Origin of the sequence: Streptomyces sp. HM190 (genome assembly GCF_009857135.1) — a bacterium.
Classification (GTDB): domain Bacteria; phylum Actinomycetota; class Actinomycetes; order Streptomycetales; family Streptomycetaceae; genus Streptomyces; species Streptomyces heilongjiangensis.
In genome coordinates this window covers 6711992-6827334 of the sequence record NZ_CP047318.1, presented here as the reverse complement: position 1 = coordinate 6827334, position 115343 = coordinate 6711992, and the positions used below count along the sequence as shown (strand labels likewise).

General features: G+C 72.7%; 95 protein-coding genes and 1 pseudogene (2 of these 96 running past the window's edge). 48 read left to right on the top strand and 48 right to left on the bottom strand.

The window, feature by feature from the left end; genetic code table 11:
• Positions 1-917: the 3' portion of a malto-oligosyltrehalose trehalohydrolase gene (gene treZ / locus GSY65_RS29210; RefSeq protein ID WP_159774236.1), read on the top strand. It extends 829 nt beyond the left edge of the window; only the last 917 of its 1746 coding nucleotides appear in the window; its start codon lies off the left edge, out of view; it ends in the stop codon at positions 915-917.
• A gap of 286 nt (positions 918-1203) precedes the next feature.
• Here treZ and GSY65_RS29205 read toward each other — a convergent pair whose 3' ends face one another.
• Both GSY65_RS29205 and GSY65_RS29200 read right to left on the bottom strand, forming a co-directional pair.
• Positions 1204-2145 carry an aminoglycoside phosphotransferase family protein gene (locus GSY65_RS29205; RefSeq protein WP_159774234.1) on the bottom strand — a complete coding sequence of 314 codons (942 nt, stop codon included), beginning with the start codon at positions 2143-2145 and terminating at the stop codon, positions 1204-1206.
• 52 nt (positions 2146-2197) lie between these two features.
• Entirely contained in the window at positions 2198-3367 is a 1170-nt protein-coding gene (locus GSY65_RS29200; protein WP_443043261.1) for a M24 family metallopeptidase, read from the bottom strand.
• Positions 3368-3606: 239 nt separating this feature from the next.
• On the opposite strand from GSY65_RS29200, the gene GSY65_RS29195 reads away from it, so the two are divergent.
• On the top strand, positions 3607-4362 hold the full coding sequence (locus GSY65_RS29195; RefSeq protein WP_159774232.1) for a phosphodiesterase: 756 nt from the start codon (positions 3607-3609) through the stop codon (positions 4360-4362).
• A gap of 67 nt (positions 4363-4429) precedes the next feature.
• Here the strand turns inward: GSY65_RS29195 and GSY65_RS29190 are convergent, their stop codons facing one another.
• The 5 genes from GSY65_RS29190 to GSY65_RS29170 all read right to left on the bottom strand — a co-directional run bounded on the left by GSY65_RS29190 (position 4430) and on the right by GSY65_RS29170 (position 11387).
• Complete coding sequence (locus GSY65_RS29190) at positions 4430-5071, bottom strand: PDZ domain-containing protein (RefSeq protein WP_159774230.1); 642 nt, start codon at positions 5069-5071, stop codon at positions 4430-4432.
• A 233-nt stretch (positions 5072-5304) separates the two neighbouring features.
• Positions 5305-7512: a germacradienol/geosmin synthase Cyc2 gene (cyc2, locus tag GSY65_RS29185; protein ID WP_159774228.1), complete on the bottom strand. Its 2208-nt coding sequence runs from the start codon at positions 7510-7512 to the stop codon at positions 5305-5307.
• A 101-nt stretch (positions 7513-7613) separates the two neighbouring features.
• Positions 7614-8756, bottom strand: coding sequence for a damage-control phosphatase ARMT1 family protein (locus GSY65_RS29180; protein WP_159774226.1), 1143 nt, complete (start codon positions 8754-8756; stop codon positions 7614-7616).
• Positions 8749-9462 (bottom strand): hypothetical protein, encoded by a 714-nt coding sequence (locus GSY65_RS29175; protein ID WP_236580107.1) that lies wholly within the window; start codon positions 9460-9462, stop codon positions 8749-8751. The genes GSY65_RS29180 and GSY65_RS29175 overlap by 8 nt, the downstream gene beginning before the upstream one ends.
• 104 nt (positions 9463-9566) lie before the next feature.
• Positions 9567-11387 carry a S8 family peptidase gene (locus tag GSY65_RS29170; RefSeq protein ID WP_159774224.1) on the bottom strand — a complete coding sequence of 607 codons (1821 nt, stop codon included), beginning with the start codon at positions 11385-11387 and terminating at the stop codon, positions 9567-9569.
• 409 nt (positions 11388-11796) lie between these two features.
• On the opposite strand from GSY65_RS29170, the gene GSY65_RS29165 reads away from it, so the two are divergent.
• Positions 11797-12843 (top strand): lytic polysaccharide monooxygenase auxiliary activity family 9 protein, encoded by a 1047-nt coding sequence (locus GSY65_RS29165; protein ID WP_236580106.1) that lies wholly within the window; start codon positions 11797-11799, stop codon positions 12841-12843.
• A gap of 114 nt (positions 12844-12957) precedes the next feature.
• Here GSY65_RS29165 and GSY65_RS29160 read toward each other — a convergent pair whose 3' ends face one another.
• Positions 12958-13611, bottom strand: coding sequence for a Tat pathway signal sequence domain protein (locus tag GSY65_RS29160; RefSeq protein ID WP_159774220.1), 654 nt, complete (start codon positions 13609-13611; stop codon positions 12958-12960).
• A gap of 689 nt (positions 13612-14300) precedes the next feature.
• Between GSY65_RS29160 and GSY65_RS29155 the strand changes: the two genes are divergently transcribed.
• Both GSY65_RS29155 and GSY65_RS29150 read left to right on the top strand, forming a co-directional pair.
• Positions 14301-14963: a DUF6230 family protein gene (locus GSY65_RS29155; RefSeq protein ID WP_159774218.1), complete on the top strand. Its 663-nt coding sequence runs from the start codon at positions 14301-14303 to the stop codon at positions 14961-14963.
• On the top strand, positions 14960-15376 hold the full coding sequence (locus GSY65_RS29150; protein ID WP_201452705.1) for a DUF6114 domain-containing protein: 417 nt from the start codon (positions 14960-14962) through the stop codon (positions 15374-15376). The genes GSY65_RS29155 and GSY65_RS29150 overlap by 4 nt, the downstream gene beginning before the upstream one ends.
• A 218-nt stretch (positions 15377-15594) precedes the next feature.
• Here the strand turns inward: GSY65_RS29150 and GSY65_RS29145 are convergent, their stop codons facing one another.
• Positions 15595-16509: an alpha/beta hydrolase family protein gene (locus GSY65_RS29145; protein WP_159774216.1), complete on the bottom strand. Its 915-nt coding sequence runs from the start codon at positions 16507-16509 to the stop codon at positions 15595-15597.
• 99 nt (positions 16510-16608) lie between these two features.
• Between GSY65_RS29145 and GSY65_RS29140 the strand changes: the two genes are divergently transcribed.
• On the top strand, positions 16609-17199 hold the full coding sequence (locus tag GSY65_RS29140; protein ID WP_159774214.1) for a TetR/AcrR family transcriptional regulator: 591 nt from the start codon (positions 16609-16611) through the stop codon (positions 17197-17199).
• Between the two features lie 288 nt (positions 17200-17487).
• On the opposite strand, the gene GSY65_RS29135 is transcribed toward GSY65_RS29140, so the two are convergent.
• A complete protein-coding gene (locus GSY65_RS29135) occupies positions 17488-17880 on the bottom strand; it encodes a hypothetical protein (RefSeq protein ID WP_201452704.1) in 393 nt (130 codons plus the stop codon).
• A gap of 197 nt (positions 17881-18077) precedes the next feature.
• Between GSY65_RS29135 and GSY65_RS29130 the strand changes: the two genes are divergently transcribed.
• Entirely contained in the window at positions 18078-19325 is a 1248-nt protein-coding gene (locus GSY65_RS29130; RefSeq protein ID WP_159774212.1) for a cytochrome P450 family protein, read from the top strand.
• A 261-nt stretch (positions 19326-19586) separates the two neighbouring features.
• Here GSY65_RS29130 and GSY65_RS29125 read toward each other — a convergent pair whose 3' ends face one another.
• The 5 genes from GSY65_RS29125 to GSY65_RS29105 are packed head-to-tail and all read right to left on the bottom strand — an operon-like array spanning position 19587 to position 23637.
• The gene (locus GSY65_RS29125) at positions 19587-20939 is read right to left on the bottom strand and encodes a cytochrome P450 (protein WP_159774210.1); all 1353 of its coding nucleotides are present in this window, start codon (positions 20937-20939) and stop codon (positions 19587-19589) included.
• Entirely contained in the window at positions 20936-21538 is a 603-nt protein-coding gene (locus tag GSY65_RS29120; RefSeq protein ID WP_159774208.1) for a GTP-binding protein, read from the bottom strand. The genes GSY65_RS29125 and GSY65_RS29120 overlap by 4 nt, the downstream gene beginning before the upstream one ends.
• Positions 21516-21914 carry a DUF742 domain-containing protein gene (locus GSY65_RS29115; protein WP_159774206.1) on the bottom strand — a complete coding sequence of 133 codons (399 nt, stop codon included), beginning with the start codon at positions 21912-21914 and terminating at the stop codon, positions 21516-21518. The genes GSY65_RS29120 and GSY65_RS29115 overlap by 23 nt, the downstream gene beginning before the upstream one ends.
• Positions 21911-22324, bottom strand: a complete 414-nt coding sequence (locus GSY65_RS29110) for a roadblock/LC7 domain-containing protein (RefSeq protein ID WP_159774204.1) — start codon at positions 22322-22324, stop codon at positions 21911-21913. The genes GSY65_RS29115 and GSY65_RS29110 overlap by 4 nt, the downstream gene beginning before the upstream one ends.
• Positions 22321-23637 carry an ATP-binding protein gene (locus GSY65_RS29105; protein WP_159774202.1) on the bottom strand — a complete coding sequence of 439 codons (1317 nt, stop codon included), beginning with the start codon at positions 23635-23637 and terminating at the stop codon, positions 22321-22323. The genes GSY65_RS29110 and GSY65_RS29105 overlap by 4 nt, the downstream gene beginning before the upstream one ends.
• A gap of 360 nt (positions 23638-23997) precedes the next feature.
• Here GSY65_RS29105 and GSY65_RS29100 point away from each other — a divergent pair, with 360 nt between their 5' ends.
• The gene (locus tag GSY65_RS29100; RefSeq protein ID WP_159774200.1) at positions 23998-24954 is read left to right on the top strand and encodes a helix-turn-helix domain-containing protein; all 957 of its coding nucleotides are present in this window, start codon (positions 23998-24000) and stop codon (positions 24952-24954) included.
• 296 nt (positions 24955-25250) lie between these two features.
• Here the strand turns inward: GSY65_RS29100 and GSY65_RS29095 are convergent, their stop codons facing one another.
• The gene (locus GSY65_RS29095; RefSeq protein ID WP_159774198.1) at positions 25251-26264 is read right to left on the bottom strand and encodes a GAF domain-containing protein; all 1014 of its coding nucleotides are present in this window, start codon (positions 26262-26264) and stop codon (positions 25251-25253) included.
• 708 nt (positions 26265-26972) lie between these two features.
• Between GSY65_RS29095 and GSY65_RS29090 the strand changes: the two genes are divergently transcribed.
• The 7 genes from GSY65_RS29090 (at position 26973) to GSY65_RS29060 (ending at position 36731) form a co-directional block, all read left to right on the top strand.
• Entirely contained in the window at positions 26973-28946 is a 1974-nt protein-coding gene (locus GSY65_RS29090; RefSeq protein WP_236580105.1) for a type I polyketide synthase, read from the top strand.
• On the top strand, positions 28943-30541 hold the full coding sequence (locus GSY65_RS29085) for an amino acid adenylation domain-containing protein (RefSeq protein WP_159774194.1): 1599 nt from the start codon (positions 28943-28945) through the stop codon (positions 30539-30541). The genes GSY65_RS29090 and GSY65_RS29085 overlap by 4 nt, the downstream gene beginning before the upstream one ends.
• 509 nt (positions 30542-31050) lie before the next feature.
• A complete protein-coding gene (locus GSY65_RS29080) occupies positions 31051-32235 on the top strand; it encodes an NAD(P)/FAD-dependent oxidoreductase (protein WP_159774193.1) in 1185 nt (394 codons plus the stop codon).
• Between the two features lie 266 nt (positions 32236-32501).
• Positions 32502-35255 (top strand): sensor histidine kinase, encoded by a 2754-nt coding sequence (locus GSY65_RS29075; protein WP_159774191.1) that lies wholly within the window; start codon positions 32502-32504, stop codon positions 35253-35255.
• 103 nt (positions 35256-35358) lie between these two features.
• Positions 35359-35787 (top strand): roadblock/LC7 domain-containing protein, encoded by a 429-nt coding sequence (locus GSY65_RS29070; RefSeq protein WP_159774189.1) that lies wholly within the window; start codon positions 35359-35361, stop codon positions 35785-35787.
• Positions 35780-36154 carry a DUF742 domain-containing protein gene (locus GSY65_RS29065; RefSeq protein ID WP_159774187.1) on the top strand — a complete coding sequence of 125 codons (375 nt, stop codon included), beginning with the start codon at positions 35780-35782 and terminating at the stop codon, positions 36152-36154. Before GSY65_RS29070 ends, GSY65_RS29065 begins: the two co-directional genes overlap by 8 nt.
• Complete coding sequence (locus tag GSY65_RS29060; protein ID WP_159774185.1) at positions 36135-36731, top strand: GTP-binding protein; 597 nt, start codon at positions 36135-36137, stop codon at positions 36729-36731. Before GSY65_RS29065 ends, GSY65_RS29060 begins: the two co-directional genes overlap by 20 nt.
• Before the next feature lie 60 nt (positions 36732-36791).
• On the opposite strand, the gene GSY65_RS29055 is transcribed toward GSY65_RS29060, so the two are convergent.
• Both GSY65_RS29055 and GSY65_RS29050 read right to left on the bottom strand, forming a co-directional pair.
• The gene (locus GSY65_RS29055) at positions 36792-37703 is read right to left on the bottom strand and encodes a PfkB family carbohydrate kinase (protein ID WP_159774183.1); all 912 of its coding nucleotides are present in this window, start codon (positions 37701-37703) and stop codon (positions 36792-36794) included.
• Between the two features lie 96 nt (positions 37704-37799).
• Complete coding sequence (locus GSY65_RS29050) at positions 37800-38309, bottom strand: ATP-binding protein (RefSeq protein ID WP_236580104.1); 510 nt, start codon at positions 38307-38309, stop codon at positions 37800-37802.
• A 299-nt stretch (positions 38310-38608) separates the two neighbouring features.
• On the opposite strand from GSY65_RS29050, the gene GSY65_RS29045 reads away from it, so the two are divergent.
• The 3 genes from GSY65_RS29045 (at position 38609) to GSY65_RS29035 (ending at position 40710) form a co-directional block, all read left to right on the top strand.
• Positions 38609-39484, top strand: a complete 876-nt coding sequence (locus tag GSY65_RS29045; RefSeq protein WP_159774181.1) for a helix-turn-helix domain-containing protein — start codon at positions 38609-38611, stop codon at positions 39482-39484.
• Positions 39485-39560: 76 nt separating this feature from the next.
• On the top strand, positions 39561-39773 hold the full coding sequence (locus tag GSY65_RS29040) for a DUF397 domain-containing protein (RefSeq protein WP_159776495.1): 213 nt from the start codon (positions 39561-39563) through the stop codon (positions 39771-39773).
• A gap of 121 nt (positions 39774-39894) precedes the next feature.
• On the top strand, positions 39895-40710 hold the full coding sequence (locus tag GSY65_RS29035; RefSeq protein WP_159774179.1) for an SAM-dependent methyltransferase: 816 nt from the start codon (positions 39895-39897) through the stop codon (positions 40708-40710).
• A 25-nt stretch (positions 40711-40735) separates the two neighbouring features.
• Here GSY65_RS29035 and GSY65_RS29030 read toward each other — a convergent pair whose 3' ends face one another.
• From GSY65_RS29030 to GSY65_RS29005, 6 genes are all read right to left on the bottom strand, one after another.
• Positions 40736-41845, bottom strand: a complete 1110-nt coding sequence (locus GSY65_RS29030; RefSeq protein ID WP_159774177.1) for a LacI family DNA-binding transcriptional regulator — start codon at positions 41843-41845, stop codon at positions 40736-40738.
• A 130-nt stretch (positions 41846-41975) separates the two neighbouring features.
• A complete protein-coding gene (locus GSY65_RS29025) occupies positions 41976-44429 on the bottom strand; it encodes a beta-galactosidase (protein ID WP_159774175.1) in 2454 nt (817 codons plus the stop codon).
• The gene (locus tag GSY65_RS29020) at positions 44429-46207 is read right to left on the bottom strand and encodes a glycoside hydrolase family 35 protein (protein WP_159774173.1); all 1779 of its coding nucleotides are present in this window, start codon (positions 46205-46207) and stop codon (positions 44429-44431) included. Before GSY65_RS29020 ends, GSY65_RS29025 begins: the two co-directional genes overlap by 1 nt.
• A gap of 53 nt (positions 46208-46260) precedes the next feature.
• Positions 46261-47418: an MFS transporter gene (locus GSY65_RS29015; protein WP_159774171.1), complete on the bottom strand. Its 1158-nt coding sequence runs from the start codon at positions 47416-47418 to the stop codon at positions 46261-46263.
• A gap of 430 nt (positions 47419-47848) precedes the next feature.
• The gene (locus tag GSY65_RS29010; protein ID WP_236580103.1) at positions 47849-49198 is read right to left on the bottom strand and encodes a hypothetical protein; all 1350 of its coding nucleotides are present in this window, start codon (positions 49196-49198) and stop codon (positions 47849-47851) included.
• 376 nt (positions 49199-49574) lie between these two features.
• Complete coding sequence (locus GSY65_RS29005) at positions 49575-50999, bottom strand: FAD-dependent oxidoreductase (protein WP_159774169.1); 1425 nt, start codon at positions 50997-50999, stop codon at positions 49575-49577.
• A 320-nt stretch (positions 51000-51319) separates the two neighbouring features.
• Here GSY65_RS29005 and GSY65_RS29000 point away from each other — a divergent pair, with 320 nt between their 5' ends.
• The 3 genes from GSY65_RS29000 to GSY65_RS28990 all read left to right on the top strand — a co-directional run bounded on the left by GSY65_RS29000 (position 51320) and on the right by GSY65_RS28990 (position 57733).
• On the top strand, positions 51320-54481 hold the full coding sequence (locus GSY65_RS29000; protein ID WP_159774167.1) for an AfsR/SARP family transcriptional regulator: 3162 nt from the start codon (positions 51320-51322) through the stop codon (positions 54479-54481).
• Between the two features lie 185 nt (positions 54482-54666).
• Positions 54667-56685, top strand: coding sequence for an AfsR/SARP family transcriptional regulator (locus GSY65_RS34380; RefSeq protein ID WP_268978233.1), 2019 nt, complete (start codon positions 54667-54669; stop codon positions 56683-56685).
• Positions 56686-56857: 172 nt separating this feature from the next.
• Positions 56858-57733 (top strand): helix-turn-helix domain-containing protein, encoded by an 876-nt coding sequence (locus GSY65_RS28990; RefSeq protein ID WP_159776490.1) that lies wholly within the window; start codon positions 56858-56860, stop codon positions 57731-57733.
• Positions 57734-57786: 53 nt separating this feature from the next.
• Here GSY65_RS28990 and GSY65_RS28985 read toward each other — a convergent pair whose 3' ends face one another.
• The 4 genes from GSY65_RS28985 to GSY65_RS28970 all read right to left on the bottom strand — a co-directional run bounded on the left by GSY65_RS28985 (position 57787) and on the right by GSY65_RS28970 (position 61695).
• Positions 57787-58527 (bottom strand): YoaK family protein, encoded by a 741-nt coding sequence (locus GSY65_RS28985; RefSeq protein ID WP_159774165.1) that lies wholly within the window; start codon positions 58525-58527, stop codon positions 57787-57789.
• Complete coding sequence (locus GSY65_RS28980) at positions 58520-59041, bottom strand: DoxX family membrane protein (protein WP_159774163.1); 522 nt, start codon at positions 59039-59041, stop codon at positions 58520-58522. Before GSY65_RS28980 ends, GSY65_RS28985 begins: the two co-directional genes overlap by 8 nt.
• A 37-nt stretch (positions 59042-59078) precedes the next feature.
• Positions 59079-59741 (bottom strand): hydrolase, encoded by a 663-nt coding sequence (locus GSY65_RS28975; RefSeq protein WP_159774161.1) that lies wholly within the window; start codon positions 59739-59741, stop codon positions 59079-59081.
• A 70-nt stretch (positions 59742-59811) separates the two neighbouring features.
• A complete protein-coding gene (locus GSY65_RS28970) occupies positions 59812-61695 on the bottom strand; it encodes an amidohydrolase (RefSeq protein WP_201452848.1) in 1884 nt (627 codons plus the stop codon).
• A 269-nt stretch (positions 61696-61964) separates the two neighbouring features.
• Here GSY65_RS28970 and GSY65_RS28965 point away from each other — a divergent pair, with 269 nt between their 5' ends.
• Together GSY65_RS28965 and GSY65_RS28960 are read left to right on the top strand one after the other, a co-directional pair.
• The gene (locus tag GSY65_RS28965; protein ID WP_159774157.1) at positions 61965-62936 is read left to right on the top strand and encodes an alpha/beta hydrolase; all 972 of its coding nucleotides are present in this window, start codon (positions 61965-61967) and stop codon (positions 62934-62936) included.
• 27 nt (positions 62937-62963) lie between these two features.
• On the top strand, positions 62964-63680 hold the full coding sequence (locus GSY65_RS28960; RefSeq protein WP_159774155.1) for an alpha/beta fold hydrolase: 717 nt from the start codon (positions 62964-62966) through the stop codon (positions 63678-63680).
• Positions 63681-63743: 63 nt separating this feature from the next.
• Here the strand turns inward: GSY65_RS28960 and msrB are convergent, their stop codons facing one another.
• From msrB to GSY65_RS28940, 4 genes are all read right to left on the bottom strand, one after another.
• Complete coding sequence (gene msrB / locus GSY65_RS28955) at positions 63744-64151, bottom strand: peptide-methionine (R)-S-oxide reductase MsrB (RefSeq protein ID WP_159774153.1); 408 nt, start codon at positions 64149-64151, stop codon at positions 63744-63746.
• A gap of 13 nt (positions 64152-64164) precedes the next feature.
• The gene (gene murC, locus GSY65_RS28950; RefSeq protein ID WP_159774151.1) at positions 64165-65550 is read right to left on the bottom strand and encodes a UDP-N-acetylmuramate--L-alanine ligase; all 1386 of its coding nucleotides are present in this window, start codon (positions 65548-65550) and stop codon (positions 64165-64167) included.
• A gap of 88 nt (positions 65551-65638) precedes the next feature.
• Positions 65639-66094 carry an indole-3-glycerol phosphate synthase gene (locus GSY65_RS28945; protein WP_159776489.1) on the bottom strand — a complete coding sequence of 152 codons (456 nt, stop codon included), beginning with the start codon at positions 66092-66094 and terminating at the stop codon, positions 65639-65641.
• A gap of 120 nt (positions 66095-66214) precedes the next feature.
• Positions 66215-67054 carry a pyrimidine reductase family protein gene (locus GSY65_RS28940; protein ID WP_159774149.1) on the bottom strand — a complete coding sequence of 280 codons (840 nt, stop codon included), beginning with the start codon at positions 67052-67054 and terminating at the stop codon, positions 66215-66217.
• Between GSY65_RS28940 and zapE the strand changes: the two genes are divergently transcribed.
• The 14 genes from zapE (at position 67053) to GSY65_RS28870 (ending at position 82582) form a co-directional block, all read left to right on the top strand.
• Positions 67053-68198 carry a cell division protein ZapE gene (gene zapE / locus GSY65_RS28935; protein WP_201452703.1) on the top strand — a complete coding sequence of 382 codons (1146 nt, stop codon included), beginning with the start codon at positions 67053-67055 and terminating at the stop codon, positions 68196-68198. The genes GSY65_RS28940 and zapE overlap by 2 nt on opposite strands.
• A 234-nt stretch (positions 68199-68432) precedes the next feature.
• Positions 68433-68834, top strand: a complete 402-nt coding sequence (locus GSY65_RS28930) for a hypothetical protein (protein WP_201452702.1) — start codon at positions 68433-68435, stop codon at positions 68832-68834.
• Positions 68835-68914: 80 nt separating this feature from the next.
• Positions 68915-69493 carry a carbonic anhydrase gene (locus GSY65_RS28925; RefSeq protein ID WP_159774147.1) on the top strand — a complete coding sequence of 193 codons (579 nt, stop codon included), beginning with the start codon at positions 68915-68917 and terminating at the stop codon, positions 69491-69493.
• A gap of 20 nt (positions 69494-69513) precedes the next feature.
• Positions 69514-71019: a SulP family inorganic anion transporter gene (locus GSY65_RS28920; protein ID WP_159774145.1), complete on the top strand. Its 1506-nt coding sequence runs from the start codon at positions 69514-69516 to the stop codon at positions 71017-71019.
• A gap of 302 nt (positions 71020-71321) precedes the next feature.
• The gene (locus GSY65_RS28915; RefSeq protein WP_159774143.1) at positions 71322-72392 is read left to right on the top strand and encodes a slipin family protein; all 1071 of its coding nucleotides are present in this window, start codon (positions 71322-71324) and stop codon (positions 72390-72392) included.
• Between the two features lie 105 nt (positions 72393-72497).
• Entirely contained in the window at positions 72498-73865 is a 1368-nt protein-coding gene (locus GSY65_RS28910) for a PhoX family protein (RefSeq protein WP_159774141.1), read from the top strand.
• Positions 73866-74075: 210 nt separating this feature from the next.
• Entirely contained in the window at positions 74076-74945 is an 870-nt protein-coding gene (locus GSY65_RS28905) for a polysaccharide deacetylase family protein (protein WP_159774139.1), read from the top strand.
• 46 nt (positions 74946-74991) lie between these two features.
• Positions 74992-75219, top strand: a complete 228-nt coding sequence (locus GSY65_RS28900; RefSeq protein ID WP_159774137.1) for a hypothetical protein — start codon at positions 74992-74994, stop codon at positions 75217-75219.
• A 405-nt stretch (positions 75220-75624) separates the two neighbouring features.
• Positions 75625-76326, top strand: a complete 702-nt coding sequence (locus GSY65_RS28895) for a peptidyl-tRNA hydrolase (RefSeq protein ID WP_159776483.1) — start codon at positions 75625-75627, stop codon at positions 76324-76326.
• A gap of 182 nt (positions 76327-76508) precedes the next feature.
• The gene (locus tag GSY65_RS28890; RefSeq protein WP_159774135.1) at positions 76509-77117 is read left to right on the top strand and encodes a DUF4142 domain-containing protein; all 609 of its coding nucleotides are present in this window, start codon (positions 76509-76511) and stop codon (positions 77115-77117) included.
• Between the two features lie 140 nt (positions 77118-77257).
• Positions 77258-78067: a DUF4142 domain-containing protein gene (locus GSY65_RS28885; RefSeq protein WP_159774133.1), complete on the top strand. Its 810-nt coding sequence runs from the start codon at positions 77258-77260 to the stop codon at positions 78065-78067.
• 150 nt (positions 78068-78217) lie between these two features.
• Positions 78218-79642, top strand: coding sequence for a DUF692 domain-containing protein (locus tag GSY65_RS28880; RefSeq protein ID WP_159774131.1), 1425 nt, complete (start codon positions 78218-78220; stop codon positions 79640-79642).
• A gap of 291 nt (positions 79643-79933) precedes the next feature.
• Positions 79934-80722, top strand: a complete 789-nt coding sequence (locus GSY65_RS28875; protein ID WP_159774129.1) for a DUF4142 domain-containing protein — start codon at positions 79934-79936, stop codon at positions 80720-80722.
• A 228-nt stretch (positions 80723-80950) separates the two neighbouring features.
• On the top strand, positions 80951-82582 hold the full coding sequence (locus GSY65_RS28870; RefSeq protein ID WP_159774127.1) for an alpha/beta hydrolase: 1632 nt from the start codon (positions 80951-80953) through the stop codon (positions 82580-82582).
• Positions 82583-82607: 25 nt separating this feature from the next.
• Here the strand turns inward: GSY65_RS28870 and hemQ are convergent, their stop codons facing one another.
• Both hemQ and hemG read right to left on the bottom strand, forming a co-directional pair.
• A complete protein-coding gene (hemQ, locus tag GSY65_RS28865) occupies positions 82608-83339 on the bottom strand; it encodes a hydrogen peroxide-dependent heme synthase (RefSeq protein ID WP_159774125.1) in 732 nt (243 codons plus the stop codon).
• Between the two features lie 5 nt (positions 83340-83344).
• Positions 83345-84799, bottom strand: coding sequence for a protoporphyrinogen oxidase (gene hemG / locus GSY65_RS28860; protein WP_159774123.1), 1455 nt, complete (start codon positions 84797-84799; stop codon positions 83345-83347).
• A 167-nt stretch (positions 84800-84966) separates the two neighbouring features.
• On the opposite strand from hemG, the gene GSY65_RS28855 reads away from it, so the two are divergent.
• Both GSY65_RS28855 and GSY65_RS28850 read left to right on the top strand, forming a co-directional pair.
• Positions 84967-85902, top strand: coding sequence for a DUF4349 domain-containing protein (locus GSY65_RS28855; protein WP_159774121.1), 936 nt, complete (start codon positions 84967-84969; stop codon positions 85900-85902).
• A gap of 27 nt (positions 85903-85929) precedes the next feature.
• Positions 85930-87327: an FAD-dependent oxidoreductase gene (locus GSY65_RS28850; RefSeq protein ID WP_159774119.1), complete on the top strand. Its 1398-nt coding sequence runs from the start codon at positions 85930-85932 to the stop codon at positions 87325-87327.
• A gap of 17 nt (positions 87328-87344) precedes the next feature.
• Here the strand turns inward: GSY65_RS28850 and GSY65_RS28845 are convergent, their stop codons facing one another.
• Positions 87345-87683: a hypothetical protein gene (locus tag GSY65_RS28845; protein ID WP_201452701.1), complete on the bottom strand. Its 339-nt coding sequence runs from the start codon at positions 87681-87683 to the stop codon at positions 87345-87347.
• Positions 87684-87801: 118 nt separating this feature from the next.
• On the opposite strand from GSY65_RS28845, the pseudogene GSY65_RS34100 reads away from it, so the two are divergent.
• Positions 87802-88017, top strand: a pseudogene (locus GSY65_RS34100) (rhomboid family intramembrane serine protease); the annotation flags it as partial.
• A gap of 42 nt (positions 88018-88059) precedes the next feature.
• Here the strand turns inward: GSY65_RS34100 and hemE are convergent.
• On the bottom strand, positions 88060-89127 hold the full coding sequence (gene hemE / locus GSY65_RS28835) for a uroporphyrinogen decarboxylase (RefSeq protein ID WP_159774117.1): 1068 nt from the start codon (positions 89125-89127) through the stop codon (positions 88060-88062).
• Positions 89128-89356: 229 nt separating this feature from the next.
• On the opposite strand from hemE, the gene GSY65_RS28830 reads away from it, so the two are divergent.
• The 3 genes from GSY65_RS28830 (at position 89357) to GSY65_RS28820 (ending at position 92438) form a co-directional block, all read left to right on the top strand.
• Positions 89357-89986: a DUF3000 domain-containing protein gene (locus tag GSY65_RS28830; protein ID WP_201452700.1), complete on the top strand. Its 630-nt coding sequence runs from the start codon at positions 89357-89359 to the stop codon at positions 89984-89986.
• A gap of 320 nt (positions 89987-90306) precedes the next feature.
• Positions 90307-90966 carry a helix-turn-helix transcriptional regulator gene (locus GSY65_RS28825; RefSeq protein ID WP_055540149.1) on the top strand — a complete coding sequence of 220 codons (660 nt, stop codon included), beginning with the start codon at positions 90307-90309 and terminating at the stop codon, positions 90964-90966.
• 176 nt (positions 90967-91142) lie between these two features.
• On the top strand, positions 91143-92438 hold the full coding sequence (locus GSY65_RS28820; RefSeq protein WP_201452699.1) for an HRDC domain-containing protein: 1296 nt from the start codon (positions 91143-91145) through the stop codon (positions 92436-92438).
• A gap of 152 nt (positions 92439-92590) precedes the next feature.
• Here the strand turns inward: GSY65_RS28820 and GSY65_RS28815 are convergent, their stop codons facing one another.
• From GSY65_RS28815 to GSY65_RS28805, 3 genes are read right to left on the bottom strand one after another with little or no spacing between them, the layout of a single operon-like run.
• On the bottom strand, positions 92591-93445 hold the full coding sequence (locus GSY65_RS28815) for a carbohydrate ABC transporter permease (protein ID WP_159774113.1): 855 nt from the start codon (positions 93443-93445) through the stop codon (positions 92591-92593).
• Positions 93442-94395, bottom strand: coding sequence for a carbohydrate ABC transporter permease (locus GSY65_RS28810; protein ID WP_159774111.1), 954 nt, complete (start codon positions 94393-94395; stop codon positions 93442-93444). Before GSY65_RS28810 ends, GSY65_RS28815 begins: the two co-directional genes overlap by 4 nt.
• The gene (locus tag GSY65_RS28805; RefSeq protein WP_159774109.1) at positions 94395-95711 is read right to left on the bottom strand and encodes an ABC transporter substrate-binding protein; all 1317 of its coding nucleotides are present in this window, start codon (positions 95709-95711) and stop codon (positions 94395-94397) included. Before GSY65_RS28805 ends, GSY65_RS28810 begins: the two co-directional genes overlap by 1 nt.
• 159 nt (positions 95712-95870) lie before the next feature.
• Here GSY65_RS28805 and GSY65_RS28800 point away from each other — a divergent pair, with 159 nt between their 5' ends.
• The 5 genes from GSY65_RS28800 (at position 95871) to GSY65_RS28780 (ending at position 103327) form a co-directional block, all read left to right on the top strand.
• Complete coding sequence (locus GSY65_RS28800) at positions 95871-98267, top strand: glycoside hydrolase family 2 protein (protein ID WP_159774107.1); 2397 nt, start codon at positions 95871-95873, stop codon at positions 98265-98267.
• A complete protein-coding gene (locus tag GSY65_RS28795) occupies positions 98264-99289 on the top strand; it encodes a LacI family DNA-binding transcriptional regulator (protein WP_159774105.1) in 1026 nt (341 codons plus the stop codon). Before GSY65_RS28800 ends, GSY65_RS28795 begins: the two co-directional genes overlap by 4 nt.
• Positions 99290-99508: 219 nt before the next feature.
• Complete coding sequence (locus tag GSY65_RS28790; protein WP_159774103.1) at positions 99509-100729, top strand: thiolase family protein; 1221 nt, start codon at positions 99509-99511, stop codon at positions 100727-100729.
• Positions 100726-102855 (top strand): 3-hydroxyacyl-CoA dehydrogenase NAD-binding domain-containing protein, encoded by a 2130-nt coding sequence (locus GSY65_RS28785; protein WP_159774101.1) that lies wholly within the window; start codon positions 100726-100728, stop codon positions 102853-102855. Before GSY65_RS28790 ends, GSY65_RS28785 begins: the two co-directional genes overlap by 4 nt.
• Before the next feature lie 106 nt (positions 102856-102961).
• A complete protein-coding gene (locus GSY65_RS28780) occupies positions 102962-103327 on the top strand; it encodes an NTP pyrophosphohydrolase (protein ID WP_159774099.1) in 366 nt (121 codons plus the stop codon).
• A 164-nt stretch (positions 103328-103491) separates the two neighbouring features.
• On the opposite strand, the gene GSY65_RS28775 is transcribed toward GSY65_RS28780, so the two are convergent.
• The 9 genes from GSY65_RS28775 to ngcE form a co-directional block, all read right to left on the bottom strand.
• The gene (locus tag GSY65_RS28775) at positions 103492-105015 is read right to left on the bottom strand and encodes an amino acid permease (protein WP_159774097.1); all 1524 of its coding nucleotides are present in this window, start codon (positions 105013-105015) and stop codon (positions 103492-103494) included.
• 183 nt (positions 105016-105198) lie between these two features.
• On the bottom strand, positions 105199-107118 hold the full coding sequence (gene dxs / locus GSY65_RS28770; RefSeq protein WP_159774095.1) for a 1-deoxy-D-xylulose-5-phosphate synthase: 1920 nt from the start codon (positions 107116-107118) through the stop codon (positions 105199-105201).
• A gap of 223 nt (positions 107119-107341) precedes the next feature.
• A complete protein-coding gene (locus tag GSY65_RS28765) occupies positions 107342-108697 on the bottom strand; it encodes a sugar ABC transporter permease (RefSeq protein ID WP_443043260.1) in 1356 nt (451 codons plus the stop codon).
• On the bottom strand, positions 108694-109485 hold the full coding sequence (locus GSY65_RS28760; RefSeq protein WP_159774093.1) for an ATP-binding cassette domain-containing protein: 792 nt from the start codon (positions 109483-109485) through the stop codon (positions 108694-108696). Before GSY65_RS28760 ends, GSY65_RS28765 begins: the two co-directional genes overlap by 4 nt.
• Before the next feature lie 270 nt (positions 109486-109755).
• Positions 109756-110853: a sugar ABC transporter substrate-binding protein gene (locus GSY65_RS28755; protein ID WP_443043259.1), complete on the bottom strand. Its 1098-nt coding sequence runs from the start codon at positions 110851-110853 to the stop codon at positions 109756-109758.
• Positions 110854-110977: 124 nt separating this feature from the next.
• Positions 110978-112177 carry an ROK family transcriptional regulator gene (locus GSY65_RS28750; protein WP_159774091.1) on the bottom strand — a complete coding sequence of 400 codons (1200 nt, stop codon included), beginning with the start codon at positions 112175-112177 and terminating at the stop codon, positions 110978-110980.
• A 209-nt stretch (positions 112178-112386) separates the two neighbouring features.
• Complete coding sequence (locus tag GSY65_RS28745) at positions 112387-113319, bottom strand: carbohydrate ABC transporter permease (RefSeq protein ID WP_159774089.1); 933 nt, start codon at positions 113317-113319, stop codon at positions 112387-112389.
• A 19-nt stretch (positions 113320-113338) separates the two neighbouring features.
• Positions 113339-114268: a carbohydrate ABC transporter permease gene (locus GSY65_RS28740; protein WP_159774087.1), complete on the bottom strand. Its 930-nt coding sequence runs from the start codon at positions 114266-114268 to the stop codon at positions 113339-113341.
• A gap of 136 nt (positions 114269-114404) precedes the next feature.
• Positions 114405-115343 carry the 3' portion of an N-acetylglucosamine/diacetylchitobiose ABC transporter substrate-binding protein gene (ngcE, locus tag GSY65_RS28735; protein WP_159774085.1) on the bottom strand. The gene runs 531 nt beyond the window's last position, so 939 of the gene's 1470 nt are visible here — the last part of the coding sequence; its start codon lies beyond the right edge, outside the window; it ends in the stop codon at positions 114405-114407.

The window sequence follows — 115343 nt, the reverse complement described above, 5'->3', positions numbered from 1 at the left end:
TCCTGATCGCCGAGTCCGACCTGAACGACCCCCGGCTCGTCACCCCGCGCGCGGAGGGCGGGCTCGGGCTGCACGCGCAGTGGAACGACGACTTCCACCACACGCTGCACACCACCCTGACCGGCGAATCGCAGGGCTACTACGCGGACTTCGCGCGGGCGGGACTGGCCGGTCTGGCCAAGACCCTCACCGGCGGGTACTTCCACGACGGCACGTACTCGTCGTTCCGGGGCCGGTCCCACGGCCGCCCCCTGGACCGTACGCGGGTCTCGGCGCACCGGCTGCTGGGCTACGCCCAGACCCACGACCAGGTCGGCAACCGCGCCCAGGGCGACCGGCTGTCGGCGGCGCTCTCCCCCGGTCTGCTGGCGTGCGCGGCGGCGCTGACGCTCACGGGGCCGTTCACGCCGATGCTGTTCATGGGCGAGGAGTGGGCCGCGGGCACGCCCTGGCAGTTCTTCACCGACCACACCGATCCGGAGCTGGCCGAGGCGGTACGGCGCGGGCGGCGCCGGGAGTTCGCGGAGCACGGCTGGGCGGAGGAGGACGTGCCGGACCCGCAGGACCCGGCGACGCGTGACCGCTCGTGCCTGGACTGGTCGGAGCCGTCGGCCGAGCCGCACGCGCGGATGCTGGCCTGGTACCGCGACCTGATCGCCCTGCGCCGCAGCCACCCCGACCTCTCCGACCCGGACCTGTCCGACGTCAAGGTCGCCTACGACGAGGACGCCCGGTGGTTCGGTTTCCGCCGGGGCGACGTCCGGGTGGCCCTCAACCTGGGCGAGGAACCGGCGGACATCCCCCTGGGCACGGCGGAGGCCCGGGTCCTGGCCGCGTGGGACCCGGTGAACCCCCCGGGCCCGGACGGCCTGCTGACCCTGCCGGGCGAGTCCTGCGTGGTGCTGACGGTGCCGTGACCCCGGCGGCGGGCCGGCCGGGGGCTGCGGCGCGCGGCGGGGCGACGGTCGGCGCCGGGCCGACACCGCGAAGGCGGGCGCAGGGTCAGCGCGGCGGCGGGCCGGGCGGCTCCGCCGTCCCGGCAGGGACGCGGGGACCTGTGCGAGCGACCGCGAACGGCCGCGGTCGCCGTACCACGGGCGCCCACGGGTTCCGAGGCGCCCCCGACACTCCGAGTCGCCCCCCTGGCTCCGGGGCACCCCGGACGCTCCCGGCGGGCGAGCCCGGCGCAGCGACGCGCGGGCCTCAGTCCTCTCCCCGCAGGTCGGTCACCCGCTCCAGCAGGATCGGCTCCCACGCCCGCCGCAGCCGCTCCCGCAGCACGGGCAGCGGCGCGGTCGCCTCCCGCCCCTGGACGGCCGCCGTGAGCGCGACCACCGTGTCGCAGCGGGCCAGCCAGAGCCCTCGCAGACAGGGCCGGGCACCGTACCCCGCGAGGGTCGCCGCGCGGACCGCGGCGGGCGCGCCGACCGCCGTCGCGAGGCGGGCGATGTCCTCGGCGGGATCACCGACCGCCGCGTCGCTCCAGTCCAGCACCCCCCGCACCCGCCCGTCGGCGCCGACCAGCAGGTGCTCGCCGGTCAGCGCGTGGTGCACCAGCACGGCCGCGGGAGCGGTGAGCTGCGCGGCGTTGGGCGCGGTGAGCTGCCCCAGCCGCGCCGGGTCGAACTCGTCGGCCCCGGCGAGCTGCTTGGCGGCCCGTCCCGCCGCCGTCCGCAGGGTCTCCAGGGAGCGCGGCGGCAGCCGGGGCACCCCGAGGGCCTCCGCCTGCCGCTGCGGTACCCCGCGCAGGCCGGTGAGGAGCCCGGCCAGGTCGTCCTCGCCGACGGCGGACACGTCGTGCACGGGGGCGGTGCTGCCGGGGACGCGCGTGTCGAGCGTGCAGGTGAGACCGCCGGACCATTCGCCGTGCGCGACGCTCACCGGGACGGCGACACCGACGTGCGGCCGGACCAGGTCGCGCAGCCGCAGTTCGCGCCGCTGCCGTACGACGGCGTGCCGGTCGGGGGCGAGGCGCAGCACATGGCGGCTGCCGACCCACCAGGTCCACGGCCCGCCCTCCTCGGTGACGGGCCGTACGTCGGGGCCGTCGCCGCCCGCGCCGCCGGCCCTCCCCTCGCCGTTCTTCAGCAGGGAACGGACCAGCCGGCGGACGGTGTCCGCGGTGGGTGTCGGTGCCTGGGTCATGGTCGCGCCGTTGTCGTCCGGAGGGGAGGGGGTTCGGGGCTCCTCGGAGGGGTCAGTGCACTATCGCGATGTCGCGCGGGGTGAGGTTGAGGCGCCGCCCGCCGTCCTCGGTGACGGTCACGATGTCCTCGATGCGTACCCCGAAGCGGCCCGGCAGGTAGACGCCGGGTTCGACGGAGAAGCACATGCCGGGCACGAGGGGCCGTTCCTCGCCCTCGACCATGTACGGCGGCTCGTGGGTGGTGACGCCGATGCCGTGCCCGGTGCGGTGGACGAAGCGGTCGCCGTACCCGGCGTCGGTGATGACGGCGCGGGCCGCGCGGTCGACGTCCTGGCAGGCGGCGCCGGGCCGGACCGCGCGGAACCCGGCCTCCTGTGCGGCGCGCACGAGGTCGTGCACCTCGCGTTCCTCGGCGTCGGGTTCGCCGACGTGGACGGTGCGGGAGGTGTCGGAGCCGTAGCCGTCCTTGAGTCCGCCGAAGTCGAGGACGACCATGTCGCCGTCGGCGATGACGCGGTCGCCCGCCTCGTGGTGCGGGTTGGCGCCGTTCGGCCCGGAGGCGACGATCGTGAAGTCGACCTGGGAGTGCCCGAACCGCCGCAGCAGGTCGGCGAGATCCGCGGCGACCTCGGTCTCCCGGCGCCCGGCGAAGCGGACCCGCCGGATCTCGTCGTACGCCCGGTCGGCGGCCGCGCCCGCCGCCGCCATCCGCTCCAGCTCCGCCGCGTCCTTGACGGCCCGCAGCATCGGCAGCGCCTCGGACAGCCCGACGTACGCCGTGCCGGGCAGCCGCCCCTGCAGGCCGAGCAGGTGCAGGGCCCAGGTGTTGTCGCTGACGCCGAAGCGGCCGCGGGGCCCGAGGAGGGGCACGGCCGTGTCGTAGGGGTCCGTGCCGTCGGCCCAGTCGCGCAGGTCCAGCGCGGGGCCGCCGGGGGCCTCCTCGGCGTCGGGGGCCTCCAGGGCGGGCACCACCAGCACCGGGTCCTCGCCGTCCCGCAGCACCAGCAGGGTGAGCCGCTCGGTCTCCGGCGGCCGGTACCCCGTCAGCCACACCAGGTCGGGGCCGGGCGCCACCAGCAGCCCGTCGAGGCCCGCCTCGGCCGCGGCGCGCGCGGCCCGCCGCATCCGGGCGCGGTAGTCGTCGACGGTGAAGGGCGTCAGGGGGCCGGGCGGGGCGTCGGCGGTCAGTGGCGCGGATCCGTGGCCAGACGTGCCGGTCATCCATGCCTCCGTGTGCTCGGAGTTCCCTGGGGCGGGGCGCGGCGCGCCCCACGGGCAGCATCCTGCCCGTCCGCGGCAGCGTGCGCGAGCCCATGGCCGCGGGGTGCGGCGCGCGTGCGCCCCGGCGCACAGCGGCAGAAGGAAGGGGGGCTAATGGTTCCTGATTGTCCATCCGTTAGAACTAATGCTTAGATTCACCTGTTCCATTACGGCAGCGGGCCCAAGGGAGGCGTACGGCGATGCTCGTACTCGCGCACATCAGTGATCTGCATCTGGACGGGACGGACCGGGCGACCCGCCGGGCCGAGCGGGTGCGGGACCTGCTGTGGGACCTGCCGGGCCGGGTGGACGCGCTGCTGGTGACCGGGGACATCGCGGACCACGGCACGGAGGACGAGTACGAGGAGGCCGCGCTCCTGCTCGGGCTGCGGGACGGGGACGCCCCGTTCCCGGTGCTCACCTGCCCGGGCAACCACGACAGCCGGGCGCCCTACCGCAAGGCGCTGCTCGGCGAACCGCCCACCGACGGGCCGGTCAACAGCGTGCGCCTCTTCGACGACGCGGCGGTACTGATGTGCGACTCCAGCGTGCCGGGGCGGGACGAGGGCGAACTGGACGCGCAGACGTACGCCTGGATCGAGGAGACCCTCGACGACCTCGACGGCGACCGGCCGGCGCTGCTCGCCTTCCACCATCCGCCGGTGGCGCTGCACCACCCGCTGCCGGACGCGTACCGACTGGGCCGGCCCACCGCGCTGGCCCGGCTGCTGGAGCGCCGGACCGAGATCGCGGGCATCGTCACCGGGCACGCCCACACCCCCGCCGCGACCACGTTCGCGGGGCGCCCGCTGGTCGTCGGGCCGGGGGTGACGTGGACACTCCGACTGCCCTGGGAGGGCGACCAGGCCGCGGACCGGGAGGCCCCGCCCGGACTGGCGTTCCACGTCCTGGACGACGAGGGCCGCCTGACGAGCCACTTCCGGGTGGCGCCCTGAGGTTCGTCGTCCGCCGGGGCCAGGGCGAGCACCGCCCGGTACGGCCGCCGGGGAACGGTCGGCGGGCTCAGACGGCCACCCCCGGTACGGCCACGAGGTGGCGGCGGTCGCCGTTCGCTTGGCGGACCAGGAGTTTCGCCGGGGTGCCGGGGCGCGCGGCGGCGATCGCCCGCGCGAGGTCGGCCGCCGAGCCGGTGCGGGTGTCCCCGACGGCGAGGACGACATCTCCCCGGACCAGGCCCGCGGCATGGCCGGGGCCGGGTACGTGCACCCCGACGACGAGCGCGCCTGCGCCCCCGGTGGCGTCGACGGCCTCGACACCGAGGGTCGCGCGGGCGAGGGCCGGGCCACCCGGGGCCGCGGCCAGGGCCGGTACCGGTGTGGTCGGCCGTACCCCACCGCTGTCGGGACGCGGGGAGGCGGCCGGGGTCCGCGGGGCCCCCGCGAGGGCGCCCGGACCGCTCATGGTGACGCCCAGCGCGCCGAGTCCGACGCCGGACAGGACCAGGACCACACAGGTGACCAGGGCGAACACCAGGCCGGCCACCCGCTGCCGCGCACGACGGGGCGCGGCGTGCGGTCGCCGGGCCGGCCCGGACGGCCGGTGCTCGTCGGACGCCGGGTCGGACGCAGGGTCGGGGACCTGCTCGGGGACCCCGCCCGGCATGTGGCCGGGCCTGGCCTTGGGTCTCAACGCGGTCTGCTCCATGGTGCGCGCCTCCGGTCCGCGGTTCGGGTCGGGCGGACATCTACCCGGTGCGCGACGGCGCGACGAGCCACGAAAGAGTGAGACTGACACCCCCTCAGCGCCGTTCACGCCGTTCACCGCACCCCACACCGGTCGCGCCTCTCGCGCGCGGGCCCGTTCGCGCGCGGGCCCTCCGGGCCGCGGCCGACCGCGGCCCGGAGGGTACACCTGCCGGCGGGAGCCGTGCGGGAGGGTCAGCCGACCCTGGCCGGGGCGAACGGCAGGGCCGGCACCCGGCCGGGGACGAAACCGTGGGCGCGCCGGGCCAGGAAGGCGGGCTTGTAGCGGTCGACCTGCCGGTGCCAGTTCAGGATGCCGGCGAGCCAGTTCCGCAGGTCGTCCACATAGCCGTCCATGATGTCGCGGGCCTCCCCCGACAGCTCGAAGTCGTCGTAGACAACGGGGAGTTCATGGGCGACGACGTGCTCGAACTGCCGCATGCGCTGGGTCATCAGGTCGTGCACCACGCCGAGCGCGGTCGGGTAGTCGCAGCCGAAGAAGTTCTGCACGACGAGGATCGCGTTGTGGACCTCGCCCTCGTACTCGATCTCCTTCTGGTACGAGAACACGTCGTTGATCAGGCACGCGTAGTCGATGGCCGCGTTCTCCAGGGAGCGGACGGGGCCGCAGCGGTAGACCTCGGGCGGGATCTTCGGACCGTGGCCCGTCCGGCACAGGCTGAGGGTGAGGTCGGAGCCGAAGGTGGCGCGCCGCATCTCCAGGTAGTCGACCGGGTCGGGGACCCGGTTCTGGAGCTGGTTGAACACCTCCCACACCCAGCTCTCGGTCATCTTGTCGACGGATGCCTTCAGGGTGCGTCGCTCGTCGGGGGTCATCTCCGCGGTGGTCCGCGCCCACAGGTCGATCAGGCCCCGCTCCATCCCGTTCACCGGGACGGGGACCGCCTCCCCCTCGACGGGCATGCAGTCGGAGAGCCGGGCCGTCGTGAGGCGTGCGGCGGCCAGGTCGCGGCGGTGGCCGAAGACGAGGGGGTAGTAGTCGTCGCCGTAGGTGCCCCAGGCCAGCCACTGCGAGCTGAGGTCCAGCTCCTCGGGGGTGGCGTCCGGGTCGAGGCCGGCCGCGCACAGGGGCAGGTCGGCAGCGGCGAGCCGCTCCTCGTCCCAGACGCCCTCGCCGAGGATGCCCATCGCGTGCGACCAGGCGGTGAGGCGTGGGCGGGCGGCGTCCAGATGCGGGCACAGCGCCACCTGGAACGGCATGTGGAAGTCGGGGATCAGGGAGGGTCCGACCTTCTGGTACGGAAGGTGCGCGCGGGTGCGCAGCCGTTCGGCGGCGGCGGAGGCGAACAGCGCCCCGACATCGGCGGCGGACGTGCCGAAGCCCGCCCCGGTGACCAGGGCGGGGCCGGACAGGAGCGCGCCGCCGAGGTCGAGCGGGCCGCGCGAGGAGGTCGCCCCGTCGTTCATGTAGCGGCTGGAGCGCATGTGCCACTCGTGACCGCCGGCCTGCCAGTCCTGCAGGCCCTTGGTGTACGCGGCGACGGCGGCGGCCTCGGGCGGGGTGAGCCCCTTCTCCAGGGCCAGCGCGGGGACCTCGGTGAGCGCGGTGTCCTCGAACTGGTGCAGCCGCGAGGTGAGGATGTCGTTGACGGTCTCGGCGGCCTGTTGCGTGTCGCAGCCGAAGAACGTCTCCAGGACGAGCACGCCGTTGCTGTTCTCCCCCTCCTCCTCGACCTCCCGCTGGTAGGAGAACAGGTCGTTGCGCAGGTGGACGGCGTCCGAGAACGTCTCCATCAGGACCCGCAGGGGCCGCGACTCGGCGACCGCCGCGGGAACCTCCGCGGTCGCGTACTCGACGAGGCCGGCGGACCAGGGGGCGCCGCCGACCTTCCGGCGCATCTCGATGTACTCGACGGGGTTGGCGATCCGCCCCTCGTTGATGTTGGACAGCTCCCACAGCGACTCGTTGAGCAGGTGCTCGGTCGCCACGGCGAAGCGGCGGCGCCAGTCCATCGACATCGACGGGACCGTGCGCGCCCAGAGGTCGGCGAGCCCGGCCTCCACCGGGTTCCGCGGCTCGGGGACGGGGGTGGCCAGGTCCAGCGGCATGAACAGCGGCAGCCGGTCGAGGTGGGCCTTGCCGCCGGGGCGGTCCTGGGAGCGCTTGAAGAGTTCCAGGAAGTGGTCGTCGAAGAAGAACACCCACACGTACCAGTCGGTGATGAGGGAGAGCGCCGGGCCGTCGCAGTCGGGGTGCGTGTACGCGCAGAGCAACCCGTAGTCGTGCGCGTCGAGGTCCGCCTGTTCCCAGACGCCGGAGCCCTCCAGCATGCCCATCTCCCGCGCCCACGCGCTGGTGTGGGCACGGGCCTCGTCGAGGTGGGGGTTCAGCCGCGCGGGGTACGGCAGGTAGAAGTGCGGGAGTCGGAACGGCTGCGTCATGGCCGGGCCCTACCCGTGGCCCGCGCCCGGCATCCGGACGGCGGAACATGATCACACCATCGCGTGAATCCGGGCGCTTCGCCCACGGACGCCCGGACTTCTCAGCTCGTACCGGCGTTCACCTGGATCACCGCGTGGGCTCCGCCGGTGCGCCACCGCTGCCCCTCAGCGGCCACGAGCGCGGCCTCGGTGGAGGCGTCCAGGCCCGTGACCACATCGGACTTCAGGGTGCGCAGGGCGGCCACCGGACCGGGGAAGTACGCGGTGGCCGAGGCGAAGGACGTGGTCGGCGGCCAGAGCCGGTCGCCCACCAGGCGCCGGTAGTTGAGGTCGCCCTTGAGGACGGTGAGGTCGGCGGAGGAGAACTCCTCGCGCAGGTCGTCCGGCATGTCCGCGTACGGCAGCGGGGCGCACGAGAAGGGGTGCGCCCGCAGCACGAGACGGCCGTCGGCGAGGGCGGACCACAGGCGGTCCCCGGCGGCGCTCTTCGCGGCGACGAGGTGGCGTACGGCGTCGAGGGCGTCGGCGGTGGTGGCGTCCGAGACGAAGTACGGGTACGGCTTCAGGTGCAGCACGGCGCGCTCGACGCCGCCGCGGGCGAGGAGGTCGTCGACGAGGAGGAGGTCGGGGATCAGTTCGCGGCCCGCGTTGTCGGCGACCAGGCAGAGGGTTTCGCCGCCGGACAGCAGGGACAGCAGTTCCTCGCTGTCGTCCGCGAGCAGCCGGGAGTCCGCCGCGGACCCGGCGCTCTGGATGCGGAAGCCGAGGTCGGCCCGGTTGCCCCAGAGCGAACCGTGCAGCAGGGCCGGCAGCCGCTCGTGCGGGGGCCGTTCGGCGAGGGCGTCGGCGGCGGCGAGTTCGGCCGCCGCCTCGGGGGTGTCGAGTTCGGCGAGCTTGAAGGGGCGGAACGGGTCGACGCCCTGCCAGGGGCCGGGGCCGAAGAAGCCGACGGCGTGCAGGAGCAGGCGGTAGAAGCAGCTCTCGGCGACGAGGAACGGCAGGTCGAACCAGGACCGGCCGGCGTGGCGGCGTACGTCCCAGACATCCCACCAGGGGTCGTGGTCCGGGGGTGCGAGGACGCCCTCGGTCGCGTCGTGCAGCAGTGTCGCGAGGGCGTGACGCTGCCCGGGCCCGTAGGGGGTGGCGTCGAGGACCTTGCGGATGAGGGCGGGGTGCCGTTCGGCGAGGACGGCGTGCGCGAAGGAGGCCGGGTCGGTGCCGTGGATGAGGGGGGCGTCAGACACGGTCGGGGGTCCCTCCGGGCGCGGTGGTCGCCGCGGGCGGCAGGGCGACGTCCTGGACCTTCTTGTCGAGCTGCTGCCCGTAGCCGGCCTCGGTCCACACGTACTTCTGGAACTGCTCGGGGGTCAGGACGCCCTGCCACGGGGTGCCCGCCGGGCAGAACACGGCGTCGCAGGCGGAGCAGTGGTGGGCCGGCTGCCAGAGGGCTTCGGCGCGGGGCCCGCCCCGCAGGACGGCCTTCCGTTCGCGCAGCTCGCCCCGGACCACGGCGAGGGTGCCGACGAACAGGGCCGCGGCGAGCAGCGAGCCGGCGACCGTGTACACGGGCTTGTCGTTCTGCAGGCCGCTGCGGGCGAGATAGGCGCCCATCGCGACGAGGACCATGCCCTCGACGAAGTGCAGGAGGGTGTCGAAGCGGGACGGCACCCCGGGGGAGCCGGCCAGCCGGTCGGTCAGTCCCCCGGTGCGGGACTCCGGGTCGGCGCAGGTCTCGGCGACCGTGCGCACCGACGGTCCGGACCCGCCGCAGCGGGGGCACACCGGCGCGACCGGCGCGGGGCCCCCACCGGTCCTGCCCGACGAGGCGTCGGTGCTCCCCGACGAGGCGTCGGCGTTCCCCGGCGAGGTCACGTCGGTGCTCCCCGGCTCGGTGCCGCCGGTCCGCTCCGGGCGGGGCCCGTCGGGCTTCTCGGTCTTCTTCGTCGACATGCGCCTACGCTAACGGCCCGCGGGAAAAGGGCCGGCGGCCGGCCGATGCCCGCTCGCATCGGTCGGCCGCCGGCAGTGGGGGGTGGCGGTCAGTGGGGCTGACGTCAGAAGGTCAGCTTCCAGCTGTTGAGCCGGCCGGTGTCCGCGGACGCCACGTCCTGGACACGCAGCTTCCAGGTGCCGTTGGCGACCTCGCCGGACGCGTTCACCGTGTAGGTGGTGTTCACGTCGTCGGCGGAGTCCGAGGAGCTGGAGGACTTCAGACGGTAGGTCGAACCGTCCGGAGCCACCAGGTCGAGGACCAGGTCACCGCGGTAGGTGTGGGTGATGTCCACACCGACCTGGAGGGTGGAGGGCGCGTTGCCGCTGCGCCCGGTGACGGAGATCGAGGACTCGATCGCCGCGCCGTTGTCCGGGATGGAGACGGCGGTGGTGTTGGTGAAGGTGGTGCCCCCCGTGGAGCCCCCGTCGGAGCCGCCGGACACCGCCTGCACCGTCCTGGCCGCGTCGGCCAGACCCGCGCCGCAGCCGCCGGAGCAGGAGCCGGGCAGGGCGCGGGCGTTGGCCTTGATCGCGGACTCGATCTGGGCCGGGGTCAGCGAGGAGTTCGCCGACTTCAGCAGGGCGGCGAGGCCCGCGATGTGCGGGGTGGCCATGCTGGTGCCCTGGTAGTACTCGTACGACTCCGAGGTCGGCGTCTTCGCACCCGCGTTCAGCGTGGACAGGATGCCGTTGGCGGTACCGGTGCTGGTCTGGCCGCCGGGCGCCGAGATGTCCACGAGCGAGCCGTAGTTGGAGTAGGAGGCCTTGGCGCCCGAGCGGTTGGTCGCCGCGACGGAGATGACGTTGTTGCAGTTGCCGGGCGAGTGGTTCGCCACGTTGTCGTTCTCGTTGCCGGCGGCCACGACGACGGTCGTACCGCGGTTCACGGCGGCGTTGATGGCGCTCTGGGTGGCGGTGGAGCAGGCGCCGTCGCCACCGAGGCTCATGTTGATGACCTTGGCGACGTTGGTGTTGGCCGGGACGCCGGAGACGGTGCCGCCGGAGGCCCAGGTGATGGCGTCGATGATGTCCGAGTCGTAGCCACCGCACTTGCCGAGGACGCGGACCGGGGAGATCTTCGCGCCGTACGCGATGCCGGCGATGCCCTTGCTGTTGTTGGTGACGGCGGCGATGGTGCCCGCGACGTGCGTGCCGTGCCAGGAGGAGTCGCTGGCGGGGACGCCGGAGCCGCATTCGCCAGCGTTGTACCAGTCGCCCGGGTCGGCCGGGTTGCTGTCGCGGCCGTTGCCGTCGACGGAGACCGCGGTGTCGGCGATGAAGTCGTAGCCGCCGACGATGTTCGCGGCCAGGTCGGAGTGGGCGACGTAACCGGTGTCGATGACGGCGACGGTCACCCCGGTGCCGGTGGTGACGTCCCAGGCGCCCGGCACGCGCATGCCCGCGGTGGACTCGAAGAGGTCCCACTGCTTGCTGTACTCGGTGTCGTTCGGGTCGGCCTTGGGCTTGTTGAGGCGGTCGGGGACGACATAGGCGACCTGCGGGTCGGACCGGTACTCGGCGATGACGTCGGCGACGTCCGTCCGGGTGAGGTCCTCGCCCAGGTCGACGAGGGCGGCACCGGTGCCGAGGCGGCGCTGGAAGTCGAGGTTCTCGCCCGCCTCCTTGCCCTTGGCCTCGGCATCGGCGGAGGCGGCCTTGTTCGACGTGGCCTCGGCCGCACCGGACTTGTAGCCGACGATCAGGCGCTCGGCGACGGTGCCGGGGGCGGCCTCGGTGGCGCCTGCGAGGACCGGGGCGGGGTCGGCCTGGGCGGTGGGGGCCTGGGCGACGGCGACCGACGTGGTCGTGCCGGCGACCAGGGCGACGGAGACGGCGACGACGGATATGAGCTTCCGTCCGGTGGTGGGGGTGGAGGTACGCAAGGGCTTCGCCTTTCGTGGCCTGCTCATGTCAGGGGAGGAGCGGCAGTGGGGCGCTTCGTCGTCGAAGCGGCGGGGGGTCCAGAAAGGGGGGTGGCACCGAGGCCGGCCAGGAGCGCAAGCTGCTCACCAGGGGTTACCTGTGGTTCAGCTGTGGCAGCACAGTAGGCAGAGCCCTGGTGACGGGGATACGGGGAAAACCCTCGACCCCTCTGAGGAACTCCCCTATCCCGTACGGCAGTCGGGGCCGATATGCCGCTTCGCCGGGTTTGCCGAGGCACCCGTCGGGACCCGGCGCGCGGCTGGATCCGACCGGTCGAACAGGGTCGGGGTGCGTTGAACGCGCTCCTGCCGGGTCCCGTACGACACGGTGGACCACCCGCCTTCGCACCCCATGGATCGGACGTACCGGATGCACCGCCTGTCCGCCCACCGCACCACCCACCGGCACACCGCCGAGCGGCACACCGACAGCCACCCCGGCACCGGTCCGCGCGCCGCCGGCTCCCCCGCCCCGCGCGCCGCCGGTCGCCGTCGCGCCGTGCTGCTCGTGGCGGCACCGCTGTTCGTCACGGCGGCGGCCGTCACCCCCGCGTCCGCGCACGGCGCGCCGACCGATCCGGTGAGCCGGGTGTCGGCGTGCTCGCCCGAGGGCGGCGCCCGGGCGGGCTCGGCGGCGTGCCGGGCGGCCGTCGCCGCGAACGGGGCGCCCTTCACCGCGTGGGACAACCTGCGGATCGCCGGGGTGAACGGCCGCGACCGGCAGATCGTCCCCGACGGGAAGCTGTGCAGCGGCGGTCTCGCGGCCTACCGGGGGCTGGACCTGGCCCGCGCCGACTGGCCCGCGACGCGCCTCACGCCCGGCGGCACGCTGAAACTGACGTACCGTTCGACGATCCCGCACACCGGGACGTTCAAGCTGTTCCTGACGAAGCCGGGGTACGACCCGGCGAAACCGCTCACCTGGTCCGATCTGCCCGAGCGGCCGTTCGCCTCGGTCACCGACCCGCCGCTGCGGGACGGCTCGTACCGCTTCTCGGCGAAACTGCCGGCCGACCGCTCCGGCCACCATGTGCTGTACACGATCTGGCAGAACACGAGCACGGTGGACACCTACTACTCGTGCTCGGACGTGGTGTTCCCGGCGGCCACGAAGGCCGGTCCGGACGCCGGCGGCAAGCGGGCGGAGCGGACGCCGGACGGTTCCGGGCAGGCCGCGCCGAGCAGGAGGCCGAAGGCCGATACGCCCTCCCCCACACCGACGCCCACCCCTTCCCGCGAGCCGTCCTCGGCGTCCGGGCGGACCCCGGCCGGCGGCGGGGCGGAGGTCGCCGGCAGCTCCGTGGCCTCCACGAGCGACGACAGCGGCACCTCCGTTCCGCTGGTGGCGGGGGGCGCCGCGGCGATGGTGCTCGCCACGGGCGCCGCCCTCTTCCTCCGCGGACGCAGGCGCCGCTGACGGTGACGTGACGGCCGGTCCGGCCGGCCGGCCGGCCGACGGCGAGTACCCGGTGGTGTGCCGGATCAGCGGGTACTCGGCGGGCCGGACCGGTCGGGGTGTGCGCGGTCGGCGTCAGTTGACGAAGACCGTGGCGCCGCCCTGGCTGCCGTCGGTGACGGGCGAGTACTTCGCGGTGAAGTAGCCGGTGCTGAAGCACAGCGACGAACCGGAGGTCCGGGTGAACGGCTGGGCGGTGAAGTTGATGCTGTTGTCGGCGTTGCTGGAGGTGCCGCTGATGCTGGGCGCCTGGTACACGCAGTTGATGGTGCCCAGCAGGGTGCGCAGGACGACGGTGGTCTGGATGACCGAGCCGGACTGCGGGCTGACGGTGACGACACCGTCGGAGGTCACGGTCGTCGTGTAGGGCAGGTTGTTGACCGTGATGCTGTTGACGCCGGTCACACCGAAGACGTTGCTGGTGCAGCTGCCGAAGGTGTGCGCGGTGACGGACTCGGTGGCCGTGCCGGGCGCCGCCGGGTTGTCGGTGACGGTGGCGTTGAAGGCGGACTCCGCACAGGAGATACCGCTCGTGCCGGTGGCGCTGGAGCGGAACGTGGCGGCCGTGCCGGAGGCCAGGGTGGCGTTGAGGACGTCACCGGCCGCGACCGCGTCACCGGCGAGTCCGCCGGTGGTCAGCACGGTGTCGGCGGCGGAGGCGGGGCTGACGGCGGACACCATCAGGGCGGCGGTGGTTGCGACGAGGGCAAGGAGGGATCGCGTACGCATGGGGAGTGCCTCTTCTCAGGAGGATGAGAACTGCGGGTGGGTGCGCGGGGCCGGTCATCGTTCGCGCGGGGGAACGCGGCGATGCCGCTCGGCGCCGTTCGGTCGCTGCCGATCCGTGACACGCCTTCTCCGTACGTGACGGATCGACAGCGACGGGTCCGGGATTCGGGCACGGTCCGGTGGAGGGGGAAGGCGACCGTGCCCGGCACCGGCGAGAGGTGGTACCGCGTCGGGCCGCGCAGCGCTTTCTGTGTCACCCGCACCCCGTCGGCGACGGGGGCTCGGGACGGTGACGGGCGCTGCGCGTCGGATCCGGCGCCACGGATCCGTCGGGGTGAACCCGGGAGAGTTGTAGACCTGGGCGAGAGCCAACGTCAAGGGAGCGTAAGGAAGTTGGGCGGCAGGAGAAGTCCCCTGACATGGGGTGCGGAAGACCGGGGAAGGACATAACCAAAGGTGAGAGATGTTCACCTTTCACAGGGGCGGCACAACCAACATCCTTTTGCCACAAGCGCCTTGACCCCTGAATGTAACCACCGGTAACTTCCGGATTGGCTACTGCGGCGTAGCAAGTAAGCCCTTGCACCCTCGGGAGGTGTGCTCAGGCATGCGCCGCAACCGCTGTCCGCGCCAGGACAACGTGCCGTCGAAGCCCCATCTGCAATGACTTTAAGGTCCAGGGAGCACACATGGCCTCGTCCTCGGACGCCACGGCGTCCACCAACGAAAGACCCGAGGGTCCCGAGACATCCGGCAGACGCGGGCGGGTCCGCCTCAAGCGCGCCGCCGTGATGGCGGTGCCGGCCACAGCGGTCGCCGCCGGTCTGATGATCCTCACCGCGCAGGGCGCCCTGGGCGTCCAGTTCGCCATCTCCGGCATGCCGTTCGTCGTCACCGCCGACAAGCTCGAAGGCGAGGGCTTCGCCCAGTTCGGCGCGCTGGACCACATGATCGAGAACAGCCCCAACGAGGGCGACACCGGCGGCCAGGTGCTCGTCGTGACCTCGGTCGTCAAGAGCGGCAAGCTGACCAACCTGTGCCAGAGCGTCGACCTCGGCGGCATCCAGCTCGTCCTCACCGCGGGCGACAAGTCCACACCGGTGAGCGTGAAGAACCTGGCGATCGACTCCGACGACATCAGCGGCGACGCCTCGTTCAACAACATCGAGATCGGTCGTGACTCCAGCACGTTCGACAAGGTCGGACAGCAGGGTCCCCCCGGTGTCTACGGCCAGCAGGCCGACACGGTCACCATCACCGACCTGTACCAGCACAACTACGCCGCCACCGCGGCCGTCTTCAAGCTGCCCGACCTGCACATGCGATTCCAGAGCGAGGGCTGCCCGCAGTGAGCGAGTTCCGGGAGTGGAGAGGACACCGGCCCTTCGCGGGCGGGCTGCTGCTGTTCCTGGGCGGCGTGGAGATCCTGGTGACCATGAAGGCACCGCTCCCCGTCATCCTGAAGATCGGAATGCAGGGCCTGGCGGGCTATCTGCTGCCCTCGCTGATGATCGTGTGCGGGCTGCTGATCGTCTTCAACCCGTCCCAGCGCCTGTTCTACTCCATCCTCGGGATCCTGCTCTCCCTGGGCACCTGGCTCACGTCCAACATCGGCGGGTTCATCGTGGGCCTGCTGATGGGCGCCGTCGGCAGCACGCTCGCCTTCGGGTGGCTGCCGGACCAGGAACCCCGGCGCACCCGCAAGGACCGCGCACGTGACCGGGCCGGGCAACCGCACCAGCAGGAGCGGCCCGCCGGGGCGTAGGCCGCGCGGTACGACGGCCCCGCGCCCCTCTGGACGACCCCGCGCCTCCCGAGGCGTGTTTCGAAAGTCCCGTCTCCCCCTCGGGCGGACGACGCTACGTTCGAACTGGCTTTGGCCGCCGGGCTTCGGTGCATTACCGGCGCGGCGTGTGCGAGAGGCCTCCCGGCCCGCCGCCGTGCGGCGCGCGACGGGCCGGGAAGGGGCAGCACCGGGCCGGGTCAGTCCTTGTGCTGGAAGGACGCCTTCTCGACGGCTTCGGTGTCGGCACGGAAGCGGGACCACGCATCGGGGTCGCGGTCGAGGGCGTCGAGGAGGTACGCGGTGACGGCGTCGGCGACGAGGGCGACCCGGTCGGCGTCCGTGTCGGTGGTCTCGCTCACGGCCTCCCCGGCGATGCCGCCCAGGGTGTGCTCTCCGCCGGGGACGACGAGGAGGCGCTTGGGGGCGGGACTGAGGTCGAAGGCGTCGAGGAACCAGTCCGGTCCCCGCGTGGACATCTTCGACTGGTCCTTGTCGCCCGCGATGACGAGCGCCGGCGTGGTCATGGTGGAGTAGTCCGGCCTCATGAAGGGCAGGTGCCCGACGGCGAACGGCGTGAGCGAGTCGCCCGTGCCGGTCGCCGCGATGAGTACGCCCGCCTTCGCTCCGCCGTGGGAGAAGTCCTCGCCCGCGGTGCCCTGGGCGTCGAACACGCGGGCGCCCAGCAGGGTGCCGACGGTCTGGGCTCCCCAGGAGTGTCCGACGAGGGCGACGCTCGTCCGGTCGGCGCGGTCGATCAGGTCGCCTGCCTCGGCCAGGATGGCGTCGAGGTGGTCCAGCACCGCGTGGAGGTCATCGATGCGCACGCGCCAGATGGTGCCGAAGCGCGGATCGTCGAACCCTATGGCGTTGCGGCGCGAGTCCAGGTGGGTCGGCTGCACGACGACGAAGCCGGCGGCGGCCCAGCGGTCGACCAGCGGCTCGTAGCCGTCCATCGACCACGCGTTGCCGTGGGAGAACACGATGACCGCAAGGCCGCGGCCCCCGGCCGGTGCGGTCACCTTGACCTGCAGGGGCACCGCCCGGTCACCGGTGGGAACGGTGATGGGCTTGATCGCGACGGTCTTCGTCCGGGATGGCGCGGGAGTGAACATGTGCGGACTTCCTGTGGGAAAGGCGCGTGCCGCATACTTGACGGAACGACGTTCCGCCAACAGTAGCGGAACAATGTTCCGCGAACCAGGGGTGAGATCTTGTCCCGATCGGCCGGCTCCAGAGCAGCGGGCGCCGAGCGCACCCGCCAGTCCCTGCTCGCGGCCGCGGCGCAGGTGTTCGTCGAGCAAGGCGTCCAGGCGCCCATCCGCGACATCGCCGGCCGGGCCGGCGTGGGCCTGGGCACCGTGTACCGCCACTTCCCCACCCGGGCGGAGCTGGTCGTCGCCGTCTACCGGCACCAGGTGGACGAGTGCGCGCGACTCGCCGCCGATCTCGCCGGGTCGCCGAGGCCGGGCGAAGCCCTGTCGCGATGGATGGACGCGTTCGTGGAGTTCCTCGTCACGAAGCACGGACTGGGGGCGGCACTCCAGTCCGAGGACCCCAGCCTGCAGAGCCTGCACTCCTTGATGCTCGACACACTGGTCCCGGCCTGCGCCACGCTCCTCGACGCCGCGACGGCCCGGGGCGAGTTCGACCCGGACGTCACCGCGTACACACTGATGCGAGCGGTCGGCAACCTGTGCGTCCTGGGCCCGGGATACGACCGTGAGCACGCGCGGGCCATGGTCGCCCGACTCCTCGCCGGCTGCCGGACGACCATGCCCCCGGGCGGTCCCGTGGCGGCCTGACGACGAGGACCCGCCTCGCCCCCCACGCTCCCGGGCGAACAGGTCGGCAGCGGCCGAGTTCGCCGGAACCACGTCCTGCCTGCGGGTTTCCCGTCCGATCGGCCGACGGCCGACACGCGGCGCAACACCTCCGCAGCCCAGGCCGACCACGACGGCGTCGGTCGTGGCCGCTGGAGCGACGGCCCGCAGGCCTGCGGGCCGAGTCGCGGAGATCGGTCACGGTCGACGTGCCGCCCGAGCTCGGCCGAAGGCCGCCCCGGAAAACAACCTGAACCACCGGTATTGGCCCTAGAGGGGCGCGGGGAACTGCGCCGCCGAGGTCAGGGCAGCACCCAGGCGGGCCGTGTCGGTCCAGTAGCGGTCGTGCGAGAGCGGCACCCGCCAGTAGAGGCCGGGACCCGAGGTACGGCGCAGGGGCGGGACCGCCACATGGCAGCCCGCCCCGAGGACCTGGACGCCCGCCATCCGCCAGTCGGCCCCGTCACCGGGCGGCACCAGCCAGTACATGATCCCGCCGAAGCCGTCCTTGATGACGGCTCCCGTGGCGTCCCCGAGGGCCGTCAGCGCCGGTACACCGAGGGCGACCGGCACCCGGACCGCGTTCCACCAGCGCCCGGCGGGCACCGTACGCACCTCGGGGCTGTACGTGCACATCCAGCGCGGGGCCCAGCTGACAGTCATGGCACTCACCGGCTCTTCAGGGGGGGGTGGGCCCGATCCTAGGAGCCGCCCCCGCACCCGACTTGCGGGAACGCGCAGGGAAGTTGCCCCCGTACGCAGCGCGTCGCCGGTGAACTCGCCCCGCGACACCGCGGAGCCGTAGCGTGACCGGGTTTCCACGGTGCGCCGTGACAGTTTCCCGACCGCAGGAGGGCCCGATGGGCAACCCCAGCCCGTTAGTGATTGACGCGTCCGGCCGTGACATCCACGGCGAGGCCGCCCGGATCCGCGCGCACGGTCCGGCGACCCGCGTGGTGCTGCCGGGGCCGCCCGCCGTCGAGGCGTGGGCGGTCAGCAGCCCCGAACTGCTCAAGCGACTGCTCACCGACCCCCGCGTGTCGAAGGACGCGCGGCGCCACTGGCCCCGGTTCGCGGCCGGTGAGATCACCCCGGAGTGGCCGCTGTTCACCTGGGTCGCCGTGCAGAACATGTTCACCGCGTACGGCGGCGACCACAAACGGCTGCGGACCCTGGTCGCCAAGGCGTTCACCGCGCGCCGGACGGCCGCGATGCGGCCGCGCATCGAGCAGATCACCGCGGAACTGCTCGACCGGGTCGAGGAGGGCCTGCGCGGCGGCGGGAGCGTCGACCTGCGGGAGGAGTACTGCTACCCCCTGCCGATCCGGGTGATCAGCGAGCTGTTCGGGCTGCCCGAGGAGCGGGCTCCGGAGCTGCGGGAACTGGTGGACCGCATCTTCGACACCTCCGCCGACCCCGGCGAGATGAACGCGGCCTACGAGCGGCTCTACGGCGTCCTCGGCGAACTCGTCGCCGCGAAGCGGGCCACCCCCGGCGACGACCTGACCACCGGGCTGATCACGGCCCGCGACGAGGACGACGCCCGGCTGAGCGAGCAGGAACTGCTGGACACTCTGGTGCTGATGATCAGCGCGGGCCACGAGACCACGGTGAACCTCCTCGACCAGGCCGTGCACTCCCTGCTCACCCACCCCGAGCAGCTCGCGCACGTCCGTGAGGGGAGGGCGACCTGGGACGACGTGGTCGAGGAGACCCTGCGGTACGAGGCCCCGGTGGCGAGCCTGCCGCTGCGGTACGCGGTGGAGGACCTGGACCTCGCCGCGCTGGGCGGGCCGCAGGGCGTGGTGATCCGCACGGGCGAGGCGATCCTCGCCGCGTACGCCGCCGCCGGCCGCGATCCCGAACGGCACGGGAAGGACGCGGGCGTCTTCGACGTCACCCGCGTCGACAAGGAGCACCTCGCGTTCGGGCACGGGGTGCACTTCTGCCTGGGCGCTCCGCTGGGGCGGATGGAGGCGCGCATCGCGCTCCCGGCGCTGTTCGAGCGGTTCCCGGCCCTGCGGTTGGGGGCGGCGGGGGACGAACTGGGGTACGTGGAGTCGTTCATCTCCAACGGGCACCGGAGGTTGCCGGTACGGGTGGGGTGAGGGGACCGCGGTTCGCCCGTGCGGGGGTCCGTCGCCGCCGCTCGTGAGTGCGGGTGCGGGTGCGTGAGGGCTTGTCGCGCAGTTCCCCGCGCCCCTGAGCAGCGACCGGGGCTACGCCCCGTGCTCCTCAGGACGAAGGGGCGGGCCGCCGGCCCGTTCCCTGCAGGGGCGCGGAGCGGTGACGTGTGCGGCTGCGCCGCGTGGGCGCGAACCACCCACCGCACCCGCCGACACGCCCCGCATCCGCGCTCCTGGGCGCCCCTACTCCCCCCGCCACCAGGACAGCAACCGGGCCCACCCGTTCCTCGGCCCCGCACCCTCGCGCCCCGTCGTCCCACGCGCCGCGGGCGGCACCTCCGGCGCGGGCGGTACGGAGGCCGCCCGCGCCGCCACCGCGATCGGCGCCGGCGGGAACGTCACCGGCAGGGCGGTGAGCGCCCGGTGGAACGGCCCCGGGCGCCACTCCAACTGATCGACCGGAACGGCGAGTTCGAGGTCCGGCAGCCGGTCGAGGAGCTTCTCCACGGCGACCGAGGCGATCAGCCGGGCCTCGCTCTGGGCGGGACAGTTGTGCGGGCCGGCGCTCCACGCCAGATGGGCCCGGTTGCCCGCCCGCCGGTCCCCCGTCAGCGCGGGATCGGTGTTGGCGGCGGCCAGCGAGACCACCACGGGGTCCCCGGCGCGCAGCGCCGCGCCCTCGTACACGACGTCCCGGACCGGGTAGTGCACCGCGTAGTTGGCCATCGGCGGGTCGGTCCACAGCACTTCGTCGAGCGCGTCCTCGACGGGCAGGCTGCCGCCGGACAGTTCGCCCGCGAAGCGGTCGTCGGACAGCAGCAGCCGCAGGGCACCCGCGATCAGGTTCTGCTGCGGCTCGGTGCCGCCGCCCATCAGGACGACGAGGGTGTGCACCATCTCCTCGTCGGTGAGCGCCGCCGGGTGCGCCTGCAGCCAGGAGGTGACGTCGGGGCCGGGGGTGCGCCGCTTGAGCCGGACCAGGTCGAACAGGGTGGTGGTGAGGAGTTCGTTGGCCCGCTCGGCGTCCACTCCGTCGAAGATCCCGGACATGCCCTCGACCAGCCTCAGCCCGTGGTCGGCGGGGCAGCCGAAGAGGTGGTTGAAGACGAGCAGGGGGATGACCTGCGCGTACTCGCCGAGCAGATCGGCCTTGCCGGTGGGCGCGAAGCGGTCGATGAGGGTGTCGGCGCTGCTCTCGACGTAGCCGCGCAGGGTGTGGGGCTCGACGCGGGCGAGACTGTCGGTGATGGCTCCCCGCAGCCGCCGGTGCTCCTCCCCGTCGGTGAACAGGGCGTTGGGCCGGTACATCATCATCGGGACGACGGGGCTGTCCGGGGGGACGGTGCCGTCGGCGAGGTCGTTCCAGCGGCGCGGGTCCTTGGAGAACGTCTCGGTGCTGCGCAGCACGTGCAGGGCGGCCTCGTAGGAGGTGACGAGGGTGGCCCGGACACCGGGGGCGAGTTCGACGGGGGCGGTGGGGCCGTGTGCGCGCAGCCGCCGGTAGGCGGCGGCCGGGTCGGCGGCGAAGTCGGGGCCGTAGAGGGGTTCGTGGGCCGGGCAGCCCGGGGGCGGGCCGGGCGGCGTCTTCGGGGTCACGCGTCCTCCAGTGCGGCGTCGCGGCTCAGCAGGTACTCGGCGAGCGCGATCAGCGCCCGGGTGGAGGAGTCCGGGTCGCGGGCGTCGCACCGGACGAGCGGGGTCTCGGGCAGCAGGTCGAGGGCCTCGCGCACCTCGGCCAGGTCGTGCACGGGGGCGCCGTCGAAGTCGTTGACGGCGACGGCGTACGGCAGCCCCAGGTCCTCCAGGGTGCCCATGACGTCGAAGGAGTGGGACAGCCGGCGGGTGTCGGCGAGGACGAGCGCGCCGAGGGCGCCGCGGGTCATGTCCTCCCAGAGCCGGGTGAAGCGCTGCTGTCCGGGGGTGCCGAACAGGTACAGGACCAGGGAAGGGTTGAGGGTGACGCGTCCGAAGTCCATCGCGACCGTGGTGGTGGTTTTGTCGCGGGTGCCGGCGAGGTCGTCGACGAGGGCGCCTGCCTGTGTCAGTACCTCCTCGGTGCGCAGCGGCCGTATCTCGGAGAGCGTGCCGACGAACGTGGTCTTGCCGACCGCGAAGTGTCCGACGACGAGCAGTTTGAGCGCGCGCCGCACGGTCGGCCGCAGATACACGTCGTCAGAGGCGGGCGCGAAGCCCATCGAGGACCTCCTGGAGGATGGCGGCGTCGAACCGCCGGGCGGTCGGGGGGTGTTCCCCCTGCTCGTCGGGGTAGCTGGACCCGGGGGACGGGGCGCGGGTGGTGATGTGGCCGCTGTCCATGAGGTCGGCGACCAGCACCTTGGTGACGCTGACCGGCAGCCCGAGGTGCCCGGCGACCTCGCCCAGGGAGAGCGCGCCGTGCCGGCACAGCTCCGTCACCCGGCGCTTCTCCGGCGTCAGCCCCGTCGGCGGCAGGTCGTCGGCGGCGGTCAGCAGGGTGATCAGGTCCAGGGTGTTGCGGGTGGGGCGGGCGCGTCCGTCGGTGACGACGTAGGAGCGCACCAGGCGCCCGCCGGGCCGGGGGCGGGGCGTCATGTCCGGCTGCCCGTGGCCGGCCTGGCCGGGGTGGACAGCTCCTTGCCGAGCCGGTCGACGAGTTTGTGCATGCGGTAGGTGACGGCCTCCATGTCGACCTCGACGCCGGTGGAGACGGCGAGGTAGGCGCCCTCGCCGGCGGCGACGAGGAAGACGTAGCCGTGCCCGAACTCGATCAGGGTCTGCCGCCAGGGGCTGGTGGACGGGCCGCAGAACTCGGCGGTGCTGCGGCTGATCGACTGCAGACCGGAGAGGCCGGCGGCGAGGCGTTCGGCGTCGTCGCGGTCGATGCCGGCGGAGTGGGCGCGGAGCATGCCGTCGGCGGAGAGCAGGATGGCGTGCCGCGCCTCGGGCACCTTCAGCACGTCGTCGAGCATCCAGCCCAGGTCGTTGTTCGTGGGCTCGCTCATGCGTGGGGGGTCCCTTCGTTGTCGTGGGGGGTGGCGGGCTCGGGGGCGATGACGTCGTCGTCGAGGATGCGGCCGGCGGCCCGGCCGAAGCGGGTGCCGCGGGCGAAGGCGCCCATGATGCGGGCGTTCTCCTCGGGGGAACGGCCGGGCGGCTCCTCGGCGTCGAAGGGTTCCGGCTCCAGGGCCACCTGCCGTCTGGGGGTACGGCGGCGGCGCTTGGGCAGGCCGCCCTCGGTGATGCCCTCGGTGACCGCCCGGCGGGGGATGTCCTCGGGCGAGGGCGCCGGGCGGGCCGGGAACTCGGGGGTGTCGGGCTCCAGGTGGGTGAGGAGCGCGGCCGGCAGCAGCGCCACGGCGCGGACGCCACCGTAGGGGGAGCGGGTGTCCACGGAGACGCTGAAACCGTAGCGCTGGGCGAGGACGCCGATGACGGCGAAGCCGAACCGGGGCGGGTCGCCGAGGCGGGTGACGTCGACGGTCCGGTGTCCGTCGAGCAGCCGGCCGGCGCTCTCGACGGCCTGGGCGTCCATGCCGACGCCGGCGTCGTCGATGACGACGCAGGCGCCGTTGTGCACGGTCTGCACCGTGACCTCGACGGTGGTGTCGGGCTGGGAGTGGCGGGCGGCGTTGTCGAGCAGTTCGGCGAGGGCGAGGACGACGGGTTCCACGGCGCGGCTCTCGACCGCGATGTCGATCTGGCCGTTGACCCGGATCCGCCGGTAGTCACGGATGCGGGAGGTGGCGCCGCGGACGACGTCGATGAGCGGGGAGGTGGCGCGCTGGCGGCCCGGCCACGATCCGCACAGGACGGCGATGGCCTGGGCGCGGCGGCCGAACTGGGCGTTGGTGTGGTCGATCTCCAGCAGGTCGCGCAGGACGTCGGGGTCGTCGTGCCGGTCCTGCATCTCGGCGATGGAGATCTGCTGTTCGTTGGCGAGGGCCTGGATGGAGCGCATCGACGCCTGCAGGGCGGCCTTGGCGGAGCGGTCGGCGCGGGCGTGGGCGTGGTCGACGGCGACGGAGAAGAGGGCGAGGACCCTCTCCAGGTGCCGGCCGTACTCGGTGGCGGCGATCCGGGCGTCGCGCGGTCCGATGACGGGGACGTCCTGGCCTGGGTGGTCGGCGAGCGCGGGCAGCCGCACCGAGACCAGATGGCGCAGCTCCTCCTCACGCGCCCGGACCTCACGGACCAGGTCGGCGTTCCGTCTGCGCTGCCGCGCGGTGATCCCGTGCTGGCGCAGCAGGAGCACGGCGGTGGCGAGCAGCGCCGCGGCCAGGCCCCAGGTCACCGCCTGCGGTATCTGATCGGTCATGAGAGTCCACGAGTCCTTACGTCCTCAAGTCCCGGAACGTCCTCAGGTCCCGGACGGTGAACGCGGGTTGACGGAGCGCCCGACGTTAGTGCTGCGGCCCCGGCGGGTCTTCCCGTGGCGCGCAGGGAAGTTGTCACGGGGCGCACGCGTGGCGCAAGGGGTGTGAGGGGGCGTGTGACCTTCCCTTCCACATGATCGACCGGCCGCACGGCACGGGAATCGGCTGCCGCGCTAGGGTGCCCCCACGGCCCGACCGCAATCCCATCCGCCTTTGATCATGCACCAGTTGAAGCTTTCGCGGTCAGCAATCGTATGAGAGCGCGAGGAAGCCGTCGGGATCGATGAACGGGAGGAGTGGCGTTGCCCGCGGGAAGCTATGCCGTCGAGGCGCTGGACACCGAGGAGCTGGATCCGCGGGAGCGGGCCGACTTCTGGACGGAGCACATCGGCACGTACCACTCCCGGATGGGCTTCCGATACGCCCGCGCGGAGAACTTCCGCGGGTGGACGGTCCGGCAGCGCACCGAGACCTACCAACTGGTCAAGTACCGCTCGGACCAGATCGAGTACAGCCGGACCCCGCACCAGGTGCGGCAGGACCCGGACGAGGACTACCGGCTGCTGCTGCCGCTGGGCGGGCAGATCGTGCTGCGGCAGGACGGCGAGGAGGCGCGGCTGACGCCGGGCACCGGGGCGCTGGTCTCCTTCGCGTCGCCGTTCGAGTGTCTGCAGAGCGAAGCCACCGACGCGTTCATCCTCACCGTTCCGGCCCGTGAGGTGAACGGCCGGCTGGGCTGCCGGGCGCCGGTGACGGCGGGGCTGGACCTGACCAGGGGGCTGGGCCGGATCGTGGGCGGGATGCTGACCGGTCTGCACGAGGAGCGGGAGCGGCTGACCGACCCGGAGTTCGACGCTGTCTCCGACCGGGTGGTGGAGCTGGTGTGCATGCTGGCCGCCGGGGACGACCGCCCCGACGTGCCGGGGCAGCTGGGCGAGGTGGAGGCGATGGTGCGCCGGTACGTGCGCGAGCACGTGGCCGACCCGGGGCTCACGGGGACCACGGTGGCGCGTGCCCTCGGCTGGTCGCTGCGGCAGATCCAGCTGGCGCTGCAGCGGGCGGGCACCACGCCCCGTGAGCTGATCCGTGAGGAACGGCTGCGGCTGGTGCGGGACCGGTTGCTCTGCGCGGAGTGCGAGCACCAGTCGATCACGGACCTGGCCTATTCCGCCGGTTTCTCCTCCGCGAGCGCCCTCAGCACGGCCTTCCGGCGGCGCTACGGGGTGAGCCCGAGGGAGATGCGGCAGAGCCCGCGCTGACCGTGCGGCGGCCGGGACGGCCCGGCGAGCGGCCCTGGGAGGTCCTCGGGCCGTCCGGTGACAGGTCGTTCACCAGCCACACCGCGAGGACACGGAAGGTGCGGGATGCCGGACGTCTCGCGGCAGATGTCCGGATTCCGGAGCCGTGGAACTTGGCCGAGAATGCTCGTAAGTGGCCCCTACATCTGCCGGTTTCCTCCATCGATGACCGGACCGGGCGGCGTGATTTTCATCACACCTTATGCCCGGTCCGCCGACGGGTGCCCGGAAGCAGAGCCCGGGGCCCGGACCGTCGGCTACGGCCGCTGCCCCGGGAACGCGCCGAGCCGCTCGAACCGCTCCTGCACGTTCGCGGCGAAGGCCTGCTGCTCGGCGCCGGCGAAGGCCTGCCCGGTGACGTTCATGGCGACCGTCAGCACACCGCTGATGGGCGCGCCCGGCGAGGTGCGCACGGGGGTGCACAGGAAGTCGAACTCCTGGGGCTGCGGGTAGTCGTACGTGCCGAGGTGCGCGCGGGAGAGGGTGGCCGCGCGGCCGCTGTGGAAGGCGTCGTCCATGGCGTTGAAGACGCCGACGGCGTCCAGGTGGGGCAGGGCGAGCCGGCCCGGACTGAACTGCGGGACCATGCCGAAGGCCTGGCCCTGCTTGCCGTTGGCGTAGCGCAGCAGGTGGCTGGGCCCCTCGGTGAGCATGATGGGGAAGGGGGCGCCGTCGAAGACCGCGAACAGCTCCTGCTGCTGGGCGAGCAGGCTGTCACGCAGCTTGAAGTCGGCGAGCAGGGTCTCGGAGAGCTCCTGCATGGCCTCGCGCAGCCGGCGGTCCCACTGGCGGGGTTCGAAGTCGGCGACGCAGACCGTGCCGAGGATCATGCCGGTGTTGTCGCGCAGCGGGGTGCCGAGGTACGAGCGGACGCCCAGGTCGTTGACGAGGGCGTTGCCCTTGAACCTGGGGTAGTCGAACACGTCGTCCAGGGCGAGCTGGGACCCCTGGGCGACCACATGGGGACAGAAGCCGTAGTCGCCCGGCGCCTCACGGGACAGTTCGCTCAGGTCGAAGGGGATGGCCGGGCTGTCGGGGCCGACCTTCTCGCCGGAGGACGAGGTCGGGATGTACATGCCGCGGAACATCTGCCGCTCGTCGTTGATGAAGTTCACCATGGCCAGGGGGGAGCCGGTGAAGCTCGCGGCGAGCCGGGCCACCCGGTCGAAGGTGGCTTCCGCTTCCACGCTGTTGAGGCCGAGCACCTGCAGCCGTAGCCTGCGCTGTTCGCTCGCGCGGAGTGCCTGGTCGGATGAGGTCAGGGGATCCATACCGCAGATGAAAGCAGAATCTCGGACTCCACGGTTGACCACGGCCGTTAATTTCTGCCCCGGATGCCTCACACACAACGGCGCTGCCTCTAGGCTGACTTGGTGGACGGTGCCACCGACGGCCCTGACGGACCCCCTGCCTCACGGGCCCCACACTGTCGGCCAACCCGGGATCCTGTCCAAAATTCTCCAAGTTTCAACCTTCGGCGATCACTTCCCGCCAAACCTTGAACGACAATCGAGCGGAAACGATTTTGCGTACGACAATCGTCCGGTGGTCCGGTTTTCGACGGTCGTGCGGGTGGTTCCGGCTGAACGAGAGGGTGTTGAGCGGTGGGGCGAGTGCGGTTCGGACTACGGGCCCCCGGACTCACATGTGGGCTGGAACACCCTTCCGCCCAAGACGTTTTCGCGCCAAGATCCACTGAGCGCACAGCGCCGCAGTACAGCATCCGGGACGGTCGGCCGCCGTTCCGGTGAGGGACCTGTCGACGACAGGTGCCGGGGCCTGTCCCGACAGGCCTGAGTGAGGGCGTCCCGCCCCGCTGCTCCACGGGGGACCCGGTACGAGGACGTTCGGGTGGTCACATCAGACTCATGAACCTGAGACATGCTCAACATCCGCCGGACTCGGCGACCCCGGGGCCACGCGGAGGTCGAGCGCGCCATCACACAGGCACATCGACGCAACTGCGAAGGAGAGGTCCGTTGAAGAAGTCGGACGTGGACGCACGGTCCGTGGCAGTGATCGGCATGGCCTGCCGGCTCCCGGGGGCCGCCGGGACCGACGAACTGTGGAAGCTGCTGCGCGACGGCGTGGACGCCACCAGCGAGACCCCACCGGAACGTTACGACGTGGACGCCCTGCACGATCCACGGCCGGGCCCCGGCAAACTGGCCAGCAGGCGCGCCGGATATGTGGAGGTGGCGGAGTTCGACGCCGAGTTCTTCGGACTGTCCGCCACCGAGGCGGTGGAACTCGACCCGCAGCAGCGCCTGTTGCTGATGACCACCTGGGAGGCGCTGGAGGACGCGGGCCAGCGGCCGGACGCCCTGGCGGGCAGCCGTACCGGCGTCTTCGTGGGCAACGCCCGCGCCGACTACCTGGAGCGTGCCCTGCGGCGCGGCCCCGACGGGGTGACCGCCGCCCAGCTGCACAACTTCCGCTCGCTGCTGTCGGCGAGGCTCTCCCACTTCTTCGACCTCCGCGGCCCCAGCATGGTCGTGGACACGGCGTGCTCGTCCTCGCTGACCGCCGTGCACAGCGCCGTGCAGAGCCTGCGCGCCAGGGAGATCCCGCTGGCCGTGGTCGCCGGCGTGAACCTCAAGCTCCGCCCCGACGAGGGCCAGGTGATGACGGCGGCCGGGGGCATGTCCGCCGACGGGCGCAGCAGGTTCGGTGACGCGAGCGCCGACGGGCACGCGCCCAGCGACGCCGTCGCCGTCGTGGTGCTCAAGCCCCTCGCCGACGCGGTCGCCGACGGGGACCGGATCCGCGCCGTCATCCAGGGCAGCGCCCTCGGCAACGACGGCGGGACCAGCGACTCGGTGCTCAACCCCTCCCTCACCGGCCAGCTCGACGTGCTGCGCTGGGCGTACGAGGACGCCGGGATCGACCCCGCCGACGTCGACTACGTCGAGGCGCACGGCTCCGGCTCCCCCGTGCTCGACCCCCTGGAGCTGACCGCGCTCGGCCGGGTGCTGGGCGAGGGGCGCCCGGCGGAACGGCCGCTGCTGGTGGGCTCGGTGAAGTCGAACATCGGTCACACGGAGGCGGCGGGCGGACTGGCCGGGCTGATCAAGGCGGTGCTCTGCCTGGAGCACGGCGAGATCCCGGCCAGCCTCCATGTGGAGACCCCCAACCCGGCGGTCGCCTGGGACGAGCTGCCACTGGAGATACCCCGCTCGTCACGGGCCCTGCCCGACCTCGGCCGTCCCGCGGTCGTCGGCGTGTCCGGTCAGGGCTCCTCCGCGCTCAACGCCCATGTGGTGCTGCGTCAGGCCGAGCCCGCCAAGGAGACCTTCAAGGAGAGGCTCATGGCGGCGCTGTCGATCACCACCTACGTGCTCCCGCTCTCCGCCCGGACGCCCGCCGCGCTGGACGCGCTGGCCCGGTCGTACGCGGAGTACCTCGACACCGGGGGCGCGGGCGCCGGGTACCCGGTGCGGGACATCTGCTTCAGCGCCGCGCTCCGCCGCCGCCACCACGAGCACCGGATGGCGGTGTCCGGCGCCACGCACGCGGAGCTGGTGGCCGCGCTCACCGGGACGCCGGGCGCGCACGCCGCGCAGGCCACCCGGGAGGTCGCCGACCGCTACCGCGCGGGCGAGGAGGTGGACTGGGAGAAGGAGTTCAAGGACTTCAAGAAGGGCGCCCGCTACGTCCCCCTGCCCCACTACCCGTGGCAGACCAAGCGGTACTGGCCCGGGGAGAGCGCCGACGGCGGCGGGGACCTGGAGAGCGACCTGTCGTCCTGGCTGCTGCGGGAGCACGCCCGCACCGGCTTCGACGACGGCTCCACCCTGACCGAGATCGGCATCGACTCGCTCGCCCGGCTCCGCATCGTGGTGGAGCTGACCAGGCGGTCGGGCCAGGAGGTCGACCCGGAGGAGTTCGGCCGCCTGCGCACGGTCGGGGAACTACGCGAGTGGACCCGTGAGTTGGAGGCCGCGGCCCGATGAGCACCCGTCCCGGGGTCGGCACGTCCGATCCGCACAGACCCGGCCCGGCGGCGTCCGGGCGGAGCGCCGACCCGCAGACCCTGTACGGCTGGTTCGCCCGCTCCGCCGAGGAGTTCGCCGACGAGGTCGCGCTGGAGGTCGAGGACCGGCGGCTGACCTACGCCGAGCTGCGGCGGCTCGCCGAGGGGATCGCCGCCCGGCTGCTCACGGCGGCGGGGGGTGGGCGGCCCCGGCGGATCGGGCTGCTGGCGAGCCGCTCGGTCGCCGCGTACGCCGGGTACCTCGCGATCCAGCGGGCGGGGGCCACCGTGGTCGCCCTCAACCCGGAGCACCCGGCGGGCCGCACCGCCGGGATCGTCCGGGCGGCGGAGCTGGACCTGGTCCTCACGGACACCGCGGACGGGGACCCGGGGGTGCCCCGCGTCGTCCTGGACGAGTCGGGGCTGGCGGCGATCGCCGCGGAGCCCCGGCCGGACACGGAGTGGCCCCGGGTGGACCCGGACGACCTGGCGTACATCATCTTCACCTCGGGTTCGACCGGGGCGCCGAAGGGCGTGCCGATCACCCACCGGAACATCTCCGCCAACCTCGGTCATGTGGCGCCCCGGTACGGCGTCGGGCCCGGCAGCCGGATGTCCCAGACGTTCGAGCTGACCTTCGACGCCTCGGTGCACGACCTGTTCGTGGCCTGGGCGGGCGGGGCGACCCTGGTGGTGCCGGCCCGCAGCCAGCTGCTGTCGCCGGTGAAGACCGTCAACACCCTGCGGCTGACGCACTGGTTCTCGGTGCCGTCGCTCATCACCTTCGCCTCCCGCCTCGGCACCCTGAAGCCGGGCAGCATGCCCACCCTGCGGTGGACGGTGTTCGGCGGCGAGCCGCTGTCCCTGGCCGCGGCCCGCGAGTGGCGGGAGGCCGCCCCGAACAGCGAGCTCGACGTGCTGTACGGGCCGACGGAGCTGACCATCTCCTGCACCGGCTACCGCTTCCCCGCGAACCTCGCCGACTGGCCCGAGACCCCGAACGGCACGGCGCCGATCGGCCGGTGCTTCCCCACCCTGGACTTCCTGCTCCTGGACGAGGACGGCGAGCCCGCCGACACCGGGGAACTGTGCATGCGCGGTCCGCAGCGCTTCCCCGGCTACCTCGACCCGGCGAACGACGCGGGCCGTTTCGTGCCCGCCGACGACGGCGGCGCGGCCGGCACCGGCACGGTCGGCGAGGCCGACTGGTACCGCACCGGCGACCGGGTCGCCCTGCGCGACGGGCAGCTGATCCACCTCGGGCGCACCGACCACCAGGTGAAGATCCGCGGCCATCGCATCGAACTCGGTGAGATCGAGGCGATGCTGCGGGAGCAGGACGGGGTGCGGGAGGCGGTCGTGCTCGCGGTGCCGGCCGCCGACGGCGAGCCGGAGCTGGAGGCCGCCGTCAGCGGCACCGGCTGCGACCCGGGCCGGCTGTTCGCCGCACTCGGCTCCCGGCTCCCTCCCTATATGCTGCCGCGCCGGATCACCGTCCTCGACGAGCTGCCGCTCAACCCCAACGGCAAGATCGACCGCCGCGCCCTCCTCACCGACCTCACCCGCCCCCGCTGACCCTCCCCAGATCCCTCCGACATCTCCCCGCTCTCCCCGGAACCCTCACCCGGACCGGGAGCGACCGCGCCACCCCCTGGGGAGCGATGAAGTGGACGCTCTCCTTCCCGCCCGCCCGTCTCCCGGCCCCGGCCGCCCGACCCGCCTTCCCGGTCCACACTCCGTCCCGATCCCCGCCCACCCGACTACCTGACCACCCGACCACCCGAACCGCCCACCCGCCCCCGGGGCCGGCTCGACCACGGCCCCGACCCCACCCGACTCTCCGATCCCGTCATCCATGAACCCCCGAAGTCGCCCGGTCCCCCCACCCACCGCGCACCGCCCCCTCCGCCGGGGCGTCCGGACGCGGCCAGGGGGCGTCCGCACGCGCTTCTCGGGGGTTTTCGCGTTCCCGGAGGGACCGGCCGCACGTGGTGTGCCGGTCCCCACCCCCTCGCCGGCGCCTCCACCCCCACCGCCGGCGCGTCCGCTCCCCTTCCGACATTCACCTATGTAGTGAGGCCCACATGTTCGACGCCATCGTGGTAGGAGCGCGCTGCGCCGGAGCCCCGACCGCCATGCTGCTGGCCCGCGCCGGCCACCGCGTCCTCCTGCTCGACAAGGGGGTCTTCGGCTCGGACACCCTGTCCACCCACCTCATCCACCAGCCGGGGGTAGCCGCCCTCGCCCGCTGGGGCCTCCTCGACGCCGTGCGCGCCACCGGCTGCCCCCCGCTCGACCGGGTGAGCTACGAGGTGGCGGACATACGGCTGGAGGGCTGCGCCCGCGGCGTGGAGGGACAGCGCGCCGCGTACGCGCCCCGGCGCCGGGTCCTGGACCCGGTCCTGGTGGAGGCGGCGGTCGCGTCCGGCGTCGAGTACCGGGAGAAGTGCGTGGTCACCGGCCTGCTGCACGACGCCGCCGGCCGGGTCGTCGGCGTGGAGGGCAGACACGACGGCCGGCCCTTCAGCGAGCGTTCCCACCTGGTCGTCGGCGCCGACGGCATGCGCTCCACCGTCGCCGACCTCGCGAAGTCCCCGTTCACCGTCGAGGACGAGCGGCTGACCTGCGCGTACTACGCCTACTACACCGACGTTCCGGCGTCGTTGGAGCTGTACGAGAGCACCGGGTCCTGGGTGGCGGCCGTCGCCACCAACGACGACGCGACCCTCGTCCTGGCCTACTTCCCGCAGTCCCGCTTCGACGAGATCCGCGCCGACGCCGGCTCGGCGTACCTGGAGCAGATCCGCACCACCGCGCCCGCCCTGTACGAACGGATCGCGGGCCGGGAGCCGGTCGAACGCCTGCGCGGAACGGGCGACCAGCAGAACTTCTTCCGGCAGGCGGCCGGGCCCGGCTGGGCACTGGTCGGGGACTCCGGCCACCACAAGGACTCGATCACCGCCCGCGGCATCACTGACGCGTTTCACCAAGCGGAATCGCTGACGAGGCACGCCGGTCCGCGTCTCGACGGCGACCCGGCGGCCCTCGACGCGGCGCTCCAGGCGTACGCCGAGGAGCGTGACACCGCTCTCACTCCGGGGTACGAGGCGACCCTGGGGGTTGCCCGACTGGAGCCCCACGAGCAACGATTGTCCCTGTTGCGGGCCGTGCGACAGGACCCGGAACTGACGTCCATCTACTTCGACACGGTGGCCGGTATCGGATCGGCGAGCGCCCTGTACACCCCCAAGTTGCTCGCCCTTTTGTGATCTTCGTCAACTCATGCCCACGAACGGGTAGTTGCGTCAAGCGGATGCTGACGGTCCGGCGCGGGGCCTGATACGGTTCCACACGGCCGCTGACATTTGCCGACGGCGTGTCAAGTCGGCGCACAGGGGGGATGTCGGACAATACGCGCCACCCCTGACCGCCATCGGATTTTCGCTGTCGTACGAGGAATCAGATGCCAGGCACCCGCGACCGGCGGACACGTCATCGGTCCGCCTCTCGCACACCCCTCCGGTACTCGTTCGTCGTGCCGTTCGTCGTGCCCGCGGTCCTCGCCACGGGAATCTGGGGCTACACGGCGGCCGGACTGGTCGACGAGCAGATCCAGTTGTGGGCCGAGTCGGACCGGGCGACCTCCGTCGCCGCACCCGCGCAGACCGTGCTGTCCCGCCTCCAGGAGGAGCGCCGGCTCACCGCCGTGTGGCAGACGAGCCGCGCCGGGTCGGACCGTTCGAAGCTGGACGCGGCCCGGGAGAAGACGGACGCCGCGGTCACCTCGTACCGCAAGGCGTCCATGGACGCGCTCGACACCCACCGCCTGCGGAACCTGGCGGAGAAGCTGGACGGCGCGCTGGGCGACCTGGCGGACCGGCGGTCCGCGATCGACGACCGGGAACTAGACGGCGACGGCGCCTTCCAGTACTTCACCGGGGCCGTACAGGCCGGGGTGAACCTGTTCGGCGCCGCCGTGAGCAGCGACGACGGGAACCGCGCGCACTCCACCGAGGCCACCACGGCGGTCGTACGGCTCACCGAGATGCTCTCCCGCGAGGACGCGCTGATCTCCGGCGCGCTCCCCTCACGCAGGCTGACCCCGCAGGGGCGCACCCGCTTCTCCCAGTACCTGGCGATCCAGCAGGAGATCCGCTCGGCGCTCAACGCCCGTGACCTGCCCGCCGGAGGCGCCGCCTCCTACGGGGAGATCACCGACAGCGCGCAGTGGACCACCGTCGGCGTCGTCGAGGACGCCGTGACCAACGGTGAGGGCACCGCCCTGCCCCGGCAGGCACCGTCCTGGCCCGGCGCGAGCGAGGACGTCATCGGTGATCTGCGGTCACTGGGCGCCGAGTCCGTGCGGGGCATCGCCGACGCCGGTTCGGAACGTGCCGAGGACCTGCTCCTGGCCACCCTGCTGGGGTCCGCCGCCACCCTGGCCGCGCTGACCGCCGGGGCCCTGCTGGCCGCCCGGGGCCGGCGCTCCACGCTGCGCCGGATCTCCGACCTCCAGCGCCGGACCGAGGAGCTGTCGGACGTCTGGCTGCCGCAGCTGCTGGCCCGAATAGAGCGAGGCGAGCGGATGGAGCCCGACTCCCTCGCCGTCTCCCGCCCGTCCTCGGCGGACGAGATGGAGCGGCTGGCCGGCGCCATCGAGCACCTGGGGCGGGTCGCCGCGGAGAGCGCGCTGCGCCAGAGCCTCGGCCGGGAGGGCTCGGAGAAGGTCTTCGCCCAGCTGATCCGCCGGACGCAGATCCTGATCCACCGCCTCATCTCGCTCCTGGACGACCTGGAGCGCAAGCACGAGGACTCCGACCTGCTGAAGGACATCTTCAAGGTCGACCACCTCGCCACGCGTGTCCGCCGGCACGCGGAGAACCTGGTGATCCTCTCCGGTTCGCCGCCCACCCGCCGGATGACCGCGCCCGTCTCCATCACCGACGTGATGCGCAGCGCGGTCGCGGAGACCGAGGCGTACACCCGGGTCAAGATCAAGAACCAGCCGGCCGACCGGCGGCTCGCCCTGACCGGGCGGGCCGTGTCGGACGTGACGCATCTGCTCGCCGAACTCATCGAGAACGGCACCAGCTTCTCGCCGCCGGACACCCAGGTGTTCGTCAGCGCCACCAGGGTCGCCAAGGGCCTGGCCATCCATGTCGAGGACCACGGCCTGGGTGTGCCGGAGGAGCTGCGGCACAAGGCGAACCACCTCCTCGCCCACCCGCCGAAGCTCGACATGACCGCTCTGGGCGAGGACCCGCGCCTCGGGCACTTCGTGGTGGCGCGGCTCGCCGAGCGCAACAACGTCAAGGTGGAGCTGCGCGAGTCGGTCTACGGCGGCACACTCGTCGTCGTGCTGCTGCCGGCGGACCTCCTGGAGGAGGTGGACTCTCCGGTCCTCGACCAGCTCACGTCGGCGGCCGCCGCGTCGAACATGGCGGCGGTGTCCTCCTCCGGCGGTGAGCGGACCGGGCTCGGCGGGGGCGGGCACGCCGTCTCCGACGTGTCCGGGCCGCAGGGTGCCGGGGTGCTCGCCGGTGTGGGTGCCGGTGTCGTCTCCGGTGCCGGTGCCGTCTCCGGTGCCGGCGGCGCCGACCCGCTGACGGCCCCCGGGAACCTGCTGACGGACACACGGATGCCGGACCACAGCGGGTTCCCCGATTACGGAGGTGCCGGTCTGCTGCCACCAGAATCGGCGCCCCCGACACCCCGTTCCGTGGGCACCACCGACTGGGCTCCCCCGCAGGAGCCCGCCCCGCACCACAGCGTGCCCACCGGGCAGACCACGACGCCGCACACCACGATGACCGGTGGGGGCGGCGCGGCCGGTACGGCACACCAGGGTCCGGGCGCCGGGTACGGCGGCGGATCCGAGTACGGTTCCGGCACCCGGATGAGCGCCGGAACGGAGTACGGGACCGGGACCGGTCCCCAGTACGGAAGCGGAGGCGGTGCCGGGCTCGGGCCCGCCACCTCCGGGTCGGGTGCCATGACCGGGCACTCCTCCCGCGCCGCGTCCGGCCGGGACACCTCCTCCGGTCCCCTGACCACGCCCCAGGTCCTGCCCCAGCGGACCCGGGGTGCGAGCCTCGCACAGCAACTCCGCAAGGAAGCCGCGGACGGTCTGCGGGAAGGCGACACCGAGGCGGGGCTCTCCCCCGACGCCTCGGCCCGCGCCATGATCGCAATCCAGCAGGGGCTGAAGCGGGCCCGGCTCTCCGAGCCGGGCGGGCCGGACGGCAGCGACGACCGGCAGGCACCACCGCGCGGCCCCGGCGCCACCTGACGGGCGCTTTCCCCCCGGCGCCCCACCCCCCGGCGCACCCCCCCATGGCGCCACCTGACCGGCGCTTCCCCTGGCGCCGACTAACTGTGAGGAACATTCAGCAATGACTGAGCAGGTACAACCCGGTCCCCAGCTGGACTGGCTCCTGGACGGACTCGTCGAGCGGATTCCGGAGATCCGCTGCGCCGTGGTGCTGTCCGGGGACGGCCTTCTCATCGGAAAGTCGAGGGACATCCGGCGTGACGACGCCGAGCACCTGTCCGCCGTCGGTTCCGGCATGCACAGCCTCGCCCGGGGCGTGGCACGCCACTTCCACGGCGGCGAGGTACAGCAGACCGTCATCCAGATGGAGCGGGCCTTCCTCTTCGTGACGGCCGCCGGCCGGGGCGCGCGGCTGGCCGCGATCGCGTCGGAGGAGGTGGACGTCGGCATGATGGCGTTCGAGATGGGCACTCTGGTCAAGCAGGTCGGCAAGTACCTGAGTGCCGCACCACGCGTGGAGGCCCCGTCCGGTTACGTCCAGGATGCGTGAGCCACGATGGCTCGACGATGAGCAGGCCGGACGTCATGTCCGGCCGTACGCCATCACCGGTGGCCGCACCCGCCACAGCAGACACCACTTCACGCTGATCACCCTGGTGGTCTCCCGGTTCACCCATGAGTCGGAGCAGGACCACTTAGAGCCGGAGGCCATGGCGATCCTCGCGCTGTGTCGCGAACGGGCCGTCGCGGTGGCCGAGATCGCGGGGACGCTGGATCTGCCGGTGAGTGTGGTGAAGGTGCTCTGTGGCGACCTCCTCAACGCCGAGCTGATCATTGTCCAGTCCCCGCCCGCGCTGACCGAGCAGCCGAGCGTGGATCTGATCGAAAGGGTGATGGATGGTATCCGTCAGCTCTGAGCCGCTCCTTCCCACCGCCTTGAAGATCCTCATCGCGGGCGGTTTCGGTGTCGGCAAGACCACGATGGTGGGCTCGGTGAGTGAGGTCGCCCCGCTGGAGACCGAGGAGCGCATCACCACGGCGAGCGTGGGTGTGGACGACCTCGCGGGCGTCGAGAAGAAGACCTCGACCACCGTCGCCATGGACTTCGGCCGCATCACCATCTCCCCGGAGCTGGTGCTCTACCTGTTCGGTACGCCGGGCCAGGACCGTTTCTGGTTCATGTGGGACGACCTGTCGATGGGCGCGCTGGGGGCCGTGGTCCTCGCCGACACCCGCCGTCTGGACGCGTCGTTCGCCTCGATCGACTTCTTCGAGTCCCGCGACATCCCGTTCGCCGTCGGCGTCAACTGCTTCGACGGCCGCAGGGAGGCGACGGCCGAGCAGGTGCGCCACGCCCTCGACCTCGACCCGTCGACGCCGGTCGTGCTGTGCGACGTGCGGGAGCGCCAGTCCAGCAAGACGGTCCTGCTGGCGGTGCTCGAAGCGGCCCGCGCGCAGGCGGAGGCCCGGCTCGCGGCGAGCGGACTGCTCTGACTGACGGCCCCGCCCTCGTGGGCGGGGCCGACGGGGCGGTCGCCCACTCCTCCGCGCCGCTCAGGTCTCCAGCTCGGCGGCGCGGGCGAGGAGTTCGGCGCGGCCGATCGCGTCGGTGCGGGTCGAGGGGACCGTGCAGGCGTACGCGCCGGCGATGGCGCCGAAGAGGCCGCACCGGTGCGGTGGTTCGCCGGTGAGGCGCCCGAAGAGGTAGCCCGCCGCGAACGCGTGCCCGGCGCCGTTGGAGTCCACGACCGGCGCGGGCGGGGGCACCGCGGGGACACGGCTGAGCACACCGTCGGCCAGTTGGTACGCGCCGTCGGCGCCCGCCGTGGCCACGACCACCCGGGCCCGGCCGCGTGCGGCGATCCGGCGCATCGTCGCCTCCGGGTCGGCGAGCGCGGCGGCCGACAGGAACACCACGTCCGCCGCGTGGGCGAACGGCTCGTGGTAGGGGTTGACGCCGTCCCAGTCGTGCAGGTCCGTCGAGACGCTCGCCCCGGTCTCCCGCAGCAGCGGCAGGGACGCGGCGCACGGCGCGGTGATGCAGACGTGCACGTGGTGGCTGGCGCGGGCGAGGGCCCGGACGGTCTGTGGTGGCAGTTCGTCGGCCTCCTGGCCGCGGCTGCCGTCGTAGAGCGAGCTGCGGCGCCCGTCGGGGCCGACCAGGTTCACGGCGCGTCGGGTGCCGCCGGGCAGGGGTGCCTCGGTGAGCGGGATGCCGCGGTCGCGGTGGAGCGCGCGCACCAGGTCGCCCTCGTGGTCGTCGCCGAGCAGGTCCAGATGGTGCGTGCGCAGGCCCAGGGCGTGCACGGCGACCGCCAGGAAGTCCCCGGTCTGTCCGGCTCTGGTCTCGATGGCCGGAACGAGATGACTGTCCGCGAACGGCAGCGGCAGTTCGGGCACGTGGACGATGGTGTCGACGCCGGAACCGCCCAGCACCAGGACGTCGGTCTCGGACTCGGTGCTCACCGTGCTTCCCTCCCACCGTACGCAGAGGGAAGCGTAACCCCGGCTGTGCGGTCCCGAGGCGTGCGGCCCCGGGCTGTGTGGGGTCCCGGTGGAAGGTCAGGCCGTCGGAGGGGCGGGCTCGGCGGTTTCCCGGCCCTCCGACGGCAGTTCTGCCCAGACGACGCGACCGGACCGTTGTGGGGTCTCGTCGACCCCCCAGTCGCTGCTGAGCATGCCGACCAGCATGAGCCCGCGTCCGTTCTGGTCGTCGGGTCCCGGTCGGCGTCGGGCGGGCTGGGCGGAACCGCGGTTCTGGTCCTCGACCTCGATGCGGAGCCGCTGCCCGGTGAGGTGCAGCCGACACACGATCCACTCGGTCGTGGTGTGGGTCAGCGCGTTGGTGACGAGTTCGGAGGTGATGAGGAGGGCGTCCTCGCGGACGTCCGGGGTCACTCCCCACCCTTCGAGCAGTTCGCGGACACTTCTACGTGCCTCGCCCGCCGACACGGGCACCGCGGGCAGCCCGAACACGCCCGCCCTGTGGGGCTCGTAGACCGCCGTCGGGGCGGGTGGGTACAGGGCCGGAGGTAACCGGTCCGACGACTGGGGGAGGAGGGGCGGAGCCATCGCCGTACGCCTTTCGTGGGCTCTTCGCACCGTCGGGGGTGCCGGTGCCACGGCCGGCCTCGCCCTGTGCCGCAAAGGTCGTGCAACTCGCGGCGCACAGAGCTGAGTTGCGGCCACATCTCCCCCAACCTGGCCGCGCAGCCTCAGTGTTCACCGAGGCCGTGGCGGTGGTCCCACTCTGGCATCCGTGAACAACACCTCGCAACCGGCAAGTTGAAATTTGCAAAACGACGATCGCAGGAGGTCTACGTTCGCGCCAAGATCGTGTCAGACTGCGTCATCGAGGCAAGGAGGTGGGCGTGACCGCGGAGACCGACTGGGGCGGAGCCCCCTCCGTACTGCGCATGATCCTCGGCCGGCAGCTGGAGGAACTGCGCACCCGCGCCGGCCTCACGTTCGAGCAGGCCGGTGAGGCGATCGGGGTGAGCCACTCCACGATCCGCCGGATGGAGGCCGCCAAGGTCGCCCGGCTGCGCCTGCCGGACGTGGAGAAACTGCTCCAGGTCTACGGGGTGAGCGACCAGCAGGAGATCGAGACCTTCCTCAAGTCGGTCCGCGAGGCCAACAAGCGCGGCTGGTGGCACACCTACCGGGACGTCCTGCCCGACTGGTTCGCCGCCTATCTGAGCCTGGAGCAGGCGGCGCTCCAGATCCGCGCGTACGAGGCGCAGTTCGTGCACGGGCTGCTGCAGACCGAGGCGTACGCGCGCGCCCTGCTGGGCGCGGGCAATCCGCACGCGGCGACGGAGGCGACCGAGCGCCGGGTGGCGTTGCGGATGCGCCGCCAGGAACTGCTCGCGCGGGAGCAGCCGCCGCGGCTGTGGGTGGTGATGGACGAGACGGTGCTCCGCTGGCCGGTGGGCGGACCGGACGTGATGCGTGCCCAGATCGACCATCTGATCGAGATGAACCGGCTGCCGCACGTGACGGTGCAGCTGATGCCGTTCCGGAACGGCCCGCATCCGGCGATGCGGGCCGGTGCGTTCCATCTCTTCCGGTTCAGGGCGCCCGAGTTGCCGGACATCGTGTACCTCAACGGTCTGGTGGGCGCCGTGTACCTCGACAAGGGGGACGACGTCGTCGTCTACCGCGAGGCCATGGACCGGCTGGGCGCGCAGTCCGCGCCGCCCCGCAAGACCGAGGCCCTCCTCGGCGCCCTACGCAAGGAGCTCTGACGTGCACCACGACGTGTCCCAGGACGTGCGCCACTCGATACGAGACATCCGCGACATCCACGACGTACGCAACGGCATGCCGGCCCGCGACCTCGGCGCCCAGGACTGGCGCCGCCCCTGGAGCGACGACGCGGGCGGCGCCTGCGTGGAGGTGAAGAAGCTGGCCGACGGCCGGGTCGCCGTACGCCAGTCGACCGATCCGGACGGCCCGGCGCTGGTCTTCACCCCGCGGGAGATGACCACGTTCCTGACCGGGGTGAAGGCGGGAGCGGCCGACTTCCTGCTGTGAACACCCTTTCTGCGAAACTGTGTTGACGCACCACTTGCCGAACCCGGGGTCCGGTGCACGCCGGACCCCGACATCACCCGACCGCGCACCTGGACCGAACGACCTGATGGGAGGGGCGGCGTTGCCCGACAACGGATGGCCGGCCGACCGGATCGACACCGAGCACGCGCATTCCGCGCGCATCTACGACTACATCCTCGGCGGCAAGGACTACTACCCGGCCGACAAGGAGGCCGGTGACGCGATGGCGCGCGAGTGGCCGGCCCTGCCGGTCCACATGCGCGCCAACCGCGACTGGATGAACCGCGCGGTGCGCTGGCTCACCGAGCAGGCCGGCATACGCCAGTTCCTCGACATCGGGACCGGCATCCCCACCTCCCCCAACCTCCACGAGATCGCCCAGTCGGTGGCCCCCGAGTCGCGGGTGGTCTACGTGGACAACGACCCCATCGTCCTCACCCTGTCCCAGGGGCTGCTGTCCAGCACGCCCGAGGGCAGGACCGCCTACATCGAGGCCGACTTCCAGGACCCGGAGACCGTCCTCGGCTCCCCCGAGTTCCTGGAGACCCTCGACCTGACCCGGCCGGTCGCGCTCACCGTGATCGCGATCGTCCACTTCGTCCTGGACGAGGACGACGCGGTGGGCATCGTGCGCCGGCTGCTCGAACCCCTGCCGTCCGGCAGCTACCTCGCGATGACCATCGGCACCGCCGAGTTCGCGCCGGAGGAGGTGGGCCGGGTCGCCCGCGAGTACGCGGCCCGCGACATGCCGATGCGGCTGCGCACCATCGACGAGGCCCACGAGTTCTTCCAGGGCCTGGAACTCGTGGAGCCGGGCATCGTCCAGGTGCACAAGTGGCACCCGGACGGCACCGGCGAGCAGGGCATCCGCGACGAGGACATCGCGATGTACGGGGCGATCGCCCGCAAGCCGTGACCTGGGGCGGCGCCGGGCGGCCGGGTCAGCGCGGGGCCGGCCCGGTGCTGCGGCGGACGACGAGTTCCACCGGCACGGTCTGTTCGGTCCGCGCCGGGGGCTCCTCCGTGTCGGCCGGGTCGTCCAGCTGGGTCAGGAGCAGGCGCAGGGACCGGGTGCCGATCTCGGAGAAGTCGGTGCGGACGGTCGTCAGCGGCGGCAGCAGATGCGCGGCCTCCGGGATGTCGTCGTAACCGACGACGCTCACGTCGTCCGGGACGCGGCGGCCCGCCTCGTGCAGGGCCCGCAGCAGTCCGAGGGCCATCTGGTCGTTGGAGACGAAGACGGCGGTGACGTCCGGGTCGTCCGCGAGCCGCCGCCCCAGGGCGTATCCGGAGTCGGCGCTCCAGTCCCCGACGAGCGGTGCGTGGACGGGGGCCCCGGCCCCGGTGAGGGTGTCGCGCCAGCTCGCGGCACGCCGGTCGGCGGAGGTCCAGCCGGTGGGGCCCGCGATGTGCCGGACCGTGGGGTGGCCGAGGCCCAGCAGGTGCTCGGTGGCGAGCCGTGCCCCGGCCCGGAAGTCCGAGGACACCACGGGGGTGCCGTCGCCGAGGCCGTTGTCGAGCATCACCAGCGGGGTGTCGGGGCGGGCGGCGGCGAGCGCCGTCGCCACCGGGCGCTGGGGGGCGATGGCGATGATCCCGTCGGCGCCCTCGGCGGACAGCCGGTCCACCGCCTGGACGACCGTGTCGCGGTCCGCGGTGTCCAGCGCGATGGAGCTGACCAGGTAGCCGGCGTCCTGGGCAGCGGTGTTGATCGCGGTGAGCGTGGACGCGGGCCCGTAGCGGGCCGCGTCGAACGAGATCACACCGAGCATGCGGGTACGGCCGCTGGCCAGGGAACGGGCGCTGCGGCTCGGGCGGTAGCCGAGGGCCCGCATCGCGGCCCGCACGGCCTCGCGGGTCTCTGGGCGTACGGCCGGGTGGTCGTTGAGGACGCGGGAGACCGTCTGCTTGGAGACGCCGGCGAGCCGGGCCACGTCGTCCATCACCGGCCGGGCGCCGGCGAAGTTCCGTCTGCTGCGGCTGCCGGTGGGTCTGGGGCCGCCGGCCGCGCCGCCGTTGGCCGCGGTGCCGTCCGTGGTGCTTCGGGGCATGCGGCGCTTCCTTCGTCGACAGGAGGGCGGGACGGGGTCCCGCCGGGGTTCACAGAATAGGTGCGGCGCCCGGGACGCCGGGGGTCCGACGGGAGGCTGGGGCGCGGGCCCCGGCCTCCCGTGCCCGGGGTCAGCCCGCGCGGAACGGCAGGGTGTGCACGGTGAGCCACTCCACCCGGTCGATCCGTGCCGGCAGCGGCGAGTCGCCGGTCCGGCCCGGGATGTGCACCGGCGCCCCGGCGGGCAGCGGAAGGATCCTCAACCGCAGCCCCTCCGTACCGGGGTCCCCTTCCGTCCGCAGCCGGTCGACCGCGAGGTCCCAGACGCGCCCGGAGTAGAACTGGTCGGCGACGAGCCGGTCCCCGACATGGGCGCGGCCGGTGTCACCGGTCCAGTGGACCCGGAGCAGGGTGCCGGGCGGCAGGTCGTCCGGCACGGGCACGTGGTACTCGGCGGCGACGGTGTCGTAGTGCTCGTCCCCCGGGGCGCCGGCCCGACCGAGCACGCCGGTGGTGGTGGGAGGTGCCTCGCCTGGCGCCCGGACGAGGGCGACGGGCAGGGTCCGTTCGGAGCCGCCCGGCCCGTCGGCGACGCCGGGCCCCTCGGCCGCCGCGACCAGGGTGTAGCGGGTGAACACCCCGTCCGCGGTCTCCTTCACGGTGCCGTGGGCGGCCACGGGCGCCGCCGGGGGCGCGGGCAGCACCGCGAACGACGGCTCCGGGGACCGGCTGTGCACCCGTACCTCGTCCCGGTGGGTGTCGAAGACGACGCCGCCGTCGCAGAGGACCAGCCGGTCGGCACCCCAGGCGGGGCCCCGGTAGGCGGTACGGGCCGTGGCCGCGTCCAGGACGAGGAGGCCGACGCGGCGCCCGTCGGCGGTGTCCACCTCGACGAGGGCGTCCGTGCCGGGCCGCAGCCCGGTGACGAGGAGGCGGTCGCCGTCGGTCGTCAGGTCGCCGGAGGGCGCCCGCACCGCCTTCACCGACCGTGCGTCCAGGGCGAGTTCGGGGGTGATGCCGTCGATCGCGGCCAGCACCAGCACCGGCCCGACGGCGTCGGTGTCAGCGCCGTCCTCGGCTCGTCCCGCCGCGCCGTCCACCACGCACACCACCTGCGCCGTGGCCCACTCCAGCCGCAGTCCGCCCACGTCGAGCCGGAGCGGCCAGCAGAAGTACGCGCCCCGGCGGACCGTGACCGGCGTGGACGGCAGGGTGAGGGGCGGCGCGTCCGGGAAGTCGACCGTGAAGGAGACGCCCGTGTGGTCCGGCAGCGGCTCGTGCGGCTGGTGGTTGTTGACGAACAGGAAGCCGGACCGTCCGTCGCCGCGCACCGCCCAGCGCAGGGTCTCCCGGTCGTCCTGGCCGGCCGGCAGCCGCTCGGGCAGGACCGACCTCATGGGGGCGATGAGCTGCCCGAAGTCGGCCAGCAGCAGGTGCTGGAGGCGGAGTTCGTGGTAGGAGGGCCGGTACTGGCCGTACTCGCCGAGCGGGGCCTGGAAGTCGTAGGTCAGCAGGGGCAGGTCGTTGGGGTAGCCGGTGGCGTGGGACTCCTGGAGGAACGTGGCGCGCCCCCGGGGGTTCGTGCCGCCGTGGAACATGTAGTAGCCCTGCCACACCGATCCGCATCCGATCTTGGTGAGGCCGAGGGCGCCGATGTCGGCGGCGTCGACGCGTGGCCTGCGGTGGTAGGCCACGGCCATGCCGCCGCCCAGCTCGCAGGTGGCCCAGGGGAAGCGGTCCGCGAGCGCGTCCGGTGCGCCGCCGCGGACCGTGGTGGGGCGCAGGTCGGCGCCGATGCCCTCGTCGTCGCGCTGGTGGGTGAAGAAGAAGTGCTTGCGGCAGGTGTCGGGCCAGCCGCCGTCGGCCTCGGTCCAGAAGGTCTCGGGGTAGCCGCCGTACAGGGGCAGCAGTTCGTCGGGGGGCAGTTGGACGCCGCCCCAGGCGGTCGACGTCCACAGCGGGGCGGCGAGTCCGGCCTCCTGGGCGGTCCGCTTCAGGGTGAGCAGGTGGCCCGGCTGGTCGTACAGCTCGTTCTCGATCTGGAGGGCGACGACGGGGCCGCCGTTGCCCCGGTCCAGGCCGCGGAGCTGCTCGGCCACGGCCGCGTACCAGCGGCGTACGGGCGCCAGGTAGGCCGGGTCGTCGGTGCGGGGCGCGCCGGTGCGGGCGAGGACCCAGTCGGGCAGGCCCCCGTTGCGCGCCTCCGCGTGCACCCAGGGGCCGATGCGGGGGACGAGGTCCAGGCCGTGGCGGGAGCAGAGTTCGGCGAAGCGCCGCAGGTCGCGGTCGCCGTCGAAGCGGAGGTCGCCCTCGGTCTCCTCGTGGTGGATCCAGATGACGTACGAGGCGACGACCGTCACCCCGCCGGCCTTCATCTTGAGCAGTTCCTCCTCCCACTCCCCGGCGGGGCAGCGGGTGAAGTGGAACTCGCCGGAGACCGGGAACCAGGGGCGGCCGCCGCGGGTGAGCCAGCGGCTGGTGACCTCGATGGGGTCGCTCGCGCCGGGGACGTCCGCGAAGGGCAGATGACCGCGCAGCGGAGGCGGGGGCTGGGCCGGCAGGCGCAGCCGGTGGGGGGCCGTCATCAGGGCTTCACCGGTCCCAGGTCGGGCGTGTCGGTGAAGTGCGCGCGGGCGGTGGTGGTGGCGTTCAGCTCCAGCAGGACCAGTTCGTTGGCGCCGGGGCGCAGGACGGGGGCGGGGACGTAGAGGGTGCGCTGCGGGCCCCGGTTCCAGTAGCGGCCGAGGTGGAAGCCGTTGACCCAGGCCTGGCCCTTGGTCCAGCCGGGCAGGGAGAGGAAGGTGTCGGCGGGGGCGTCCACGTCGAAGGTGCCGTGGTGGAAGGCGGGCACGGTGACGTGTGCCGTCTCGCCGGCCGGGGCGAAGGGCACCGTGGACAGGTCGGTCAGGGGCAGCCGGTGGATGTCCCAGCCGTGCAGGGCCGTGCCGTTGAAGGTGACGGGGCCGAGCAGGCCCTTGGGGGCGCCGATGCGGGGCCCGTAGTTCACCCCGCCCATGTTCTCGACGAGCACCTCCAGGGTGGCGCCGGCGCGGGGGACGCGCAGCGGGAGGGTCTCGTCGTGGCGTTCGCGTTCCAGGACGCCGACGGGGGCGCCGTCCACGAACACCTGGGCGCGGTCGCCGACGCCGCCGGCGAAGTGCAGCAGGCCGTCGCCCGGCTCGGGGAAGGCGCTGCGGTAGAGGACGTAGCCGGAGCGCTGGCCCAGCTCCTCCATGGTGAGCGGGTGCTCGGTGCGTCCGGCGGACGCGCTGTGGGCGGTGGCCCACGGCAGGAGGGGCGCTGTGCGGTCCAGTTCGACGGTGAGGCCGGAGAGTTTCGGCGACGGGGCCGGGGCGGGCTCGTCGGGGACCGGGGCGTGGCGGGCGATCACCTCGCGGAAGGCGTGGTACTTGGGGCCGGGGTCGCCGGACTCGGTGAGGGCGGCGTCGTAGTCGTAGGAGGTGACGATCGGCGCGTAGCACTGGTCGTGGTTGGCGCCGTTGGTGAAGCCGAAGTTGGTGCCGCCGTGGAACATGTAGATGTTGACGGAGGCGCCCGCGGCGAGCAGCCGGTCGAGGTCGGCGGCGGCGTCGGCGCCGTCCCGGACGTGGTGCTCCTCGCCCCAGTGGTCGAACCAGCCGATCCAGAACTCCGAGCACATCAGGGGCCCTTCGGGCTGGTGCTCGCGCAGCTTGCGCAGCGACTCCTCGATCCGGCCGCCGAAGGTGCCGGTGGACAGCACGCCGGGCAGGCTCCCGGCGGCCAGGTGGTGGGCGGAGCCCGCCTGGTCGCAGGTGAACAGCAGTTCCTCGATGCCGCGGGAGCGCAGCGCGTCGTGGACGTGCTTGAGGTAGGCGGTGTCGTCGCCGTACGCCCCGTACTCGTTCTCGACCTGGACGGCGATGACGGGTCCGCCGTTCGCGGCCGTGTGGGGCAGCAGCGGCGGCAGCAGGATGTCGAGGTAGCGGTCGAGGGCGTCCGTGAAGCGGGGGTCGCTGGTGCGCAGCCGGATGTCGGGGTCCGTGGTGAGCCAGGAGGGCAGGCCGCCGCCGTCCCACTCGGCGCAGATGTACGGGCCGGGGCGCAGCAGGACGTGCAGTCCCTCGGCGCGGGCGAGACTCAGGTAGCGGGGCAGGTCGAGGAGGCCGTCGAGGACGAGAGGGCTGTCGGGGTCGGGCTGGTGGAGGTTCCAGGGGACGTACGTCTCCACCGTGTTGAGGCCCATCAGGCGGGCCTTGCGCAGCCGGTCGGCCCACAGGTCGGGGTGGATGCGGAAGTAGTGCATCGCGCCGGAGATGATCCGGAACGGCTCGCCGTGGAGGAGGAAACCGTCGGAGGACGTGGTGAGGGCGGGCGTGCGCAAGGCTGACTTCCCTTCGGCTCGGGACGTGCGGGTGACGGGGGGACGGAGGTCGCTCAGCGGGACGGGGCGCCTGTGCGGGTGGCGCGGATCAGCCACAGGGTGGCCAGCAGGCACAGGGCCGACACGACGCACAGGAGCAGCGGCACCGCGCGGACGCCGGACCATTCGATGGCCTTGCCGAGCGCGGGTCCGGCGGCCACTCCCCCGACCATGGACGCGGCGATGACCAGCGCGCCGGCGCTGCGGGCCCGCGGCGCCGCGGCGTTCAGCCAGGGCAGGCCGGTGGGGAAGATCGGCGCGATGAAGAGGCCGACGCCCGCGTACGCGAACGGGGCGAGCCAGGGGACGGCGGCGAGGAGCAGGCAGACGGTCATGCCCGCGCAGGAGACGGTGATGATCGTCTGGGGGGAGTACCGCAGGGCGACGGGCACCACCAGGAAGCGGCCGACGGTCAGCATCAGCCAGTACACGGAGGTCGCCGTGGCGGCGACCCCGGCGCCGTAGCCGACGGTCTCCAGGTGGGTGGGCTCCCAGCCGCCGACGCCGGCCTCGATGCCGACGTGCAGGACGTACAGGGCGACGAACACGCCGAGCACCGAGGCCAGGCTGCGGCGCAGGGCGGACCCGCCGGCCCGCGCCGCGCCCTCGTCCGGGGCGGCGGTCAGGGGCGCGCGGTCGCGGACGCCGCGCAGGCACAGCAGCAGGGGCAGGTTGGCGGCGGCGAAGGCGAGGAAGACCGCCGGGTAGTGCTCGGCGCCGACCGCGCCGATCAGGGCGGGGCCGAGGATCGCGCCGATGCCGAAGTGGGCGTTGAGGATGTTCAGCATGGCCGTGGAGCGCTTGCCGAAGCCGACGGCGAACAGCTGGTTGAGGCCGTAGTCGATACCGCCGAAGCCGAGTCCGGCGAGCAGGGCGGCGGCGAGGCCGACGGGCCAGTTCGGGGCGAGCGCGAAACCGGCAGCGCCGAGGGCCATCAGCAGGTACGAGGCGCCGAGGATCGTCCGGTTGCCGGTCCTGCCGTAGAGCCGGTCGAAGAACAGGACACCGGCGACGCCGCCGACGAAGTGGGCGCTCAGCCCGAGCCCGGCGGCCGACGGGGACAGCCCGAACTCGTCGCGGAAGGCCGGGATGGCGGGCCCGTACAGCGCCTGGAGCGCGCCGATGAGCACGAAGCCCACACAGGAGGCGACCACGGCGGCCGGGCTGAACACCCTTGCCTCCTGGGCCACTTGGGGGTGTCTGACGGCTGATGCGGTCGAGATGTCGGACACGCGGGCACTCCACCTCGTCGTGGCTGGGGACCCTCGCAGTGTTACCGGTAACATCACGGACGTCAAGACGGGGTCCGGCCGGTCATGAGGGGAGGGGGAGGGAGGGAAGGGAAGGGAGGCTGGGAGCCGTGGAGGCGCGCCGGGCGGCTTGGGGCAGGGCATGGGCGAGCGCGGGCGGCTGCGGGCCACTGGGCAGGCGCTGGGGCCGCGGCCGAAGGCGGGGGCGCGGCAGACGCGGGGGCGCGGCCCCAAGCGGAGGCGCGGCAGGCGCGGCAGGCGCGGCCGAGGGCGGAGGCGCGGCCGAAAGCGGGAGGTACGGGCGCGCCCGCGAGCGGGTGTCGGGCGCGCCCGTGGATCGGAGCGGGTGGACTCAGCAGACGCTCTGGGTGCTGTTCACCAGCCGGTTGTTGCGGAACGTGGTGTTCTCACCGCAGGGACTCTCCCGGATCGACGAGTTGGTGACCGTGAGGTTCTGCACGGTGATGTCGCGGTTGTTGGGGAACTCCGAGCGGGCCGCGAGCCGGATCTCACCGCCGCCGGAGACCGTGCCGCTCTGGGCAGCGAGGTTCACGTTGTAGCAGTTCTCGATCAGGATCGCGTTGTTGCCGGTGTTGGTGAGGCTGACGCGGTCGATGACGGCGCCGCCGCTCTCGGAGACGCAGAAGACGCCGCGTCCGCCGCCGCGCGCGACGACCTCGCCGACGCGGATGTTCGTCGGGTACGCGTCGCCGACCCGGCCGTTGCGGTTCGCCATGCGGAACGCCGCGTACCCGGTGCCGGCGCCCGCGCCGTCCGCGTCGACCTTGGTGACGGTGGCGTTGATGGTCTGGTTGAGCAGCAGGCCGGACTCCCCGACGTTGCGGGCGGTCACCGTGCCGACGGTGAGACCGTCGACGCCGTACGTCTCGACCGCGTGGCTGCTCGCCCCGGAGACGTACACGGAGTCGATGCGGACGTTGCGGGTCCACTGGCTGGTGTCGCCCCGGTTGTCGATGCGGACACCGAGGCCGCGCGACAGCCGCATGTCCAGCTGGCCGAGGACGACGTTCTGCACGTTGCGCAGGAAGACGCCGTACAGGGGGGTGCCGGTGAGGTTGAGGTGCTGGACCTCGATGTCGCGGGTGCCGCGGGAGTAGATCGGCGCCTGGTCGCCGGAGCCGGTCCCGGTGACGTCGATCGTGCCGCAGACGTCCAGCACGGTGTAGCTGGGCAGCGAGATCCGGGACCCGGCACTGATGGAGCCGGAGCCGCGGACCACGACCCGCTCCTTCGAGGCCCGGCCCGAGGTGAGGCTGTTGACGGCGGCCTGGACCGCTGCCCGCATGTCCGTACCGGTGTACGTGACGCTGCCGCCGCGCCGGGCGGTCCAGGTGCCGCCGCTCAGCACGGCCTCCGCCTGGTACGAGCCCTCGCCGCACGCCGCCGCGGCCGCGGCCGGTGCGGCGGGCCCCGCCGGGGCCGCGGCGGCCTCGGCGGCCGGGGGCTCGGGCGCGGCGCTCGCGGGAGCGGTCAGCGTGCCGGCACCGGTCAGCAGGGCGATGGTGAGGGCCGCGGTGAGGAGGGCACGCGTACGGCGGCCGGCGGAGGTGAGGGCGGCTGGGGTGGCCGCTGCGGGGCCGGGGCCCTCGGTGAGGCCGGTGTCGGCGGTGGGGGGAGGGGTGCCGGCGCCGGCGGTCGGGGCGGTGCGGTGGGCGGGGTGGGCTGCGGCTCTGCGTCCCATCTCGGCTTCTCCTGTGGGGGGATAGGCGGGACCGCCGGTCACCGTGCGGGGCCCGCCCCTCGTCGAACCCGGTTCGACCGGGCCGGGGCGCGGTCGGCGGGGGACGAATGCCTGGAACAGGCCGGGGCGGGCGACTCCGTACGCCTCCGAGGACGTACGACGGTGGGGCGGCGGACGATTCATGTGGCGGGCCGCGAGTGTGGCAAGCGCTTTCCGTCTGCGTCAAGGGGCGGGAGGGGGCGCGCGGGGCGAGGGACGCATGGGGCAGGAGATCGCCAAGTCACCTGCGGGGCACTGATGTTGGGAAGCGGGACGGTGATGTCGGGAACTCGTCACCGCGCCCCGCATCCCCCGTGCTGTCCGCCACGCCGGCCCTTCAGGCCTCCCCGGCGTCGCGGGTGAGCGGTGGTTCCGCGGGGGCCGGGAGGGCCGGGCCGAAGAGGACCGCGCGGGCCACCTCCGGGGCGAAGAGGGCGCTCAGCGGCTCCTTGAGGGTGAGGGCGGCACGGAAGGCGCGGCCCACGACGGGGTCGCCCGGGGTGCGTTCCTGGACGCGGCGCAGATACCACCCGGCGACCCGGTCGGCGGGCCGGACGACGGCGGCGTTGCCGACCGCTCCGGGCATCTTCTTGTCCGCCCCGGCCGAGATGTCCCAGGCCTGCCGGGACGCGGCGAGCAACGCCCGCTGCACGCGGCGCGTGGTGGGCGTACGGCGCGAGTCGGTGAGGGCGTCGCGCAGCGCGACGGCGCTCAGCGCGGCGACGGCCATGCCCTGCCCGTAGATCGGGTTGAACGTGCACAGCGCGTCGCCGGTCGCCAGGAAGCCCGCGGGGCGGCGGCCGGGCAGGTCGTAGCGGCGCCGGACGTTGGCGGTCCGCCGGAAGCCGGACACCGGGGAGAGCGGTTCGGCGGCGCGCATCCAGCGGTGCACCGCCGGATGCGGGAGCCGCTTGGCGTACGTCTCGAACTCCTCCTCGTCCGTGGGCGGTTCGTCGCCGCGCAGGCCGGAGAAGGTGGCCAGATGAGTGCCGTCCTCCAGGGGCAGGACGACGACGCCGTACGGCTGGGAGGGGTTGGGGACGACGTAGAACCCGAGGGCCGGGGCGGTCGCGTCGGCGCCGAGCGTGCCGCTCGTGTCGCGGTACACGCGGGAGGCGTAGGCGAGGCCGGTGTCGATGGTCTCCTCGTGCGGCGCCTCGGCGCCGATCGCGGTCAGCCAGCGCGGGGCCCTGGTGCCGCGCCCGGAGGCGTCGACGACCAGGTCGGCCGCCAGCTCCCGCTGTTCACCACGCGGACCGTCGCCGCGCTCGCGGAGCAGCACACCGCGCACCCGGGACGCGTCGCCGAGCAGCCCCACGGTCTCGGTGCCGTCGACGAGGGTGACGGAGGGGTTGGCCAGGACCCGGCGGCGGATCAGCCGCTCGATCTGCGCCCGCGAGCCGGTGTGGATGTGCGTCGACGCGGGCACCCGCCGGAACCAGCGGCCGCTCTGCCACTGCACGATGTCCTCCGGCATGCCCACCCGCGGCGCGCCCGCGGCCCGCAGCTCCTCCATGAAGCCCGGCAGCAGTGCCTCCAGGGCGAGTTGGCCGCCCTCCAGCAGGACGTGCGGGTGCCGGCTCTGCGGAACGCCGGGCCGGGGGGCCGTGGATGCGGGGGTGCCCCCGTCGGCGTCGGCGGCCCGGTCGGCGGGGAAGCGGTCGCGCTCCACGATCGTCACCCGCCGCGCGTGCCCGGCGAGGACGTGCGCGGCGAGCAGCCCCGCGACACTGCCCCCGACGACGACCGCGTGCCGGCCCAACGAGCCTCCCGAACCGAGCGAAGCGCCCGAGTCACCCGATGCCGCCGATTGCCAACGGCTGTCCGCCCCACCCGAGTTCACCGAACGTGCTCCCTTTTCCGGAGATTTCCCTGCGACCTGACACCAGTATCACCGCGCCCGGCGAACCGCCCCGGCGGCACACCGACGCCCGCCCCCGTCCCCACGCCGCTCACCACCACCCGGCTCCGCCCGAGTCCGCCCGACTCCGGTCCTCTCACGTGTGACTCTGGGTAACTCTTGGGGCCACGTATCGTCATGGGGCACAGAAGATACGAGATACGAGATACAAGGGGGCCTCCTTGGCACTGGAGCCGGTGTGGTTCGCGGTTCTGGGGCCGGTCCGGGTACGGCGGGCGGGCGTGGAGCTGGCACCGGGCCGCCCACAGGAACAGGCGCTGCTGGCGCTGCTCCTGGCACGGGCGGGGCGACCGGTCGCGGTGGGCGAGATCGTCGACGTGCTGTGGGGGCGGCGTCCGCCGGACAGTGCCGTCAACGTGATACGCCGCCATGTCGGGTCGTTGCGGCGGTGGCTGGAGCCGGGTCTGCCCACCCGTGCCGTCGGCCGGTGGCTCGTCCGGGAGGCGGGCGGGTACCGGCTCCTGGTCGACGACGGCACTCTGGACCTGCTCCGCTTCCGCCGGCTGTGCGACGAGGCGCGGCGGACCGCCGCCGACCAGCACGCGGCGCCCGCACGGGCCGTGGACCTCCTCACCGAGGCCCTGGAGCTGTGGCGCGGACCGGCCGGCGCGGGTCTTCCCGCCGACGTCCGGGAGCGGGCCGGGTTCGGCCAGCTCGACCGCGAGCGCCTGACCGCCGTACGGGAGGCGGCCGACGGGGCGCTGCGCGCCGGCATACCCGACACGGTGCTGCCCGTCCTCCGGGAGGCCGTGACCGGCGCACCGCTCGACGAACCCCTGCTGGCCAGGCTCATCCTCACGCTGGCGGCCACCGGCCGCACGGCCGAGGCCCTGACCGCCTACCGGACCGCACGCACGCGGCTCGCCGACGAGCTGGGCATCGACCCGGGACGGGAACTGCGGGAGGCCCACCGTGCGGTCCTGCGCGAGCCCACGCCCGAGGCCGCCCGGACGTGGTCCGGGGACGCCGACGCGTCGACGGGGACCGTGGACCCGCCCCCCGTACCCGCCCCCTCCCCCGCCGCAGGCCGCTCCCCCGCCGCGGGCCGCTCCGCCGCCCCCACGTCAGCGCCCGCACCCGAGGAGGGCCCCGAACCCACGCCCACGGAACCGGCACCGGCACCGGCACCGGCGTCAGGAACCGCGCCCGCGCCCGCCCCCGTCCCTGCCCAACTCCCCCACGACCTGCCGACGTTCACCGGCCGCCGGGCGGAGCTGGAGGAGGTGCTTGCCCTCCTCGACACCGCCACGGCCCCTCCCCCCGCGCACGGCGCCACACCCACGCCCGCCCCCACCCCGGCCGTGCCGGCCTCCGCGCCCGGCACCGTCGTCATCAGCGCCATCGGCGGCATGGCCGGCATCGGCAAGACCACGCTCGCCGTGCACTGGGCGCACCGGGTCGCCGACCGCTTCCCCGACGGGCAGCTGTACGTCAACCTGCGGGGCTTCACCCCCTCGGGCGCGGTGATGGGCGCGGACGACGCGGTCCGGGTCTTCCTCGACGCGCTGGGCGTACCCCCGGAGCAGGTCCCGCACGGCGTGGACGCGCGGGCCGCGCTGTACCGCAGCCTGCTGGCCGGACGGCGGTTCCTGGTGCTGCTGGACAACGCGCGCGACACCGAGCAGGTACGGCCGCTGCTGCCGGGGGCGCCCGGATGCCTGGCCATCGTCACCAGCCGCAACCAGCTGACCGGGCTGGTGTCCGCGCACGGCGCCCACACGCTGACCCTGCTGCCGCTGGACACCGAGCAGGCGCGGGCGTTCCTCGAACGGCGGCTGGGCACCGCGCGCCTGACGGGTGAGTCGCGGGCGGTGGCCGAGATCGCCGCGCTGTGCGCGGGGCTGCCGCTGGCCCTGGCGTGTGTCGCGGCCCGCGCCGCCGCGCGTCCGCGGTTCGCGCTGTCGGCGATCGCGGCCGAGCTGCGGGAGGCGCACGGCAGCCTCGACGCGTTCAGCCGGAGCGACGCGTCCGCGAACGTCGGCGCGGTCTTCTCGTGGTCCCTGAGTGCCGTGTCGGCCGACGCGGCCCGCCTCTTCCGGCTCCTCGCGCTGCACCCGGGCCCGCACTTCTCGGCGCCGGCGACGGCCGCGCTGGCCGGTCTCCCGCCGCGCCGAGCGCGCTCCCTGCTGACCGAACTCGCCGACGTCCACCTCGTCCACGAGCACGCCCCCGGCCGCTACGCCCTCCACGACCTCCTCCGCGCCCACGCGACCGAACTCCTGCGGGAAGCCGGACCGGACCCGGACGGCGGGCCGCCCGACGGGAGCGGCACGGCAGCTGCGCGCGGCACGACGGCGCGACGGGACGAGAGGGTGGAGGTCGCCGTCGAACACGACACCCCCGTCGAGCGGTTGTACGCGTACCACCTGCACGCCGCCCACGCCGGTCAGCAGGTGCTCGCCCCGCAGGAGGATCCGCCGGCGCCGGGACCGGTCCCGGCGGGCGTACCCGTCGAGTCGTTCGGCGATCACGAGCAGGCCCTGGCGTGGCTGACGACGGAGTACCCGGTGCTGCTGGCCGTGATCGAGGCGGCGGTGCGCTCGGGGCGGGACCGGGTCGCCTGTCTGGTGGCCTGGTCGCTGGAGCCGTACTTCGACCGGCGGGGCCACTGGCACGACTGGGCGGCCACCCAGCGGACCGCGCTCGACGCGGCACTGCGGCTGGGCGATCCCGCGTGGGAGGCGAGAGGGCTGCGCGCGCTGGGCCGGGCCGAGGGACGGCTGGGTCTGCACGACCTGGCCCGGCCCCGCCTCGACCGGGCCCTGGAACTCTTCACACGGCTGGGCGACACCATCGGCCGGGCCGACACCCACCGCAGCCTCGGCTGGATCTGCGACCAGGCGGGCGACCTGCCGGGCGCGCTGCGCCACAACCGGCTCGCCCTGGAACTGTTCCACGGCAGCGGCCGCCCGGCCGCGCACGCCAGCGTCCTCAACTCGGTCGGCTGGTACCACGCGCTGCTCGGCGAGTACCGTGAGGCGCTGAACCACTGCTTCCAGGCCCTGCCCCTGCTCCAGGACCTCGGCGACGGCTACGGCCAGGCGGCCACCTGGCACAGCATCGCCTTCGCCCACCACCACCTCGGCCGCCACCGGCAGGCCCTCGTCGGCTACGGCAACGCGCTCGGCTTCTACCAGCAGTCGGGCGTGCCGTACCTGGAGGCGAGCACCCTCGTCCACGTCGGCGACACCCATCGCGCGATGGGCGACCACGACCGAGCCCGGGCGGCCTGGGAGCAGGCCCTCACCATCCTCATCACCCTCGGCCACCCCGACGCCGACGACGTCAGGGCCCTCCTCACGGCCGGTGACCGATGTGTGTGACCGGCGGGACGCCCGGGACGACCCCGGTCCGCCGCACCCCCGAACGCGCCGGCGAGGACCCGTTGACCAGGGGCGCGGCGGCTCTGTTCCCTGAAGGAGGTGACCGGTGGGCCGGCCCGGCGGCGGCGCCGGGCCGGGGTGCGCGGCGCGGGGCAGGACAGGGGTGGCGGTCGGGGGTGGCCGGGGTGCGGGAAGCGATGCGGTTCGAGGTGCTGGGGCCCTTGCGGGTGTGCCGGGGCGACGAGGAACTGGACCTCGGGTTCCCCCAGCAACGTGCGCTGCTGGCGCTGCTGTTGGTGCGGGCGGGCCGCCCGGTGCCCGCGGGCGAGATCGTCGACGTGCTCTGGCCCGGACGGGCGCCGGCCAGCGCGTTGAACGTCGTACGGCGGTACGCCGGCGCGCTGCGGCGGCTCCTCGAACCGGGGCTGCCGCCCCGCGCCCCCGGGCGCCGTGTGCTGCGCCGCGCCGGGGGTTATCTGCTGGAGGCGGCCGAGGACGAGGTGGACCTGCTGCGGTTCCGCGCGCTGACCAAGCGCGGCAAGCGGGCGGCGGCCACCGGGCGGTCCGAGGCGGCGCTCGGGCACTTCGTGGACGCGCTGGACGACTGGCACGGCCCGGTCGCGATGGGCATCCCCGCGGCCGTCCGGGAGAACACCGAGTTCACCGCGCTGGAACGCGAGTTGGCGCGCACGGCGCGGATGGCCGCCGACGCCGCGCTGCTCTGCGGCGGCTCCGAGCTGGTCCTGCCGCATCTGCGCCGGGCGGTCGGACTCGACCCGCTGGACGAGTCGGCGCAGGCGGGCCTCGTCATGGCCCTCGCCGCGTCCGGCCTCCAGGCAGAGGCGCTGACCGCGTACGAGCGGGTACGGCGGCTGCTGGCCGAGGAGTTGGGCACCGCCCCCGGCCCGGAGCTGACGGCCGCCCACACCCGCGTGCTCCGCCAGGAGTGGGGTCCCCGGCCGGCGGCACCCGCCACGCCACCCCGCCCGGCCCCGGCGGGCCCCGTCCCCACGGCGACCCCGCCCGCCGCCACCGCGGCCCCCCTCTGCGTACCCGTGGCCGCCCCGGCACCCTCCCCCACCCCCGCCCGCCCCGTCCGCCCCGCCCGGCTGCCCGCCGACCTGCCCGTCTTCGTCGGCCGAGAGGCGGAGCTGGCCGTCCTGCTGCGGGTCACCGACGCGGCCGCCGCCTCCACCGGCGCGCCCACGACGGTGCTGGTGAGCGGGATGCCCGGCATCGGCAAGTCGGCCCTCGCGGCGCACTGGGCGCACCGGGTCGCCGACCGGTTCCCGGACGGCCTGCTCCACGTCCCGCTGCGCGGGTTCGACGCGGCCGGGCCACCGCTGGAGCCCGCCGAGGCGCTGCGCGGGATGCTCGCCACGCTCGGGGTGCCCGCCGCACGGCTGCCGGACGGGGTGGACTCCCTGGCCGGGCTCTACCGCAGCACGCTGGCCGGACGGCGGCTGCTCGTGCTGCTCGACGACGCGGCGGACACCGAGCAGGTACGGCCGCTGCTGCCCGCGGGACCGGGCAGCCTCACCCTGGTCACCAGCCGTCTCGCCCTGTCCGGGCTGACCGCGTCGGGGGCCCGTCCGCTGCACCTGGACCTGCCGTCGGCGGCGGACGCGGCCGCCGCCCTGGCGCGCCGCGTCGGCCGGGACAGGACGGCCGCCGAACCCGGGGCCGCCGCCGAGATCGTCGCGCGGTGCGGACGGCTGCCGCTGGCCCTGGCCGTCGTCGCCGCCCGCGCCGCAGCCCGCCCGGACGTCCCGCTCTCCGCGATCGCCGCCGGGCTACGGCACTCGGGGGACGGCCTCGACGCCTTCGCCGGTACGGCGGGCACGCCCGGCCTGCGTGCCGCCCTCGACCCCTCCTACCGCCGGCTGCCCCCGGACAACGCCCGCCTGTTCCGGCTGCTGTCCCTGCGCCCCGGCCCGGACCTCACGCCCGGCGCGGCCGCCGCGCTGGCGGACCTCCCGCCGCGCCGCACCCGGCTGCTGCTCGACGAACTCGCGGACGCCCACCTCGTCCTGGAGCACGCCCCCGGCCGCTACGTCCAGCACGCCCTGCTGCGCCGCTTCGCCGCCGAGCTGACCGTCGCGTACGACTCCCCCGCGGAACGCCGCCGCGCCCTCGACCGGCTCCGCGCCCACACGGCGGCCGTCCCCGACGGCAACCCCGCCTCGGACATCGACCGTCCCTGACCACGGCTCCCGACGGACCCCTGCACCCCCACGCGATCGGCCGCTCGGCCCTTGCGCGGCGAGCCCGCCGGGCCGCCGTCACTTCGCCGTCACTCTTTTTGCACCTGTCCCTTCCTACGCTCCGGGTGCAGTGACCGACGGTGTGTTCGAGCGGCCCGGGAGGCAGCGACAGATGATCTCCGACACCAGCACTCTCGGGGCCCCGGCCCTGCGAATCGCCGTGCTCGACGAGGCACCGGAGCGGCTGCCCGGCCGGGAGCCGACGCGGCCGGCGGCGTACCGGCTGACCGCGCGGACCGGCGGCGAGTACCTGTTCGTGGGGGTGTGCGGGACCGGCGCCCCCGCCCCGGAGCGGTTGCCGGACATCGCCCTGGGCCCCGGTGACATCTGCTTCTACGACGCGGACCATCCGCCGTTACTGCAGCTCCCCGGCCGTGGCCGGCTGAAGGTGTTCCTCGTGCCGCGTGAGGCGATGGGGCTGGAGGAGCGCGACGTGCGGCGGGTGACGGCGGCGCCGGTGGCCCGTGGCTCCCGGCTGGGGTCGCTGCTGTCGCCGTTCCTGTCCGAGCTGGCCGACTCGGCGGTCTCCGCCCGGCCGCTGGTCGCCGAGATGCTCACCCGGAACGCCGTGCACCTGCTGGCCACGCTGGCCACGGAACAGCTGGGCCGGGAGGCGGGCGGGCCGCCGGGCGGCCGTTCGCCGCTGGTGGCGCGGATCCTGCGGTTCATCGACGAGCACCTCGCCGACGCGGATCTGTCGCCCGAGGTGATCGCCGGGGCGCACCACATCTCGGTGCGCTATCTGCACAAGCTGTTCCAGGACGAGGGCACGACGGTGGGCCGGTGGATCCAGCGCCGCCGCCTGGAGGAGTGCCGGCGCGATCTGGAGCTGGGTGTCCGGGGGCGCCGCACGATCGCCTCGGTGGCGGGCCGTTGGGGGTTCCTCAGCGCGACGCACTTCAGCCGGGTGTTCCGGGCGGCGTACGGGATGTCGCCGAGCGAGTGGCGGGACGGCGCGGGCCGGGGCGGGCGCGTCCTCACCCGGTAAGGACTGAGCGGCGGCCCCGGGTCGGGGGCCGCCGCTCGGGTGGCGCGGGGGCGTCAGGACGGCGGGCGGGTCCACGCGGCGTCGGAGCACGCCAGGCGCCAGGCGGCCGCGCAGGTCGGTGCGAGCAGCAGCAGGATCAGCCCCAGGGTGGCGGTGAGTCCGGCGTGCCGCAGGAGCAGGGCCCCGGCGAGGGCGCCGAGGAACATCGCGAGGACGGACAGGATCCGCCGTCCGGGCCGGGGCGCCGGCCCGCCGCCCGGGGTGGAGTCGGCCGCGAGTCCCGTCAGGGTGAGGGTCAGCACGGTGGTGGTGAGGTCGGGGACACCGAGGCGCCGTACGACCGCGTTCTGCAGCCCCATCGCGAGGCCGAGCAGCACGATCAGGGTGTGGCGCAGCGGCCCGTCGACGCGGTCGCCGTCCAGCGGGGCGGCCACGAGGACGGAGGCGGCGACGAGGGTCGTCTGCGCCGTCACGGCGATCGCCAGCACCCTTCCGCGGTGGGCGGTGAAGCGGGCGGCGACCCGGCCCCCGGCCAGCGCGCCCGCCAGGAACGCGGTCATCGCGACGACGGACGCGAGCGCGGACAGGCCCTCCGCGCCCGCCAGGGCGAACCCCAGGAAGACCACGTTGCCGGTCATGTTGGCGACGAAGACGTGGCCGAGGGCCAGATAGCTGACCGCGTCGACGACGCCGGTCACCACGGTGAGCGCCAGCAGCAGCGGCGGCAGCGGCCCGTGCCGGTCCCCGCGCGGCGGCAGGAGGGTGCGGACCGCGTCGGTCACCAGCTCACGCACGGCCCGTCACCCCCTCCGGTTCCGCCGCGAGGGCAGGGCGGTGCAGGACCGCCCGGGTGGTGAGCCCGGCGGCGGGCCCGAGCAGCACGGCCGCGACGCGGACCCACGGCGGCCACGGGGTGAGCCCGAGCGCCTCGTCGCCCGCCCAGCGGCCGGGTCCGGTGAGCGCGAGCACGCCCGCCACGAGCACGAGGACGAGCGGGTACTCGTACCCGTCGTTCTGCACCCACAGCCCGTTGCGCCACTTGACGGTGCTCGCGACCGTCATGACCCCCATGGCGGTCGTCGCCGCCAGGGGGGTGAGCAGTCCGGCCGCCAGGAACAGGCCGGCGCCCAGCTGGCCGCCGCCCGCGGCGAGCGCGGTGAGCCGGCCGCCGCGGAAGCCGTCGCGGCGGAACTCCTCCGTTCCGCCGGCCAGGCCGTTGCCGCCCAGCAGGAAACTGACCTTCTGCACCCCGTGCCCGGCGATGAGGAGCCCGACCACGAGACGCAGCAGCAACAGTCCGGTGTCCATCACGTTCCTCGCCCGTTCCCGACGTCCGTGGTGCTTCTCAGCCGGCCGCGTGGGCGCCGATGACGGCCTGTGCGTAGACGATGCCGAGGCCGTACGCGCCCGCGTGCTCCTTCACGACCTCGGTGGTCGGCCCGTACGTCTCCTCGCGCGCCCAGTCCCGCTGGAGCTCCAGCAGCACCTGCACCCATGTCACGGGCACGGCGCCGGCCTGGATCATGCGCTGGACGGCGTGCTCGTGGGCCTGCGGGGTGACACCGCCGGAGGCGTCGGTGACGACGTACACCTCGTAGCCCTGGGCGAGCGCGGACAGCGTGGGCAGGACCACGCACACCTCGGTCCACAGACCGGCGACGACGAGCTTCTTGCGGCCGGTGGCCTTGACCGCCTCGACGAACGCGGCGTCCTCCCAGGCGTTCATCGTCGTACGGTCGACGATCTTGTGGTCGGGGAAGACGTCCGCGAGCTGCGGCAGGAGGGGGCCCGAGAACGACTCGGCGGCCACCGTGCTCAGCACCACGGGCACGTCGAAGACCCGGGCCGCCTTGGCGAGGCCCACGGTGGCGTTGATGATCGCGGTGCGGTCGCCGCTGCCGGTGCCGAAGAACATCTGCGGCTGGTGGTCCACGAACAGGACCGCGCAGTTGTCGGGGGTGAGCAGGTCCGGGCCGGGAGCAGCGGTGACCTCGTCGATGTCGGCCATGAGGTTGTGTGCCTTTCTGTTGTCAGGGGTGTGATCGAGGGGTGTGACCGGACGAGGAAGTCCGGGTGGGTCAGGAGGAGAAGCAGGGGTCGAGGGCCGGGCCGTCGTCGGTGCCGGGGACGAGGCCGCGGGCGGCGCGCCACTGCCGGTGCAGTGCGGAATCGGCGGCGGCCTCCCCCAGCAGTTCGGCCTGGCGGGCGCCCGACCGGCCGGCGGGGCCGGTGGCCCGGTAGCCGCCGTGGTGCGCGACGGGACTCCACGCGGGGCTGACCGGCGGGAGTTCCTCGTCGAGTCCCTCGTACTCGGCGGCGGCGTGCACGATCCGCCCGCCGACGACCGTCAGGACGGACTCGATGTGCGGGATGTCCGGCTCGGGCACGGTGAAGTAGTCCTCGGACAGCAGGGCGAGATCGGCGAAGCACCCGGTGCGCAGCACGCCCTTGAGGTGGTCCTCTCCGGTGAGGGCGGCGCCCGCCGTGGTGAACATCGCGAGCGCGGTGGCCCGGTCGACCCGGTTGTGGGGCGGACGCAGGGCCAGGTCGCCGACGGTGCGGCCGCTGACCAGCCAGTGCAGGGCGACCCACGGGTTGTAGGTGGAGACGCGGGTGGCGTCGGTGCCGGCGCCGACGGTCAGGCCGCGGTCCAGCATGGCGCGGAGCGGCGGGGCGGTCGCGGCGGCGTCGGGGCCGTAGCGGCGCCGGAACGCTTCGCCCTGGAAGGACAGGCGGTTCTGCACGGACAGGGCGCCGCCGAGGGCGGCGATCCGGTCCAGGCTGCTGCCGGAGACGGTCTCCGCGTGGTCGAACAGCCATCTGTTCCCGGCGGGGAAGAGCCCTTCGGCGGCGAGTTTCTCGAATACGGCGAGATCCCGGCGAATGGTCTCGTCATAGGTGGCGTGGAGTCTGAATCCCCAGCCGTTCTCCATGAGGAGCCGGACGGCGTTCTCGAATTCCGTCTCGTAGTCGGCGGTGAGTTCCGGGCGCGGCTGGGTGAAGTTCTCGAAATCGGCGGCGGCCCAGGTGAGGTTCTCGCCCGCGCCGTTGAGGCGCAGCCAGGCGTCGCCGTCCTCGGGGCGGACCGTCCCGATCCAGCGGGCCAGGTCGGCCGTCTCCTGGCCGGGGGTCTGCGGGAAGAGGTGGTAGGCGATGCGCAGGGTGAGCTGTCCGGCCGCGGCGAGTGCGGCGACGGTGCGGTAGTCGTCGGGGAAGCTCTGGAAGCCGCCGGCGGCGTCGATCGCGGAGGTGAGTCCGAACCGGTTGAGTTCCTTGAGGAAGTGCCGGGTGGAGGTCTTGCGGTCCTCGTCGTCCAGGGCCGGTGCCTTGGCGAGCGTCGAGTAGAGGATCAGGGCGCTGGGCGCGGCGAGCAGCAGGCCCGTGGGGGTGCCGTCCCGGCCGCGGACGATCTGGCCGCCCTTGGGGTCGGGGGTGTCGCGGGTGTACCCGGCGGCCTGGAGCGCGGCGCGGTTGAGGATCGCCGACTGGTACAGGTGCAGGACGAACACCGGGGTGTCGGGCGCGGCGGCGTTCAGTTCGGCGACGGTCGGCGGCCTGCGTTCGGCGAACTGCTCGGCCGACCAGCCGCCCACCACGCGCACCCACTGCCCCTTGGGGGTGCGGGCCGCCTGTGCGCGCAGCAGGGCGAGGGCATCGCGGAGGGTGGGGACGCCGTCCCAGCGCAGTTCGAGGACGTAGTTGAGGCCGCCGCGGATGACGTGCAGGTGGGAGTCGTTGAGGCCGGGGACGGCGCGGCGGCCGAGGGCGTCGACGACCCGGGTCCGCGGGCCGATGTGGGGCGCCACGTCGCCGTCGTCGCCGACGGCGGTGACGATCCCGGCGCGCACGGCGAGCGCCTCGGCCGCCGGGCGGGCCCGGTCGCCGGTGTGGATCCTCGCGTTGCGGACGACGAGGTCCGCCGCGTCGTCGACAGCACGGGGCACCAGCCCACCGACCGGCATCGTGAACAACTTGAGCCAACCTCCTGGGAGTTGAGGACGAGAGCGGCTGAACGGCGTCTGCCCAGAAGGTATTTCGCACCACGAGCCCCAGGTGACCCGGCAGCGCACGGAATTCGTACTCACAGCGCACTGCCCGTTTGCCAGCGCCCTTTCCCGTGCGCTGTGGGATAGGTCCCGGTGCGCTCATGGGCCATTCCTGAGGCGTTCCCGGTCCTAGCGTGCAGGGCGACGCACCCGCACCACGCGCACGAAACCATCGGGAGAAACACATGTCCGACACGGTCGAACCGGTACGGCCGGTCCTGGAACCGGCTGCCGCCGCCTTCGCCGAGGCGACGGCCAACCGCCCCTTCCTCTTCGAACTGCCGCCCGCCGAGGGCCGCAAGGCGGTCGACGAGGTGCAGTCCGGCGAGATCGGGAAGCCGGAGATCGACGAGGAGTGGATCACCGTCTCGGGCGGCCCCACGGGCAGCGTCAGGGCACGGATCGTGAAGCCCGCCGGCGCCGAGGGCACCCTGCCGGTGATCCTCTACATCCACGGCGCCGGCTGGGTGTTCGGCAACGCCCACACCCACGACCGCCTGGTCCGCGAACTGGCCGTCGGCGCGGGCGCCGCCGTGGTCTTCCCGGAGTACGACCTCTCCCCCGAGGCCCGTTACCCCGTCGCCATCGAGCAGAACTACGCCGTCGCCAAGTGGGTCGTGGAGCAGGGCGCGTCGAAGGACCTGGACGGCACGCGGCTCGCGGTGGCCGGTGACTCGGTCGGCGGCAACATGACCGCCGCCCTGACCCTGATGGCCAAGGAGCGCGGGGACGTGCCCCTGGTCCAGCAGGTCCTCTTCTACCCAGTGACGGACGCGAACTTCGACAACAGCTCCTACCGCCGGTTCGCCGAGGGCTACTTCCTGCGCCGCGACGGCATGCAGTGGTTCTGGGACCAGTACACGACCGACGAGGCCGAGCGCGCCCAGATCACCGCGTCACCGCTGCGCGCCACCACCGAGCAGCTGAACGGGCTTCCCCCGGCGCTGGTCATCACCGGTGAGGCCGACGTGCTGCGCGACGAGGGCGAGGCGTACGCGAACAAGCTGCGCGAGGCGGGCGTCCCGGTCACCGCCGTCCGTTTCCAGGGCATCATCCACGACTTCGTGATGCTCAACGCGCTGCGCGGCACCCACGCCGCCGAGGCCGCGATCACGCTGGCCACCGGCACCCTGCGCACCGCGCTGCACGCCGGCTGACCGACCCGCACCGAGAGAGGACCCCTCATGTCCACCACACCCACCGTCCTGCTCGTGCACGGGGCCTTCGCCGACGCGTCCAGCTGGGCCGGCGTCGTCGAGGAGCTCCGGAGCCACGACGTCCCGGTCGTCGCCGTACCGAACCCGCTGCGCGGTCTGGCCTCCGACGCCGCGTACATCGCCTCCGCCGCCGCCCAGATCGACGGCCCGGTCGTCCTCGTCGGCCATTCCTACGGCGGTGCCCTGATCACCGTGGCGGGCGCGACCGAGAACGTCGTCGGCCTGGTCTACGTGGCCGCGTACGTCCCGGAGGAGGGGGAAAGCCTCGGCGAGCTGCAGGGGCGCTTCCCGCTGGCCCCGCTCGTCGCCAACCTGGTCGAGCGGACCTACCCGGTCGAGGGCGGGGAGCCCGCCGTCGAGGTCACCATCGCGCCGGACGCCTTCCCGGGCATCTTCGCCGCGGACGTCCCCGCCGAGACGACGCGGATCCTCGCGGTGTCGCAGCGTCCGCTGGCCACCGCCGCGTTCACCGAGGTCCCGCCGGTCGCCGCCTGGAAGACGCGGCCGTCCTGGGCCGTGGTCGCGGCGGCCGACGAGGCGATCAACCCCGAGGTCCAGCGTTTCGCCGCGAAGCGCGCGGGCGCCACGATCACCGAACTGGAGGGCGCCTCGCACGCGGTGGCCGTCTCCCGTCCGAAGGAAGTGGCGGCGGTCATCCGCGACGCGGTACGCCTGACCAGCTGAACGGCGCGTGCCCCGCTCCCCCGGTCGGGGGCGCGGGGCACACCTGCCTCCGGGCCCGGGACGTCACTCGCTCTCGGGCGCCAGCCGCAGCGAGATGCTGTTGATGCAGTACCGCTGATCCGTGGGGGTCGGATACCCCTCACCCTCGAACACGTGCCCGAGGTGCGAGCCGCACCGGGCGCAGCGGACCTCGGTGCGCACCATGCCGTACGACCGGTCCTCGATCAGTTCCACCGCGTCGCTGTCCTTCGGGTCGTAGAAGGACGGCCATCCGCAGTGCGACGCGAACTTGGTCTCGGAGGTGAACAGTTCCGCGCCACAGGCCCGGCACGAGTACACCCCCTTCGTCCTGGTGTCGGTGTACTCCCCGGTGAACGCCGGCTCCGTACCCGCCTGGCGCAGCACCGCGTACTCCGCCGGCGTCAGCTCCGCGCGCCACTGCTCGTCCGGCTTGTCGACGTCGTACGCCATCGGTCTCAGCCCCTCACTGCGAAAGACGGTCCAGGATCCTCGGGCCCAGGTCGGTCACGTCACCCGCGCCCATGGTGAGAACGAGATCACCGGGCCTCGCCATTCCCGCGACGACCGCGGGCGCCTGCGCCTTGTCGTGGACGGCCGTGACCTGGGCGCCGGCCGCGCGCGCGGCGTCGATGATCAGCTCGCTGGTGACGCCCGGGACCGGGTCCTCGCGGGCCGGGTAGATGTCGAGCACGACGGAGGCGTCGGCGAGGGCGAGCGACTGTCCCATCTCGGTGCCCAGCTCCTGCGTCCGGGAGAACAGGTGGGGCTGGAAGAGGACGAGGATGCGCGCGTCACCGGCGGCGGCCCGCATCGCCTCCAGGTCGGCCGTCATCTCGGTCGGGTGGTGCGCGTACGAGTCGATGACCTGCACCCCGCCGGCCTCGCCCTTCAGCTGCAACCGCCGCTTCACGCCGGTGTAGGCGGCCAGGGCGGGCGCCAGCTCCGCCGCCGGGACGCCCAGCGCGACGCCCGCGGCCAGGGCGGCGACCGCGTTGTGCGCGTAGTGCCGTCCGGGCACGGAGACCGTGAAGGTGATCTCCTGTCCGTCCAGCAGGACGGTGACCTCGCTCCTGAGCCCCTGGGGCACGACGGCGAGCACCCGGACGTCGGCGTCCTCGCGCTCGCCGTAGGTGACGACCCGCAGGCCCTCGACGCGGCGGGTCAGCTCCCGCGCGCCCTCGTGGTCGGCCGAGATCACCAGCGTGCCGCCGGGCACGACGCGGCCGGCGAACGTCTCGAAGGACGCGTAGATCTCGTCCATGGACGCGTAGTTGGCGTGGTGGTCCAGCTCCACGTTGAGGACGATCGCGACCTCGGGGGCGTACTTGTGGAAGCTGCGGTCGCTTTCGTCCGCCTCGGCCACGAAGATGTCGCCGTCGCCGTGCAGGGCGTTGGAGCCGGGCGCGTCGAGGTCGCCGCCGATCGCGTACGACGGGTTCAGGCCCAGCGCGGTCAGCGACACGGCCAGCATGGACGTGGTGGTGGTCTTGCCGTGGGTGCCGGCCACCGCGATCGGGCGCAGGCCGTCCATCAGCCGGGCGAGCGCGTCCGACCGGTGGACGACCGGGATGCCCAGGTCGGCGGCGCGGGCCAGCTCCGGGTTGTCCGCACGGATCGCCGACGACACCACCACGCACGTCGCGTCGTCGGCGAGGTGCTCCGCGGCGTGGCCGATGTGCACGGTCGCGCCCAGCGCGCGCAACGCCTGCGCCGTCTCCGACTCCTTGGCGTCGCTCCCGGCCACCTTGGCGCCGCGCTGGGCGAGGATCTTCGCGATCCCCGACATCCCGGCCCCGCCGATCCCGATGAAGTGCGGTCGGTCCATGGCGGTAGGAAGGCCGGGTGCCATGTGCGTTCTCCCAGTACTGGTACGGCGAAGGTTCAGGGCAACCCTATGCCCATACGCCCCCGGGATCGGCAGGGACCACCGGTCGCGGCTACGCGCGGCTGTGGGAGAACAGCTTCAGCACCGGGACCCCCACCTTGTGCCGCGCCCGGGAGGCCCAGTCGCGGTGGAAGAACTCCTCCACGTAGTGCGGATCGGTCAGCACCAGCACCTCGTCTGCCTCGACCTCCTCCACCAGCGCCTTCAGCGCGTCCAGCGGATGGTCCTCGATCAGCCGTCCCTCCGCCTCGCTGCCGGCCGCGCGCAGCGCCTGCAGGGACACCTCCAGCGCCCGCTCCCCCTCGTCGAGGGCCTGTTCCCCCTCCGGGGTCTCCCCCTCGCGCGCCGCCTCGTCCAGCTCGCCGAGCGCGAGGTCGTCGATGGCCCGCAGCAGCCGGTCGGCCTGGTTGCCCCGCGGCTGGAGCAGCACGTGGAAAGAGGCCGGCTCGTCGCCGTGCAGGGTGGTGACGAACTCCACGTCCGCAGACGTCAGAGCCTTCTCGATCATCAAAACGCTCGTGAACGACACCACAGGCGCCCTTCTTCCGGGAGGACCCCTCGGCCCTCGCTCCTCAGGGATCTAGTGTGCCCGGCGGGAACTAAACGGAACGACAGATTCCGCCCGTTCTCACGTACGACGGTAACGACCGAACAGGAACCCGGCCTCTTCCAGCAACGACACCAGTTCGAACCGCTCGGGCACCGCCATCGGGGGCCCTCCGGCGATGCGCTGGGCGTCCCCCGCCGTGAGCATCGGCGACACGGTCAGGCACAGCTCGTCCAGGACCCCGGCGGCGATCAGCTGTCCGAGGAGCCGCGGTCCGCCCTCGGTGAGCAGCCGGGTCAGCCCCAGGTCGGCGAGGGCCCGCACGGCGCGCGCGGGATCGACGCCCGCACCGTCCCCGGCGATCACCACCCGCGCGCCCGCCTTCTCGGCGGCGGCCACCCGGTCGGCCGGGGCGGCCGCGCCGGTGAGCAGGAGGGTCGGGGTGAGCGGCGAGGTGAACAGGGGGAGTGCGAAGTCGAGGTCCAGTCCGGCGCTGACCACCGCGACGGCCGGGGCCGGTGTCTGCCCGGCGGCCCGGCGGGCCTCGGCGAAGGCGTCCCGCGCGCGGGCCGGCCGGTACCCCTCCTGGCGTACCGTTTCAGCGCCGACGACCACCACGTCCGCGAGCCCCCGCAGGGTGCCGAAGATCCGCATGTCGGCGTCGCTGGAGATCGGCTGCGAACGTCCCTCGTGCTGGGCCGCCCCGTCCAGCGTGGAGACCATGTTGGCGCGCAGCCACGGCTCCCGCCCGCCCGGCCCCGGCGCGGGATAGGCGTAGGCCGCCGCCAGTTCCGCGAGGCTCCACTCCCGGTCGGCGGCCCCGGCGCCGGGCACCCGCGGGCCTGCCGCGTCCGCGCCTCCACCGGCCTCGTCCGGGGTCCGGGCCGCTGTCTCTTCGGTCACAGGGAACAGGCGTCGCATGCCGTGCAGTGTGGCACGGCCCTTAGACTCGGTAACCGTGTCGTCGTCCTCCGCCGCCGTGTCCGGTCTCGATCCCCTGACCGAGACGGCTCCGCTGTCCCTGTGCGCCCGCGAGCCCCACGTCCCCGCCGACCGGCTCGTCGCCGAGATGGTGCCGCCACCCCGCTTCGACTCGGTGCGCTTCGACACGTACATCCCGGACCCGAACCAGCCCAGCCAGACCGAGGCCGTCCAGGTCCTCAGCGGCTTCGCGGCGGGTCTCGGCGGCGCCCACGCCTCCGGCGCCGGCAGGCGTGGCCTCTTCGGCTTCGGCCGGGCGAAGGCCCCCAAGGTCCCGGCCGGCCCGCGCGGTGTCTACCTGGACGGCGGCTACGGCGTCGGCAAGACCCATCTGCTGGCCTCCCTGTGGCACGCGACCCCGGCCGAACCCGCGCTGAAGGCGTTCGGCACCTTCGTGGAGCTGACCAACCTGGTCGGCGCGCTCGGCTTCCAGAAGACGGTCCAGACCCTCTCCGGGCACCGGCTGCTGTGCATCGACGAGTTCGAGCTGGACGACCCGGGCGACACCGTCCTGGTGTCCACGCTGCTCGGCAAGCTGGTGGACGCGGGCGTCGCCCTGGCCGCCACGTCGAACACCCTGCCGGGCAAGCTCGGTGAGGGCCGGTTCGCGGCGGCCGACTTCCTGCGGGAGATCCAGGGCCTGTCCGCCCACTTCCGCGCCCAGCGCATCGACGGCGAGGACTACCGCCACCGCGGACTGCCCGAGGCGCCGCCGCCGTTCTCCGACGAGCAGGTCACGAAGGCGGCGTACGCCACCGAGGGCTCCTCCCTCGACGACTTCCCACATCTGCTGGAGCACCTCGCGCGGGTCCACCCCAGCCGGTACGGCGCCCTGACGGACGGTCTGAAGGCGGTCTGCCTGACCGACGTCCGGCCCGTCCCCGACCAGTCGACCGCCTTGCGGCTGGTGGTGCTCGCGGACCGGCTGTACGACCGCGAGATACCCGTGCTCGCCTCCGGCCTGCCCTTCGACCGGCTGTTCAGCGAGGAGATGCTGAACGGCGGCTACCGGAAGAAGTACTTCCGGGCCATCTCCCGCCTCACCGCCCTCGCCCGTGACGCCGGGCGACTCGCCGGGCACTGAGCCCTCAGCGGCACACCGACGCCCCCTGACCGGGAGCAACTCCCCCGGTCCGGGGGCTTTTCCGGCCATCCTGCCCGCGCTTTTCAGGCTCTCTTCAGCTCGAAACGTTAAGTTAACCCTGCAAACAACTTTGCAGGGTTAACGTGTTTCTTGACCAGCGGTTGACCATTGATTGACCAACTCGTTCAACTGCCGGCACCCGGGAGACAGGACGAACTGACCGTGGGGAGGCTGATGTTGCGAGGTGCGGCGCCCCGAACCGTCATCGCGGCCCTGGCCGCCGTCCTGCTCGCCCTGCAGTTCTTCACTCCCACCACTTCCTTCGCATCCGCGCACACCCTCGGTCACGTCAAGGCCAAAGCCACGCCCGGAAAGGCCCTCCCGGCCACACCGGTGCGTGACCCGGCCGCCACAGCCCGCGCATGCGGTCATTCCGAGGACCCGACCGGTCCTGTCCGCACCCGTGACCGGCACCGCGCCACCACCCACACCGCTTCCGGAGCGCCCGTACGCCCGTCGCAGGGGGAGAACCCGGCGGTCGTCAGCGAACCGGAACGGTCCTCGGCCCGGCACCACCGGCAGCCGAGATCCCGCACGGCCCCCACCCCGGCCGCTCTCCAGGTCTTCCGCTGCTGATCCGGCGGAGTGCGTTCCCCCCACATCTGTCGTGCAAGCCCGACGCGCCGCCGTGGCGCGCCAGGAGGAGTCACCACATCATGCAGCCCCTCATCGACAACGCCCGTACCTTCGGACAGCGCCCTGAGGAGTTCGCCAGGCTGGCCGAGGGCCAGTCCCCCGAGGTCCTGTTCATCACCTGCTCCGACTCGCGGGTCGTCCCGGCCCTGATCACGGGCGCCCGCCCCGGCGAGCTCTTCGAACTGCGGACCGCCGGCAACATCGTCCCCCCGTACGCCCCCGACCGCCCCACCGGTGAGACGGCCACCATCGAGTACGCCGTGGAAGTGCTCGGCGTCAGCGACATCGTGGTCTGCGGCCACTCGCACTGCGGTGCCGTCGGCGCGCTGGTGCGCGGCGACGACCTCGACGCCGTACCCGCCGTACGCGACTGGCTCGCGCACGCCACCCCGCGCCCCCAGGGCACGGTCGAGGACCCCACCGTCGCCGACGGCGTGCAGAACCACGTCCTCAGCCAGCTGCTGCGGCTGCGTTCCTACCCCTGCGTGGAGAAGCGCCTCGCCGACGGCCGGCTGCGGCTGCGCGGCTGGTACTACGAGGTCCACACCGGAGCCGTGCGCGAACACCGCGCGGACACCGACACGTTCGAGACCCTGTGAGCGGCGGGCCGGTGTCCTCGATGAACTCCCCCACCTCCCCCACGTCCAAGTTCCCCCACATACGCCAGGACTTCGGCGCCTCGCTGGTCGTGTTCCTGGTCGCCCTGCCGCTGTGCGTGGGCGTGGCCGTCGCCTCCGGGGTGCCGGCCGAACTCGGCCTGATCACCGGCATCGTGGGCGGCATCGTCGCCGGTCTGATGCCCGGCAGCAGCCTGCAGGTCTCCGGCCCGGCGGCCGGGCTGACCGTGCTGGTCTTCGAGGCGGTGCGCCAGTTCGGCCTTCCGGCGCTCGGCGTGATCGTGCTCGCCGCCGGTCTGCTCCAGCTCGTCATGGGCGCGCTGAAGCTGGGCCGCTGGTTCCGCGCGATCTCCGTGTCCGTGGTCGAGGGCATGCTGGCCGGTATCGGACTCGTGATCATCGCCGGCCAGCTGTACGCGGCGGCGGGCCTGGAGGCCCCGGCCTCCGGGCTCGACAAGATCGCGGGGCTGCCCGGCGCCTTCGTGGAGGCCGTGGGCAGCGCCGCCGCGCTCGCCTCCCTGGCGCTCGGCGCGGGCACCGTCGCCGTGATGGTGCTGTGGAAACGGCTGCCGAAGAAGGTCCAGGTCGTGCCGGGCGCGCTCGCCGCGGTCGTGCTCGCCACCGTCGCCGCCCTGGCCTTCGGCCTGCCGGTCGCCAAGGTCGAGGTGAAGGGCCTGCTGGACTCCGTCCAGCCGCCCGGTCTGGACGCCTTCGGCGGACTGGCCGACGTGGCGCTGATCGGTACGATCCTCGCCTTCACGCTGATCGCGTCCGCCGAGAGCCTGTTCAGCGCGGCGGCGGTGGACCGGCTGCACGACGGGCCGCGCACCCAGTACGACAAAGAGCTGATGGCCCAGGGCGCCGGCAACACGGTGTGCGGGCTGCTGGGCGCGCTGCCGATGACCGCGGTCATCGTGCGCAGCTCCGCCAATGTGCACGCCGGGGCGCGGACCAAGGCGTCCCGTGTCCTGCACGGTGTGTGGCTGCTGCTGTTCGCCGCGCTGCTGCCGGGGGCCCTCGCGCTGATACCCCTGCCGGCCCTGGCCGGCATCCTCGTCCACGCGGGCTGGAAGCTGATCCCGTTCCGCGCGGTCGTCTCGCTGTGGCGCGGCCACCGCGGCGAGGCGCTGATCCTGGTGACGACCGCCGTGTCGATCGTCGCGGTGAACATGTTCGAGGGCGTCCTCATCGGTCTGGCCCTCGCGGTCGTCAAGACGGCCTGGGAGGCCTCGCACATCAAGCTGGAGGTCATCGACAAGGGCTCCGGCCCCGTCCAGGCCTACCTCTCCGGCAACGCCACCTTCCTGCGGCTGCCGAAGATCCTCGACAGCCTGGAGTCCCTGCCCCAGGACCGTCCCGTCGAGCTTCACCTCTCCGGTCTGCTCCACCTCGACCACGCCTGCCGCACCGCCCTGGAGAACTGGGCGGAACGTCACAGCGCGACCGGCACCGAGCCGGTGCGGATGACGGGCCCGGAGCCGGAGAAGGTCCCCTCGGCGACAGCCTGACCCCGTACGGCCCCACCAGGCGGGCGGCGGCCCGCAGGCCCGCCCCCGTCCCGGCGCCCCGGTCCTCGCGACCGGGGCGCCACCCGTGCCCCACCGGTGCCCCACCGGTGATCCACAGGTGGGGCACGGATGGATCACCCGCGGTCGGGCCGTGCTCGGGCCCCCCGCGGAAGGGCATTCGCCGAAGTCCCCGCCCGAGGCATATCGTGGTATTCACAACGATTTACGACGACTTCGCGGATACGCGGCGACCGAGAGTGACCGGGGGCGGTCGTCACGGTCGGCTCGAAGGGGCGGTCGTCATGGGCGAAGCACTCATCGCGGCAGCCGCGGTTCTCGCCGCCGGCGGCGCCGTCTATCTCGCGGCGGCGGCCCGCGTCATCAAGCAGTACGAACGCGGCGTCGTCTTCCGCCTCGGCCGTCTGCTCGGCGCGACCAGACAGCCCGGACTCACCATGGTCGTCCCCGTGGTCGACCGTATCCGCAAGGTGAACATGCAGATCGTGACGATGCCGGTGCCGGCCCAGGAGGGCATCACCCGCGACAACGTGACGGTCCGCGTGGACGCGGTCGTGTACTTCAAGGTCGTCGACCCGGCCGGCGCGGTCGTGCAGGTCGAGGACTACCGTTTCGCCGTCTCCCAGATGGCGCAGACCTCCCTGCGCTCGATCATCGGCAAGAGCGACCTCGACGACCTCCTCTCCAACCGGGAGAAGCTCAACCAGGGGCTGGAGCTGATGATCGACAGCCCGGCCGTGGAGTGGGGCGTCACCATCGACCGCGTCGAGATCAAGGACGTCTCCCTCCCCGACACGATGAAGCGCTCCATGGCCCGCCAGGCCGAGGCGGACCGCGAACGCCGGGCCCGCATCATCAACGCGGACGCCGAACTGCAGGCGTCGAAGAAGCTGGCGGAGGCGGCGAAGCAGATGGCCGAGACGCCCTCCGCGCTCCAGCTGCGCCTGCTCCAGACGGTGATGGCGGTGGCCGCGGAGAAGAACTCGACCCTGGTCCTCCCCATCCCGGTGGAGCTCCTGCGCTTCCTGGAACGGGGCCGGTCGGAGCAGGAGAGCGCCCCCGAACCGCGGCCCCACCGGGACCCGAACCCCCCGGTCGAGGACCCGGCCGCCCCCGCCCCCCGCGCGGATCTCGCGGACCCGGACGGTGCGGCGCCCCCCGCGCAGATCCCGGACCCGTTCGGCTCGGCCTCCCCCGCCGGGCTTGCGGACACACCTGGATCAGCCGTCCCGCCCGGGCTTGACGACCTCTCCGGTCCGGGGGCCGTGCTTCCGCCCCACCGGACCCCGGACGCCCCACCGGTCGCCCCGCCCTTCCCACCCGTCACGCCCGACAACCCCACGCCGACCGAGTGATACCTACGGAACACCTTCTCCGGGCGTGGTTCACGCGGCCGTACCCCCGTGATACACACAGGCGGGTCACGTCCTGTCCGCCAACAGGAAGGTTGTCCCGTGTCAGTGACTCGACGTCAGGCCCTGGCCCGTACCGGTGCCCTGGGAGCGGGCATCGCGTTCACCGGAGCCCTGTCCGAACTCTTCGCCGGCACAGCGGCCGCGCAGAGCGACCTCGGCCACAGCGGCTACGGCCCGCTGATCCCCGACCCGAACGGCCTGCTCGACCTGCCGAAAGGTTTCCGTTACCGGGTCCTCTCCCGCGAGGGCGACCAGCTCCGCTCCGGTGAGGGCCGCGTGCCCAGCAATCACGACGGCATGTCCGCCTTCGCCGGAAGACACGGCCGCGTCCACCTGGTCCGCAACCACGAGAACCGCGCCACCGGGCGTATCCCCGTCCCCACGGTCGAGGGCCTCACCTACGACCCTGCGGGCAAGGGCGGCTGTACGGCCCTGACGCTGGACGCCCGCGGTGACGTGCTGGCCGAACGCGTCGCCATCGCCGGTACCGCCGTCAACTGCGCGGGCGGCCCCACTCCGTGGGGCACCTGGCTGACCTGCGAGGAGACCGAGGACAAGGCCGGCACCAACGGCTACACCAAGGACCACGGCTTCATCTTCGAGGTCGACCCGGTCGATCCGCACCGCTCCGGTGCCGTCCCGCTCACGGCGATGGGCCGCTTCCAGCACGAGGCGATCGCCGTCGACCCGAGGCGCGGCGTCGTCTACGAGACGGAGGACGCCTTCGAGCGGCCCTTCGGCCTCTTCTACCGCTTCCTCCCCGAGCGGCCCAAGGGCGGCCCGGGTTCCCTGCGCGCGGGCGGCCGCCTGCAGGCGATGCGGGTGCCCGGGGTCCCCGACCTGTCCTCCATCCAGGAGACGGGCGCCCGCTTCGAGAAGATCGAATGGGTGGACGTCCCGGACCCGCTGGCCACCACGACGGCCATCCGCCACCAGGACTTCGGCCCCCGCGGCATCACCCACGCCCAGAAGCTGGAGGGCTGCTACTGGGGCGGCCGCTGCGTCTACTTCGTCTCGTCCTTCGCCCGCAGCTCGGACGGCTCCGCCGCCGACCACTACGGCCAGATCTGGCGCTACGACCCCGACGACCGCACCCTCACCCTGGTGATCGTCTTCGGCCCCGACACCGACGTCCAGCTGCCCGGCGAGTCCCCCGACAACATCTGCCTCGCACCCAGCGGCGGCCTCATGGTCTGCGAGGACGGCAACGGCGCCCAGCACGTGTACGGCGTCACCCGCCGCGGCGACGTCTACGCCATGGCCCGCAACGCCCAGAACATCGGCACGCCCGGCGAACCCGAGTGGGGCGAGTTCGCGGGCGTCACGTTCTCGCCCGACGGGCGCACGATGTACGTCAACTGCTACACGCCGGGCACGACGTTCGCGGTGACGGGGCCGTGGCGCCGTACGTGAGGTGACGGATCGCGTCCGACCCGGCCGGTCGGAAGAGGGGGCGGGCACCTGCGGGCGCCCGCCCCCTCTCGTGCGTCCCCCGCACCCCCGGCTTCCGCCGCGCCCCGGCCTCCGCCGCGGTCGGCCAGGCGGGTGACTTCGGGGGTGGAATCCGGGCGGACGAGCTGGTGATCGGATGAACGGGGAGCGCGAGACGTCTACGTTCGTCCCGTGATCGTTCCTGTACGGATTGTCAGGGCACTCTGCGCGCTCGGGGCGCTCGGAATCGCCCTGACCGCCTGCGGTGGGCCGCGGGCCTCGTCCCGCGTGGTCACCGCCACCGCCACGGGGACGCCCCCGCACCCGGTCGTGGCGTCCCGGCCCCCCACGCTCGCTCCCGGACCGGCCGGCCTCGCGCCGGTCTTCGAGCACGGGCCGCGGGACCGGGGCGAGAAGACGGTCGCGCTCACCTTCGACGCCGACCTGACCGAGGAGCAGGGGGCACGGGCCGCCGCGGGCGAGCGGTTCGACAACCCGCGGCTCATCGCGACACTCCGCCGGCTGAAGGTGCCGGCGACCGTGTTCATGACGGGGCGCTGGGCCGAGGAGTACCCGATCCAGGCCCGCTCGATCGGACGGGACCCACTCTTCGAGGTGGCGAACCACTCGTACGGCCACCGGGCGTTCAGTGCCGGCTGCCGCGGCCTGCCCACCCTGGCGGCGGACCGGGTCGCGGCCGACGTCGAGCGGGCCTACACCGCGTTCCGCGCGGCCGGGGTGGCGGACCCGATGCCGTACTTCCGCTTCCCGGGCGGCTGCTACGACCGCCGCGCGCTGCGCGCACTCAGCGCGTCCGGCGTCACGGCCGTGCAGTGGGACGTCGCCGGCGGGGACACGGCGGCCACGGATCCGGCGGCGGTCGCCCGGGAGGTGCTGGAGCGCGTGCGGCCCGGTTCCGTCGTCGTCCTGCACTGCGTGAGGAGTACGGCACCCGTCACGGAGCGGGCGGTGCGGATGATCGTGCCCGCGCTGCGGGAGCGCGGGTTCCGGCTCGTGAAGGTGTCGGAACTGGTCGGGGCGACCGCCGCCACCACGCCATGAGCCCCGCGCGCGGGGCGCTCCCTGCCCGTCGTCCTACGCTGGACACATGAGCGACTACTGCGGCACCGGGACGACCCCCACGGGTGCGTCTCCGGCCCCGGCCTCCGCGTCGGCCCCGGTGACGGCGGGGCAGGCCCCCGTCGCCGCCGGTCCGCCCTTCGCCGCCTGTGTCCTGTGCCAGGAACCGACCGGGTATCCCGAGTCCCACCGGGGGATCACCCTGTGCCCCGTGTGCGAGTGGCGCGAGGCGGAGCGCACGGCCTGCTCGGGCTGACGGGTGACGTCCGGCCAGGGCGCGCGCCGTGTCGTCAGCACGCACGCCGGCGCCGTCCCGGCCGCCGCGCACAGGGCCCTCGAACGGGGCCGCACCCCGCGCCCGCCCCGGTCCCCCTCTCCCTCGCCCCCGCCCCCCGCGGGCGGCCGGAGCGGGGCGGCCGCTGGCAGACTGGGGGGCGTGACCACCAGCGACCCGGCCTCCACCCCCGCTCCCCTGCCCACCCCCGTCCCTTCGCCCGCCCCTGTCCCGGACGTCCCCGTCCCGGCTGCCGCCCTCGACCCGGCCTCCCTCCCCCTGCCGGTCCACGCCCCGGCGTCGGCGCAGGCGCCGGATGCCGCCGCGCCTCCCGCCCCCGGAGAGGACCGGGGCAGCGGTCCGGCGGCCCCGCGGCCGGACGTACCGGTGGCGCAGGACAGTCCCTTCCGGGACGAGCGGACCGCCCGGGACGAGGCGCCGCAGTTCGTGCTGCCGCTGGTCGTACGGATCGAACGGGCGGAGCCGCCGGCGCGCACGGACGCGCTGGAGACGGCCGCGCGTGCCGTGCTGGTGATGCTGAGCGACGAGCGGTCGGTCGGGGCGGGAGAGTGGGCCGAGGCGATGCGGAACTGGCAGGACGCCCGGATCCGCAAGGTGGTCCGGCGGGCGCGCGGAGCGGAGTGGCGGCGGGCCGGGGCCCTGCCCGGGATCACGGTGACGGGCAAGGCGGCGGAGGTGCGGGTCTTCCCGCCCGTGCCGCTGGACGGCTGGCCCAAGGAGCTGGCCCGTCTGCAGGTGTCCGGCACGGACCTCGACGACCCGGAGCCGCCGGCCGACACCGATCCCGCGCTCCCGGTGCTCTGGCTGAACCCCGAGGTCGAGATGTCGGCGGGCAAGGCCATGGCGCAGGCGGGCCACGGTGCCCAACTGGCCTGGTGGGACCTCTCCGACGAGGACCGCGCCGCCTGGCGGGAGGCCGGGTTCCCGCTCGCCGTCCGCACCGCCGACCCCGCCCGCTGGCACGCGCTCACCACCTCGGGGCTCCCCCTGGTCCGCGACGCGGGCTTCACGGAGATCGCCCCGGGTTCCTGCACGGTGGTCGCGGACCACCCGGCGCTGCGCGACTGACCCCGGGCCACGCCCGCCCACCGTGGGACCGCGCCACCGGCCCGGCGCCGTTTCCGCGTGCGCGCAGGACTTTTCGGTGACTGTGGGCCGCCGTTGAACAGGCTGACGATCGCGTACGTATCTCCCGGCACTGGCCAAGCAACTGCCCCAACGACCAGTTGGCATTACCCGGGAGGCTCATTTTGCGGCGTATCAATGGCTCGGTCATCGCCAGCCTGGCGCTCGTCGTCACCGTCGGAGCGCTTGCGTTCCCCGTCTGGTCCTACGCCGACCGCTCGGGCACTGCTCAGGCCAACATGGCGGCGGGCACGGTCAACACCCAGTGGGGGCCGCTGACGGCCGCCGACCGTGACCTGATCGTCAGGGTGCGGCTCGCGGGACTGTGGGAGCTGCCGGCCGCCGAGCAGGCGATGCAGCGGTCGAAGAGTCCGGCCGTCAAGGAGGCCGCGGACCATCTGATCGTGGGTCACAAGGACCTCGACCAGCGGGTGCGGGCCGTGGCGGAGCAGCTGAACGTCGAACTGCCGAACCAGCCCAACGCCCAGCAGCAGGGCTTCCTGCAGCAGATGACCAACGCCACCGACGACCAGTACGACCGCGTCTGGGCCAACCTGCTGCGCTCGGCCCACGGCAAGATCTTCCCGGCCATCGGCACCGTGCGGAACATGACCGAGAACACGCTGGTGCGCCAACTGGCCTCGGACACCAACCAGACCGTGCTCGACCACATCACGATGCTGGAGAAGACCGGCCAGGTCGACTTCGACGCCATCGCCAACGGCACGATCTGACACCGCCCGCCGCGGTACGCCCGTGCACGTGGCCGTCGGCCCGCCGCTCGGACGGCGCGGCCCGGACGGTCCCACCCCCACTCCACGCCCAGCAAGACTTCAGTCCCCAACGACCAGTTGGTTTCCTCCGGGAGGCACCTTTGCGACGCTCCAAGGGCTCTGTCCTCGTCGCCGTGGCGATCGTCGGCACAGTCAGTGCGGTCGCCTACCCCGTGTTCTACTCGTACCCCAACCGCAACGCGGCGGCCGCCGCGGCCGTGCCCACCGGTGACACGGTGACCACGCAGTGGGGACCGCTCACCCCCTCCGACCGCGACCTCATCATCCGGGTGCGGCTCGCGGGACTGTGGGAGCTGCCGGCCGGCCAGCAGGCCCTGGAGCGCAGCGGCAGCAAGTCCGTCAGGGAGGCCGCGGACCACCTGATCAAGGGCCACACCGACCTGGACAAGCGGTCCCGGATCATCGCGGCCAAGCTGGGGGTCGAGCTGCCGAACCAGCCCAACGCCCAGCAGCAGGGCTGGCTGGACGAGATGACCGCCGCCAAGACCGAGGCCGAGTACAACAAGACGTGGGCGAACCTGCTGCGGGCCGCGCACGGCAAGATCTTCCCGGCCATCGCCTCCGTGCGGAACAGCACCCGCAACACCCTGGTCCGCCAGCTGGCCTCCGACGCCAACCAGACCGTGCTCGACCACATCACGATCCTGGAGGCGACCGGGGAGATCGACTTCGCCCAGATCGCCGACAACTCGGTCAGCGGTACGGCGAGCCCGACCGGCCCGCCGCCGCCGGTGCCGGGGCAGATCGTGCAGCCCGCGCCCGCCGCGGAGCCGTCGACCAACCCGGATGTGAAGTCGACCCCGTCGCCGACCACGCCGGGCCTCGTCCCCACCGGTCGGCCCGACCCGGAGGAGCTGAACAAGGACCAGGGCGAACCGCAGGTCCAGTAGTCCGGCGAAAGCTCAAATGTTGCTCTGAAGGTCCCCTTCTCGGGGTTCGGCTGCGAGCGACGGGGCCATGACTCCGTCACGCCGGAACACAGGTCCGCCGTGAGGAGACGAACACAGGGTCTGGGTACAGCCGTGACCGAGGAGGGGACGATGGAGCGGATCAGGCAGCTGGGTACGGGGATCGGATGGCGTCCGGAGATCGCGGACGCCGTCGAGCGCATGGCCGGGCGGGCCGGCGGTGTCGACTGGGTCGAGGTCGTCGCGGAGAACCTCTGCCCCGGCCACCTCCCCGAGTCGCTGCTGCGGCTGCGCGAGCGGGGCGTCACGGTCGTGCCGCACGGCGTCTCGCTCGGCCTCGGCGGCGCCGACCGCCCCGACAAGGAGCGGCTGCGCGCCCTCGCCGAGCGTGCGGAGGTCCTGGGCGCGCCCCTCGTCACCGAGCACCTCGCGTTCGTGCGGGCGGGGGGCGCCCTCACCGCGTCGCCGCTGCTGGAGGCCGGTCACCTGCTGCCGGTGCCGCGTACCCGGGACGCGCTGGACGTGCTGTGCGAGAACGTGCGCATCGCCCAGGACGCACTGCCGGTGCCGCTGGCCCTGGAGAACATCGCGGCGCTGATCAACTGGCCGGGCGAGGAGATGACGGAGGGCCAGTTCCTGTACGACCTCGTCGACCGCACCGGGGTCCGCCTGCTGATCGACGTGGCGAACCTGCACACCAACCACGTCAACCGGGGCGAGGACCCCGCGAAGGCCCTGGACGAGCTGCCGGTCGAGGCCCTCGCGTACGTCCATGTCGCGGGCGGTTTCGAGCGGGACGGCGTCTGGCACGACAGCCACGCCCACCCGGTCCCCCAGCAGGTCCTCGACGTCCTCGCCGACCTGGCATCCCGGGTGACCCCACCCGGCGTCCTCCTGGAGCGCGACGAGAACTTCCCGGAGCCGGCCGAGCTGGAGCGCGAGCTGGACGCGATCCGGGGGGTGCTGAGGACCGCCGGGGTCGGGGGCGCCGTGCCCGCGCCGACCGAGCCCGCCGCTTCGGCCACGACACCGGCCGCGCCGGCCACGGCGTCTGCCGTGTCGGACGCGACGCCCGCCGTGTCGGACGCGGCGGCCGAGCCGGTGGTCTCCGCCGAGGGGGCACCCGGTGGCGACGGTGAGCCCGGCGCCCGGCAGCGGCTCGGGCTGGCCCAGGCCGCGCTGCTGTCGGCGCTGGTCGCGGGGACGCCGGTGCCCGAGGGGTTCGACCGGGTACGGCTCGGGGTGCAGTCCCGGGCGCTCGCGGCCAAGCGGGCGGACGTCGTGGGCAAGGTCGCGCCGGAACTGCCGGAGATCCTCGGCACGTCGTACCGGCCGGCGTTCGTGGCGTACGCGCAGGGTCACCCGATGACCGGCGGCTACCGCCGCGACGCGCTGTCCTTCGCCGAGCACCTGCTGTTGGGCGACCGGGTCGAGGACGCGGGCACCCGGCGTGCGCTGCGCGCGTGGTGGCTGGAGCGCTCCGGCCCGGCGCCCCTGTCCCGGCGCCCCACGGCGCGGCTGGCCCGTGCGACCGCCAGGGTGCTGCTGCGCCGTTGACGCCGTGCGCCCCCTCACCGCCCCGCTGCCCGAAGCGCGGCGGCTTCTCGCGCGCCCCCGGTGTGCTGCGATTAACACATCCACGCCCCACACACGGGTTTCACACCCTATTCACTCCGCTTTCACCTGACCTGTCCGACGTCCCGGACATCCCATCCGGTGCGATTTGTACCGCCCTCAACCCTTCCTCCCCGTACGGCAGTTGATGCGGACCGGGCAGTAACATGCCGTCCCGTAGGCCCATCCGCACCCGAAACGCACCTGCGTGCGGTGCCGCGAGCTGGAGGCACCATGCGATCCGACAGACGCAGCAGAGGACTGCTCAACGGAACAGCGCTCATCGTCGCCGGACTGACGGCGACGCTCCTGGCGCTGGTCTTCCCGATCTGGTCGTACAGCGACCGCTCGGGAACCGGCGTCGACACCCTGAACGCGTCCACCGTGACGACGCGGTACGGGGCGTTGTCCGGCCTGGACCGGGAGTTCATCACCAAGGTCAGACTGGCAGGGCTGTGGGAGCTGCCCGCCGGGCAGCAGGCCCAGACGAAGGGCACCACCAAGGCCGTACGGACGGCGGGCGAGCACCTCGTCGAGGGGCACACCTTCCTCGACGCGCGGGTCCGCGACGTCGCGTCCCGGCTCGGGCTGGCCCTGCCCAACCAGCCGAACGACCAGCAGAAGGCGTGGCTGAGCACGCTGGAGGCGGCGCGCGGCGAGCAGTACGACCGGGAGTTCGCGAACATCGCGCGCATGGCCCACGGCAAGGTGTTCCCCGTCGTCGCCCAGGTCCGCGCCACCACCCGCAACTCGCTGGTCCGCGACCTCGCCGACGACGCCAACACCACCGTGCTGGACCACATCAAGGTCCTGGAGGCCACCGGGCTCGTCGACTACGACGCGATCGCCCGGGACGCGGCCGCCGCGAGCCCTCCGCCCATCACCACCTCACCGGCCCCGCCCGGCCCGTTGGACGACCCCGGCTCCCCGGTCCCGGTGACCCCCACCCCGACGGCTTCCCCCTCCCCGCGCTACTCGCTCCCCCCGGCGGCGACGGGCCCGCGCGAGGAGGGCGAGGACTAGTGCCGCGGCAGGCAACGTTTACCCGTCGAGGAGCGGCGTCCGGTGCGTACTCCCGGCGTGCCGGGCGTCGCGACGGGGCAGACGTTGCCTGCCGCGGCACTTGAAACTGTCACCGCCCCCCGGTGTCGCCCACCGGGCGGTGGGCGACACCGGGGGGCGGTGCTTTACATCACCCCCTTCCGAACGAAACATCACTTTTGTTGCTGTCGTGCTTCGGAGGGATACGCGATGCGAGCTGCCGTGCTCTACGGGACGGTCGGGGCGGTGCTGCTGAGCGGTGTCGCCGCCGCGCCGGCGGCGAGTGGGACCACCGCGGTCATGGGGGTGGAGGTCGCGGCCGGGAGGGCGGCGGCGGAGGGCATCCGGTTCGGGACGTGCCCGAAGGCGGAGGGGCTGCCGGACCTGCTGCGGTGCGGGACGGTCAAGGTGCCGCTCGACTACGCCCGGCCCTTCGGCAGGCAGATCTCCCTCACCGTCAGCCGGGTCGAGGCCAGGGGCAAGGGCAAGGTCCCCAGGCAGGGGGCGCTCGTGTTCAACCCCGGCGGGCCCGGCGGCTCCGGGATGTACTTCCCGCTGATCGGGATCCTGCCGCAGTGGAAGCGGATCGCGGCGGCCTACGACCTCGTCGGGTACGCGCCGCGCGGCGTCGGGCGGTCGGCGCCGCTGTCCTGCCAGGACCCGAAGCGCCTGCACCAAGGGCCCAGCCCCGCGCCGACGCACCCCTCGGCGGCATACAAGAAGCAGCGGATCGCGCGGGCACAGGCGTACGCGCGCGGGTGCGCGCAGCGGGCCGGGAGCGCGCTGCGGCACTACCACTCACTCAACAACGCCCGCGACCTCGACGTGCTGCGCGCCGCGCTCGGCGAGCAGCGGCTGACGTTCATGGGGGCGTCGTACGGCACCTACTTCGGGGCGCTGTACGCGACGCTGTTCCCCTCGCGGGTGCGCCGGATGGTCTTCGACTCGGCGGTGAACCCGGACCCCGAGCGGATCTGGTACCGCAACAACCTCGACCAGTCGGCGGCGTTCGAGGGGCGCTGGGCGGACTTCCGGCGGTGGGCCGCCAAGCACCACAAGGTGTACCGGCTGGGGAACACCGCGCGGAAGGTGCTGCGCAGCTACGAGCGGGCGGCGGCCCGCCTGGCCGCACGGCCGGCCGGCGGGAAGGTGGGACCGGGGCAGTTGCAGAGCGCGTTCCTGCAGGCCGCGTACTTCGACGACTACTGGCCGCAGCGCGCGCTCGCGCTCTCCGCGTATCTGCGGGGGGATGCGAAACCGCTGGTCCAGCTGGCCGGACCGTACCCGGAGGCGGCCGTCGAGCAGGAGAACGCGAACGCGGTGTACACGGCCGTCGAGTGCAACGACGGGCCCTGGCCGACGGACTTCCGGGTCTGGGACCGCGACAACACCCGGCTCGCCCGGACGGCGCCCTTCGAGACGTGGGACAACGTGTGGACGAACCTGCCGTGCGCGTACTGGCCGGCGCCGCGGCAGCGCCCCCTGGACGTGCGCACCGGGCCCGGCGAGTTGCCGCCGACGCTGATCCTCGCGGCGGAACGGGACGCGGCCGCGCCGTACGAGGGGGCGATCGCGCTGCATCGGCGGCTGTGGGGGTCGGTGCTGGTGACCGAGCGGGACGCCGGGAGCCACGGCGTGGCGGGCGGCCCCAACACGTGCGTCAACGCGCATCTGGAGGCGTATCTGCTGGAGGGCCGGGTGCCCGACGGGCGGGCGGCCTGCGCGGGACGCCCGGAACCGAAGCCCGCCGCCGCGCGCTCGGTGAGCGCACCGCCCACCGGTCGGGCGACCGCGACGGCCCCGGACGCGCCGCTCCCCGCGCCCCTTCCGGGGCGCGGGTAGGCGGGCCGCAGCGGACCACGGCGGGTTACGCCAGGCCCTCGACCAGTTCCGCGACCGACTTCCGGCGGCCGGTGTAGAACGGGACCTCCTCGCGGACGTGCATCCGGGCCTCGGAGGCACGCAGGTGGCGCATGAGGTCGACGATGCGGTACAGCTCGTCGGCCTCGAACGCCAGGATCCACTCGTAGTCGCCCAGCGAGAACGAGGCGACCGTGTTGGCGCGGACGTCGGGGAAGCCGCGGGCCATCTTGCCGTGGTCGGCGAGCATCCGACGGCGGTCCTCGTCCGGCAGCAGGTACCAGTCGTAGGAACGCACGAACGGGTAGACGCTGACATAGTCGCGCGGCGTCTCGTCGGCGAGGAACGCCGGGATGTGCGAGCGGTTGAACTCCGCGGGGCGGTGCAGCGCCATGTTCGACCAGACCGGCTCCAGCGCGCGGCCCAGCCGGGTGCGGCGGAAGAGGTTGTACGCCTCCTGGAGCTGGTCGCTGGTCTCCGCGTGCCACCAGATCATGAGGTCGGCGTCGGCGCGCAGGCCCGACAGGTCGTAGGTGCCGCGCACGGTGACGTCCTTCGCGGCGAGTTGGTCGAACAGCTCCTGTACCTCGTCGGCGTGACCGGTGCGGTCCTCCGGGAGCACGTCCTTCAGCTTGAAGACGGACCACAGCGTGTAACGGATGACCTCGTTGAGGTCCTTGGCCAGCTTGCCCTTGTTCGGGACACGGCCGGACTCGGTGGTGGGGGCGTCGTCACTCATGGAACTCATTCTCCCGCTCCGCCGTGCAGGCTCTGCACCGGGTTGGCCGTGAGGTCCTGCACAGCGCGCAGGTCACCGTGGATCTGGTCGACGGCGGCCGCCGCGCTCGCGACGCAGGCCGGGACGCCGACGCCGTCGTACGCGGCGCCGCAGACGGCGACGCCGGGCAGCTTGCCGAGGTGCTCGCGGACCCGGGCCACGCGCGCGTGGTGGCCTACCGGGTACTGGGGCAGGCCGTCGTCCCAGCGGGTCACACGGGTCTCGACGGGGCGGGCGATCAGGCCGGTGGCCTCGCGCAGGTCCTGGAGGGAGACGTCGACGAGGTGGGCGTCCTCGTGCGCCAGGATCTCCGTCTCGCCGTGGCGGCCCACGGAGGTGCGCAGGATCAGCAGGTCGGGGTTCTGCTCGTCGAGCCAGCCCCACTTCTGGGAGGAGAAGGTGGACGCCTTGATGGTGCGCCCGTCGACCGGCGGCACCAGGAAGCCGCTGCCCGCGGGGAGGGCGACGTCGGCGCGGCGGTAGGCGAGGGTGACGAGGGCCATGGAGGCGTACTCGACGCCGGCGAGTTCGGCGGCGGCCTCGGGGGCCTCGGCGCGCAGCAGGTCGGCGGCGACGGGGGCGGGGGCGGCGACGACGACGGCGTCGGCGTGCAGCGCCCGGTCGCCGGTGGCGACGCGCCAGCCTCCGGTGCTCTCGCGGCGCAGCTCCGTGACGGGGCTGCGCGTGAGGATCTCGGCGCCGCGGGCCCGCACCGACTCCGCGACCGCGAGCGGCAGTTGTCCCACGCCGCCCTCGATGCCCATGAACACGGGGCCGGTCTGCCGGGCGGCGGCCGCGCGGTCCTGGATCTCCCGGACGGCCTCGGTGAGGGAGGTGTGGGTCAGGGCGGCCTGGTAGAGCTGCGGGACGGCCGAGCGCATCGAGATGCGGTACGCGTCGCCCGCGTAGACGCCGCCGAGAAGCGGCTCCACCAGGCGGTCCACGACCTCCCGGCCGACGCGGGCCGCCACGTACTCCCCCACCGCGACGTCGTCGCCGACCTCCGTGCGGGGCAGGTCCGCGTCGCGCTCGATGCGGGCGAGGCCCTCGTCGGACAGCACCCCGGACAGGGCGGACGCGGTGCCGGGGACCCCCATGACGTGGCCCTTCGGCATGGGGCGCAGGGCACCCCGCGTCCACAGGGAGGCCGTGGCGGTGGCGGGCGGCTGGAGCCGGTCGGCGAGTCCGACCTCCCGGGCGAGCGCGATCGCCTCGGGGCGGCGCGCCAGCAGGGACTCGGCGCCGAGGTCGACCCGGGCGCCCGCGACCTCGCCGGGCAGCAGCTTGCCGCCGACCCGGTCCGTGGCCTCCAGGACGGTCACCCGGGCGCCTCTGTCCAGCAGCGCGTGCGCGGCGGCCAGCCCCGCGATCCCCGCTCCGACGACGACGACATGTCCGGCTTCCGGACGTGATGCGCTCATGGGTCCACCTTCTCAGACGCCCGCGACGGCCCCGGTAGGGCCGTGTGGCCCCACCGAGTCCCGACCGTGACCGCTTCGGAACCGGGCCCCGCGAACGTCCGGGGCGGCTGTGGCGTCGAAGGAGCGTCACCGGGCAAGCCGGACACGATCCTCGGGGGTACGCCGCCATGGCACAGACACACGCACACCGATCCCGCCGACGGCCCGCCGGGGCCCTCGCCGCCCTGTTCCTCGCCGCCGCGCTGGCCCTCGCCGGGTGCGGCGCCGGCGACGACTCCTCGGACGGCGGGATGTCCGCCGACAGCAAGGCCGGCGCCGCGGCACGGCAGGAGGGGGCGCTCGACGACGGGAGCGGCGGCGGTTCGCGCGGGAACCGGTCCGCCGACTCCGCGCCGACGCTCGGACCGAGTCACGTCATCCGCACCGCGAGCCTGACCGTGCGGGTGAAGGACGTACCGAAGGCGTTGGCCGAGGCCCGGACGGTCACCGAGAACGCGGGCGGGTTCGTGGGCGACGAGTCCACGACCCGCGACGGCGAGGGCCGCGAGCGGACCCGGGTGGTGCTGCGGGTGCCCACCGAGAAGTACGAGGAGGTCCTGACGGCGCTGGAGGGCACCGGCAGGCTGATCGAGCGCAAGGCCAAGGCGGAGGACGTCACCGAGCAGGTCGTGGACGTGGAGAGCCGCATCACGACACAGCGGGCGAGTGTGGCCCGCATCCGCGAACTGATGGACCGGGCCACCAGGATCAGCGACGTGGTGACGCTGGAGGGCGAGTTGAGCACGCGTCAGGCGGACCTGGAGTCGCTGCTCGCCCGGCAGAAGTCCCTGAAGGACCGCACGAGCCTCGCCACCGTCACGCTGTCGCTGTCGGAGACCGCGGTGAAGAAGGCCGACGAGGACGACGAGCCTGGGTTCGCGGACGCGTTGGCGGGCGGCTGGAACGCGTTCGTCGCGGTGTTCCGCTGGCTGGGCATGGCGCTCGCCGCGGTCCTGCCGTTCGCGGCGGTCACGGCCCTCGTCCTGCTGCTGTGGTTCCGCTTCTCCGGCCGTTCGCGCCGCTCCGCCCCGGCCGCCGAGCCGGAAGGCGGCGAGGAGAGCTGAAATGCCGGGCGGCCGTAGCGTGTTCCCATGAACATGAGCCGTACGGAACGTTCGAGGGAACGCCTGGTCGTCGTCGGGGGCGATGCGGCGGGCATGTCCGCCGCGTCGCAGGCGCGCAGGCTGCGAGGGCCCGACGCGTTGGAGATCGTGGCGTTCGAGCGGGGTCACTTCACCTCGTACTCGGCGTGCGGCATCCCGTACTGGATCGGCGGCGACGTCCCCGAACGGGACCGGCTGATCGCCCGCTCGCCCGAGGAGCACCGGGCCCGCGACATCGATCTGCGGATGCGCACGGAGGTCGTGGAGATCGACGTCGAGGGCAGGCGCGTCCGCGCGCGCGAGGTGGACGCCGGTGACGAGTACTGGACGTCGTACGACAAGCTCGTGATCGCGACCGGGGCCCGCCCGGTCCGCCCGGAACTGCCCGGCGTCGACGCCCCCGGGGTGCACGGGGTGCAGAACCTCGACGACGGGCAGGCCCTCCTCGACACGCTGGCCGCCACCGGGGGCCGCCGCGCGGTGGTCGTCGGCGCCGGCTACATCGGCGTGGAGATGGCGGAGGCGCTCATCAACCGGGGGTACGAGGTCACGGTCGTCAACCGCGGCAGGGAGCCGATGTCGACGCTGGACCCGGACATGGGCCGCCTGGTGCACCGGGCCATGGAGGGCATGGGCATCACCATGGTCGACGACGCCGAGGTCACCAAGTTCCTCACCGGCGACGACGGCCGGGTCCGCGCGGTCGCCACGGACGACGCCGAGTACCCGGCGGACGTGGTGGTCCTCGGTATCGGGGTGCGCCCCGAGACGGAGCTGGCGCGGGCGGCGGGGCTTGAGCTGGGCGAGCACGGGGGCCTGCTGACCGACCTGTCGATGCGGGTCCGCGGCCACGAGGACATCTGGGCGGGCGGCGACTGCGTGGAGGTCCTCGACCTGGTCTCCGGCCGGGAACGGCACATCCCGCTGGGCACCCACGCCAACAAGCACGGGCAGGTCATCGGCGCGAACGTCGGCGGCGGCTACGCCACGTTCCCCGGCGTCGTCGGCACCGCCGTCAGCAAGGTCTGCGACCTGGAGATCGCGCGCACGGGCCTGCGCGAGAAGGACGCCCGCCGCGCGGGCCTGCAGTTCGTCGCCGTCACCATCGAGTCCACCAGCCGCGCCGGCTACTACCCGGGCGCCGCCCCGATGACGGTCAAGATGCTCGCCGAACGCCGCACGGGCCGCCTCCTCGGCGTCCAGATCGTCGGCCGGGAGGGCGCGGGCAAGCGCGTCGACATCGCCGCCGTGGCGCTGACGGCGGGCATGACGGTCGAACAGATGACAGCCCTGGACCTGGGCTACGCCCCGCCCTTCTCGCCGGTCTGGGACCCGGTTCTGGTGGCGGCGAGAAAGGCGGTGACGGCGGTCAGGTCGGGTGACTGAACCGCCGACGAGTCGTCCTAGCCCGCCGACGAGTTGCCGCTGATCCGGTCGATGGCCTGCATCGCCTGGTCCGCCCCCGGACGCGACGGCAGCGACGACACGGACGCGGAGGAGGTCACAGCGGCGGGGGCCGTGGGCGGCGTCGCCGGTTTGGCGTGCGCCGCGGTCGCCCGCACCGACCGCAGCCGGTGGCTCACCGCCTCGTCCAGCGTCACCGGCCGCTGCATCCGCGCGGACAGCCGCCCGGCCTCCTGGCCGAGCGCGGCCACGTCCTCCCAGGTGAGCTTCACCACCAGGGACAGTTCCGCCTCACCGTCGGGGGTGGCGTGCATCGAAGGAGTGACTCGGTCGTTCATCGCCTGTTCCTCACGTAGATCCGCGGTTGAGGACACATACGCACCACCGTGCACGAGCGTTCACATGTCAGACGGCCGGGTACGCCACCGCGGGGGCGGGCCGGTTCCCGCACATTCGCTGCGCCTGCCGGCGTGGCCGGTGCTGGGCCCCTGGTTCGTGCTCCAGGCGGTGTACTCGTCCGACGAGGGCGCCCTCGAGGCGGGGACGGTGGCGTACGCGGCCCACCTCGTCGGCTTCGTCGCGGGCATGCTGCTCGCCCGGCCGCCGCGCCCGGACACCCCTCCCCCGCCCGAGCCGCGCGGCCTGCTGCGGGGCAGGCGGGCACGGCACGGGTCACGGGTGGTGGGCGGGCGCCGCGCCGCGGAAGACCAGGTGCTAGCGGGCGGTCTGTTCGTGGACGTACTCCACGAGGCGGGTCAGCGCGTCGGGGTCGGTGGAGGGCAGGACGCCGTGGCCCAGGTTGAAGACGTGGCCCTCCAGGCCGGCGGCCGAGTCGAGCACCTCGCGGGTCTTGGTCCGGACGGCCTCGGGGCCGGCGAACAGGACCGTCGGGTCGAGGTTGCCCTGGAGCGCCTTGCCGGGGCCGACGCGGCGGACGGCCTCGTCGAGCGGGACGCGCCAGTCGACACCGACGACGTCCGCGCCCGCCTCGCCCATGAGACCGAGCAGTTCGCCGGTGCCGACGCCGAAGTGGATGCGCGGCACGCCGTACCGCTCGACCGACCGGAAGACCTTCGCCGAGGCGGGCAGCACCGAGCGGCGGTAGTCGGCGGGCGCGAGCGCGCCGGCCCAGGAGTCGAACAGCTGGACGGCGGAGGCGCCGGCCTCGATCTGGACGCGGAGGAACGCGGCGGTGATCTCGGCCAGCCGGTCGAGCAGGTCGGCCCACAGCTCCGGGTCGCCGTACATCATCGCCTTGGCGTTCTCGTACGTGCGGGAGGGGCCGCCCTCGACGAGATAGCTGGCCAGGGTGAACGGGGCGCCGGCGAAGCCGATGAGCGGGGTCCCGCCCAGTTCGGCGGTGAGCATGTTGATCGCCTCGGTGACGTAGGAGACGTCCTCGGGGGTCAGGTCGCGCAGCTGCGCGAGGTCGGCGCGGCTGCGGATCGGGCGCTCGACGACCGGGCCGACACCGGGCTTGATGTCGAGGTCGATGCCGATGGCCTTGAGCGGGACGACGATGTCGCTGAAGTAGATCGCCGCGTCCACGTGGTGCCGGCGGACCGGCTGGAGGGTGATCTCGGTGACCAGCTCGGGCCGCATGCACGACTCCAGCATCGGGATGCCCTCGCGCACCTTCAGGTACTCCGGCAGTGAGCGTCCGGCCTGCCGCATGAACCACACCGGTGTGTGCGGCACGGGCTCGCGCCTGCACGCCTTGAGGAAGGCGGAGTCGTACGTGGCGGTCGGCTGGTGGCCCGAGGGGCTGGCGTTGGCACTCACGAGGCAAAGTCTCGCACGGCCGCTTGACAGGGACGGCCGGGGCTGTGGACAACGCGGGCGGGCGATCGTTTCCGGCCACCCTCACCGGGACGACGCCCGGCGGCGTTCGCTGAGCGCGATCCGACCGTGACCCAGCGCACGGGTGTCTTGCCCTGCGCCGGGGCTCCGTTCCCCTTACTGTTCCGGCATGGCTGCGGCTCAGGGACGACTGTCGGACGACGCTGGCGGAATGGACGACGCGAAGGAGGGGGAGCGCGATGCGGGTGGGACGGCCCCGTTGCCGTTCCGCTCCGCGGTCGACGCGCTGAGGGCCACCCGCCTGCGGCCGGAGATCGAGATCGAGCCCACCCGGCCCCCGCAGCGGCTCGCCCCCTACGCGTACGCCCTGGAGGCCGCGGTCGTCGAGGGCGACGAGGACCTGGCCGACGGCCGTCTCGTCCTGCTGTACGACCCGGCGGGCCACGATGCCTGGCAGGGCTGCTTCCGGCTGGTGACGCTGGTGCGCGCGGAGCTGGAGCCGGAGATGGCCGCCGACCCGCTGCTGCCCGAGGTGTGCTGGTCCTGGCTGACCGGCGCGCTGCAGTCGCGCGGACTGTCGTACGGCGAGCCGAGCGGGACGGTGACCCGCGCCGGCTCGCACTACTTCGGAGGGCTCGCCGCGCGGCCCCCGGCCTCGCAGATCGAGATCCGGGCGTCCTGGACGCCGCGTGAGGTGCTGGGCGGCGTGCCGGACACGGCGGCGCACCTGGCGTCCTGGTGCGATCTGCTCGCCCAGATCGCCGGGCTGCCGCCCGCGGTCGATCCGGGGGACGCGGCCGTGGTGACGCTGCCGCAGCGGCGGGGGCCGCAGTCACGCTGAGACCCGTCGCCGTCCGAGGACCGTGCCCCGAGGGGCGCGGTCCTTTTTCGTGCCGCGACGCCACGCCGATCATCACCATCACTTTGTCGATACGGCCACTTTCTGGCTCGTATCGACGTGAAGCGACACCGTTCGGTCTTCGAATGATCGAAGGTGCGTCCGAATTGCACGGATTGTTACTCACCAAATCGTGATCATTCTCTAAAGGAGCAGAGGTTTGATGCCGAAGACCTCTGTGACCTTGAAAGCACGGTTCGTCCCGGCCACGACCCCACGAGCCCGGCGAACCGGCCCCCTCGTCCCGCACCCCAGGAGGCCTGGTGTCCGTTCTCCTCGAGCAGCCCGCAAGCCTGGTCGCCTACCGTCCGAACAAGCCGACCGCGATGGTGGTGGTGGCCGATCCGCGCGTCCGGTCGACCGTCACCCGTCACCTGTGGGCTCTCGGTGTCCGCGATGTCATCGAGGCCTCGTCCATCGCCGAGGCCCGTCCCCGCATCGGCAACCCCCGTGACATCTGCGTGGCAGACGTCCACCTGCCGGACGGCTCCGGCCTGACCCTCCTCTCCGAGACCCGAGCCGCGGGCTGGCCCAACGGCCTCGCGCTCTCCGCCGCCGACGACATCGGCGCCGTCCGCAACGCCCTCGCGGGCGGCGTGAAGGGATACGTCGTCACCGGCACCCGAACCAACATCGGACTGCCCACCCGTCCCGGCGCCGCGCCCCTCGGCTCCGCCGCCCGTATGCACCGCCGTCCCCCGGGTGCCCCGAGCCACCCGGGCGGCTACCGGGAGCTGTCGGGCCGCGAGGTCGAGGTGCTGCGCCTGGTCGCGGAGGGCCAGTCGAACAAGGCGATCGGCGTGTCGATGGGCCTGTCCGCGCTCACCGTCAAGAGCCACCTCGCCCGTATCGCCCGCAAGCTCGGCACCGGTGACCGCGCCGGAATGGTCGCGGTGGCCCTGCGCACCGGGATCATCCACTGAGGTCGCGCCGGAGCGGCAGGCAGGGGGTCGAGATCGTTCGATGACGCCCCGCCTCTCCCGATACGCAGAGAAGTTTCACTGACTCGTGTGACACATGACTTGTTTACGCCCCTGCATGGCCCGCCGACGGAACGTTCCGTCGGCGGGCCATGTCCATACACAGATACCCTTGACAGGTGACCGACGCCCAAGAGACCGCAGCAGACAGCACCCTGCGAACCACCGGAGGCGCCCCTCCGGACGACGGCGGATCTTCTGACGCTCAGGCGCCGATCCCTTTGTTGGAGCCGCGGGACGGCATTCCGCCCGTGATCGCCGACGAGGCGACGCTGGCCGAGGTGATCGCCGCGTTCGCCGCCGGCTCCGGCCCCGTCGCCGTCGACGCCGAACGCGCGTCCGGGTACCGCTACGGCCAGCGCGCCTATCTGGTGCAGTTGCGCCGTGCGGGCGCGGGCACCGCGCTCATCGACCCCATCGCCTGCCCGGACCTCTCCGGCCTCGGCGAGGCACTCTCCGACGCCGAGTGGGTGCTCCACGCGGCCACCCAGGACCTGCCGTGTCTGCGCGAGATAGACATGGTCCCCAGCCGCCTCTTCGACACCGAGCTGGCCGGCCGCCTCGCCGGCTTCCCCCGCGTCGGCCTCGGCGCGATGGTCGAGAACGTCCTCGGCTACGTGCTGGAGAAGGGCCACTCCGCGGTCGACTGGTCGACCCGCCCCCTGCCCGAGCCCTGGCTGCGCTACGCCGCCCTCGACGTGGAGCTGCTCGTCGATCTGCGGGACGCGCTGGAGAAGGAGCTGGACCGGCAGGGCAAACTCGAATGGGCCCGCCAGGAGTTCGACGCGATCGCCACGGCGCCGCCCCCGGAGCCCCGCAAGGACCCGTGGCGGCGCACGTCCGGGATGCACAAGGTACGGCGCCGGCGGCAGATGGCGGTCGTGCGGGAGCTGTGGGAGGCCCGGGACCGTATCGCGCGGCGCCGGGACGTCTCACCGGGCAAGGTGCTCAGCGACGCGGCGATCGTCGAGGCGGCCCTGGCACTGCCGGCGGGCACGCAGGCCCTCGCCGCGCTGAACGGCTTCGGGCACCGCGTGGGACGGCGGCAGCTGGAGCAGTGGCAGGCGGCGGTGGACCGGGCGAAGGCGCTGCCCGAGACCGCGCTGCCGGCCCACGGCCAGCCGGTGACGGGGCCGCCGCCGCCGAAGGCGTGGGCCGACAAGGACCCGGCGGCGGCCGCGCGGCTGTCCGCGGCGCGGGCCGGGGTCAGCGCGCTGGCGGAGCAGCTGAACATGCCGCAGGAGAACCTGATCACGCCGGACACGGTGCGGCGCCTGTGCTGGGAGCCGCCGGCCATGGCTGACGCCGAGTCGGTCTCCGCCGCGCTCGCGGGCTACGGGGCGCGGGCGTGGCAGGTGGAGCTGGTGACACCGGTGCTGGTGGGGGCGCTGTCGGCGGTGGGCAGGGGCGCGTAGCCGCTCCGCGGTGGGGCGCCTCGGGGGTGCCTGCGGTGTGGTGCGCAGGCGGGCGCGGGTGTGTGGGGGCTGGTCGCGCGGTTCCCCGCGCCCCTGTTGGGCCACCGGGAGTCACGAGGCGCCCCCTGCTCGGTCAGCCTCTTCGTCGCCCTCTACTTCGTCGCTCCCCTCATGAAGCCGTTGTAGATGAACCTCTGCAGGGCCAGGAAGACGATCAGGGTCGGCAGGATGACCAGGACCGTTCCCGCCGAGATGGTCTCCCAGTGGGCGGCGTAGGGCCCCTTGAAGCGGAACAGGGATGTCGAGATCACGCCAAGGTCTTCCGAGGGCATGTAGAGGAAGGGGATGTAGAAGTCGTTGTAGACGGTGATGCCCTTCACGATGACGACGGTGGCGATCGCCGGCCTCAGCAGCGGGAAGATGATCTTCCGGTAGATGGTGAACGCGTTGGCGCCGTCCAGGCGGGCCGCCTCGTCCAGGGAGATCGGGATCGACCGGACGAACTGCAGGAAGATGTAGATCGAGACGATGTCGGTGCCCATGTAGAGCGCGATCGGCGCCCAGAGGCTGTCGAACATGCCGAAGCTGTCGACGATCTGGAAGGTCGCCACCTGGGTGGTCACCCCCGGCACCAGGGTGGCGACGAGGAAGAGCGCGACGATCAGCTTGCGGAAGCGGAAGGTGAACCGGTCGATGGCGTAGGCGGCCATCGAGCCGATGACCACCGTGCCGGTGACGGCGAACAGCAGGATGAAGGCGGTGTTGCCGAACGCGGCGAGCATCTCGCCGTCCCGGAACGCCGTCGCGTAGTTCCGGAGGTTGAGGAGGTCGTCGGGCAGGCCGAGCGCCCGGCTGCCCCTCGCCATCTCCTGCTCGGACTTGAGCGAGGTCAGGAACACCACGGCGAGCGGCAGCAGGACGACCACGGACGCCAGGACCAGGGAGAGGTGGGTGAGCGTCCGGGCGACCCGGCGGCGGACGACCGGGGTCGGGTGCGCGAGCGTCATGTGAGGTCCACCTTGTCGTCCGGGACGAGACGGCGCTGCACCCAGGTCACCGCGAGGATGATCAGCAGCAGGACCACGGCGGCGGCCGAGGCGAGGCCGGTCTTGTTGAAGCGGAACGCCAGGTCGATGGTCTGGATCACGAAGGTCTCGGTGCCGGTGGCGCCACCGGTCATGATGTACGGGATCTCGAAGACCGAGAGGGACCCCGAGATCGACAGGATCACGCTCAGGCTCAGCACCGGTTTGATGCCGGGCGCGATGATGTACCGGAACTGGTGCCAGCGGCCCGCCCCGTCGAGTTCGGCGGCCTCGTACAGCTCGCCCGGGATCGACTGGATGGCGCCGAGGAAGAGCACGAAGTTCAGTCCCAGGTAGCGCCAGACGGAGACGCTCGCGAGGGAGATGTTCGCGGACGTCGAAGTGCCGAGCCAGGCGCGGTCGGACTCGTGTCCGAAGAGGGCGAGGACCGAGTCCAGAGTGCCGCCGTCCTGGAAGAAGTAGAGGAAGACGAAGCCGATCGCGACGCCGTTGATCAGGTACGGGAAGAACAGCACGCCCTTGTAGAAGTTCCGGAAGCGGACGTTGAAGCTGAGGACGGTCGCGAAGTAGAGGGCGAGGGCGATCTGCACCGCCGAGGCGGCCAGGTAGTAGCCGCTGACGAAGAAGACCTGGAACAGCTCGGGGCGGGTGAAGATCTCCACGTAGTTGCCGGCGCCGATGTAGCTCAGCTCGGGGCTGACTCCGTCCCAGTCGGTGAAGCTGTACGCCAGCATGTTGACGACCGGGGCGTAGGTGAAGGCGACCAGGAGGACCAGCGGGGCGGCGAGGAACAGCCAGGGGGTGAGCCCCCGCCACAGGCGCACCGAGCGGGGGGCCGGCCGGGCCGCCGGGGGCCGGGGCGCGGCCGACGGGGGCCGCGCCACCTTCTCGGTCGTGTGCGTCGGGGGCATCAGGAACCCACGGTCTTCTGCGCCTCGGTCCAGCGCTCGCCCAGGTCGTCGAGGAAGTCGTCGAGGGTGCCGTCCTTGGCGCCGCGGGCGAGGTCGACGAGGTCCTGACGGTACTCGGGGGCGAAGATGCCGACCTCCGAGGCGTTGTCGATCTCCTTGACCTGGCCGCCCTTGGCGTCGTCGAGCTCGATCAGCTCCACGCCCCGCTCCTCGTACGGCTGGAGCGACTCGGGCAGCGGGGCGTTCTTCAGCGTCGCGATCGACAGGTTGTCCTCGGCGTAGCCGGACTTGTCGGTGAACCAGTCGACCCAGGCGCGGGCGGCCGCCTTGTGCTTCGAGTGGATGCTGACGGCCTGGTTGTAGTCGGGGTTGGCGGTCGCGCACGCCTTGCCGTCGACGCGGGCGGGGAACGGCATGAAGCCGATGTCGTCGGGGTCGGCCCCGGCCTTCTCGGCCGCCTGCCGGAACTGGATGACCGCCCAGCTGCCGAGCCAGGCCGTGGCGATCTCGCCCTTGGCGAGCTTGGGCTTGGACTCCTCCCAGTTGGTGGTCGTCGGGTCCTTCTCGCTCAGGCCCTGCTTGACGATGTCGTACAACAGGGTGTCGCCGACGCGCAGTTCGCCGTTCTCGCCCCACGGGTCGCCCTCGGCGAGGGCGGTGGTGGCGCCGGTGTCGCAGCTGACCGAGCCGTTGACGTAGGTCCACTGGGTGAGCGGCCACTGGGCGGCGAAGTTGGTGTAGTACGGGACGGCGTCGGTCCTGGACTTGATGGCCTTGAGCGCGGTGAGGAACGCGTCCGGTGTGGTGGGCCAGTCGGTGACGCCGGCCTCGGCCCAGATCCGCTTGTTGTAGAGGAAGCCGGGTGTCGCGCCCATGGGGCTCTGGCCGTAGACCTTGCCGTCGACCGTGGTGAAGTCGGTGAAGCGGTACTTCTTGGAGAGCTCGTCCTGGGTGCCGAGGGAGGCGAAGAACCGGGGGTAGTCGTTCTTCTTGATGACGCCGGGGATCATGAGGACGTCGCCGTAGTTCTTGGTGTTCATGCGGATCTTGACTTCGGCCTCGTAGTCCGTGATCGCGTCGAACTCGACCTTCACCTTCGGGTAGGTCTTGTTGAACTCCGCCGCGTACTTCTTCATCGTGCCGTCCTGCACGATGTCGGTGCGGTGGGTGAGGACCTTGATGGTTCCGGACACCTTCGACGGATCGTCGGGGGCCTTGGCGTCGGCGGCCTTCGAGCCCCCTCCGCCGCCTGTGCAGCCCGACGCGAGGAGTGCGGCGGCCAGCAGGGTTCCGGTGAGCGTCCTTCGGTGGTTCATGTGCACCAGCTCCGTTCGGGACGGACGAGCACGGGTGGGTTGGCTGGTTCGGCACTCTGGCAGCCCTTCACTGAACCGGTAAAGTCCCAATCTCGCCAAGGGTGCCCAAATCTTTCGCGACGCTGCCGCGTCATTGACTGGACCGGTTTAGGAGGGCGCATGCTCGACGCCACCCCGCTCACCGAGGGTTGGATCCTGCGGTACGAGGGGCGGGAGCTGCCCGCCGCCGTGCCCGGGTGCGTGCACACCGATCTGCTGGCGGCGGGGCTGATCCCGGACCCCTTCCTCGGGCGCAACGAGACCGAGGTCGCGTGGGTGGGACGCCGGGAGTGGACGTACGAGGTGGATCTGCCGGGGCCGGGAGCGGCGGGCGGGCGGGACCGGACGGACCTGGTCTTCGACGGGCTCGACACCGCGGCCGAGATCCGGCTCGACGGGCGGCTGCTGGGGTCGGTGCGGAACATGCACCGGTCGTACCGTTTCGACGTCACCGGGCTGGGCGGACGGCTCTCGGTGCGGTTCGCCTCCGCGTACGCCGAGGCGGAGGCGGTGCGCGAGCGACTCGGCGACCGGCCGAACGCGTATCCCGAGCCCTTCCCGTTCATCCGCAAGATGGCCTGCTCGTTCGGCTGGGACTGGGGGCCGACCCTGGTGACGGCGGGGATCTGGCGGCCGGTGCGGCTGGAGCGCTGGTCGACCGCCCGGATCGCCCGCGTCCGGCCGCTGGTGACGGTCGAGGGCACGACCGGGCGGGTGGCACTGCACGTCGACGTGGAGCGGACGGCCGGGAAGGCGGGGCTGCGGCTCCGGGCGAGCGTGGGGGGCGTCAGCGCCGTCGCGGAGGTCGAGGGCACGAGCGGCGTCGTACGGCTGGAGGTGCCCGGGGTCGAGCGGTGGTGGCCCCGCGGGTACGGCGAACAGTCGCTGTACGAAATCGAGTTGACCTTGCACGAGGAGGGCGGCCGGGGCCTCGACGCGTGGCGGCGCCGGATCGGGTTCCGGACCGTGGAGGTCGACCGGGCGGCCGATGAGCACGGCACCGGGTTCACCTTCGTCGTCAACGGCGAGCGGCTGTTCGCGCGCGGTGTGAACTGGATCCCGGACGACGTCTTCCCCTCCCGTGTCACCCGCGACCGCTACCGCGCACGGCTCACCCAGGCGGCCGGCGCGGGTGTCGACCTCGTACGGATCTGGGGCGGCGGGATCTACGAGAGCCATGACTTCTACGACGTCTGCGACGAGCTGGGCCTGCTGGTCTGGCAGGACTTCCCCTTCGCGTGCGCGGCGTACCCGGAGGAGCAGCCGCTGCGGGGCGAGGTGGAGGCCGAGGCCCGGGAGAACGTCGTCCGGCTGATGCCGCACCCCTCGCTGGTGCTGTGGAACGGCAACAACGAGAACCTGTGGGGCTTCCGGGACTGGGGCTGGGAGGAGCGGCTCGCCGGGGAGTCCTGGGGCGAGGGGTACTACCTGGGCGTCCTGCCGCGGATCGTCGCGGAGCTGGACCCGACGCGGCCGTACACGGCGGGCAGCCCCTGGTCGGGGTCCTGGGACCGCCATCCGAACGACCCGGCGCACGGCACGCACCACTCCTGGGAGGTGTGGAACCGGGAGGACTACGCGGAGTACCGGGCGAACGTGCCCCGGTTCGTGGCGGAGTTCGGCTGGCAGGCGCCGCCCGCGCACGCGACGCTGCGGCGGGCGCTGGCCGAGGCCGGGGAGGAACTGGCCGCCGACTCGCCGGGGATGCTGCACCACCAGAAGGCGGAGGACGGCAACGGCAAGCTGGAGCGGGGGCTCGCCCGCCATTTCGCGCTGCCCGAGGGGGACTTCGACCGGTGGCACTATCTGACGCAGCTGAACCAGGCGCGGGCCGTCGCCGCCGGTGTCGAGCACTGGCGGTCGCACTGGCCGGTGTGCGCGGGCACGGTCGTGTGGCAGCTCAACGACTGCTGGCCGGTGACGTCCTGGGCGGCGATCGACGGTGACGGCCGGGAGAAGCCGCTCTACCACGAGCTGCGGCGGCTGTACGCGGACCGGCTGGTGACGCTTCAGGAGCGGGGCGGAGCGCTGGTGCTGGCCGTCGTGAACCAGGCGGGCGAGGTGTGGGAGCCCGCCGCGCCGCGGTTGCGGCGGATGTCGGTGGGCGGCGAGGTGATCGCCGAGTTCCCGGTCCCCGGCCAGGCCGTCGGGCCGCGCGCGGTCGTCGAGGTGCCCGTGCCCGGTGGGCTGGAGCCGGTGGGCCCGAAGGAGTTCCTGGTGGCGGACGTGGACGGGCTGCGGGCGGTGCACTTCGCGGCACGCGACCTCGACGTGCCCTATCCCCGGCCGGAGTTCGACGTCGAGGTCACGCCGGGGGCGGTGACCGTGACCGCGCGGACGCTGCTGCGGGACCTGCTGCTCCAGGCCGACCGGCTGGACGCGGGGGCACGGGCCGACACCGGGCGGGTCACGCTGCTGCCCGGGGAGCGGGTCACGATCGGGGTGACGGGCTGGACGGCCGTGCCCGACGAGGCGGCCGTCCGACGGGCACTGTTCTGTGTGGAGCCCGCCCGATGAGCACACCCCCCCGGGTGACGATCAAGGACGTCGCCGCGCGTGCCGGAGTGTCCAAGGGGGCGGTCTCACTCGCGTTCAACCGCAAGCCGGGGCTGTCCGACGCCACGCGCGACCGGATCTTCGCGGCGGCGCGGGAGCTCGGCTGGGCACCGAACCTGACGGCGCGGTCGCTGTCGAGCCAGCGGGTGGACGTCGTGGGGCTCGCGATCTGCCGGCCGGCGCGGCTGCTGGGGCTGGAGCCGTTCTACATGGAGTTCGTCTCCGGGGTGGAGAGCGTGCTGACCGAGCGGTCCTGCTCGCTGCTGCTGCGTCTGGTGCGGAACGTGGACGAGGAGACGGCGGTGCAGGACGCGTGGTGGCGGGGACGGCAGGTCAGCGGGTCGATCCTGGTGGACTTCCGCGCGGACGATCCGCGAGCGGCGGCGGCCCGGCGGCTCGGCATGCCCGTCGTCGCGGTCGGGCACCCGTCCCTGACCGGGGGGCTCACCTCCGTGTGGACGGACGACGCGACCGCCGTGACGGAGGCGGTGCGCTATCTCGCGGCGCTCGGACACCGGCGGATCGCGCGGGTCGGGGGTGCGGCGCTGCTGGGGCACACGGCCATCCGGACGGCCGCGGTCGACGAGGCGGCGCGGCGGCTGGGGCTGGCCGGGGTGCGGCAGGTGACGACGGACTTCTCCGGGGAGGACGGGGCACGGGCGACGCGGTCGCTGCTCAGCGCGCCCGACGGGGACCGGCCGACGGCGATCCTCTACGACAACGACATCATGGCGGTGGCGGGCCTGTCGGTGGCCGCGGAGATGGGGGTGCGGGTGCCGGCGGACGTCTCGCTGCTGGCCTGGGACGACTCGCAGCTGTGCCGGCTCACCCGGCCGACCCTGTCGGCGATGAGCCATGACGTGCACGGGTTCGGCGCGGAGGTCGCGCGCACGCTGTTCGGGGTGATCGCCGGGGAGGCCGTGTCCCATCCGGTGGCCACCCCCGTCCTGGTGCCCAGGGGATCCACCGCCCCCGCGACCTGATCGCGGGACGGTGAGGGTGTTTCGGGCTGGTCGCGCGGTTCCCCGCACCCCTAAGCTGGGTGCATGTAACCGGCGGTAACACGCCGAAGGCGTGTGACGTTCACCGCTCCCGCCCTCAGGGGTGGGCAGTCCGGTTACTCGTAAGTAGCATGGGCCTGAGCGCGCGCTCAGCGTGTCGCGCAGCAGTAGTGCCATCCCGCACCCTGGAGGAGAGCCATCGTGCCTCGTACCGTCAGGGACGTCGTCTTCGTCGACGGCGTCCGCACCCCGTTCGGCAAGGCGGGCCCGAAGGGCATCTACCACGAGACCCGCGCCGACGACCTCGTCGTGAAGGCGATCCGGGAGCTGCTGCGCCGCAACCCCGGTCTGGAGCCGGCGAAGATCGACGAGGTCGCCATCGCCGCGACCACGCAGATCGGTGACCAGGGCCTGACCATCGGCCGCACGGCGGGCATCCTCGCCGGTCTGCCGCAGTCGGTGCCCGGCTACTCCATCGACCGCATGTGCGCCGGCGCCCTGACCGCCGTCACCACGGTCGCCGGTTCCGTCGCCTTCGGCGCCTACGACGTCGCCATCGCCGGCGGTGTCGAGCACATGGGCCGCCACCCCATGGGCGAGGGCGTCGACCCGAACCCGCGGTTCGTGAGCGAGAAGCTGGTCGACGAGTCCGCCCTGTTCATGGGCATGACCGCCGAGAACCTGCACGACCGCTACCCGACCATCACCAAGCAGCGCGCCGACGAGTACGCCGTGCGCTCGCAGGAGAAGGCCGCCAAGGCGTACGCCAACGGCAAGATCCAGCAGGACCTGGTGCCGATCTCGGTGCGCCGCACCGCCGCGGGCGAGGGCGGCGAGACCGGCTGGGGCCTGGTCACCGCCGACGAGCCGATGCGGCCGGGCACGACCCTCGAGAACCTCGCGGGCCTGAAGACGCCGTTCCGCGTGCACGGCCGGGTCACCGCCGGCAACGCGGCCGGTCTGAACGACGGCGCCACCGCCTCGATCATCGCCAGCGAGGACTTCGCCCGCGAGCACGGTCTCCCGGTGAAGATGCGCCTGGTGGCGTACTCCTTCGCGGGTGTCGAGCCGGAGGTCATGGGCTACGGCCCGATCCCGGCGACGGAGAAGGCCCTCGCCCAGGCGGGCCTCACCATCGACGACATCGGCCTGTTCGAGATCAACGAGGCCTTCGCCGTCCAGGTCCTGGCCTTCCTGGAGCACTACGGCATCGCCGACGACGACGCGCGCGTGAACCAGTACGGCGGCGCCATCGCCTTCGGTCACCCGCTGGCCTCCTCCGGCGTCCGTCTGATGACGCAGCTGGCCCGCCAGTTCGAGGAGCAGCCGCACGTCCGCTACGGCCTGACGACCATGTGCGTCGGCTTCGGCATGGGCGCCACCGTCATCTGGGAGAACCCGCACTTCGAGGGGGACAAGTGACCACCACCGCCGAGCTTCTCCAGCAGGCCTCGGAGCTGTTCCCGGACGAGGTCGTGACGAGCGCGCACGTACGCCACCTCGACCTGCCGTTCGGCGCGGGGCGCTTCGCCCTGATCACGCTGGACAACGGCTTCGACCACACCAAGCCGACCACCTTCGGCCCGGCGTCGCTGGCGAACCTGAACACCGCCATCGACCAGGTCGAGCAGGAGGCCGCCGCCGGCGAGATCGTCGGTGTCGGCATCACCGGCAAGCCGTTCATCTTCGCGGTCGGCGCCGACCTCAAGGGCGTCGAGCTCCTCAAGGAGCACGAGCACGCGCTCGCCATCGGCAAGGGCGGCCACGAGGTCTTCAAGCGGCTGTCCGCCCTCGCCGTCCCGACCTTCGCGTACTACAACGGTGCCGCGATGGGCGGCGGTGTCGAGGTCGGTCTGCACTGCACCTACCGGACCGTCTCCGCGGCCCTGCCCGCGTTCTCGCTCCCCGAGGTCTTCCTCGGTCTGGTCCCCGGTTGGGGCGGCTGCACGCTGCTGCCGAACCTGATCGGCGCCGACAAGGCCGTCTCGGTGGTCATCGAGAACTCCCTCAACCAGAACAAGCAGCTCAAGGGCGCCCAGGTCTACGAACTGGGCATCGCCGACGCGCTGTTCGAGGGCGCGGACTTCCTGGAGCAGTCGCTGGTGTGGACGGCGTCCGTCCTCAAGGGCGAGATCGTCATCGACCGCCCGGCCATCGACCGCGGGGAAGCCTGGGACCAGGCCGTCGCCAAGGGCCGCTTCATCGCGGACTCCAAGGTGCACGGCGCGGCCCCGGCCGCCTACCGCGCGCTGGACATCATCGCCGCCGCCAAGAACGGCGACCTCCAGCAGGGCTTCGACGCGGAGGACACGGCCCTCGCCGACCTGATCATGGGCGGTGAACTGCGCGCCGGCATCTACGCCTTCAACCTGGTGCAGAAGCGCGGCAAGCGCCCGGCCGGCGCCCCGGACAAGTCGCTCGCCCGCCCGGTCACCAAGGTCGGTGTCGTCGGCGCCGGTCTGATGGCCTCGCAGCTCGCGCTGCTGTTCGTGCGCCGCCTGGAGGTGCCGGTCGTGCTGACCGACATCGACCAGGAGCGCGTCGACAAGGGTGTGGGCTACGTCCACGCCGAGATCGACAAGCTGCTGCTCAAGGGCCGGATCAACCAGGACAGGGCCAACCGCCTCAAGGCGCTGGTCACCGGTGTCCTGGACAAGGCCGAGGGCTTCGCGGACGCGGACTTCGTCATCGAGGCCGTGTTCGAGGAGATCGGGGTCAAGCAGAAGGTGTTCGCGGAGGTCGAGGCGGTCGCCCCGGCGCACGCCGTCCTCGCCACCAACACCTCCTCGCTGTCGGTCACCGAGATGGCGTCGAAGCTGAAGAACCCCGAGCGGGTCGTCGGCTTCCACTTCTTCAACCCGGTCGCGGTCCTGCCGCTGCTGGAGATCGTCCGCGGCGAGCAGACCGACGACGCCTCGCTGGCCACGGCCTTCGCCGTCGCCAAGAAGCTGAAGAAGACCGCGGTGCTGGTGAAGGACGCCCCGGCGTTCGTCGTGAACCGCATCCTCACCCGCTTCATGGGCGAGATCCAGAACGTCATCGACGAGGGCACCCCGGTCGACGTCGCGGAGAAGGCGGTGGAGCCCCTGGGCCTGCCGATGTCTCCCCTGGTCCTCCTGGAGCTGGTCGGTCCCGCGATCGGTCTGCACGTCTCGGAGACCCTCAACCGGGCCTTCCCGGACCGCTTCACGGTCTCCCCGAACCTCGCGGCCGTCGTCAAGGCGGGCAAGCGCGGCTTCTACGTCTACGACTCCGGCAAGCCGGAGCTGGACCCCGAGGTCGCGGCCCTCCTGAAGCAGGGCGACGTCGTCCTGACCGAGGAGCAGGTGCGCGCCCGTGTCCTGGACGCCGTCGCGCAGGAGATCGGCCTGATGCTCGACGAGGGTGTCGTCGCCGAGGCGCAGGACATCGACCTCTGCCTGATCACCGGCGCCGGCTGGCCCTTCCACCTGGGCGGCATCACGCCGTACCTGGACCGCGAGGGCGTCAGCGAGCGGGTCAACGGCAAGAAGTTCCTGGAGCCGGGCGTGGCGTCGGTCCCCGCCTGACCGCAGCCGCGTGAAGAGGGCCTCCGTCCGGGACGGAGGCCCTCTTCCCCTGTCCGGCCCCGGGCGCCGGCCCGTGGGTCGGCACCCGGGGCCACAATGGGGAAGCATGACGACCCTCGTGATCATCGACGCCGCGAACGTCATCGGTTCCGTCCCCGACGGCTGGTGGCGCGACCGGCGGGGCGCGGCGGAGCGTCTGCGGGACCGGCTCGCCCGGGACGGGGTCCCGGGCCGGGACGAGCCGGTGGAACTCGTCATGGTCGTGGAGGGCGCGGCCCGCGGTGTGGAGTCCGTCCCCGGCGTACGGGTCGACTCGGCCCCCGGCAGCGGCGACGACCGCATCGTCGAGCTGGTCGCCGAGGAGGGCCGGGGCCGCGCGACGCTCGTCGTCACCGCCGACCGCGAACTGCGCCGCCGGGTGGGGGAACTGGGCGCCGAGGTGACGGGCCCGCGCGCGGTCCGCGGCGCCTGACACGGGACAGGGCGGCGCCCGCGCGCCCGGCCGGCCGGCCCACGCGCTCCGGCCCCGCACAGCCCGGAGGGGGCCGTACGGGACCGGAGAGGGGCCCTGAGTGCCGTCGGTGACGCCGGGTCGGGGTCGGGCGGGGTCGGGCGGGGAGGAAGGGCCGGCGGCTCCTACGCGTCGCGTCCCTGCGGCGGGGCGGCGTCGCCCGGCGCGGTCTCCCCCCGCCGACGGGCGAGACGGCTGTGCGAACGGCCGTACAGGAAGTACACGACGAACCCGGCGGCCATCCACACCGCGAACCGCAGCCAGGTCTCGGCGGGCAGGTTGATCATCAGCCAGAGGGAGGCGCACACCGACAGGATCGGGATGACCGGCACCCACGGGGTGCGGAACGACCGGTGCAGGTCGGGGCGGGTCCGGCGCAGGATGATCACACCGATCGCGACCACCACGAAGGCGAACAGGGTGCCGATGTTCACCAGGGCGGCGAGTTCGGTCAGCGGGGTGAAGCCGGCCACGATCGCGATGATCACGCCCAGCAGGATCGTCGGCCGGTGCGGGGTCTTGAACCGCGGGTGGACGTGGGAGAAGAAGCGCGGCAGCAGTCCGTCGCGGCTCATCGCGAAGAACACGCGGGTCTGGCCGAGGAGCAGGATCATGCAGACCGTGGTCAGGCCGACGGCGGCGCCGAAGCTGATGAAGCCCGCGAACCAGGGGTGGCCGGTCTCCTTGAAGGCGTCGGCGAGCGGGGCGTCGACGGACAGCCGGCTGTAGTTCTGCATGCCGGTGACGACGATCGACACGAGAACGTACAGCGTGGTGCAGATGATGAGAGAGCCGAGGATGCCGCGCGGCATGTCGCGCTGCGGGTTCCTGGTCTCCTCGGCGGCGGTGGCGACGACGTCGAAGCCGATGAACGCGAAGAACACCACCGAGGCGGCGGTGAAGATGCCCATCACACCGAAGTTGGAGGGCGCCCAGCCGAACATCAGCTGGATCAGCGGCGCCTGGAGACTGTCGCCGGCCTCGACGGCCTGCGCCTTCGGGATGAACGGGTCGTAGTTCTTGCCCTCGATGAAGAAAGCGCCCGCGATGATCACGGTCAGGACGACGGCGACCTTGATGGCGACGACGACGGAGGTGATCCGCGCGGACAGCTTCATGCCGATCACGAGGATGGCGGTGAGGACGAGGACGAGCGCGGCGGCGAGGATGTCGAAGCCGAACCCGTCGGCCCCCTCCCTGCTGCCCAGGGCCGCCGGCAGCTCCCAGCCCGCGTTGTCCATGAGCGACTGGATGTAGCCGGACCAGCCGACCGCCACCACCGCCGTCCCGAGCGCGAACTCCAGGACCAGGTCCCAGCCGATGATCCAGGCGGGCAGTTCACCGAGGGAGGCGTACGCGAACGTGTACGCGGAGCCGGCGACGGGGACCGTGGAGGCGAACTCGGCGTAGCAGAGCGCGGCCAGCGCGCAGGCGACACCGGCCGCGACGAACGCCAGCGCCACCGCGGGCCCGGCGTTGTTCTTCGCGACCGTCCCGGTCAGGACGAAGATGCCGGTGCCGATGATGACGCCGACGCCGAAGACCGTCAGGTCCAGCGCGGACAGGGATTTCCTGAGCGCGTGCTCGGGCTCCTCGGTATCGAGGATGGACTGCTCAACCTTCTTCGTCCGAAAGAGAGTGCTGCTCACAGGGGTACCTCCCACGCTTGTCGTCCTCGACGTGATCGAGAGGGGGCGATGGGGGTCCCCCTGGGTCGAGCGAAGCCGAGAGCTGGGGGAGCGTATGCCCCGACGCGGGCGGTTTCACGCGAATGGGCCGGTCCCACCACCGTAAAGGGGGGCGGGACCGGCCCGGACGGCCCGGTCGGGCGGTCAGTCGCGCGCGGGCTCGACCTCGGAGGGCGTGCCGTCCAGCCGGCCGTCGAGCTTGGAGACGAGGCCGGTGACCTGGCGGGCGATGTCGGGCGCGGTGAGCCCGATCTCGGCCATCACCTCGGCGCGGGAGGCGTGGTCGAGGAAGCGCGGCGGGATGCCGAAGTCCCGCAGCGGGATGTCGACGCCCGCGTCACGCAGGGCCTGCGCGATCGCCGAGCCGACGCCGCCGACCCGGGAGTTGTCCTCCACGGTGACGACCACGCGGTGCTTGTCGGCGAGCGGCGCCATGTGCTCGTCGACCGGCTTCACCCAGCGCGGGTCGACGACGGTGGTGGTGATGCCCTGCTTGTCGAGGAGGGCGGCGATCTCCAGGCACATCGGCGCGAGGGCGCCGACGGAGACGAGCAGCACGTCCGGCGTGTCGGTGCCCGGCTCCCGCAGCACGTCCATGCCGCCCACCCGGCCCACGGCGGGCACGGCGGGACCGACGGCGCCCTTGGAGAAGCGCACCACGGTCGGCGCGTCCGTGACCTCGACGGCCTCGCGCAGCTGCGCCCGCACCTGGTCGGCGTCGCGCGGCGCGGCGAGCCGCAGTCCGGGGACGACCTGCAGGATCGACATGTCCCACATGCCGTTGTGGGAGGCGCCGTCGGTGCCGGTGACGCCGGCCCGGTCCAGGACGAACGTCACACCGCACTTGTGGAGGGCGACGTCCATGAGGACCTGGTCGAAGGCGCGGTTGAGGAACGTCGCGTACACCGCGAAGACCGGGTGCAGCCCGCCGGTGGCGAGACCGGCCGCGGAGACCGCGCCGTGCTGCTCGGCGATGCCGACGTCGTAGACGCGCTCGGGGAAGGCCTTGGCGAACTTGTCGAGGCCGACCGGCTGGAGCATGGCCGCCGTGATGGCGACGATGTCCTCGCGCTCCTTGCCGAGCTTCACCATCTCCTCGCCGAACACGGAGGTCCAGTCGGCGCCGGAGGAGGCGATCGGCAGACCGGTGTCCGGGTGGATCTTGCCGACGGCGTGGAAGCGGTCCGCCTCGTCCTGGAGGGCGGGCTGGTAGCCGCGGCCCTTCTCGGTGAGGCAGTGCACGATGACCGGGCCGCCGAAGCGCTTGGCGCGCGACAGCGCGGACTCCAGGGCCTCGATGTCGTGTCCGTCGATCGGGCCGACGTACTTCAGGCCGAGGTCCTCGAACATGCCCTGGGGGGCGATGAAGTCCTTCAGGCCCTTCTTGGCGCCGTGCAGCGTCTCGTAGAGCGGCCGGCCGACGACGGGCGTGCGCTCCAGCAGGTCCTTGCCGCGGGCCAGGAACCGCTCGTACCCGTCGGTGGTGCGCAGGGTGGCGAGGTGGTTGGCGAGGCCGCCGATGGTGGGCGCGTACGAGCGCTCGTTGTCGTTGACGACGATGACCAGGGGCCGGTCCTTGGCGTCGGCGATGTTGTTGAGCGCCTCCCAGGCCATGCCGCCGGTGAGGGCGCCGTCACCGATCACGGCGACCACGTGGTCGTCGCGTTTGCGCACCTGGTTGGCCTTGGCGAGGCCGTCGGCCCAGCCGAGGACCGTCGAGGCGTGGCTGTTCTCGATGACGTCGTGCTCGGACTCGGCCTGCGAGGGGTAGCCGGACAGGCCGCCCTTCATCTTCAGCCGGGAGAAGTCCTGTCGGCCGGTGAGGAGCTTGTGGACGTAGGACTGGTGGCCCGTGTCCCACAGCACCTTGTCCTTCGGCGAGTCGAAGACCCGGTGCAGCGCGATGGTGAGCTCGACCACGCCGAGGTTCGGGCCGAGGTGACCGCCGGTCTTCGACACCGCCTCCACGAGGAAGGTCCGGATCTCCTCCGCCAGCTGGTCCAACTCCTCCAGGCTGAGCCGGTCCAGATCGCGCGGTCCCCTGATGCGGGTCAGCAGCGGCACCCGTGCCTCCTTGCAATAGTGCTGTTCGAGCGTTACCGGGCTCGTCGAAGTCTAATCTTCCGCGTGCACCGCCGACCGCCGGGCGGGGGAACCCGCGTCACGCCAACGGCCGTGGACCATCCTGCACCGGTACCCGCGTACGAAACGTCCGACACAAAGGAGAAGTGCCCGGCACCTTGCGGCACCGGGCACCCTCCGCGCCGTCGCGGGCGCGGGCGACCGCCTACGCGCGACCCGCCGCCTTCTGGCTCTTGCGGGAGACGGAGTCGATGACCACGGCGCCCAGGAGCACCGCACCGGTGATCATGTACTGGATCGACGTGTTCATGTTCAGCAGGTTGAGGCCCGTCTGGATCGACTGGATGACGAGCATGCCCAGCAGCGCGGACCACACCGAACCGCGTCCGCCGAAGAGGCTGGTGCCACCGATGACGGCGGCGGCGATCGCGAGCATCAGCGTGTTGCCGCCACCGGCGGAGAGCGTCGCGCTCGCGGTCTGACCGGCGAAGAACATGCCGCCGACGGCCGCGAACCCACCGGAGATCGCGAACACGGTGATCCGGACCATCGGCACGTTGATGCCGGCCCGGCGGGCCGCCTCGATGCCGCCGCCGACGGCGAACACCTGGCGGCCGTACGTGGTGCGCCGCAGCACGAAGTCCACGATCACCAGGGCGGCGAGGAAGATCACCAGGGCGTTGGAGACACCGGAGGCGTTGTTGAGCACGGCGGCGGCGGCGAAGGACGCGAGGGCGAGCGCGCCGACGCGCAGCAGGATCTCGCTGGTCGGCCGGAACGGCACACCCGCGGCCCGGCGTCGGCGCTGCTCGCCGAAGTTGCCGACGAGGGAGAGCGTCACGGCGAGACCGGCCAGGATGTAGGCGCCGATGATGGCCTGGTCCATGAAGAAGGAGCTCTGGCCGAGCAGCCGGACCGGGCCCTCGTCGGAGGGGATGTTGATGGTGCCGCTGTCACCCAGCAGCCACAGCATCACGCCGTTCCAGCCGAGGAAGCCCGCCAGGGTGACGACGAACGCCGGTACGCCGACCTTGGCGAAGAACCAGCCGTGCAGCGCGCCGATGGCGATACCGGTGAGGACCGCGAGAGCCAGCGCCAACCAGGCGCTCACGCCCTGGTTCACCGCGAGCACGGCGAACAGGGTGGAGGCCAGACCGCTGACCGAGCCCACGGACAGATCGATCTCGCCGAGCAGCAGGACGAACACCAGGCCGATGGCGAGCATGCCGGTGGCCGAGAGGAAGTAGCTGATCTGCGACAGGTTGTCGGCGCTGAGGAAACGATCGTTCTGGAACTGGAAGATGGTCCAGATGACGATGAGGCCGATGACCACCGGCAGCGAGCCCAGCTCGCCGCCCTTCACCTTGCGCTTGAACTCGGTGACGTAGCCCTTGAGGCCCTCCTCGCGGACCAGCAGTCGCGGGTCGACGACGGTGACCGGGGCGGCCGTGGGGTCGTCGGCGGGAGCGACGGTGTCCTGCTCCTCCACCACGCCCTCGCCGTCGGTGACCTTGCCGGTCGTCGCGGGGTCGCTCTTCACGGTCTTGGACGTGTCACTCACTTTGCCGCCTCCGTGGTGCGCCGCTCCGCGCGACGGGTCACGGCGTTGTCCGTGGCACCCGTGATCGCGGCGATGATCTCTTCGTGGCTGGTGTCCTTCACGGGGAAGGAGCCGTTGTTCTTGCCCAGCCGCAGCACGGCGACGGTGTCGGCGACCGCCTTGACGTCGGCCATGTTGTGGCTGATGAGGATGACGGCGAGGTCGCGTTCCCGCAGCCGCTCGACCAGGTCGAGGACCTGCGCGGTCTGCTCGACGCCGAGGGCCGCGGTGGGCTCGTCGAGGATGACGAGCTTGGGGTCGCCGATCAGGGCGCGGGCGATGGCCACGACCTGGCGCTGCCCACCCGAGAGGCTCGCGATCGGGATCCGCACGCTCGGGATGCGGATGGAGAGCGTCGACAGCAGCTCGCGGGAGTTCTTCTCCATCGTCACCTCGTCGATGACGCCCCGGTGCAGCAGTTCGCGACCGAGGTAGAGGTTGCCGACGACATCGAGGTTGTCGCAGAGCGCGAGGTCCTGGTAGACCGTCGCGACGCCGAGTCCCTGGGCGTCGTGCGGCTTGTTGATCTTGACCGGGTTGCCCTGCCACTCGATGACGCCGTCGTCGATGGGGTGGACACCCGCGATCGTCTTGACCAGGGTCGACTTACCTGCGCCGTTGTCGCCCACCAGGGCGACCACTTCTCCGGCGTGGACCTCCAGATCGACGTCGGTGAGTGCCTGGACCGCACCGAATCGCTTGGAGACTCCGCGCAACGCCAGCACGGGCGTAGCGGACACGTGAACCATCTCCTTCGCCGCCTGACCGGCGGGGATGCCGCGCTTGGGGGTGTGCGCGGAGTGACGTGCGGATCGCGGCGGGAGGGCCCCGCCTCGCACGGTGGTTTACAGAATGAACATGCCTGGATCCGCCGCGCTCGAAGGCGGGTTCCGTCCGGCGCCCGCCCCGCAGCGGGGTCTGTTGGCGGGGCGGGCGCCGGCGGGGCTTCACGGGGCCGTTCGGCCGTCCGGGCCCGGGCCCTCAGCGGGACCCGGACCGGATGACGCGCGGTGGCGTGACTACTCCAGGCCGGCGGACTTGCAGGCCTTGGCGTACTCGGCGGTGCAGATGTCCGCGACCGTGTACAGCTTGTCCTTGACGACCGTGTCCTTGATGTTGTCCTTGGTGACCGAGACAGGGGTCAGGAGCTTGGCGGGCACCTTGTCGCCGGAGCCGCTCGTCACCTCGGTGTCGGCGAGGCTCTTGACGTCCTTGCCCTCGAGCAGGGCGACCGCGAGCTCGGCGGCGGTGTCGGCCTCCGGCTTGTAGGCCTTGTAGACCGTGGAGGACTGGGTGCCGGCGACGATCCGCTGGATGGCGGCGAGCTCGGCGTCCTGGCCCGTCAGCGGGATGTCGCCGATCTTGGCGCCCTTGAGGGTGTTGGCGATACCACCGGCCATGCCGTCGTTGGCGGCGTAGACGCCGGCGATGTTCTTGGCGCCCAGCTGGGTGATCGCGGCGGACATCTTCTCGGCGGCGACGGTGTCCTTCCAGAGGCCGGACTGCTCGTAGGCGATGTCGACCTTGCCGTCGAGCGCCTTGTGGGCGCCTTCCTTGAACTGGCCCGCGTTCGGGTCGGCGTCGTCACCGTTGATCATGACGACCTTGGACTTCTTGGTCGCCTTGTCACCGAGCGCCTCGAGCAGGGCCTGGCCCTGGAGCTCGCCGACCTTGACGTTGTCGAAGGAGACGTAGGCCGAGACCGGACCCTGGGCGAGACGGTCGTAGGCGACGACCTTGACACCCTTGTCCACCGCGGACTGGATGGAGGACTTGATGGCGGCGGAGTCCTGGGCGGAGACGACGATGACCTTGACGCCCTTGGTCACCATGGTGCTCATCTGCTGAGCCTGCTTGTTCGGGTCGGCAGCGGCGTTCGCGTACTGGACGTCACAGTCGGAGCAGAGCTCCTTGACCTTCGCCTCGAAGTACGGCTTGTCGAACTTCTCGTAGCGCGCGGTGACGTTGTCCGGCAGGAGCAGACCGATGGACTTGCTGTCCGAGCCACTGCCGCTGTCCGAGTCGTTGTCGTCGCCGGCCTTGCCGCAGGCGGCCACGGAGAGCGCCAGCGAAACCGCGGTGGCGCCGATCACGACTCTACGCATCGTTGCGTTCATTTGGGTTGTGCCTCCCTGACACGGGCCGCAGCACTGCGGCCGAGGTGGCTGGAAGTCAACTCGGCCACACGTGCGACGTCAAGAAGTAAATCCTTAACGGGTTGGCAACGGCGTGTTTCGTTCTCTAAGTGAAGGCAGGGGTGGCCGCGGTCAGGGTCCCGTCCAAAAGGGTCGAATCGCCCATCTCGCTGAGGGCCAGCGCAAGCGCCCCGAGGACCTCCGCACGACCGCCAAGTGCCCCTGGCAGCACCGAGAGTTGACGTGCGGCACTCGGGATCGCGTACCGGCCGACCGACTCCCTTATGGGCCCGAGCACGAGCTCCCCGGCCTCGGCGAGATCGCCACCGAGGACCACGCGGCTCGGGTTCAACAGGTTGCAGAGATTGGCGACTCCACTTCCGATGTGGCGGCCGACGTCGGCGATCACCCGGCGACAGCCCGGATCCCCGTCCCTCGCCAACCGCACGACGCCTTCCATCGTCAGATCGGTCCCGTGACTGGACTGGAGGAGCGGCAGCACATGGCGCGCGGCGGCGAAGGTCTCCAGGCAACCGCGGTTTCCGCAGCGGCAGACCGGTCCGGATTCATCAAGAGTAATATGCCCGATTTCTCCCGCTGTGCCACCGGGGCCCCGGTAGATCTTGCCGTCGATGACCAGCCCGGCTCCCACACCGCTGGCCACCTTGATGTAGGCCAGGTCCCGCACCCCGCGCCCGCTGCCCCAGACCAGCTCGCCGAGGGCACCGAGGTTGGCGTCGTTGTCCACGTGCACCGGGACACCGAGGCGGTGGCGCATCTCGGCGGCCGGGTTGGTGCCGGTCCAGCCCGGCAGGATGGCGGTGGAACCCAGCGTCCCGGACTCCACGTCGATCGGTCCGGGGACGCCGAGGCCGACGCCCGCGATCTTCGTGGGATCCACCCCCGTGGCCTCGATCAACCGGGTGACCAGCTGCTCCGCGCGGTCGAAACCCTGGGCGGAGGAGGCGTCCACGTCGAGCGGCTCGGACTCCTCGGCCAGCACCTGGTGTGCGAGGTTCCCGATCGCGACGCGCAAATGCGTGTGCCCGAAGTCCACGCCGATGACGATGCCGGCGTCGCCGCTGAGGGAGACCGCGCGAGCCCGGCGTCCACCCGCCGATGTGGGCGTGACCTCGACCGTTCCGCCGTCCTTGAGTTCGCGGACGATGTTGGAGACCGTGGCCGCGGACAGGCCCGTCGTCCTGGCGATCTCGGCCTGCGTGAGCGAGCCGGCGAGACGCACCGCCCGGACGACGCGTTCGAGATTTGCTCGGTGCAGCGAAGACTGCGACCCCGGAGTCTCCATCGACTCATCCACTCCTGTCCCAGGCCGGACGGCCCCCGCCACCCGTGACCCAGGTCAAAGCCGCGGATCCCGGGTCACTTACAAGTTGTGAACTCCAAGCTCCGCTGAACGGGTTACCGCAGTCAAGTCCTTGACGGAAACTGGCGTCGCCAATTGACCACTAAATGTCACGGGGGCGCTACGTCGGGGTCGTCCGGAGGCCCTCCTGACTACTTCAGGGTCGCCGACGTCAGGCCGGCCTGCACCTGACGCTGGAACGAGAGGTAGACGACGAGCATGGGGATCATCGCGATGGTGACACCTGCGAAGAGAACGGGCAGGTCAGAGGCGTATCCCTGCTGCTGTTGCAGCTGCACCAGACCCTGGGTGAGGACATAGCGCTCGGGGTCGTCACCGCTCTGCGGCTGCATGAGGACGGTGGGCAGGATGTACTGGTTCCACTGGCCGAGGGTGTTGAAGATGCCCACGCTGATCAGGCCCGGTTTCGCCATGGGCAACATCACCTGGAAGAAGGTCCGGGTGTGGGACGCCCCGTCCAGGATCGCCGCCTCGAAGACCGCCGTGGGCAGGGTCCGGAAGAAGGCGTGCATGAAGAACACGGTGAACGGCAGCGAGTAGGCGACGTAGACCAGGATCAGGCCCTGGTAGCTGTTCAGCATGTCGAGGCGCTTGACCATGAAGAACAGCGGGACCAGCGCCAGGAACACCGGGAACATGGCCCCGGCGACGAAGAAGAAGTACAGCAGCCGGTTGCCCCAGAACTGGTAGCGGGCCAGGACGTACGCGGCCATCGAGCCGAACAGCATGGTCAGCGGCACGGAGAAGACCAGCACGATGACCGTGTTGAGGAAGTAGGCGCCGATGCCCTTGTCCCAGGCGCGGGAGAACACGTCGAGGGACCAGTTCTGCGGCCAGCCGAAGGCCGAGCCGCCGATCTGGGCGTCGGTCCTGAAGGAACTGAGGATCAGCCACAGCAGCGGCAGCACGATCATCAGGGCCCACAGGACGAGGAAGCCGTGCGAGAAGACGTTCAGGACGACGCCTTCGCCGCGTTCGTCGCGGGGCTCGACCGGGCCCCTGCTCACGGCCGGACCGATGGGGGCCGAGTCGCCAGGGGAGGCGGTCTTGAGGGGTGCGCTCATCGTTGCGTCATCTCCGGCTTCAGAACTCGATGCGTTCACGGCGGGTGGCGCGCAGCATGACCACCGAGACGATCAGGGTGAGGAGCAGCATCACCACGCCCATGGCGCAGGCGTAGCCGCTCTTGCCGTACAGCAGGAAGTTCCGCATCATCACCGTCGCCATGACCTCGCTGTGGTGATCGGGACCGCCGCCGTACTCCCCCGCCGTCATCGTGGAGACCAGGATGAACATGTCCATGGCCGCGATGCCGAGGTAGACCCAGGCCGTCTGCACGGAGTCCCAGAGCAGGGGCAGGGTGATCCGGAAGAAGGTGTGGGCGCGGCCGGCGCCGTCGATCAGCGCGGCCTCGTAGATGTCCCTCGGGATGGCCTGCATGGCGGCGGAGAACAGCACCAGGTAGAAGCCGACGCCGTGCCAGACGACGACCGCGATCAGGGCCCAGAGCACGACGCTCGGTTCGTTCAGCCATTCGACGGGGCCGCTCTCGTCGACCAGCCCCAGCTTCATGAGGAGGCCGTTGAGCATGCCGCCGCTGTCGCTGCGGTACACGGCGCCGAACAGCACCGCGAGGATGGCCAGCGACAGGACCTGCGGGAAGAAGTAGACGATCTTGTAGAAGCCCGACCCGGCGACCCCCGAGACACCGCCGGCCCGGCTACGGCCGCCGGCGTTCAGCATGAACGCGAAGAACAGCGCGAGCAGGATGGTGATCACCGGGATGAACACCAGGAACAGGATGTTGTGCCAGATCGCCTGGAGGAAGATGTCGTCCTGGAACAACGCGGTGTAGTTGTCCAGCCCGACGAAGCTGAACGTCTGGGACTGCCCCTTCCAGTCCGTCAGCGAGTAGCCGAAGGTCTGGAGATAGGGCCAGATGACGAAGATCAGATAGAGCGCCACGGGGACGATCAAGAATCCCGCGACGAACCGGTACTGCCCTTTGCGCATTGGCGTGATCCTGCCTTGGGTTCCGTGAGACGAAGGGCCCGCGCGCTTCGGGAGCGCGGGGAACTGCGCGCATGCCTTCCACGGTGGACCGCGGCCCACCACACCACTCAGCCCCCCACGACGCCCGGAGGCCCGCTCAGTCCCGGCGGTTCTTCTTCGAATCCGGGTCCTTCGCCTGCTTGTCCACGGCCTCCTGCGCCCGCTTCAGCCACTCGGCCGGCTGGATCCGCTTCGCCATCAGCTCGTTCGACGCGTTCTGGATCGCCGTGTCCATCTCGCTGTACCACTCGGTGTACAGGTACCGGAAGGTGTTGTCACCGGCGGCCTTGGACGCCTCGACCGTGGACTGCGTGCCGGGCCGCAGCTGTACGCCGGGGTCGACGCCGTCCTTGAGGATGGTCAGGGAGTTCGCCTCCTTGGCGAACAGCGTCGACCATTCCTTGGACAGCATCATCCGCATGAACTCCTTGGCGGCCGGCAGGTTCTTCGCCTTGGCGGGGATGATGAACGGCTCGCCGGAGCCGGCCCGGATCGCCTCGAACGGCATCACGCTGTCGGGCAGCAGCGGCATCGGCATGAACGTCATGTCGAAGTCGGCCGGGGTCTGCTTGAGCTGCTCGTTCTCCAGCCAGGAACCGGAGGTGATGAAGACGGCCTTGTACTGGTTCCAGCGGGTCTGGGACTCGGTGTGGGTGAGGCCGTTGGTGCCGGGCATCAGATAGCCCTTCTCGACGACCTCGTAGATCGCCTCGACGCCTGCCTTCGCCGCGTCGGAGCCGACGAACGCCTTCGGGTCGAGGTTGTCGATGGCCTTCATGGCGTCGAGACCGCCGGTCTTGGCGATCAGGTCCATGATGGCGACGTTGATGTAGTACGGGTACTTGCCCTGGTGGGCGAGGCCGCCGATGCCCTTGGCCTTGGCCTCCTTGCAGATGGTGAGGAAGTCGGCCCAGGTCCTGGGCTCCTCCCAGCCGTTCTCCTTGAACAGCTTGCCGGAGTACCACAGGCCCCACACCGTGTAGATGTAGTTGAGGGCGACGACCTTGTCCTCCTGCATGCCCGCGTCGAGGGTGCC

Excerpts from the sequence above, each read along its gene's own strand:
- GSY65_RS28925 (WP_159774147.1), top strand. The coding sequence starts at position 68,915 with ATGCAGCCCCTCATCGACAACGCCCGTACCTTCGGACAGCGCCCTGAG.
- GSY65_RS29010 (WP_236580103.1), bottom strand. The coding sequence starts at position 49,198 with ATGGGACGCAGAGCCGCAGCCCACCCCGCCCACCGCACCGCCCCGACC.
- GSY65_RS28915 (WP_159774143.1), top strand. The coding sequence starts at position 71,322 with ATGGGCGAAGCACTCATCGCGGCAGCCGCGGTTCTCGCCGCCGGCGGC.
- GSY65_RS28975 (WP_159774161.1), bottom strand. The coding sequence starts at position 59,741 with ATGGCCGACATCGACGAGGTCACCGCTGCTCCCGGCCCGGACCTGCTC.
- GSY65_RS29040 (WP_159776495.1), top strand. The coding sequence starts at position 39,561 with ATGCCGGCCCGCGACCTCGGCGCCCAGGACTGGCGCCGCCCCTGGAGC.
- GSY65_RS28780 (WP_159774099.1), top strand. The coding sequence starts at position 102,962 with ATGACGACCCTCGTGATCATCGACGCCGCGAACGTCATCGGTTCCGTC.
- GSY65_RS29135 (WP_201452704.1), bottom strand. The coding sequence starts at position 17,880 with ATGACTGTCAGCTGGGCCCCGCGCTGGATGTGCACGTACAGCCCCGAG.
- GSY65_RS29110 (WP_159774204.1), bottom strand. The coding sequence starts at position 22,324 with ATGAGCGAGCCCACGAACAACGACCTGGGCTGGATGCTCGACGACGTG.
- GSY65_RS28900 (WP_159774137.1), top strand. The coding sequence starts at position 74,992 with ATGAGCGACTACTGCGGCACCGGGACGACCCCCACGGGTGCGTCTCCG.
- GSY65_RS28870 (WP_159774127.1), top strand. The coding sequence starts at position 80,951 with ATGCGAGCTGCCGTGCTCTACGGGACGGTCGGGGCGGTGCTGCTGAGC.
- GSY65_RS28880 (WP_159774131.1), top strand. The coding sequence starts at position 78,218 with ATGGAGCGGATCAGGCAGCTGGGTACGGGGATCGGATGGCGTCCGGAG.
- GSY65_RS28795 (WP_159774105.1), top strand. The coding sequence starts at position 98,264 with ATGAGCACACCCCCCCGGGTGACGATCAAGGACGTCGCCGCGCGTGCC.
- GSY65_RS29080 (WP_159774193.1), top strand. The coding sequence starts at position 31,051 with ATGTTCGACGCCATCGTGGTAGGAGCGCGCTGCGCCGGAGCCCCGACC.
- GSY65_RS28815 (WP_159774113.1), bottom strand. The coding sequence starts at position 93,445 with ATGACGCTCGCGCACCCGACCCCGGTCGTCCGCCGCCGGGTCGCCCGG.
- GSY65_RS29105 (WP_159774202.1), bottom strand. The coding sequence starts at position 23,637 with ATGACCGATCAGATACCGCAGGCGGTGACCTGGGGCCTGGCCGCGGCG.
- GSY65_RS29160 (WP_159774220.1), bottom strand. The coding sequence starts at position 13,611 with ATGCGTACGCGATCCCTCCTTGCCCTCGTCGCAACCACCGCCGCCCTG.
- GSY65_RS29145 (WP_159774216.1), bottom strand. The coding sequence starts at position 16,509 with ATGTTCACTCCCGCGCCATCCCGGACGAAGACCGTCGCGATCAAGCCC.
- GSY65_RS28745 (WP_159774089.1), bottom strand. The coding sequence starts at position 113,319 with ATGAGCGCACCCCTCAAGACCGCCTCCCCTGGCGACTCGGCCCCCATC.
- GSY65_RS28750 (WP_159774091.1), bottom strand. The coding sequence starts at position 112,177 with ATGGAGACTCCGGGGTCGCAGTCTTCGCTGCACCGAGCAAATCTCGAA.
- GSY65_RS28740 (WP_159774087.1), bottom strand. The coding sequence starts at position 114,268 with ATGCGCAAAGGGCAGTACCGGTTCGTCGCGGGATTCTTGATCGTCCCC.
- GSY65_RS28755 (WP_443043259.1), bottom strand. The coding sequence starts at position 110,853 with ATGAACGCAACGATGCGTAGAGTCGTGATCGGCGCCACCGCGGTTTCG.
- hemQ (WP_159774125.1), bottom strand. The coding sequence starts at position 83,339 with ATGAGTGACGACGCCCCCACCACCGAGTCCGGCCGTGTCCCGAACAAG.
- GSY65_RS28920 (WP_159774145.1), top strand. The coding sequence starts at position 69,514 with ATGAACTCCCCCACCTCCCCCACGTCCAAGTTCCCCCACATACGCCAG.
- GSY65_RS28960 (WP_159774155.1), top strand. The coding sequence starts at position 62,964 with ATGTCCACCACACCCACCGTCCTGCTCGTGCACGGGGCCTTCGCCGAC.
- GSY65_RS28970 (WP_201452848.1), bottom strand. The coding sequence starts at position 61,695 with ATGCCGGTCGGTGGGCTGGTGCCCCGTGCTGTCGACGACGCGGCGGAC.
- GSY65_RS28945 (WP_159776489.1), bottom strand. The coding sequence starts at position 66,094 with ATGATCGAGAAGGCTCTGACGTCTGCGGACGTGGAGTTCGTCACCACC.
- GSY65_RS28875 (WP_159774129.1), top strand. The coding sequence starts at position 79,934 with ATGCGATCCGACAGACGCAGCAGAGGACTGCTCAACGGAACAGCGCTC.
- GSY65_RS29120 (WP_159774208.1), bottom strand. The coding sequence starts at position 21,538 with ATGGGCTTCGCGCCCGCCTCTGACGACGTGTATCTGCGGCCGACCGTG.
- GSY65_RS29205 (WP_159774234.1), bottom strand. The coding sequence starts at position 2,145 with ATGACCCAGGCACCGACACCCACCGCGGACACCGTCCGCCGGCTGGTC.
- GSY65_RS28930 (WP_201452702.1), top strand. The coding sequence starts at position 68,433 with ATGTTGCGAGGTGCGGCGCCCCGAACCGTCATCGCGGCCCTGGCCGCC.
- GSY65_RS28965 (WP_159774157.1), top strand. The coding sequence starts at position 61,965 with ATGTCCGACACGGTCGAACCGGTACGGCCGGTCCTGGAACCGGCTGCC.
- GSY65_RS28760 (WP_159774093.1), bottom strand. The coding sequence starts at position 109,485 with ATGGTTCACGTGTCCGCTACGCCCGTGCTGGCGTTGCGCGGAGTCTCC.
- GSY65_RS28940 (WP_159774149.1), bottom strand. The coding sequence starts at position 67,054 with ATGCGACGCCTGTTCCCTGTGACCGAAGAGACAGCGGCCCGGACCCCG.
- GSY65_RS28850 (WP_159774119.1), top strand. The coding sequence starts at position 85,930 with ATGAACATGAGCCGTACGGAACGTTCGAGGGAACGCCTGGTCGTCGTC.
- GSY65_RS29190 (WP_159774230.1), bottom strand. The coding sequence starts at position 5,071 with ATGGAGCAGACCGCGTTGAGACCCAAGGCCAGGCCCGGCCACATGCCG.
- GSY65_RS29175 (WP_236580107.1), bottom strand. The coding sequence starts at position 9,462 with ATGTCGACGAAGAAGACCGAGAAGCCCGACGGGCCCCGCCCGGAGCGG.
- GSY65_RS29155 (WP_159774218.1), top strand. The coding sequence starts at position 14,301 with ATGGCCTCGTCCTCGGACGCCACGGCGTCCACCAACGAAAGACCCGAG.
- msrB (WP_159774153.1), bottom strand. The coding sequence starts at position 64,151 with ATGGCGTACGACGTCGACAAGCCGGACGAGCAGTGGCGCGCGGAGCTG.
- GSY65_RS29060 (WP_159774185.1), top strand. The coding sequence starts at position 36,135 with ATGGTATCCGTCAGCTCTGAGCCGCTCCTTCCCACCGCCTTGAAGATC.
- GSY65_RS28800 (WP_159774107.1), top strand. The coding sequence starts at position 95,871 with ATGCTCGACGCCACCCCGCTCACCGAGGGTTGGATCCTGCGGTACGAG.
- GSY65_RS29130 (WP_159774212.1), top strand. The coding sequence starts at position 18,078 with ATGGGCAACCCCAGCCCGTTAGTGATTGACGCGTCCGGCCGTGACATC.
- GSY65_RS29070 (WP_159774189.1), top strand. The coding sequence starts at position 35,359 with ATGACTGAGCAGGTACAACCCGGTCCCCAGCTGGACTGGCTCCTGGAC.
- cyc2 (WP_159774228.1), bottom strand. The coding sequence starts at position 7,512 with ATGACGCAGCCGTTCCGACTCCCGCACTTCTACCTGCCGTACCCCGCG.
- GSY65_RS29025 (WP_159774175.1), bottom strand. The coding sequence starts at position 44,429 with ATGACGGCCCCCCACCGGCTGCGCCTGCCGGCCCAGCCCCCGCCTCCG.
- GSY65_RS28990 (WP_159776490.1), top strand. The coding sequence starts at position 56,858 with ATGATCTCCGACACCAGCACTCTCGGGGCCCCGGCCCTGCGAATCGCC.
- GSY65_RS28980 (WP_159774163.1), bottom strand. The coding sequence starts at position 59,041 with ATGGACACCGGACTGTTGCTGCTGCGTCTCGTGGTCGGGCTCCTCATC.
- GSY65_RS29050 (WP_236580104.1), bottom strand. The coding sequence starts at position 38,309 with ATGGCTCCGCCCCTCCTCCCCCAGTCGTCGGACCGGTTACCTCCGGCC.
- GSY65_RS29030 (WP_159774177.1), bottom strand. The coding sequence starts at position 41,845 with ATGCCCCGAAGCACCACGGACGGCACCGCGGCCAACGGCGGCGCGGCC.
- GSY65_RS28845 (WP_201452701.1), bottom strand. The coding sequence starts at position 87,683 with ATGAACGACCGAGTCACTCCTTCGATGCACGCCACCCCCGACGGTGAG.
- GSY65_RS29065 (WP_159774187.1), top strand. The coding sequence starts at position 35,780 with ATGCGTGAGCCACGATGGCTCGACGATGAGCAGGCCGGACGTCATGTC.
- GSY65_RS29115 (WP_159774206.1), bottom strand. The coding sequence starts at position 21,914 with ATGACGCCCCGCCCCCGGCCCGGCGGGCGCCTGGTGCGCTCCTACGTC.
- zapE (WP_201452703.1), top strand. The coding sequence starts at position 67,053 with ATGCCGTGCAGTGTGGCACGGCCCTTAGACTCGGTAACCGTGTCGTCG.
- GSY65_RS28830 (WP_201452700.1), top strand. The coding sequence starts at position 89,357 with ATGGACGACGCGAAGGAGGGGGAGCGCGATGCGGGTGGGACGGCCCCG.
- GSY65_RS29200 (WP_443043261.1), bottom strand. The coding sequence starts at position 3,367 with ATGACCGGCACGTCTGGCCACGGATCCGCGCCACTGACCGCCGACGCC.
- GSY65_RS29085 (WP_159774194.1), top strand. The coding sequence starts at position 28,943 with ATGAGCACCCGTCCCGGGGTCGGCACGTCCGATCCGCACAGACCCGGC.
- GSY65_RS28805 (WP_159774109.1), bottom strand. The coding sequence starts at position 95,711 with ATGAACCACCGAAGGACGCTCACCGGAACCCTGCTGGCCGCCGCACTC.
- GSY65_RS29165 (WP_236580106.1), top strand. The coding sequence starts at position 11,797 with ATGCACCGCCTGTCCGCCCACCGCACCACCCACCGGCACACCGCCGAG.
- hemG (WP_159774123.1), bottom strand. The coding sequence starts at position 84,799 with ATGAGCGCATCACGTCCGGAAGCCGGACATGTCGTCGTCGTCGGAGCG.
- GSY65_RS28810 (WP_159774111.1), bottom strand. The coding sequence starts at position 94,395 with ATGCCCCCGACGCACACGACCGAGAAGGTGGCGCGGCCCCCGTCGGCC.
- GSY65_RS28855 (WP_159774121.1), top strand. The coding sequence starts at position 84,967 with ATGGCACAGACACACGCACACCGATCCCGCCGACGGCCCGCCGGGGCC.
- murC (WP_159774151.1), bottom strand. The coding sequence starts at position 65,550 with ATGGCACCCGGCCTTCCTACCGCCATGGACCGACCGCACTTCATCGGG.
- GSY65_RS29095 (WP_159774198.1), bottom strand. The coding sequence starts at position 26,264 with ATGGATCCCCTGACCTCATCCGACCAGGCACTCCGCGCGAGCGAACAG.
- GSY65_RS29195 (WP_159774232.1), top strand. The coding sequence starts at position 3,607 with ATGCTCGTACTCGCGCACATCAGTGATCTGCATCTGGACGGGACGGAC.